The following is a 100,394-nucleotide window of genomic DNA, read 5'->3' as shown; positions in this document are numbered from 1 at the left end:
GTGGTGAATACGGCGTCGGTGGCGGCGTTTGCTCCGGGTGGGGTGCGGGTGTCTGCGGATACGAATACGGTGCGGGTGAACACGGTGTTGCCTGCTGCGGGGTTGTCGGTGTCGAAGTCGGGTGTGGCGTTGGGGTCGGGTGCTGTGGGTGATGTGGTGTCGTATGAGTTCGGGGTGACGAATACGGGCAATGTGACGGTGTCGGGTGTGGTGCTGACTGATGCGGTTCCTGGTGTGGTGTTGTCGGGTGTGGTGTGGCCGGATGCGGGTGCGCCGGGTGTGATCGCTCCGGGGGAGACGGCGACGGCGACGGGGTCGTATGTGATCGTGCAGGCGGATGTGGATGCGGGTCGTGTGGTGAACACGGCGTCGGCGTCGGGTGTGCCGGCGYGGAGTGAGCCGATCACGGTGGTGTCGCCGGAGAGCATCGTTGCGACGGTGGCTGCGGGTCCGGCGGTGAGTGTGAGCGACAGTGGTGCGTTGGCTCCGGGGGCGACGGGCAAGGCCGGCGATGTCGTGACGTGGACGTATGTGCTGACCAACGAGGGCAACGTGACGCTGACCGGCGCCGCCCTCGCCGACGCCCTGCCCGGTGCGTCCGCTCCCGTCTACGCGTGGCAGGGGGCGGAGGGTGTGCTCGTGCCCGGTGAGTCGGTGACCGCGACGGCGACGTACGTGCTGACCCAGGCCGATGTCGATGCGGGCAGCGTCACGAGCCTGGTCACCGGAGCCGGAACACCCNCCCGGTGAGTCGGTGACCGCGACGGCGACGTACGTGCTGACCCAGGCCGATGTCGATGCGGGCAGCGTCACGAGCCTGGTCACCGGAGCCGGAACACCCCCGACGGGTGCTCGGGCTGCGGCCACGACGCCCGCCACGGTGTCGCTCGTCGCGGCTCCCGGCCTCGAGTTCGAGAAGACGGGCAGCCTGGATGCGGCCGGTGCGAACGACGCCGGTGACGGCGTGACCTTCGAGTTCCGCATCGAGAACACCGGGACCGTGACGCTCTCGGGCGTGGCGATCACGGATGGGCTGGTCGGCATCGGACCGATCACCGTCGACTGGCCCGCTGCCGCAGGCGTGCTCGCACCGGGGCAGATCGCACGCGGAACGGCGTCGTATGACATCAGCCAGGAGGACGTCGATCGGGGATCCGTGCAGAACACGGCATCCGTCCGCGCCACGACACCGGCCGGCGAGGTCCTCTCGACCCGCTCGACCATCGAGCCCATCCTGACTGCCGAGCACGCACCGTCGATCCAGACGGTCAAGGGCGGCGCGTACGTCAGCGGCACCGGCGGTGTGGGCAGCATCATCGAGTACACGTTCGACATCACGAACACCGGAAACGTGACCCTGCGACTGATCCGACTCCAGGACGACCTTGAGGGTCTGGGCACCCCGCAGATCGAATTCCCGTCGGCCACCGGCATCCTTCCGCCCGGCGGAACCGCGACCGGCGTCGCCCGGTACACGGTGACGCAGGACGACGTCGATGCCGGATCGATCACGAACGTCGCCACGTCGTTCGGAACCTCTCCGCGTGGAGTCGTCGTCTCCGACAGCTCCGCCCCGTTCACTATCGCGACGGACGCACCGACCAACCCCGAGCAGGCGATCCGCGCGACCCAGTCCGCCGAACTCGCCGCCGGAGACGTCGGCGTCCTCGGAGACGCGGTCGACTACATCTTCACGATTCAGAACACGGGCAACACGACCCTGAACGGGGTGACCCTCAGCAACACGGTCTCGGGACTCACCGGCTTCGTCTACACATGGCCGGACGCGGCGAACCCGGGGCGTCTGCTTCCCGGGCAGACCGTGACGATCACGGCGTCGCATCTGATCACTCAGGCGGATGTCGATGCGGGCACTGTCCGCAACACGACCACGGGATCCGGCACGCCGCCGACAGGCGCTGACGTCAGCAGCCGCACGCCGATGACGATCGTGCCGCTGGCGGGCGGGATGGGTTCGATCGACGTGTCCAAGACCGGTACGCGCCTGGGCGACGGCAGCGTCGGCACGCAGATCAGGTACGACTTCGTGATCACGAACACCGGCACCTTCTCGCTCTCCTCGGTCGCGCTCACCGACTCGCTCGACGGGCTGTCCGACATCTCGTATGGGGCATGGCCCGACGCGGTCGGAACTCTCGCGCCGGGAGGATCCGTCACCGCGACGGCGACCTACACGCTGCAGCAGTCGGACATCGACGCGGGCGAGGTGCGCAACACCGCGTCGGCCAGTGCGCTGACCCCCGGCGGTGACCCGGTGACAGCCGATTCCCCGGAGTCGGTCGTCACGACCATGGCCGCTGCCCCGGCGATCGACCTCGAGAAGTCCCAGGTGCTCGCACAGGGTGCCACCGGACGCCCCGGCGACATCGTCGAGTACACCTTCACGTTCACCAACAACGGGAACACGACACTCCGCGGCGTCACGGTCGTCGACGGCCAGGCGGGGCTCACCGGGCTCGGCATCGCGTGGCCGGGTGAGATCGGCGTGCTGGCTCCCGGCCAGTCGGCGACGGCGACCGCGACCTACACCCTGACAGCGGCAGACGTCGACGCCGGCGGGATCACGTCGGTCGCAGGCGCCACCGGAGACGGCGGGGGCACGATCGTCCGCGACGAGGCCTCGGGCGAGACCGTCATCACCGCGGCACCCGCCCTCACTCTCGACAAGACGGCGGAGCTCACCGGCGCGGCGCAGCAGGGCGGCGGCATCCGGTACCTGGTGACGGTCACCAACACCGGCAACGTCACGCTGTCCGATGTCGCGGTCACGGATGACCTCGTCGGACTCGGTGCTCCGACCGTGACCTGGCCCGGTACACCCGGTGTGCTGGCAGCGGGTCAGAGCGCGACCGTGACCGCCGACTATGTCATCACTGCGGCGGACGTCGTGCGCCAGCACGTCGAGAACACCGCCTCCGTGGTGGGCACCGCGCCGGACGGCTCGACCGCGGTGGCGTCTGACTCGGTGCGGGTGGAGGTGCCCGGCGCTCCGAGCATCAGTCTCGGCATGAGCATCTCGGTCAAGGACGGCCAGCAGGGCTTCGCGGGCGACACCCTGATCTTCCGTTACACCGCGACCAACACCGGGACCACGACTCTCACCGGCGTGCGCATCACCGACCCGTACCCGGGACTCTCGGCGATCACGTACGTGTGGCCCGGTGAACCCGGCGTGCTGCTCCCCGGCCAGAGCGTCACAGCGACCGCCACCGTGATCATCACCCCGGTGATGGAAGGTACTGTGGTGGACTCCCGCGCCGTGGTGACGAGCGTCGAAGCGGAGTCCGGGGTGCAGGTGCTCGACGTCGCCTCCGACGCGGTGAACCTCCCGCAGCCGACCCCGACGGGCCTGCTGCCCTTCACGGGCGGCGGCGACCCGCTGCCGCTGGTCGGCGGCTCCGCACTGCTGCTGCTCGCCGGCCTCGTGCTGATGCTCGCCGCCCGCCGTCGTCGCTCGATGCGACCCCAGAACCTCTCCTCCTAGCAATCCGCACTGAAAGGCCACACGATGCTGAACCCGAGCGCAACCTCACCGTCCACCGCAGGACGCCGCACGGCGACCAAGGGGGTGGTCGTGGCCGGCATCGCCGTGGCTCTCGGCCTCGTCCTCGCCGGTTGCACGGACTCCGCCCCCGAGCCCACGCCCACGCCGACTGCGACGGAGCAGGCCGAAGCGGGCGTGACGGACATCACAGACACGCCCGGTTCTGGAGAAGGGCTCGTGGGTGCGCTCTCGGATGCCGAGGTCAAGACGTGCGAACTCGCAGGAGACCACTGGGAGATCGCGGGCTCCGTGACGAACTCGAGCGAGGCTGCGGCGTCGTACCGGATCTACGTCTCGCTGCTCACCGAAGGCGGTGACACGCGGTCGCTCACGCAGGTCGACGTCGAACCGGTCGACGCCGGCGCGAGCGCCGACTGGGAGACGTCGGTCGCCGTTGAGGATGAAGCTCTCGACTGCGTGCTCCGCGTCGAGCGCTACGCCTCCTGAGCGGCCGGAACCGCGATCACGACGCCGGCTGAGACGATCGCTTGACGACCTCGTAGGCGGCGAGAGCCGCCTTGCGCGTGGCGGCCAGATCGACGATCGGCTCGGTGGGCGCATCCGAAGCCCACTCCGAGACGTACAGGCTGTGCGGGTCGAACTTCTTGGCCTGGAGCTCGGGGTTGAACACACGGAAGTACGGAGCCGCATCGGCTCCCGATCCGGCGACCCATTGCCAGTTGAACGGGTTGCTCGCGCCGTCGGCGTCGACGAGGGTGTCCCAGAACCATTCCTCGCCGCGCCGCCAGTCGATCAGGAGGTTCTTGACGAGGAATGACGCGGTGACCATACGCACGCGGTTGTGCATGAAGCCGGTGTGCCACAGCTCGCGCATCCCGGCATCCACCAGCGGCACTCCGGTGTCTCCGCGCTGCCATGCCTCGAGCTGGCCCGGGTCGAGGCGCGGCCAGGGGAACGCGTCGAACTGACGGCGCAGGTTCACGGTCGCCAGATCAGGGGAGTGGAACACGGTGTGCCACGCGAACTCGCGCCACCCCAGCTCCGAGAGGAAGCCTGCGGCACCGTGCGCGTCGACCGCTTCGTGCCAGACGGTGAACGGGCTCAGTTCGCCCCAGCGCAGCCGGGGCGAGAGCAGTGAGGTGGCGCTGGCGGACGGCTCGTCCCTTGCGCGGTCGTACACGTCGATGTCGTCGTGCAGGAACGTTTTCAGCCGGGCACGAGCGGCGGGCTCGCCGGGTTCCCACGTCTCGCGCAGGCCGCCGGCCCAGTCCGGTCGCGTCGGCAGGAGGTTCCAGTCGTCGAGGTCGTCGGAGGTCGGGCGATGTGAGGTCCCGTCGAGGCTTCGCGGTGCGGGGAGTGGCGCGCGGGGCGCGGGCAGGGCGAGGCAGGCACGCCAGAACGGGGTGAACACCGAGAAGTGGGTGCCGCTCCCGGTCTTCACCGTCCATGGTTCGTGCAGCAGGGAGCCGGCGAAGGATGCGACCTCGATCCTGTCATCGCGGAGCGACGCCTTCAGCGCCGCGTCGATGTCGCGCTCCGCTCCTCCGTACCGCCGATTCCAGAACACGGCGCTCGCTCCGGTATCCGCCACAGTCTCACGGACGACGCGCTCGGCGGGTCCACGGCGCAGCGTCAACCTCGCTCCGAGCTCTCGCAGTCGTCCGCTCAGCGAGGCGAGCGAATGGTGCAGCCACCAGCGTGCGGCGCCACCGAGCGGGCGGATGCCGGGGGACTCCTCGTCGAGCACGTAGAGCACGATGATCGGCTCGTCACGATCGATGGCCGCCCGCAGTGCCGGGTTGTCGGCGAGGCGGAGGTCGTCACGGAGCCACACGATCGAGGGGGAGGACATGATTCCATTCTCGCCCGCGCGACGGAATCGGCGGGCAGGGGTTGCGGGCCGCCCGCCTCAGCGGCTACGACGCCGAGCGCGACCGGCCGGAGCACGATCGGGAGCAGTCGACCACAGTGCCCAGAGCACGAGCAGCGGCTGGAGGAACAGCCGACCGAATCGCCGCGCTTCGGTGTCGAGACCGGGGGTCGAACGGTGTGTGCGCCACTGGTGCACGTTTCCCGGCAGGACGGCCACGAAGAAGGCGGCGGTCGCGATGCCGATGCGTCGCCTCTCCTTGGGCAGTGCGAGGAGCCCGAGCGCGAGCGCGACCTCTGCGGCCCCGGAGGCGATCACGATCGCGTCCTTGTCGAGCCGGGTGGCCTTCGTCGCCCAGTCCGGAACGACGACTCGGAAACCGCGGGTGCCCACGAAATGGACGATGCCGATCGCCCCGAGGGCGACTGCGAGGATCCAACGCGCCAGTGCTTTGACCATCCGCTCACGCTACCCGGTCGCGCCGAGAAGCCGGGTGGTGGCATCGCGCGTTCTGCGGCATCCTTCCGGGTCTTTGCCACACTGGGTGCATGACCGTCCTGCGCATCAGCATCCTCTTCGTGCTCGCCGCCGTCGCCGAGATCGGCGGGGCCTGGTTGATCTGGCAGGCGGTCAAGGAGAACCGGGGGTGGCTGTTCGCGGTGCTCGGGGTCATGGCGCTCGGCGCGTACGGCTTCATCGCGGCGCTCCAGCCCGACGCGAACTTCGGGCGCGTGCTCGCCTCGTACGGCGGCGTGTTCATCGCGGGATCCCTGGCATGGGGGATCATCGTCGACGGCTTCAAACCCACGATCTGGGACTGGGTCGGCTCGGCGATCGCGCTGGTCGGCGCGGCGATCATCATCCTGGCGCCGACAGCCGCGAACACGGCGACCGAGGCGGTGTCTTAGCGGTCAGCAGCCCCCGGGCATGCGAGTAGCCTAGATCCAGACCCAGATGGAGTGTGCAGTGCCTGAAAATGCTCAGCCGAAAGACGGCTTCGCCCTGTTCTCTGACCGTTCAGTCGTCGCGATGCGCGTCAACGGAACCCTCAAGGACCTCGCCGCGACAGTGACGGATGCCGACGAGGTGGAGCCGGTCACGATCGACAGCCCCGACGGGCTCAACATCCTCCGTCACTCGGCGGCGCACGTGCTGGCACAGGCGGTGCAGCGGATCAACCCGCAGGCGAACCTCGGCATCGGCCCACCCATCACCGACGGCTTCTACTACGACTTCGGCGTCGACACTCCGTTCACGCCCGAGGACATCAAGGCCATCACGAAGGAGATGCAGCGCATCGTCCGTGAGGGCCAGCGCTTCGTGCGCCGCGTCGTCACCGACGACGAGGCACGGGCGGAGCTCGCGGACGAGCCGTTCAAGCTCGAGCTCATCGGTCTCAAGGGCGGCAAGGAGGCGGCAGAGGGCGCATCCGTCGAGGTCGGCGAGGGCGAGCTGACGATCTACGACAACACGACCCGTGACGGTGAGGTGGTCTGGAAGGACCTCTGCCGTGGGCCGCACCTCCCCAACACCCGCATGATCGGCAACGGCTGGGATCTCACCCGCATCGCCGCCGCCTATTGGCGCGGCAGCGAGAAGAACCCGCAGCTGCAGCGCATCTACGGCACGGCGTGGCCGTCGAAGGACGAGCTGCGTGAGTACCAGCACCGTCTCGAGGAGGCCGCCAAGCGCGACCACCGGCGCCTCGGCAAGGAGCTCGACCTGTTCTCGTTCCCTGAGGAGATCGGCTCGGGTCTCTCGGTCTGGCACCCTCGCGGAGGTGTCGTCCGCGGCGAGATGGAGCAGCATGCGCGCAAGCGCCACATCGAGGGCGGATACACCTACGTGTACACCCCGCACATCTCGAAGGAAGACCTCTTCCTCACCTCGAACCACCTCGTCACGTACAAGGAGGGCATGTACCCGCCGATCGTCATGGACGAGGAGCGCGACGACGAGGGCAACGTCACCAAGCAGGGCCAGGACTACTACCTGAAGCCCATGAACTGCCCGATGCACATCCTGATCTACAAGGAGCGTGCGCGCAGCTACCGTGACCTGCCGCTGCGGTTCGCCGAGAACGGCACCGTGTACCGCAACGAGCTGTCGGGCGCGCTGCACGGCCTCACCCGCGTGCGCGGCTTCACCCAGGACGACTCGCACCTCTTCGTCACGCCCGATCAGCTCGAGGCGGAGGTCTCGAAGGTCCTCGAGTTCATCCTGTCGATGCTGCGCGATTTCGGTCTCACCGACTTCGAGCTCGAGCTGTCGATGAAGGACGACGAGAAGTCCAAGTGGATCGGCTCCGACGAGTTCTGGGAGTCGTCGACCGACGCGCTGCGTCGCGTCGCCGTGGCATCCGGTCTGAAGCTCACCGAGGTTCCCGGCGAGGCGGCGTTCTACGGTCCGAAGATCGACCTGAAGACGCGAGACGCGATCGGCCGCACCTGGCAGCTGTCGACGGTGCAGGTCGACCCGAACCTTCCTGAGCGCTTCGAGCTCGAGTACATGGACAAGGACGGCCAGAAGAAGCGGCCGATCATGATCCACCGCGCCCTGTTCGGGTCGATCGAGCGGTTCTTCGCGATTCTGCTCGAGCACTACGCGGGCGACTTCCCCGTGTGGCTGTCTCCCGTGCAGGTCGTGGGCATCCCCGTGGCCGACGAGTTCGCCGACTACCTCAGCGAGGTCATCGACACACTCCGCACGCAGGGCGTGCGCGCCGAGCTCGACGCCTCCGACGACCGGATGCAGAAGAAGATCCGCACGCACACCACCGGCAAGGTCCCGCTGCTTCTGATCGCGGGCGAGAAGGACCGCGACGCGGGCACCGTCTCGTTCCGGTACCGCGACGGCACGCAGGAGAACGGCGTGCCGATCGCCGATGCCGTGTCGCGCATCCGTGCCGCGATCGATGCGCACACGCTCGTGCAGACAGCAGGGGACCTGGCGTGACCACGGCCCCTCCGCCGTGGGAGGACGCCGGCGAGTTCGCCGGCGTCCCCGACGAGTTCCAGCGGCTGTGGACCCCGCACCGGATGGCGTACATCCAGGCGGGCCCCGAGCCGTTGCGCGAGGAATGCCCGTTCTGCGAGGCTCCGAAGTTCCCGGATGCCGAGCGGCTGATCGTCGCCCGGGGTGAGACGGCCTACGTGCTGCTCAACCTGTTCCCGTACAACTCGGGGCACCTCCTGGTCTGCCCGTACCGCCACATCGGCACCTACGACCAGGCCACGCCCGAAGAGGTCGCCGAGATCGGTGCGCTGACCCAGATCGGCATGCGCGTTCTGCGGGAGGTGTCGCGCTGCGACGGGTTCAACCTCGGGATGAACCAGGGCTCCGTCGCCGGTGCCGGCGTCGACGGCCACCTGCACCAGCACATCGTGCCGCGGTGGACGTCGGACGCCAACTTCTTCCCGATCATCGCCAAGACCAAGGCGCTGCCGCAACTGCTCGGCGAAGTGCGAGAAGCCGTGGCGAACGCCTGGCCGACCTCCGGTCGTTGAGCGAGGGGCGCAGCGACGAGACGAAACGCGACGCGCTCGCTCGATCCGCTCAGCGCACCTGGCGTGCGGTGAACTGCATCCGCGGGTTCGCATAGAACTCCTGCGCCTCGACGAGCTGCAGCTCGCGCGCACCGGACTCGAGTGTCGCGGCGAGCAGGTCGAAGACGCTCGACGCCGTGCGCTCGAGCGCCGTCTTCGCGTCGCCGGTCTCGACGTAGTGCGCGGTGAAGAGCGCAGCGGTCACGTCGCCAGAGCCGTTCGCCTTCATGGGCAGCCGAGGAGTCTGCACGATCCAGGCGCCCGCCGAGTCGGCGACGAGCATCTCGATCGTGCCCTCTTCGCGGTCCGGGCGCTCGACGCTCGTGACGAGCACGGTGCGCGGTCCCATCGCCATCGCCAGGTCGACAGAGGCGAGCGTGGACTCCAGCGTGTCGGGTTCGGTTCCGGTGAGGAAGCCGAGTTCGAACTGGTTCGGAGTGATGATGTCGGCGACGGGCACGACCTTCTCACGCAGCAGGATCGGGATCGCCGGTGCGACGAAGCATCCGGACTTCGCGTTCCCCATCACCGGGTCGCACGCGTACACCGCGTCGGGGTTCGCCGCCTTGACGCGGGCGACGGCGTCGATGATCACGTCTCCGATGCCCTCGCCGCCCTGATAGCCGCTGAGCACCGCATCGATCTCGCCGAACACACCGCGCTCCTCGATGCCCGTGATGACCTCACGCACGTCGTTCGGATCGATCAGCGGGCCGCGCCAGGCGCCGTAGCCGGTGTGGTTCGAGAAGTTCACGGTGTAGACCGGGAGAACCTCGACGCCGATGCGCTGCAGAGGGAAGACCGCGGCGGAGTTTCCGACATGGCCGTACGCGACGGCGGACTGGATGGAGAGGACCTTCATTCCCCGATCCTTTCAGTGAGGGCGGGAGTGCTCCCGCGGCGGTGGGTCATCGGACGGCGGCGACGAGGTCGGCGACGAGCGTCGCGGTGTCGTCTTCGGACAGGTCGTGCACCGTGAGGCGCAGGTGGCGCGACGGGTCGGCGCGCTCATCGAGGGCGAAGTCATCGCCGGTGCGGGCGAGCCAGCCTCGGCGCATGAGCCGCTCGGCGACGAGGCGCGCGGGCTTGGGCAGCTCGATCCACAGACTCAGGCCGTCGGTGGTGGGGGAGTCGAGGCCGTGCTCGCGCAGGCGCGAGGCGAACGCCGCGTTGCGTGCCGCGTAGTGCTCGCGGGCGTCGGCGATGCGTGACAGCACCGAGTCGTCGGTCAGCTGCGTGAGCGTGAGACGCTGCAGCAGGTGGCTGACCCAGGTGGTCCCGGGGCTCAGACGCATGGCGAGGCGCTCAGCAGTGGTGGCATCCGTCGCCGCGATGGCGAGGCACATGTCGGGACCCAGGAACTTCGACACCGAGCGCACGAGTGCGAACCGGCGGTGATCAGGGCCGATCAGCGATTCGTAGGTGCGCTGCGACAGCATCGAGAAGTGATCGTCCTCGATGATCAGCACGTACGGATGCTCGGCGAGCACGGCACGCAGCTCCGCGGCACGAGCGGTCGTGAGACTCGCCCCGGTCGGATTCTGAGCACGCGGGGTGCAGATCACGGCGCGCACGCCGGCGTCCAGGGCGGAGCGCAGCCCCTCGACCGTCATCCCCTGCTCGTCGACCGGTACGGGTACGGCCCGATACCCGCCGAGCCGGACCGTGTGGATGCTCGCGAGGAAGCAGGGATCCTCGAGGGCGACGGCGTCGTCGCGCATCAGCGCCTGGGCGAGCAGGCGTTCGACGGCGTCGACGGCGCCGCTCGTGATCGTGATGCCGAAGTCGAGGTGACCGAGATCCTGCGCGATCCATTCGCGCGCCCAGTCATCGAGTCCGCGGTCGATCACGGGCTCGCCGTAGAGCACCGGACGACCGGCCACCGTCGCCAGCGCCGGCGACGGATCGGGGATCAGACGGGGGTCCGGGTTGCCCGTGCCGACGTCGCGCAGCACGGTGTCGGAGGCGTAGCCCTCCTGGGCGACCGATTCGAGCCCGGCGATGACGGTGCCGGCACGGCCTCGCGAGATCACGAGCCCGGCCTGGGCGAGCTGTCGGTAGGCGGCGACCGCGGTGTTGCGGTTGACGCCGAGGAGGGTGGCGAGCTCGCGCACGGGAGGCAGGGGACTTCCGGCGCGCAGCACACCGCGATCACGCAGGCCGCGCACGCTGTCGGCGATGTCCGCTGCGGTCGTTCCTGTGATCTCGTCGCTCATGTGTCCTCACCACCGATTCTAGGTCGTTCCGGACAGTGCTACTGTTTGGCCTAGATCAAACGAGACATCGTTCGACACACTCATGCACATCGTGCTTCCCCGACAGGAGCTCTCATGACCGAACAGACCACCACCGGATCCTCGCGCGTCAAGCGCGGTCTCGCCGAGATGCTCAAGGGCGGCGTGATCATGGACGTGGTCACCGCCGACCAGGCGAAGATCGCCGAAGACGCGGGCGCCGTCGCAGTCATGGCACTCGAACGGGTTCCCGCCGACATCCGTGCGCAGGGCGGTGTGTCGCGCATGAGCGACCCCGACATGATCGACAGCATCATCGCGTCTGTGTCGATCCCCGTCATGGCGAAGGCGCGCATCGGCCACTTCGTCGAAGCGCAGGTGCTCCAGGAGCTCGGCGTCGACTACATCGACGAGTCCGAGGTGCTCTCGCCCGCCGACTACGTGAACCACATCGACAAGTACGGATTCACGGTGCCCTTCGTCTGCGGCGCCACCAACCTCGGCGAGGCTCTCCGCCGCATCAACGAGGGCGCCGCGATGATCCGCTCCAAGGGTGAGGCCGGCACGGGGGATGTCTCCGAGGCGATGAAGCACATCCGCAAGATCCGTGGCGAGATCGCCGCTCTCACGGCCCTCCCGAAGGACGAGCTGTTCGTCGCGGCGAAGGAGCTGCAGGCGCCCTACGAGCTCGTCGCCGAGATCGCCGAGACCGGAAAGCTCCCGGTCGTGCTCTTCGTCGCGGGTGGCGTGGCGACTCCGGCGGACGCCGCGATGATGATGCAGCTCGGCGCCGACGGCGTGTTCGTGGGATCCGGCATCTTCAAGTCGGGAAACCCCGCGGAGCGCGCCAAGGCGATCGTCAAGGCGACGACGTTCTTCGACGACGCGAAGGTGATCGCCGAGGTGTCGCGCGGACTCGGAGAGGCGATGGTCGGCATCAACGTGTCCGATCTCCCCGCCCCGCACCGCCTGGCCGAGCGTGGCTGGTAATCCACCGGTCGGCATCCTCGCTCTGCAGGGCGACGTGCGCGAGCACGCCGCCCTGCTCGCAGGCCTCGGCGCTGAGGTCACGCTGGTGCGTCGCCCGGCGGAGCTGGCGGTCGTCGACGGCCTCGTCATCCCCGGCGGCGAGTCGAGCGTGATCGACAAGCTGTCGCGCATCTTCGGGATGCAGGAGCCGATCCGCGCCGCGATCGCGACGGGTCTCCCGGTGTACGGCACGTGCGCCGGGCTGATCCTGCTCGCAGACGAGGTGCTCGACGGTATCGAGGGGCAGCAGTCATTCGGCGGCATGGACGTGAGCGTTCGCCGCAATGCCTTCGGGCGTCAGACCGAGTCGTTCGAGATCGGCCTGGACGTGCCGCTGCTGGGCGATGTGCCGGTGCACGCGACATTCATCCGTGCGCCGATCGTCGAGCGCGCAGGCGACGGGGTCGAGGTGCTCGCCTCGCTGCCGGACGGCGGGATCGTCGCGGTGCGCCAGGGGGCGCTTCTCGGCACCAGCTTCCACCCCGAGGTCGACGGAGAGACCCGATTCCACGAGATGTTCGTCGAGAGCGTCAGGGATCGCGCCGCTCGTCGATGACGGGGTCGAGGGCGACCCGCCACGCACCGGGGGTGACAGGCCGGAGCCCGAGGTCGGACTATTCTCTTTCGAGTGACTGGATCCAGGGCTGAGGCCGCGTTCGCGCGTGCCGTCACCGCATTCAGCACACCGACCCTCGATCTCCTGCACGGACGGTTCGCCCCGTTCGTGGTGGCATCGCTCACCCTTCTGTTCAACGCAGACCGCGCCTCGGTCGCGGTCGCTGATGCCCACGCCGAACTGGCCGAGGTGCTCGACGAGCTCCGCGCAGCGGGGTACGACGAGGACGACAGGAAGCTGCCCTCGGGGAGCGGACGTGACGTGTGCCGCAACTGGGTGCGTCTCGGCTGGCTGATCCAGCAGATCGACGACGACGTCGAGGTCTATCGCCTGTCGGCCCACGCCGTCGCCGCGCTCGAGATCTCGGGCCGCACCGGCGGTGGGCGCACTCGAGTGTCGAACTCCCGCGTCCGCACCCTGCTGGATGCCGTGGATCATCTCTCGGTCAGCGCCGAGGTCGACCCGGTTCGTCGCCTGTCACGACTGCGCGCGGAGCGCGATCTGCTCGACGCCGAGATCGCTCGCATCCAGGAAACCGGACACGCGGACCCCACGGACGACGAGGAGCTCCTCGAGGAAGCGGAGAACGTGCTGCACCTGGCGCGCGAGCTCCCCGCCGACTTCACTCGGGTGGCCGAGTCGCTCAGAGCGATGCAGCGCGACGTCGTCGCCCACCTCCGGAGGGACGAGAGGCCGACGAGCGAGGTGCTGCGCGAGTACCTCCAGCGTGCGCAGGACGTGATGCAGTCGACCCCGGAGGGACGCGCCTTCGCGGGAGCCCTGCGCCTGATCGGCGACCCCGACCGCATCGACGCCCTCACCGAGCAGCTCCGCGGCCTGCTCGACCAGCCCTTCGCGCGCATGCTCGACGGCGCGCAGCGTGCCGAGCTCGATGCGATCGCGCGACGCGTGGAGCTGGGGGTCGAGGAGGTGCTGGCCGCGCAGCGTCGCGCCTCGCACGTGATCACGGGTCAGGTGAAGACCCACGATCCGCTGCGCGATCGTCAGATCGACGACCTCCTCCGTGACGTCATCGCAGGGCTCCACGGGTGGTCCGGTCCGACCACAGTCGTCGACCCGGTACGCAGCATGCCGCTGATCGATCTGGGGCATCTCCGTCAGACCACCAGCGACATCCGTCCTCCGCGTGCTCCGGCGCCCCTCGCCGACGCGGACGACGTCGACTTCCTCGATCACGACACGCGGGCGTGGGGCGGGCCGCGCTATGCGGAGCTCGAGGCGTACGTCGCCGGGCTCGAGGCAGACTTCGATCTCGCAGAGGCGTTCGGGGCGGTGCCTGACGCGGCCAGACGCCCTGTCGACCTCCTCGGTCTTCTCGAGATCGCGCACCGGAACGGTCTCACCGATGGCGATGGGATCTCGACGGTCGAAGCCCTGAGACCCGACGGGACGACTCGCCGGTTCGCCTTCGGCACCGTGACCGCCCGCAGCACGAAAGAAGATGCAGATGAGTGACGACGACCTCACCACAGCCGTCGTGGACGAGGGCTTCATCGCCCCCACGGCGATGGAGGACGACCTCGAGGCGCACTTCCCCGGTGACCGCGGCACGCTCGATCCGGAGATCAGGCGGGTGCTCGTGCACCTGCTCCAGCGCCGCTTCCTCTCGATGGAGCGCAACCGTCGCGAGTGGACGCTGCTGCTCGAGCACCAGCAGGTGATCGAGTCGCGACTCAATGACATCTACCTGCGGCTGATCATCGATCACGCACGAGGATTCGCGTACAAGCAGCAGTTGCGCTCCGATGAAGTCGAGATGCCCGTGCTGCTGAAGGATTCTCCGTATTCGCGAGCGGAGACGCTCGTGCTCGTGCATCTGCGAACCGTCTACCAGCGCGAGTCCGCATCCGGCGAGGGCTCCGTGCGGATCGACATCGAAGATGTCGAGCAGACGGTCCTCAGCTACTTCGCCGATGTCGACGGCGGAACCGCGAAGCAGCAGCGGGCGATCCGCAGCGCGCTGGACCGGTTGGACCGAGAGGGAATCGTGCAGGAGGAGACCAGCGGGCGGTATCGGATCACCGCTCTCGTCGAGGTGGTGCTCAGCGCCGAGACGCTCAAAGAGCTGCGGGAGTGGCTGCGAGCCCAGGCGGTGGTGGCACGATGACCATGATGGACACGCTCTTCGGGATGATCCCCGCGAGCTCCCGCGGCCAGCAGTGGGTCGCCGAAGAGCTGCAGCTCATCAACTGGGGCGGCTACGACGGTGGGCCGCACCGGGTGCGGTTCTCGCCCGATGCGACCCTGCTGTGCGGCGGTTCGGGGTCTGGCAAGTCCACGCTCATGGACGGCTACATCGCCCTCATGATGCCGCACACGACGCCCTTCAACGGTGCCTCGAACGGCGGGGTCACGGGGCGCCCGCGCGGCGAGGAGCAGCGGAACATCCTGTCGTACGGCCGGGGCAAGATCGACGAGTCCCGCACCGACGAGGGCACCAAGCTCCGCGTGCTGCGCGGTGACGGCGAGGACACATGGAGCGCCGTCTCGATGACCTGGCTGGATCACGACGGGTCGCGCTTCACGGCGGTGCGCGGCTGGTACATCCCCGCGGATGCCCGGACGCTCGAGGACACCACGAGGCTTCGCGCCACGATCGACGGAGCCTTCGATCTCACGCTCCTCGAGCGGGCCGTGGCTCAGCGTCTCAATGACGCGTCGGTGCGCGCCGTCGGCCTCGATCCGGTCGCGACCGATCGCGAGTTCTCCGCGCGCCTGCACGCGGTGCTCGGAATCGGTGCCGCAGGATCCGGCGCCAAGGCGATCAGCCTCCTCGCCCGGATCCAGGCCGGCCAGCAGATCACCACGGTCGACGACCTGTACAAGAAGCTCGTGCTCGAGGAACCCGAGACGATGGCGACCGCGGACGCGGTGGTCGCTCACTTCGACGAGCTCGAGAGCACGCGTACGAGGATGCTGGTCGCGAAGCAGCAGGTGGCGGCCCTCGAGCCGATCCGGGGGATCTCCGAGCGCATCGAGGCGGCTTCGCAGCGGATGCGGGTCGTGGACGAGGTCGGGGTCTTCTCGGAGCCGACCTCGCTCGCGGCGCTGTGGAGCGCTGAACGTCGTCTCGACCTCCTGCGCGAGGTGGAGACCGACCTGCGCGACCGGACTCAGGCCCTCCAGCTGGCGGTGCGAGAGAAGAGTGCCCTCATCGCCGCTGCCGAGGTCGAGCGTGAAGGGCTTCTGGACGTGCTGCGACAGTCGGGAGGCGATCGCCTGGAGACTGCTCAGCGTGAGCTGCGCGGCGTTGAGCGCCGGCTCGAGGACATCCAGCGCGAGCGGTCCCGTTTCGACGCCGTCGCAGCCGAGCTCGGCGCGGAGGTGCATGACGCGGCCGGATTCGAGGACCTGCTCGCCCGTCTCGGTCGAGACCTCCCGCAGGCCGGTCTCCGTGCTGCGCGCGCCGCATTCGCCGATGCCGAGTCTGCGCGCAGAGCTGCTGCGAGCGAGCTCGCCCGGGTGCAGGCCGAACGGGAGCGCGCGCGAGAACTCCGCGGGAGCATTCCTGCGCATCTGGACGAGTCGAGAGCCCTCCTCGCTCGGGCCGCCGGGCTCGCTCCGACGGATCTGCCGTTCGTCGGCGAGCTGATCGAGGTGCGCACCGAGTTCGAGCCCTGGCGGGAAGCGTTCAACCTCGCGCTCGGCGGATTCGCACGGACGCTGCTGATCGACGTCGCGAACCTCGGACGCTTCCGCGCCGCCATCGACTCCGTCCGCACCGCAGAGCGGATCAGCTACGAAGGTGTGCACACCGGTCTCGTCGAATCGCGGACGGCTGACCCGCGAACGCTTCCCGGTCGTCTCGACCATCGGTCCACCCCGTTCACAGGGTGGCTCCAGCAGCGCCTCCGTGAGCGGTTCGAGTACGTGTGCGTCGACTCCTCGGCCGAGCTCGCCGAGCATCCTCGTGCGCTCACGCTCGCGGGGCAGGTGTCTCAGGGCGACCGAGGGTCGCATGGCGGTCACGGACGCGCGAACCTACTCGGATTCTCGAATGCGCGCCGTCTGCGCGAGCTCGACGAACAGATCAGCGAGCTGGAGAGCAGACGGGATGCTGCGGCTTCCGCGGCTGCCGAGGCGGAGGCCGGTCTCGACCGGATCGAGGCCACAGCCAAGGCGCACGCGAAGATCGAGGACCTCACCTGGGATCAGCTCGATGTCGAGGCCGTGTCTGCGGAACGCGCGCGCTGGCTCGCGGTCGAGGCGGAGGTCACCGACGAGAACCCGAAGATCGCCGAGCTGCGTTCTCAGGCCGAGGAGCTCCGGAAGCGGGCAGGCCGTCTGCGGGATGAGAACTCCCGTCTCGGCGGCGACCTCACGGTCGCCCAGGATCGCTGGGTCGAGGTGACGGACCAGGTCGACGCGTGCCAGCGCATCGTGGATGCGGCGGAAGCGTCGGAGATCGCTCTCGAGGAGCGGCACCGTTCCTTCCTCGACGCGCGCTTCCTCGGTGCGGACTCGGCCGTCAGCGTCACCGCGTCGGAGCGACTCGCCCACCTCGACTCCGCGTTGCGCACCGCGGCGACCAGGCTGCTCGAGGATCGCACGTCGGCTGCTGCGGCGCATGCCGACCAGCGCGAGCAGATGCGACGCCTGATGACGGGGTTCCTCGAGCGTTGGGACACCCTGACGATCCTGGCCGACCCCGACGAGTCGGTCGCCGAGTTCGAGGGCATTCTCGACGCGCTCGAGACCAACGGCCTGCACGAGCTGGAGTCCGAGTGGCGAGACAGCCTGCTCAAGCTCTCCGGCAACGATCTGACGAGTCTCGATTCGACGCTCGGTCGCTCGCTGCGCGAGATCAAGAACCGCATCGACCCGATCAACAGGATCATGGAAGAACTGCCGTTCTACGACGACGAGCATCGCCTGCAGATCACGCCGCGCGAGAATCAGTCCGAGGCGCGCAGGCGATTCCGTCGGGAGCTGCGCGAGGTGCGCGGCCTCATCGACGCAGCCGCGACGGATGCGGATCGCGAGAGCGTCTATCGGAGGATGAGTCGCCTGATCGGCCGGATGCGGCGGACCGCGCCGGACTTCGCCGAGCTCATCGATGTGCGCAACCACGTCAGGGTGAGTGCCGAACGGATCCACGCCACCACACGGGAGCACGTGGCCCTCTACGACCACATCGGCGAGAAGTCCGGGGGAGAGTCGCAGGAGCTCGTCGCGTTCATCGTCGGGGCCGCTCTGCGATATCAGCTCGGCGACGCGGGGGCTGAGCGTCCGCGATACGCGCCGGTGTTCATGGACGAGGCACTCATCAAGGCGGACGCGCACTTCACGAAGCGTGCGATCGGTGCGTGGCGGGGTCTCGGCTTCCAGCTCGTGATCGGCGCGCCGAACGACAAGTACAGTGCGATCGAACCCCATGTCGACGTGGAGTACGACATCCTGAAGGACACTCGCGGGCGCTCGTGGGCCCGGCCCAAGGTCGGTCTGCCCGCCGGGACCGAGTGATCGGACTCGACGCGGCTCACCCGGCCACGAGGTCCCGGATCGCGTCGACCGTGCGGTCGATGTCGTCTCGGGTCGTCGCCCAGGACGACATCGAGCAGCGCAACGCTGCGCGGCCTCGCCATTCGGCGCCGGTCAGAGCGGCCGTTCCCTCGACGAGAACGGCCTCACCGAGGGCGCGGGTCGCGTCGTCTTCATCGAGCCGGAACATGACCTGGGTGTAACCGACCTCGTTGAGGATGCGGATGCCGTCGATCGAGGCGAGCCCCGCGGCCATCGCGACCGCGTTCTCATGCAGCCTGTCGATCAGGTGCGCAATCCCATCCTTCCCCAGACTGCGCATCGCCGCCCAGGCGGGTACGCCGCGCGCGCGACGCGAGAGCTCCGGGGTGACGTCCCAGGGATCCAGACTCGTGTAGATCAGGTAGTCGCCGCCGGTGCGGAACGCGGCGATCGAGTCGGCGGGGTCCCGGACGATGGCCATCCCGCAGTCGTAGGGCACGTTGAGCGTCTTGTGCGCATCGGTGGCCCAGGAGTCGGCGCCGGACATGCCTGCCGTGAGCGGCCGTAGCGACTCGGATGCCGCTGCCCACAGTCCGAACGCCCCATCGACGTGCACCCAGGCGCCGTGCTCGTGGGCGATCGGCACGAGGGCTGCGAAGTCGTCGAACGCTCCGGTGTGCACTTCGCCGGCCTGAAGACAGACGATGGCCGGTCCTGAGCCGGTGTCGAGCACACGGCTCAGCGCGTCGGGGCGCATGCGTCCCTCGTCGTCGGATTCGACGACGGTGATCTCGGTGCGGCCGATCCCGAGGAAGCGGGCCGCTCGGTCGATCGATCCGTGACGATCGGCGCCCACGACGAAGCGGATCGGCGGAGACTCCCGCAGCCCCTGCTCGCTGAGGTTCCATCCGACTCGGGCGAGCACGGCGTTGCGGGCCGTCGAGAGGCAGGTGAAGTTCGCCATCTGGCCTCCCGTGACGAATCCGACGCTCGCGGATTCGGGCAGACCGAGGATGTCGAGCATCCATCGCCCAGCTACGCGCTCCAACGCCACGGTCGTCGGCGTGAGCAGCGCCGACCCCGAATTCTGGTCCCAGGCCGAGACGAGCCAGTCGGCGGCGAGTGCGGCAGGATGCGTACCGCCTATCACGAATCCGAAGAAGCGTCCGCCGGGGATGGCGACGAGGCCGGGGTCTGCCCGTGACACGATCTGCCCGATGACGTCCTCGGCATCCAGTCCCTCAGCGGGCAGCGGTCCGCCGAATGCGTCGAGCATCTCGGCGAGAGTCGCACGCGGCCACACCGGTCTGTCGTCGAGCGAACTGAGGAACTCGATTGCCGCGCGGTGGGCGGCGTCCAACCCGCGGATCCTGTCATCGTCGACGCTGTGGTCCATGAGTCAGGACTACACCCGTGATCCGCGTCACACCAGGGGGATGCTGCCCGTCAGCCCTTCGGTCACGCTCGCCAGCCATCGGAGGGCGGGTACGGCCTGCTGTCGCTGGAACGCCCGCAGCCCCGGCAGCTGGGGGATCTCCGGCTGAGCCTGGTTGAACCAGAGGAACGACGCGAAGCCCGAGATGACCGGGAGCAGCGCGTGCTGCGTCGGTGCGCCGTGGGCTTCGAAGATCCGCCACGCATCCTCACATCGGGGGCCTCCCGATGCTTCGACGCTGGGGAGGAAGCAGGGGAGATCTACCCACGCCGCGCCACGGCGCGCGTGCGGCCAGTCGAGAAGACGCGCCTCACCGTCGCTGATCAGGATGTTGTCGGCTCGCAGATCGTCGTGGACGATGGCATCGCCGTGCAGAGCGTCGCGGAACTCCTTCTCGACCTCCCTCAACTCCGGCATCCGTGCGCGCAGAGACATCGGCAGGCCCGCGAGCAGGAGCGGATCCTCTGCGATCTGCGCCCATCGTGTGAAGCCCGGGATCATCCTGTTCTCCGCCCTCTCCATCCCCTCAGGCGCAGCAGTGGCCGACAGCCGAGCCATGCTCGCAGCGATGGAGTCGAGATCGCGAGTGGTCCAGGTCGCACCAGGATGCCGGCCGTCGATCGCTTCCAGCACGAGCGCGACACCGGCATCCGTATCGATCGTCGCGCGCACCGACGGCCCGAGATGCGGTGGGAGCATCGAGACGGCGCGGATCTCCTCGCGGAGGAAATGAAGGGAGTCCGCGTGCCAGTCGGCACCGCATGCCTTGACGAAGGCGCGCCCGACCGTCGTCACGACGACGCCGGCGTACGAGGCGCTGAAGCCTCCGTGTGCGGGGGAGTCGGAGACGAACTGACCGCCGATCGCTCCGATGACCCCCGAGCGGATGCCAGGGGGAAGAGACGTCCACTCGGGGCGGAGGCGGTCGGCGCCTGAGATCATGATCGGGTGCGTCCTCTGCGGTCGGCTGATCCGATCGACGCTATCAGCGGTCGACAGCAGTCCCTCGACACGTGTGCAGCCGCATGGAGCGGGCATGGTTCGATAGAATGGACGATGCCCTGGGCCGAGCCCACGGGCGGATACGACGAGCGGAGACTTATGTCCGGGCATTCCAAGTGGGCCACCACGAAGCACAAGAAGGCCATCATCGACTCCAGGCGCGCCAAGTCCTGGGCCAAGCTCATCAAGAACATCGAGGTCGCCGCCAAGCTCGGCGGAGCCGACCTGCAGGGGAACCCGACGCTGTTCGACGCCGTGCAGAAGGCGAAGAAGACGTCTGTCCCGAAGGACAACATCGACCGCGCGGTGAAGCGCGGAGCGGGCATCGGCGGCGAAGCGGTCGAGTACACCTCGATCATGTACGAAGGCTACGGACCCAACGGCGTCGCGATGATGATCGAGTGTCTGACCGACAACAAGAACCGGGCAGCTGCAGAGGTGCGCACGGCGCTCAGCCGCAACGGCGGCACTCTCGCCGATCCCGGCAGCGTGGCGTACAACTTCAGTCGCAAGGGTGTCATCGTCGTCGGCTCCGAGGGGACGACCGAGGACGACGTCATGATGGCGGCTCTCGAAGCTGGCGCCGAAGAGATCGAGCCCCACGCCGAGGGCTTCGAGATCATCACCGAGGCGACCGATCTCGTGACCGTCCGCAGCGCTCTGCAGGAGGCCGGCATCGACTACGAGTCGGCCGACGTGGAGTTCGTGCCGAACCTCAAGGTCGAGATCGACGCCGACACCGCGCGCAAGATCTTCCGTCTCATCGACGCGCTCGAAGACAGTGAAGACGTGCAGAACGTCTTCACCAACTTCGATCTCACGGCCGACGTGCAGGCAGAGCTCGAGAACGACGACGCGTAGGCGCGGCGAGCGTCCGCAGGCGATGACGACGAATAGCCTGGAGGGGTGACCTCCTCGCTTCGCGTGCTCGGCATCGACCCCGGCCTCACCCGCTGCGGTGTCGGGGTCGTCGATGTCGACGGGTCGCGCCGCGGCACGCTCGTGCACGTCGGCGTCATCCGGTCGGCGCCCGACCTGCCGATCGGTGAGAGGCTCGCGCTCGTCGCCGCCGGCATCCGCGAGGTCATCGCGGAGCACAACCCGGATGCCGTGGCCGTCGAGCGCGTATTCGCTCAGCAGAACACCCATACCGTGATGGGCACGGCCCAGGCGAGCGGTGTTGCGCTGCTGCTCGCGGCCGAGGCGGGTCTTCCTGCTGCCACGCACACTCCGAGCGAGGTGAAGGCTGCTGTCACCGGTTACGGCTCGGCGGACAAGCGGCAGGTGCAGTCGATGATCGCGCGCATCCTGCGCCTGGATGCTCCTCCTCAGCCGGCCGACGCCGCGGATGCCCTCGCGATCGCGCTGTGCCACGCCTGGCGTCGCGGGAGCGCCGGCGCGCCGGGTCAGGGGGCCCTCACGCCCGCCCAGCGCGCCTGGGCCGACGCGGAGCGTGTCGCTCGAACATATATACGACCGGGTGCGTAGGCTGAGGGGATGATCTCCTCGCTGCACGGCGCCGTCCTCCACTCGACCGCCGATCAGGTCATCATCGACGTCGGAGGCGTCGGGTTCTCGGTCGCCGTTCCCGCCGACGTGGCCCACACGGCGACCGTCGGCGAGAAACTGCTGCTGCACACGAGTCTGATCGTGCGCGAGGACTCGCTGTCGCTCTTCGGCTTCGCCGACCGCAGCGAACTCGAGATCTTCGGGCTGCTGATCAGCGTGACGGGGGTCGGGCCGAAGTCCGCGCTCGGTGTGCTGTCGCATCTCACCGTGGATCAGATCGCCGACGCAGTGACGGCCGAGGATGACGCGCCGTTCCGGCGCGTCTCCGGCATCGGCCCCAAGACGGCCAAGCTCATCGTCCTCCAGCTCGCGGGCAAGGTGCACCCGGTGGGCTCGCCGGCGAAGCAGACGGCGAGCGGACCCGTCGACGTGGTGGATCAGGTGACTGCCGCTCTGGTCGGCCTCGGATGGTCAGAGAAGGTCGCCGCCGAGGCCGCGGCCCAGACCGCTGCGGAAGCCACCGACGCCGAGCGCGCGACCGTCGCGCCGCTGCTGCGTCGGACCCTGGCACTTCTGGGGCCTGCACGTGTCTGACGCCCTCGACGCCACGGAGCCCTCCGACGACACGGAGCTCGCGATCGAAGGCGCACTGCGCCCGACGAGTCTCGGCGAGTTCGTCGGGCAGCAGAAGGTGCGCGGCCAGCTCCAGCTGCTCCTCGACGCGGCGCGCATCCAGAACCGGCCCCCCGATCACATCCTGCTCGCGGGTCCTCCCGGGCTCGGCAAGACCACGCTCGCGATGATCGTCGCTCACGAGAGCGAGCGCCCTCTCCGACTCTCGAGTGGTCCCGCGATCCAGCACGCCGGCGATCTCGCGGCGCTGCTGTCGAGCCTGGTGCCGGGCGAGGTGCTGTTCATCGACGAGATCCACCGCATGGCGCGCTCTGCGGAAGAGATGCTGTACCTCGCGATGGAGGACTTCCGCATCGACATCATGGTGGGCAAGGGGGCGGGGGCGACGAGCATCCCGCTGGAGCTCGCGCCGTTCACCCTGGTCGGAGCGACGACACGCTCGGGCCTGCTGCCCAACCCCCTGCGCGACCGCTTCGGCTTCACGGGCCACCTCGAGTTCTACGACGAGTCCGATCTCGAGCGGGTCATCGATCGCTCGGCGCAGGTGCTCGGGGTAGACCTCCCCCGTGACTCGCTCTCCGAGATCGCCCGTCGGTCGCGGGGGACGCCCCGCATCGCGAACCGGCTGCTGCGACGCGTGCGGGACTACGCCCTCGTGCACGGGGGAGGAGCGGCGACGCTCGAGGGCGTGCAGGCGGCCTTGGAACTCTACGATGTCGATCCCATCGGTCTCGATCGCCTCGACAGAGCGGTTCTCGAGGCCCTCGTGCGACGATTCCGCGGAGGCCCCGTGGGCCTGAGCACCCTCGCGGTCGCGGTCGGCGAGGAGGCCGAGACGGTCGAGAGCGTCGTCGAGCCGTACCTCGTGCGAATCGGTTTCCTCGGGCGGACGCCCCGAGGGCGCGTCGCGATGCCCGAGGCCTATGCGCACCTCGGTGTGGCGCACCCGGACGGGGCGCTTCGCCTCGATGACCTATAATCACTGAAGACTTCCCCCGATAGAACTGCGCGCCCTCTTCTGGTGCGCGCACCTGAGAAAGGCCCCCTGCCACCATGCCCATGGAAATCCTCCTCTTCGGCCTTCTCGCCGTGCTCGTCGTCTTCATGTTCGTCAACGGACGCAAGCGCCAGAAGCAGATGAAGGCGGAGCAGGAAGAGAAGGCGACCAAGACGGTCCCCGGTGTGAAGGTGCTGCTCCAGGGCGGCATCTACGGCACGATCGTGGCCTACGACCATGATGACCTCGACTCGCCCGCGCTCGTGGAGATCGCTCCCGGCACGGTCATCGAGGTGCACAGCCAGGCCATCCTCCGCATCGTCGAGCCCAAGGACGCCGTCGTCGACGAGGTCGACGACTCGGTCGTCGTGGTCGACGACGCACCTCTCGACGACGCTCCGGCGATCGAGACCACCGAGGAGACCCGTCGTCGTCTCGAGCGCGACGCCGACGACAAGTAGTCTTCACCGCTGCACCACCTCGGCACTCCGGCATCTAAGAAAGCTGATCACACGTGGCCACTTCTTCCCCGGTCCGTCACGCCTGGCGAGTCCTTCTCGGTCTCGTCCTGGTGACGGGCCTCCTCTTCGGCATCAACGCACTGGGCGTCTACGTCTTCAAGCAGAGCTCGTGGGCACCCGAGCTCGCGCTCGACCTGCAGGGCGGAACGCAGATCGTGCTCAGCGCCGAGACCGAGGACGGAGCAGCGCCCTCGTCGGAGCAGCTCGACCAGGCGGCGGCGATCATCCGGCAGCGCGTCGACGCCTCTGGTGTGGCCGAGGCCGACATCACCACCGAGGGTGGCCGAAACATCGTCGTCCAGATCCCGGGTGTCGCAGACCAGCAGACCCGTGAGCGGATCCAGTCCAGCGCCCAGCTGCAGTTCCGCCCGGTGCTTGCGACGACCGCCGGCACCAACACGTTCGTGGGCGAGGACGGCAACGAGACCGCGTTCCCGGCGCCGGACGATTCGGTCAACGACACTCCGACCGCTGAGCCGACCGATGCGAGCGATCTGTCGTGGGTCACCGACAAGCTCGCTGCCGAGTTCCAGGCCTACGACTGCGCGAACCCCGAGAACGACCCGTCCCGCGCCCCGCAGGATGAGCCGCTCGTCGCCTGCGACCCGACGGGGCAGGCGAAGTACCTCCTCGGTCCGACCGAGCTCACCGGCACCGCGATCACCGACGCCACGGCAGGCCGCGACCCGCAGTCCGGCGCGTGGCTCGTGCAGCTGACGATGAACGCCGACGGCACGGAGGCTTTCGGCGAGGTGAGCACGCGTCTCAATCAGAACCGCCTCGAGAACCTGACGCCCCGCGACCAGTTCGCATTCGTCCTCGATGGCTCCGTGATCAGCGCACCGCGGATGAACGGGCAGATCCTCGACGGTCGCCCCAGTATCTCCGGCGACTTCGATCAGGACTCTGCGACCGCCCTGGCAGACCAGCTCAAGTTCGGTGCGCTTCCGCTGAGCTTCACCGTGCAGAGCTCAGACACCATCTCGGCGACCCTCGGAACGCAGCAGCTGCAGATCGGACTGATCGCCGGACTCATCGGTCTCGCACTCGTCGCGATCTACTCGCTGATCGTCTATCGAGCACTCGGGTCTGTGATCATCGCGTCGATCGCGGTGATGGCCGTGCTCACGTACGTCATCATCTGCATCCTCGCGTGGCGACTCGGCTTCCGCCTCTCGCTCGCGGGTGTCGCGGGTCTGATCGTGTCGATCGGATTCACGGCCGACTCTTTCATCGTGTACTTCGAGCGAATTCGAGACGAGCTCCGTGACGGCAAGTCGATCACCTCGGCGGTCGAAGACGGCTGGGGTCGAGCGAAACGAACGATCTACATCTCGAAGTCGATCAACATCCTGGCGGCCGTGGTGCTGTACATCCTCGCGGACGCCACCGTGAAGGGCTTCGCATTCACCCTCGGGCTCACGACGCTCATCGACGTGTTCATCTTCGTGATCTTCACGCACCCGGTCATGCAGCTGCTCGCGAGGACGAAGTTCTTCGGCGGTGGCCACAAGCTCTCGGGCCTCGATCCTGAGTCGCTCGGGGCCGTGTACCGCAGCCGCTCGCAGTTCCGCCAGGTCTCGACGGCCACGGCCGGTCGGGGAGCGAAGAACGCCCGTTCACGCGGCGAGGCAGATCGCCGCCAGACCATCGCAGAGCGCAAGCGCGCCGAAGCACTCGCCGGTGACAGATCCACCAGCACCGGAAGTGAGGGGGACGCGTGATGGCTTCCATGAACGAATTCGGAAACAACCTCTACACGGGCAAGACGTCCTTCCCGTTCGTCGCGAAGCGCCGACTGTGGTTCATCATCGCGATCATCCTCGTGGTGGGCTCTGCTCTCGTGCCGCTGATCCGGCCGATCCAGTTCTCGATCGAATTCACCGGAGGATCGCAGTTCACGGTCCAGGCGCCGGACTCCACCGAGCAGCAGACCGCGACGGATGCCGTGCAGTCCGTCGTACCGGGTGCTGCGACCAAGGTGGTCGTCATCAGCGGCAGCGACATCCGCGTGCAGACCGACCAGATGAGCGCGGAGGAGACCCAGCAGGTCTCCGAGGCGTTGGCGGAGGCCTATGGCGTCGAGCCCGAGAGCGTCACATCGTCGTTCATCGGCCCGGCCTGGGGTGAGAACGTCACGAAGCAGTCGCTGTGGGGTCTCGCGATCTTCCTCGCGTTGACCTTCCTGATCCTCGCGATCTACTTCCGCACCTGGAAGATGTCGGCTGCCGCGATCATCGGCCTGCTCGACGTGCTCGTGATCACGGTGGGCGTGTACGCGCTGGCCGGCTTCGAGATCTCGCCCGCTGCCGTCATCGGCTTCCTGACGATCCTCGCGTACTCGCTGTACGACACCACCGTCGTGTTCGACAAGATCCGCGAGAACACCACGGAAGACGGCGAGAACTCCTCTCGGACATTCGGCGAATCGGTGAACCTCGCGGTCAACCAGACCCTCGTGCGATCGATCAACACATCGGTGGTGGCCGCGCTGCCGGTCGGCGCTGTGCTCTTCATCGGCGCCTTCTGGCTCGGTGCCGAGTCGCTGACCGACATCTCGCTGTCGATCTTCGTCGGGATCCTGGTGGCCACGTATTCGACCCTCTTCGTCGCCGCCCCGCTCTACTCGCTCTTCCGTGAGAACGAGCCGCAGATCAAGGCCCGTGACGAGAAGGTGCGCGAGTCCCGCGAGAAGGCCGCAGTAGAGGCCTGATCGTTCCCGTTCTGCGGGGCCGCACCCCGCAGAGCACGCGTAAGCTGTTGTGATTCGGAGGTGAGCGGATGGCGGAACCGCAGACGGCGTCGCAGGGATCCAGCCTGAGACGACTGGTTCCCCGCATCTTCTCCCGCGCGCCCAGGGTCAACGACCTCGACAACCTGATCCGCACCGTGCGTGCGAACCATCCACGGGGTGATCTCGCGGTCATCGAGCGCGCCTACACCGTGGCGAAGGACAAGCACACGGGTCAGCAGCGTCAGAGCGGTGAACCGTACATCACTCATCCGCTCGCCGTCGCCCAGATCCTCGCAGAGATGGGCCTCGGTCCTCGAGCGATCGCGGCGGCACTCCTGCACGACACCGTGGAAGACACGGGCTACGCGCTCACCGACCTCACCGCCGAGTTCGGCGACGAGGTCGCCATGCTCGTCGACGGCGTGACCAAGCTCGACAAGGTCAAGTACGGCGAGAGCGCGCAGGCCGAGACCGTTCGCAAGATGATCGTCGCGATGTCGAAGGACATCCGCGTACTGCTCATCAAGCTCGCCGACCGACTGCACAACGCGCGGACCTGGGGCTTCGTGCCGCCTGAGAAGGCCGCCAAGAAGGCCAAGGAGACGCTCGAGATCTACGCGCCGCTGGCCAATCGCCTCGGCATCCAGGCGATCAAGTCGGAGCTCGAAGATCTGTCCTTCGCCGTGCTGCATCCGAAGATCTACAACGAGATCCACAATCTGATCGCTCAGCGAACTCCGCAGCGCGAGAAGTACCTCGCTCAGGTCGTCGAGGAGATCGACGAGGATCTGAGGGATCTGCGCATCCGCGGCAAGGTCGTCGGGCGCCCGAAGCAGCTATACTCGGTCTATCAGAAGATGGTGGTCCGAGGCCGCGAGTTCGACGACATCTACGACCTGATCGGCATCCGCGTGCTCGTCGCGTCCGTGCGTGACTGCTACGCCGTTCTCGGTGCGATCCACGCCCGCTGGACGCCGCTCCCCGGTCGCTTCAAGGATTACATCGCGACCCCGAAGTTCAACCTCTACCAGTCCCTGCACACGACCGTGATCGGTCCGTCGGGGCGCACGGTCGAGATCCAGATCCGCACGCACGAGATGCATCAGCAGGCCGAGTACGGCGTCGCGGCCCACTGGATGTACAAAGAGCGCATGAACGGCGGCAAGGCCGAGGTTCGCGCGTCGGACAGCGACATGGCCTGGCTCGCGCACATCTCGGACTGGCAGGCCGAGACCGCCGATCCCGGTGAGTTCCTCGACTCCCTCCGCTTCGAGATCGGGGCGAAGGAGGTCTACGTCTTCACACCCAAGGGGCGCGTGGTCGGGCTCCCCGCCGGAGCGACACCGGTCGACTTCGCCTACGCCGTGCACACCGAGATCGGCCACCGCACGATGGGTTCCAAGGTCAACGGCCGCCTCGTGCCGCTGGAGTCCGAGCTCAAGAGCGGTGATGTGGTCGAGGTCTTCACGTCGAAGAACCCTGACGCCGGTCCGAGTCAGGACTGGCTCGGCTTCGTCAAGAGCACCCGCGCCAGGAACAAGATCCGCGGGTGGTTCACGAAGGAGCGCCGCGAAGAGGCGATCGAGCAGGGCAAGGAAGCCATCGCGCGCGCGATGCGCCGACAGAACATGCCCTTGCAACGTCTGATGAGCCAGGACTCGTTCGCCGAGGTCGCTCACCAGCTCCGCTATGAAGACGTCTCCGCGCTGTACGCCGCGGTCGGAGAAGGCCATGTCTCGACGCAGTCGGTGCTCGAGAAGGTCACAGCACTCGTCGCCGCGACCGACCCGGCCACCGGTCCGATCGATCTCCCGGGCAGCATGCCGTCGCGAGAGCCGCGTGCCGGTGACTCGGGCGTGCTGGTGCGAGGCGCTTCCGACATCCTCGTCAAGGTCGCCAAGTGCTGCACGCCCGTTCCCGGTGACGAGATCGTGGGGTTCGTGACGCGCGGAAGCGGCGTCTCGGTGCACCGCACGGACTGCCCGAACGTGAAGGCCCTCGCCGGCGAGGAAGATCGCTTCGTCGAGGTGTCCTGGGCGCCGACGACGAAGAGCGTCTTCCGCGTGCAGATCCAGGTCGAAGCGCTGGACAGGTCGGGTCTGCTCTCAGACGTCACCCGCGTGCTCAGCGAGCACCACGTCAACATCCTCTCGGCGACGGTCAGCACGACCGACGAGCGCCTCGCGATCAGCCGTTTCGTGTTCGAGATGGGTGACGCCGTGCACCTCGATCGGGTACTGAACGCCGTGCGACGCATCGACGCGGTCTACGACGTCTACCGCGTCACGTCGTCCTGACGAGCAGCCTCTCGAGCGCTCCGCGGCCGGCGCGCTTTCCCGGTACCCGCGACAGCGCGTCCAGATGTGTGATGGCTTCGGACACCAGCTGCGGGTCGACGAGGGACAGCAGCACCATCCAACGTCGCAGCGACTCGTCGCGGTAGAGGCCGAGTGCGAGGTCGGTCATCGTGCGCGCGGGCGTCATGACCGGCACTCCGCCGATCCAGACGAGATCGGATGCGGGCAGCGCGGTGTCGTGCAGGGTGACACGCGCGGGAACGGCGGGGCGGATCCGCCTCTGCACCGCCCGTCTGACGTGGTGACGCGCCGGGGGAGTGTCACCGGCACCGTGGATCCACGCGGCCGTCGGTCCCGATGCCGCGGTATCCGCGGGGATGAGAGTCGCGACGGCAGCTGCTCGCGCGCTCGCGCTCTCGACCAGATCGGCCGGGATGTACCCCTCGCCGAGTTCGATGAGATGACCGTCGAGCCGTGCAGCGCTGAGTTCGGGGGCGGTCAGCCGGCCACCCGGCAGATACAGGAACGCGGGATGCATCCCGCCAGTCTGGCGCGTTGCATCCCGCGTTCCGGGTCGATCCGTGGATCTGTGGAGAGGGTCAGCCTCCGAGGGCGCTGAGCCAGGTGCGGCGTGCCTCGAGAGCATCCGCTGCGACCTTGGCCGCCTTCTTGTCGCCCGACTTCTCTGCCGCGGCGAGCTCGGCCTCGAGCTTCTCGATGGCCTCGAGCAGCTGCGAGCTCATGTCGTTGGCGCGCGCCTTGGTCTCGGGGTTGTTCTTCTTCCAGTCGACCTCTTCGCGAGCCTTGAGCGCCTGTTCGATCGTCCGCAGGCGATCGTCGAGTGCACGCTCCTTCTCACGGGGGAAGATGCGGCCGAGCTCGTCCCACTGGCGCTGGATACCGGTGAGCAGCGCGCGGGCGCGCTTGATGTTCGGCTCGTCGGCAACCGCTTTGGCCTCTTCGAGCAGTGCCTGGCGTGCCTCGATCTTCGGACCGGATTCGGCTTCCTCCGCGGCGGACTGCTCGGCGCGTGCCGCGTACAGCGCGTCACCGGCAGCCTTGAACCGCGCCCAGAGAGCGTCGTCCGCCTTGCGGCCAGCGCGGCCTGCGGCCTTCCACTCGTCGAGGAGGTTCCGGTACGACGGGATGCCGTCGACGCCGCGCGGGGCGAGGGCCTCGGCGCGTTCGACCAGACGGGTCTTCGCATCGCGGGCGCTCTTGTGCGTGTCGTCCAGCTCGGAGTAGAAGGCGCGGCGCGCCTTGTCGACGGTGCCACGGGCGTCTCGGAATCGCTTCCAGAGCTGCTGCGACACGCTCTTGGAGAGGCGAGGTCCGTTCTGCTGATGCGCCTGCCACGCATCGAAGAGCTCGCCGAGCTCGGCAGTGACCTGCTTCCACTGCACCTTCGAGAGATCGCGTGCGGCGATCGCCTCAGCGCGCTCCACGAGGGCGGTGCGCTCGGTGACGGCCTGATCGACGAGGGCCTTCGCGGCCTGCGCCTCCTGTGCCGTCGCCTCCGACAGCGACGCGGTCAGCGTGTTCAGCCGCTCGCGGAGTCCGGCGAGATCACCGACAGCCGCGGCGTCCGTCGCCTCGTCGAGCAGATGACCGGCCTGCTTCACGAGATCGCCGGCGGACGCGCCACCGGACTGGTGGCGCTGCTCGAGGGCATGGACCTTGAAGGCGATGTCGTCGTACTTGCGCACGAAGTAGGCGAGTGCCTCGTCGGGAGTGCCGTCGGGGTACTGCCCGACGACGCGCCAGTCTTCGCCCTCGCGGACCTCGACCGTGCCGTCTTCTGACACGCGACCCCACTTGGCGGCATCTGCGGCAGACGACGCGCTGACAGGCGCGGCGGTGGCAGCCGGAGCGGCAACGGCGGGCTTGGGCAGCTTCCGCGGCAGCGGGGCGGCGGGTCGGGTGGGAACGGGGGGAGTCGGCTTCGACGGCTCTGTGGCAGACACGGTGATTCTCCTTGCGCGGTAGGGCCCGCGGGAGGCGGAAAGGACGACCTTCAGCCTAGTACGCCAGGGAGCCTGCGATGTGGTGGTCGCTTCTCCCAATGGTCGTTATCGATCTGTGAGCAGAACGTTCGACGCAGGAAACACTGCGCGTCACATGCGGGAAACACCGTGCTCCTATCGTCGCCTCCACGACGTCCCCCGCCGAATGGAGCAGCATGAACGAGGCCATCCTCACCACGGAGGAGATCGTGGTCGTCGGAGCAGGCATGGTGGCGCACCGATTCGTCGAGAGCCTCATCAGTCGGGCTGAGAAGCCGATGCACGTCACGGTCATCGGCGACGAGGGACTCCACCCGTACGACCGTGTGGGGCTGACCGGCTTCCTCCGCGGTGGGACGCCGCAGGGGCTGGAGCTCGACCGTTCGGTCTTCGATGACTTCCGTGTGCGGTTTCTCGCCGACGACCGCGTCCTCCGCATCGACACCGCGGGACGCACGGTGACGACGCGATCCCGTCGCGTGATTCGCTACGACACCCTGGTGCTCGCGACGGGTTCCTACGCGGCCACGCCGGAGGACATCGACGGCACGGATCTCGTCGGGTGCTTCGTGTATCGGACACTCGACGACCTGGAGCGACTCGATCGCTATGCCGCCGCGCGTGGGCGGGTGGCCGGCCGGCCTCTTCGCGGCGCGATCATCGGAGGCGGTCTGCTCGGGCTCGACGCTGCTGATGCGCTGGTCGCGATGGGCATCCAGCCGAGCGTCTTCCCGCACTCCGAACACCACACCTCCCGGCAGCTAAGTCCGTCCGACGAGAGGGAGGTCACTGCGCTGATGGAGGCGAGGGGCATCGAGGTGCGTTCCGGCGTACGCCCCACCCGCATCATCACGGAGTCGTCCGCCGGCGTGAGTGCGCTAGAACTCGATGACGGGTCGATCGAACCGGTCGACGTCGTCCTGTTCGCAGTGGGAGTGCGGCCGCGGGACGAGCTCGCGCGCAACGCATCGATCGAGGTCGCGCCGGCAGGCGGCATCGTGATCGATGAGCGCTGCCGCACCTCCGAGCCGCACATCCTGGCGATCGGCGAGGTCGCGTGGTTCGAGGGGCGCTGTGTCGGTCTCCTTGCTCCGGGCCTCGTGATGGCCGAGGTGGCGACGACCAGGGTCCTCGGAGGGGACGCCATCCTCCGCAGCAACGGGGACCCGTCGATGCTCGGTCTACGCAGTGTTCGCATAGCGGACGTCGGCGAGTCGGGGAGGGCCGATCGCGAGGCGCAGGAATGGAACATGTCGTCGTCCCGCGCCGGTGGCAGCGGCATCACCGCAGGTCGCACGCCGCGAGTGCGCGCGCTCCAGGCGATCTGATGTGGACGGCCGTCGTGTGCGCCGAGCGCGGGCCGCTTCGGTGACACCGCCGGACTCGCCCCTGATCGGCTGCACTGTCATCGTGGTGGGCGACGAGCATCGCGCCGACATCGCTGCGATGCTCGCGGGCGGGGGCGCCGTCGTCCGCGGTGTTCGGGTCTCAGATGGCGCCGCACGAACGAGCGAGAAGGAGCGGCTCATCGGCACGGTCGCAGGCGCCGAACGCGGTGAAGCCGATGCCGTGCTGTTCTTGTCGGACGCGGCAGCGACATCGTGGGCAGCGGTCGCCGAGCAGACAGGCTCACTCGGCCGCATCCGGCGCCGCATCGACGCGGGCCGCCTGCTCGTGGTCGTCGGAGGGGCGAGCGGCGCGGCGGCGATGAAACGGATGCAGATCCGGACCGCGATCGCGAACGCCGATCGGGCCGGGACCTTCGCACGCCACGTCATCGAGCATTTCGAGAGCGGTGGCGCTCCGTCGCTGCCGACCGACTCGGGGCGGATGCAGGTGAGAAGCAGGGGCGTCGTGGTCGATGACGGGTTCATCCCGCTCACACGATCCGCCACCGCGCTGATCGACGCACTGGCAGCGGCAGGGGGGAGCGTTCTCTCGCGTTCGGAACTCGGCGACGTCCTCCCCGGGGCGGAGCGCACCGCTCACGCGGTGGAGGTCGCGGTCGCACGCCTGCGTGAGGCGCTGGGAGACCGGGCACTCGTACACACGGTCGTGAAGCGCGGGTATCGGCTCGCCGTCATCGATGCCTGATCGGTCGGAGAACGGCCGACGTCAGACTGGAGGTCCGCACGGGTGCGGGATCGGCGCGTCTCTGCTACTCGACGGGTGCGTCAGTGGGGACGGGCTCGGGGACAGTCGTATCCGTCGGGAGCGGAGCCTCGGTCGGCTCGACGCTGGGAGTGGGGTCGGGTGCCGGCGGATTCGCCTGCGCGTACGCGACCTGGCTGCCGATGGCGGCCACGACGATCAGGGACCCGACGATGCTCGCGATCGTGTTGTCTCGGACACGGCGGCGGATCTGCCCGTCATGCCAAGCCCTGCGGGCGTTGTGGAGACGAACGCGCTCCGCTTCGGTGCGCGACTGCGCGCTCTTGGACCCGCGTCCGGCCATTGCGTGCTCCCTTACTGGACGTGAATGTGCACCGTCGCCTGAGAGCCTACCGTCGCGGCCGGCGCACGCTGATCCTGCCCGCGGTGTCGGTGCGCCGCGTTAGCCTGGACGGATGACCTCCGCCGCTGCACTGCTCTCCGGGCAGACGCCCCTCGCGGTGCGCATGCGCCCCGTCTCCCTCGACGAGGTGGCCGGACAGAAGCACCTGCTGCGGGCGGGTTCGCCGATCGTGGCCCTCGCGGATCCGGCGGCGACGTCGCCCGGGGCGGTGTCGATCATCCTCTGGGGTCCGCCGGGCACCGGCAAGACCACGCTCGCCCAGGCCATCGCACGGTCGTCCGGTCGGCGGTTCGTCGAACTCTCCGCGATCACCGCCGGCGTGAAGGACGTGCGCGAGGTGATGCAGGAGGCGATCACGCAGCGCGACCTGTACGGCCAGACGACGATCCTGTTTCTCGACGAGATCCACCGCTTCACCAAGGCCCAGCAGGACGCGCTGCTGCCGGGGGTCGAGAACGGCTGGGTGCTGCTGATCGCGGCGACCACCGAGAATCCCTCGTTCTCGGTGATCTCCCCGCTGCTCTCACGTTCGCTGCTGCTGACCCTGCAGCCGCTGACCGACGACGACATCGGTCTCCTCGTCGACCGGGCCGTCACCGACGCACGCGGGCTGAACGGTGCGGTCACCCTCGCAGACGACGCGCGCGCCGCGCTGATCAGGCTCGCCTCCGGTGATGCCCGGCGGGCGCTCACCGGGCTCGAGGCCGCGGCTGCGGTCGCTCTGTCCAACGGCGAAGACGGCGCGGTGCCGGCCGCGACCGCCGACGACGTGGCCCAGGCCGTCGACAAGGCGCTGCTGCGTTACGACCGCCAGGGCGACGAGCACTACGACGTGATCAGCGCGTTCATCAAGTCGATCAGGGGATCCGACCCCGATGCCGCGCTGCACTATCTCGCTCGCATGATCGAGGCGGGGGAGGATCCGCGCTTCATCGCGAGGCGTCTGGTGATCTCGGCCTCCGAGGATGTGGGGCTCGCCGACCCGCAGGCGCTCACGATCGCGGTCGCGGCCGCCGACGCGGTCGCCTTCATCGGCATGCCCGAGGGAAGGATCCCGCTCGCCGAGGCCACGGTCTATCTGGCTACCACCGCGAAGTCGAACGCCGCGTACACCGGTATCGACGCGGCCATCGCGGACATCCGCTCCGGCGGATTCGGTCGGGTCCCGCTGCATCTGCGCGACGCCCACTATCCGGGGGCCAAGCGACTCGGTCACGGTCGCGGCTACGTCTATCCGCACGACAGCGAGTTCGGCATCCTCCCGCAGCAGTATCTGCCGGACGAACTGCAGGGCAGGCGCTACTACGAACCCAAGAACCTCGGGGCGGAGCGGGACATCTCGGCTCGTCTCGAGCGCATCCGACGCATCCTCGACGGCCGCTGAGCCTGGATCTGTTAGACTGGATCGGCTCGAAACCGAGTTTTCGGGCATCTCCTCGTTCACACCACACCTTGCTGGCGCCCCGGCGTGCGCTCCAAGGCAGAACGCGGACGATACGTCCGTGAGTCGTGAAAGACGCGACCACGTCATCGGAAGGAAAACTTCGTGACCACGAAGTCCCAGGACCGCCGCAAGGTTCGTCTGAGCCGTGCCCTCGGCATCCCGCTCACCCCGAAGGCCGCCCGCTACCTCGAGAAGCGTCCCTACGCTCCGGGTGAGCACGGCCGCACCAAGCGCAAGGCTGACAGCGACTACGCCGTCCGTCTGCGTGAGAAGCAGCGTCTGCGCGAGCAGTACGGCATCCGCGAGAAGCAGATGCGCAACACGTTCAACGAGGCTCGTCGTCAGGACGGCCTGACCGGTGAGAACCTGGTCGAGCTGCTCGAGATGCGTCTCGACGCTCTCGTCGTGCGTTCGGGCTTCGCCCGCACCACCGCACAGGCTCGTCAGCTCGTCGTGCACCGTCACATCCTCGTCGACGGCCAGCTCGTCGACCGCCCGTCCTTCCGCGTGAAGCCGGGTCAGCTCATCCACGTCAAGGCCAAGAGCGAGGGCACCGAGCCCTTCCAGGTCGCAGCGGCCGGCGGTCACGCCGAGGTCCTGCCTCCCGTTCCCGGCTACCTCGAGGTCGAGCTCGACAAGCTCCAGGCTCGCCTGGTTCGTCGTCCGAAGCGTGCCGAGGTCCCCGTGACCTGTGAAGTGCAGCTCGTCGTCGAGTACTACGCAGCTCGCTGAGTTCAGCTTTTCCGCAGAAGGCGTCGGGGTTCACCCGACGCCTTCTGTCGTTTCCGCATACGATGGAGGCACCGCGCCTTCGCGGGTCAAGGGCAAGGATGGCGACATGAAGAACGTGCTGTGGTTCCTGATCGGAGTGATCGGCGGCTTCGTCGCGGCTCATTTCATGAACAAGGACCCGCGCGGTCACGACATCCTCGCCGAGGTCGACGCGCGATTCAACGCGTTCACGGCGATCATCGGCGACTCCTACCGCGACGAGAAGGCACGTCTCACCGACCCCGCTGACGACTGACCGGCGCGCCTCACCGCACGCGGTTCTCGTCATCTGTTTCCCACTCAGCACGCAAGGACACCTGGCACCCCTATGAAAACTGCGGAGATCGCGCAGCGCTACCTCGATTACTTCGAGAAGAACGACCACGTCATCGTCCCCTCGGCCTCCCTGGTCAGCGACGACCCGTCCCTGCTGTTCACGGTCGCCGGAATGGTGCCGATGATCCCGTATCTCACGGGCGTCGTTCCCGCACCGCATCCGCGCATCGCGGATCTGCAGAAGTGCATCCGCACCAACGACATCGAAGAGGTCGGCAAGACCGCGCGTCACGGCACCTTCTTCCAGATGATGGGCAACTGGTCGTTCGGCGACTACTTCAAAGAGGGCGCGATCCGCTACGCCTGGGAGCTGCTGACGAGCTCCGAGGCCGACGGCGGCATGGGGTTCGACGAGAAGGACCTCTGGGTCACCGTCTACGAGACGGACGACGAGGCCGAATCCATCTGGCGCGACATCATCGGCCTGAAGCCCGAGCGCATCCAGCGCCTCGGGCGTGCCGACAACTACTGGAACACCGGCCAGCCCGGCCCCGGCGGCCCTGACTCCGAGATCTTCTTCGACCGCGGCCCCGCATACGGCAAGGACGGCGGCCCTGCGGCAGACGATTCGAGGTTCCTGGAGATCTGGAACCTCGTGTTCATGCAGGACTTCATCGAGAACATCCGCGGCAAGACGGAATTCGACATCGTGGGGGAGCTGCCCCAGAAGAACATCGACACCGGCATGGGACTCGAGCGCGTCGCGTTCCTCAAGCAGGGCGTCGAGAACATGTACGAGACGGATCAGGTGCGCCCGGTGCTCGATCGGGCCGTCGAGCTCTCCGGTCGCCGCTACGGGGCGGTGCACGAAGACGACGTCCGCTTCCGCGTCGTCGCCGACCACGTCCGCTCCTCACTGATGCTGCTGTCCGACGGAGTCCGGCCCTCCAACGAGGGTCGCGGATACATCCTGCGCCGCCTGATGCGACGCACTGTGCGCTCGATGCGTCTGCTCGGCGTCGACGAGCCGGTGTTCCCCGAGCTCTTCGCCACCTCGCGTGACGCCATGAAGTCGGCGTACCCCGAGCTGGAGAAGGACTGGTCGACGCTGTCGGCCGCGGCCTTCGCCGAGGAGGAGACCTTCCGGCGCACGCTCGCTTCCGGGTCCACGATCCTCGACCTCGCGCTCGACGAGACGAAGAAGGGCGGAGCGACGACGCTCAGCGGCCCCGAGGCGTTCCTCCTGCATGACACCTACGGCTTTCCGATCGACCTCACCCTCGAGGTCGCGGAAGAGGCCGGCCTCGACGTCGACCGCGCGGCTTTCGACACCCTGATGCAGGAGCAGCGCTCCCGGGCCAAGGCCGATGCACGCAACCGCAAGCGTCAGCTCGCCGATGTCTCGGTCTACCGCGACCTGCGCGCGCTGGGCGAGACCGGCTTCGACGGGTACTCCGAGCTCGAGGTCGACTCGCGCATCCTCGGGATCCTCGTCGACGGTCAGCCGGCGCGCAGCGCTGCCGAGGGGCAGATCGCCGAGGTCGTGCTCGCCGAGACGACGCTCTACGCGGAGTCGGGTGGACAGGTCGCCGACAAGGGCGTGATCGTGGGCCCCGGGTTCGAACTCGAAGTGCTCGATGTTCAGCGCCCGGTTCCGGGGCTCATCAGCCACACAGTCGAGGTCACGCGTGGCGTCGTCGCGGTCGATGATGCCGCCACGACGGTGGTCGACGCGGCCAACCGCCGCGCCGCCCGGCAGGCGCACTCCGCGACGCATCTCGTTCATGCCGCGCTGCGCGACACGCTCGGCCCGACCGCCACGCAGGCGGGCTCGCTCAACCGCGCCGGTTACATGCGCTTCGACTTCTCGTGGTCGCAGGCGCTGTCGGCCGACACGCGCACCGAGATCGAGGAGATCACCAATCGCGCGGTCAACGACGCCCTCGAGGTCTCGACCCGCATCCTGACCCTCGACGAGGCGAAGGAGGCGGGCGCCATGGCGCTGTTCGGCGAGAAGTACGGCGACGTCGTGCGCATGGTCGACATCGGTGGTCCCTGGTCGCGTGAGCTCTGCGCGGGAACCCATGTGAGCTCGAGCGCCGAGATCGGTCTCGTCAGCGTCGTCGGCGAGTCTTCGGTCGGCGCGTCGAACCGTCGCATCGAGGCTCTGGTCGGACAGGACGCATTCCGCGAGCTGGCCGCCGAGCGCGCTCTCGTCTCGCAGCTGACCACCTCGCTCAAGACCCCGCGCGATCAGCTCGCCGAGCGCATCGCGGACCTCTCCGCGAGCCTGAAGGCGGCGGAGAAGCGCATCGCGCAGTTCGAGTCCAAGGAGCGCGCAGGTCAGGTCCCGGCCATCGCGGAGTCCGCGGGGCGTATCGGAGCCTTCCGGGTCGCCGCACGGTCTCTCGGTGAGGTCGCCTCGGCCGACGACGTGCGTGAGCTGGTGCTCGGGGTGCGCGACCGCCTCGGGTCGGACGCTGCGGTCGTCGCTCTCGGCGCCGTGGTGAACGGTCGCCCGGTGGTCGTCGTCGCGACGAACGATGCCGCCCGCGCGGCAGGCGCGAAGGCCGGTGCGCTGGCGAAGCGCGCCGCTTCCGTGCTCGGCGGCGGAGGCGGCGGTCGTGACGACGTCGCCCAGGGCGGCGGCACGGATGCCGCGGCTCTTCCGGCTGCTCTCGAGGCCGTGTCGCAGGAGCTGCAGTCAGCGTGAGCGGATTCCGTCGCGGTGTGCGGCTCGGTATCGACGTCGGACGTGCACGTGTCGGGGTCGCTCGCTGCGACCCCGACGGCATGCTCGCCGTCCCCGTGGAGACGGTCCAGCGCAACGACTCGGCGATCGACCGGATCGCGGAGATCGCACAGGACTTCGACCTGCTCGAGTTCGTGGTCGGCCTTCCGGTGAACCTGCAGGGTGCCGACACCGCATCCACGACCGATGCGCGCGAGTTCGCGGCGGCGCTGCAGTCGCGGACGGGCACGCCCGTCCGTCTCGTGGACGAGCGTCTGAGCACGGTCACCGCACACGCCGCATTGCGCTCTTCGGGCAGATCTCAGAAGAAGTCTCGTAGCATTGTGGATCAGATCGCCGCGGTGGTTCTGCTGCAGCAGGCGATCGACACGGAGAAGAGCACCGGAAACCCGCCCGGTGACACGATTCCGCTCGACGAGGAGTCCCCACGCTAATGCCCGAACGTGAGAGTTCTTCACCTCAGCACGATCCGGACGCCCGCCTCGGCGACCTGTTCGAGAATCTTCCCGATCCGTCGCAGCAGAGCCCGACGGTCGACAACACGCCACCGGCTCCCGGGTCGCGCAGAGCCGCCCGCGAGGCGGCTGCGGCGCAGGCGCCCGGCGCTCAGGCACCCGTGCCTGAACCGCAGGAGCCGGGTTCGGACGACGACGCGTCGACCCGCGCTCTTCCCGTGACCGGTCCCGCCCAGTCGTCCGACATGCGCGCCGACGACTCCGCGACACGCGGCGGTGACCACGTCTCCGCAGCTCGCGACGGCGTCCCCACGTCCGACGCAGACCGCGACGGAGCATCCGCGCCCGTCGTCGCAGGTGCAGCCCTGCCCGCGACCGCCGCCGCGGGCGCTGCGGGTTCCGGTGGACGCCTCGAAGATCTCTTCCACGCGCACACCGATGAGGACTCCGGGAGTCGCCCTCCGAAGAAGAAGAAGCGCCGCACCGGCTGCCTCGTCGCGCTGATCATCGTGCTCGCCGTGATCGGAGGCATCGTCGGCACCGGAATCTGGGCCTGGAACACGTACGGCGACAAGATCAGCGATGCCCTCGGGTGGGGCGAACCGGCCGACTGGGAGCCCGGCATAGCGTCCGGCGAAGTGCTCGTCACCGTTCAGGAGGGCGACACCGGCTCACCCGTGTCGACTGCACTGTACGAAGCGGGTGTCACCCGTACCGACGAGGTCTTCTACGACTACCTCGTCAAGGAGAACATCGCCGTCACGTTCTACCCTGGCATCTACCGGCTTCAGGAGAAGATGACGGCCGAGGCCGCGCTCGAGGCGCTTCAGGACCCCGCGAACAAGCTCGAGAACTCGGCGAGCGTCGGAGAGGGCGCGACGATCGAGTCGTCGCTTCCCGGGATGGCGGAGTCACTCGGGATGCCGATCGAAGACCTCCAGGCAGCTGTGGACGCGGATCCTGCGACCTACGGCGTGACCGCGCAGAGTCTCGAGGGCTGGCTCTTCCCCGCCGTCTACACGTTCGATCCCGGCGTCACCGCGACGCAGGTGATCCAGCGCATGGTCGATCGCACCAAGGAGTCGCTGGATGCCGCCGGCGTTCCCGCCGAAGACGCTCAGCGTGTGCTGACGATCGCGTCGATCATCCAGCGTGAGGGACTCACGGCGGACTTCCCGAAGGTGTCGCGCGTGATCCAGAACCGCCTGGACATCGACATGAAGCTCCAGATGGACTCGACCGCGCAGTACGGCTACGGCTCGCTGCACGAGGGCGTCGTCTCGAGCTCGGCCGAGGCGCTCGAGGATCCCAACGACTGGAACACCTACGTGCACACGGGGTTGCCGATCACGCCGATCGCCAGCCCGAGCGATGCGGCCATCGACGCGGCCATGCACCCGGCTGACGGTCCGTGGCTGTACTTCGTCACGATCAACCTCGCCACGGGAGAGACTCAGTTCTCGGTGACCTACGAGGAGCACCTCCAGGGCGTCGAGAAGTGGGAGAAGTGGTGCCAGGAGAACCCCGATGGGGGATGCTCGGCCGGATGACGCCTCGGCATCTCGCGGTGTGGGGCGACCCGATCGCACACTCGAAGTCGCCGCGGCTGCATGCGGCCGCGTACGGCGTGCTCGGCCTCGACTGGGAGTACTCGAGTCGGCAGGTCGACGAGAGCGTTTTCGACGATGCCCTTGCGTCGCTCGATGACTCCTGGCTCGGTCTGTCGCTCACGATGCCACTGAAAGAGCGGGCCCATCGGGCCGCGGCGACACGCGACACGCATGCCGAGCTCACGGGGGCCGTGAACACGCTGCTCCTGACGGATCCCGTCCAGGGATTCAACACCGATGTCGGCGGGATCATCGATGCCCTCGGCGAGCAGAGCCTCGGGGACGTGGATCGGGTGCGTGTGCTCGGGGCCGGTGCGACCGCGGCATCCGCAGTCGTCGCGTGCGTCGAACTCGGTGCCCGGTCTATCGAGGTGCGCGCGCGTCGCCCCGAGCGTGCCGCGTCGCTCATCGCGCTCGGAGAGCGACTCGGAGTGGAGGTCACCTCTGACGCGTTCGACGGAGGCGCTGACCGGGTCGATCTCACCGTGGCGACTCTTCCGAGCGGGTCAGCCCTCGACGACGCGACGGTCGCGCGTCTCGGCGAGCGCGGGGGAGCGCTGTTCGACGTCGCCTACGCGCCGTGGCCCTCCGCACTCGCCACCGCCTGGACGGGCGGCCAGGCGATCTCCGGCGAAGGGATGCTGCTCTGGCAGGCCGTACGGCAGATCCGGATCTTCCGACACGGGGATCAGACCATCGCATTGCCCGGCGAAGATGGCGTGGTCGCCGCGATGAGAGCAGTTCTGTAACCGCCGACGACACGCGGCACGAGTCAGGTCGAAACGCGTGGGAGACTAGAGCAATGCTCCGCGTGCTCACGGCCGGCGAATCGCACGGCCCAGAACTCATTGCCGTCATGGAGGGTCTGCCCTCGGGCGTCCCCGTGTCCTCAGAGGCGATCCAGGCCGATCTCGCACGTCGCAAGCTCGGCTATGGCCGCGGCTCGCGCATGAAGTTCGAGCAGGACGAGCTCACCATCTCCGGCGGTGTCCGTCACGGCAAGACGCTCGGCAGCCCGATCGCCCTGCGCATCGGCAACACCGAGTGGCCGAAGTGGATCGAGGTCATGAACCCCGAACCCGTCGAGCTCACCGACAAGTCGAGGGGTCGCAGCGCGCCGCTCACCCGACCGCGCCCCGGCCATGCCGACCTCGTGGGCATGCAGAAGTACGACTTCGATGAGGCGCGCCCGATCCTCGAGCGTGCCAGCGCGCGCGAGACCGCCGCCCGTGTCGCACTCGGTGCGATCGCCCGGTCGTTCCTGGGAGAGCTCGGCATCCGTCTCGTGAGCCACACGCTGTCGATCGGTCCCGTGCAGGTGCCGGCAGGCTCCGCGCTTCCGACGCCCGATGACGTCGAGACGCTCGACGCCGACCCGCTGCGCTGCTTCGATCCGGCCACGTCCGCCCTCATGGTGGCCGAAGTCGACGACGCCAAGAAGGATGGAGATACCCTCGGCGGCATCGTCGAGGTCCTCGCCTACGGCCTGCCTCCCGGGCTGGGGTCGCACGTGCACTGGGACCGCCGCCTCGACGCGCGTCTCGCAAAGGCGCTGATGAGCATCCAGGCGATCAAGGGCGTCGAGGTCGGCGACGGCTTCGAGACGACCCGTCGCCGGGGTTCCGCCGCTCACGACGAGCTGTTCGCCACTGCCGACGGCATCTCGCGCGGCTCGGACCGTGCGGGAGGCACCGAGGGCGGGATGTCGACCGGCACCGTGCTGCGCGTTCGCGCCGGCATGAAGCCCATCGCGACCGTCCCCCACGCCCTCCGGACGATCGACATCGCCTCCGGCGAGGATGCCACTGCCCACCACCAGCGCTCGGACGTGTGCGCTGTGCCCGCTGCCGGTGTCGTGGCCGAGGCCATGGTCGCCGTCGAGCTGGCAAACGCCGTGCTCGAGAAGTTCGGTGGCGACAGCATCCGCGAGACGCGTCGAAACCTCGATGGGTACCTGGCCGGCATTCCGGCCGAGCTGCGGACGACCCCGGCGTCCGAGGCGGCGCTCATCGCGCATGACGAGCGAGGCTGAGCGCCTGACGCTGGTGCTCGTCGGTCCGATGGCGGCCGGCAAGACCAGCGTCGGTCGCCGCGTCGCCAAGAAGCTCGGTGTGCCGTTCATCGACACCGACAAGCGCGTCGTCGCCGCCCACGGCCCGATCCCCGGGATCTTCGCCGACCACGGCGAGGCGCACTTCCGCTCGCTCGAACGGGCAGAGGTCGCCAACGCACTGAGCGCGGGCGGGGTGATCTCGCTCGGAGGCGGCGCGGTGACGGATCCCGGAACGCGGGCGCTGCTGCGCGAGCATCCCGTCGTCTTCCTGACAGTGTCGCCGGAGGCGGTCGTGCACCGCATCAATGCGGGTGGCCGACCGCTGCTCGCGGGTGACGATCCGGTCGGGCGCTGGACGCAGATCTTCGAAGAACGTCGAGGCTGGTACGACGAGGTGGCATCCGTGACGTTCGACACGTCTCGCCGCCCCATGCAGCGCATCGCCGACGACATCGTGGCATGGAGGAGAGAACGAGCATGAGCACCACCACCATCAATGTGACGGGGGAGACCCCCTACGACATCAGCATCGGACGCGGGATCCTCGATCAGGTCTCTGCCGCCCTGGATCCGGGCGTGCGGAAGATCCTCGTCGTGCACCCGCCCACGCTCGCGGCCCGTGCCGCGGAGCTGCGCGATCGACTGCTCGCGGACGTCGAGAACGGACCGCGCGAGGTGCTTCTGGCCGAGGTGCCGGATGCCGAGCAGGGCAAGCGCATCGAGGTGGCGGCGTTCTGCTGGCAGGTCATGGGCCAGGCCGACTTCACACGCACGGATGCGGTCGTCGGATACGGCGGCGGCGCGGTCACCGACCTCGCCGGGTTCGTCGCGGCGACCTGGTTGCGCGGCGTGCAGGTCGTGCAGGTGCCGACGACCGTGCTCGGACTGGTCGACGCGTCGGTCGGCGGGAAGACGGGGATCAACACCGCAGAGGGCAAGAACCTCGTCGGTGCGTTCTGGGCTCCGCGCGCGGTGATCGGAGACCTCGACGAACTCTCGAGCCTGAGCCCGAACGAGGCGACGGCCGGATTCGCCGAGGTCGCGAAGGCCGGTTTCATCTGGGCGCCCGAGATCCTCGACATCATCGAAGCCGACCCCGCTCGGGCCGTCGACACCACGACCCCGGAGTTCCGGCGCGCGGTCGAACTCGCGATCGACATGAAGGCGAAGGTCGTCTCCGACGACTTCCGCGAGGCGGGGCAGCGCGAGATCCTCAACTACGGTCACACCCTCGGTCATGCGATCGAGCACGCGGAGCGCTACCGCTGGCGACACGGCGCGGCTGTCTCTATCGGGATGCTGTACGCGGCGGAGCTGTCGCGACTGGCCGGACGCCTCTCGGACGAGGCCGCAGAGCGCCACCGCACGATCCTCGAGTCGCTGGGTCTTCCGACCGGATACCGCGCCGGTGCGTGGCCGCAGCTGCTGGCCACGATGCAGCGCGACAAGAAGAGCCGCGGCGGCATGCTGCGATTCATCCTGCTCGACGACATCGCGAAGCCCACGGTCCTGCAGGCCCCCGACGAATCTCTGCTCTTCGCTGCATACCAGGAGATCGGCGAATGACGCGCCGCATACTCCTCGTCAACGGTCCGAACCTCAACCTGCTCGGCAGCCGTGAACCCGAGGTCTACGGCACGGCGACGCTCGCTGATGTGGAGCACCTGACCGCCGAGGCCGCCGCTGCCGCGGGCTTCGAGGTGCGCGTCGTCCAGAGCAACCATGAGGGTGTGCTGATCGACGCGATCCACGCCGCCCGGGAGGACTGCGCGGCGATCATCATCAATCCCGGGGGCCTCACCCACACCTCCGTGTCGCTGCGCGACGCACTCACCGGCGTTGCGCTGCCATTCGCCGAGGTTCACATCTCCGACGTGTACGCCCGCGAGGAGTTCCGGCACCATTCCTACCTCCACGACGTCGCCGCCGTCCGTGTGATCGGCGAGGGCGTCGACGGGTATGCGAGCGCCGTGCGGCAGCTCGCAGCGCTCATCCCGTAGAATCGACTGTCGGCCCACCCAGTCCACCGGGACGAGAACGGCCCCCAGACTCTAGAAACGGAAAGTCCAGCGCATGGCATCTACCGCAGACATCAAGAACGGCGTCGTCCTCAGCATCGAGCGGCAGCTCTGGAGCGTCGTCGAATTCCAGCACGTCAAGCCCGGCAAGGGCGGCGCATTCGTCCGTACCAAGCTCAAGAACGTGATGAGCGGCAAGGTCGTCGACAAGACGTTCAACGCCGGTGCGAAGATCGAGATCGAGAACGTCGATCGTCGTGATTACACCTACCTGTACACCGATGGTGACGGCTACGTGTTCATGGACCAGACCGACTTCGACCAGATCACCGTGAGTGCGGCGACCGTCGGTGACGCGAAGAACTTCCTGCTCGAGAACCAGCAGGTCACGATCGCGCTCAACAACGGCAACCCGCTCTACATCGACCTTCCGGCGTCCGTGATCCTCGAGATCACATACACCGAGCCGGGTCTGCAGGGCGATCGCTCGTCGGCGGGAACGAAGCCGGCGACCCTCGAGACCGGGTACGAGATCCAGGTTCCGCTGTTCGTCGAGACCAACACCAAGGTCAAGGTCGACACGCGCACGGGCGACTACCTCGGTCGCGAGAAGTAAGGCGTGAGCGCCCGAACGAAGGCGCGCAAGCGCGCACTCGACATTCTGTTCTCAGCCGACGTCCGTGGCGACGAGGTCGCGGTGACGCTGGCCGCCGAAGCCCAGCGCGCCGCGAGCGAGCCTGCGCGTGAGGCCTCCTGGCTGTACGCCCGCGAGGTCGTCGACGGCATCATCGATCACCGCGACGAGATCGATGAGCAGATCACCACGCACAGCCGCGACTGGAAGATCGAGCGCATGCCTGCCGTCGATCGCGCTCTGCTGCGCATCGGCGTCTGGGAGATCCTCTTCAACGACGTGGTGCCCACCGCGGTCGCCATCGATGAGGCGGTCGAACTCGCCAAGGAGTTCTCGACCGACGATTCGGGTGCGTTCGTGCACGGCGTGCTCGCACGCGTCTCTCGCGCAGCCTGAGCGAGGCATCAGGCGGCGGCGACCTCGATGTCCGGGGCCGCGGGAAGGATGGGGCCATGCCCGCGCCGCACGTCGACCTCCGCGACCTCATGCAGATCACGGATGTGGGCGGATATCAGCGCGGTCTGGCCTACTTCCGCGAGGGCAATGTGCTCGACGTGGTCTGGCATGAGGATCTCCTCGAGCTCGAGGGCCACGTCAGCGGCAGCGGCGACGCCCAGTACCAGACCGAGATCGTCTTCTTGTCGTCGAACGGCACGCGGCGGGTCCGCACGACGCGCTGCTCGTGCCCGGTGCGCAGCGGATGCAAGCACGTCGTCGCGACGCTGCTCGCATCGAACGTCCACGAGTACACCGAGCAGGCCGCAGCGCTGAAGAGGCCCGCCGAGCCGGTCGACACGCCCGCGCCGGCTCCGGCCACGGCGACGCCTTCGTGGCGCAGCCTGCTCGACCCGGCCGTCTCCCGGCATCCGCAGCCGCTGGCGCTCGGAGTCGAGCTGCGTCATCGGGAGTCCAGATCCGAGAACCACTGGGGTCCGCGCCCGGTGCGCGCGGCGACCGCGCGGGATCTCGCCCGGCCGACCGGGGAGCTGCTGCTCGCCATCCGGCCGCTGATGCGCAGCGCGCAGACGGGATCCTGGATCCAGGGCGGAGCGGGGTGGGATGCCGTGCGTCGGGATGCCGCTCAGTTCGGACGCGTGCAGAATCGCTGGTTCGGCGACCTGCTGAGCATCTCCCGCGATTCGCTGCTCTCCGGCAACGCCGGCGACTGGCTCGTGCTCGATCAGGTCGAGTCGCCGCTGCTGTGGGGCCAGCTCCGCTCGGGTGCGGAGCTCGGCATACCGCTGGTCGCGAGCCAGAAGAACGCATCCGTGCGCCTCGCCACGTCGGCCGAGGTGTCGGCGCGCATCACGCGGGTCGACGACGGTTCGCTGTCCGTAGCCGCCGAGGCGCAGATCGACGGCGCCCCTGTCGCCGCATCCGCGGTTCATCCGATCGGCCGCACCGGCGTGTACTCGGCGGGGCTGATCGGCGCGCGCATCGAGATCGTGCTCGCGGAGGCGCCGCTGAGCGAGCAGATCCGCGCGCTGCTCGCCGCCCCAGAGGAGATCGTCGTCCCGGCGTCGGACGAGCAGGCGTTCATCTCCGACGCCTACCCGCTGCTCGCGAGGCGCGGTGTGGTGCGCACGGTCGGCGCCGTCTCGCTGCCGGAGGTGCCCGATCCGAAGCCCGTCGTGACGATCACCTATGAACGCGGTGACGTCGTCAGCTACTCGTTCGAATGGTCCTACGGCCGGTTCGGACGGGTGCCGTTCGCCTGGACCGACGCCGCCGTGCGCGACGCCGTAGCCGAGACCACGGTGCGGGCCCGGATCGAGGAGGCGTGGCAGGAGTTCAGGGCGACGAACTTCCGGCCGGCGGGCTCGTTCCACGACATCGACGCCGCGGCGTTCGTCGCCGAAGGCGTCCCCGTCCTCGAGGCGGCGGGTGTGACCGTCGAATCGGTCGGCGCCCCCAAGGAGTACCGCGAGCTGACCGGTGCCCCCGAGGTGAAGGTCACGACAGTCGAGACGACCGACTCGGACTGGTTCGATCTCGGCATCCTCGTGACGATCGACGGCAGACGGATCCCGTTCGGTCCGCTGTTCACTGCGCTGAGCAAGGGCCGCAAGAAGCTGCTGCTCGCCGACGGCGGGTACTTCTCGCTCAACCACCCGGCACTGGATCGCCTCCGCGACCTGATCGAAGAGGCCGGTGAGCTGCAGGAATGGGAGACCGGGCCCCGGATCAGCCGGTATCAGACCGACCTCTGGGAGGAATTCGAAGACCTCGCAGACGAGGCGGAGCCAGCGGTCAACTGGCGCGCCACGGCCGAAGGACTCCGTCAGGCGACCGGCGTGCCCGAGACCCCGGTGCCCGCGGGCGTGCAGGCCGAGCTGCGGCCCTATCAGAAGACCGGGTTCGACTGGCTCGCCTTCCTCTGGCGGCACCGGATGGGGGGCATCCTCGCCGACGACATGGGCCTCGGCAAGACGCTGCAGCTGCTGACCTTCATCCAGCACGCGAAAGACCAAGGCGAGACGCGTCCGTTCCTGGTGCTCGCTCCCACTTCGGTGCTGAGCACGTGGCGGTCGGAGGCAGCACGGTTCACCCCGGGACTGCGGGTGTCGATCGTCGACAGCACCAGCGGCAGGCGCGCAGACGCTCTCCGCCGCGCCGCGGAGTCGGCCGACCTCGTCGTGAGCTCCTACACCGTCGCCAGGCTCGACGAGGAGGAGTTCCGCACCGTCGAGTGGGCAGCGCTGATCCTCGACGAGGCCCAGTTCGTCAAGAACCCGAAGACGCGTCTGCACCGCGCCATCGCGACGTTCCGATCCGACGTGACGTACGCGGTGACCGGCACCCCCATGGAGAACAGCCTGTCGGAGCTCTGGTCGCTGCTGTCTCTCGCGGCTCCCGGACTGTTCCCGTCCGCACGGAAGTTCCGCGACAGGTATATCCAGCCGATCGAGAAGGGCAAGGTCCCCGAGAACGAGGAGGGCGGTGAGTACCGCGCCCGGCGCCTCGCACAGCTCCGTCGTCGTGTCCGGCCTCTCATGCTGCGGCGCACCAAGGAGCTCGTCGCCTCGGATCTGCCGGCGAAGCAGGAACAGCTGCTCGAAGTGGAGCTGAGCCCCGAGCATCGCGCGCTCTACGACGTGGTGCTGCAACGGGAGCGTCAGAAGGTGCTGGGCCTGCTCGACGACCTCGACCGCAACAGGTTCATCGTCTTCCGTTCGCTGACTCTGCTGCGGATGCTGAGCCTCGCTCCCGGTCTGGTAGACGAGGCGGACGCGGAGATCGGCTCGAGCAAGCTCGACACGCTGCTCGAGAGGGTGATCGAGCTGCAGGCGGAGGGTCACCGGGCACTCGTCTTCAGCCAGTTCACCTCATTCCTCGATCTCGCGGCCGCGCGCCTCGAGGCTGCGGGCATTCCGTACGCGCACCTCGACGGGTCGACGCGGCATAGGGAGCAGGTCATCGACGCGTTCAAGGCCGGGGAGCAGCCGGTCTTCCTGATCAGCCTGAAGGCCGGAGGCTTCGGTCTGACGCTCACGGAGGCCGACTACGTCTTCCTGCTGGATCCGTGGTGGAACCCGGCCGCTGAAGAGCAGGCGATCGACCGCACGCACCGGATCGGTCAGACCAGTCAGGTGTTCGTCTACCGGATGATCTCGACCGGCACGATCGAGGAGAAGGTCCTGCAGCTGCAGCAGCGCAAGGCACGCCTCTTCACCGCCGTCATGGACGATGACGAGCTGTTCGCGCAGTCGATCACGGCGGACGACATCAAGGGCCTCTTCGAGGATCGGTGATTTGTTCCGGCCCGGTCACCGCGTCCGCTCAGGGGCCCATCGGTAGAATCGAACGGTTCACTTCAGGAGGAATGCATGCGGATCACGGGACTCGGCCACGCCGGGATGTTCATCGAGACGGTCGGCGGGAACATCATCTGCGACCCCGTTCTCGGGCCCTCCTTCTTCGGCTCGTGGTTCCCGTTCCCCGACAACCGGGGCCTCGATTGGGAGCGATTCGGCCGTGAGGCGGACTTCCTCTACATCTCTCACCGCCACCGCGACCACTTCGACCCGAGACTGCTCGAGCGGTACATCCGCAAGGACATCGAGGTGCTCCTGCCCGAGTACCCGATCGATGACCTCGAACAGGACATCAGGGCGCTCGGCTACACGAACATCACCTACGCGCCCGCCGGGGAGATCATCGAACGCGGCGACCTGAAGATCATGATCACGCCGCTGCGTGCCCCGAGCGACGGTCCGATCGGCGACTCGTCGCTGAGCGTCGACGACGGCACCGCGTCGATCCTCAACCAGAACGACTCGCATCCGCTCGATCTCGACACACTCCTGCACTTCGGCAAGCCCGACGCGTACTTCACGCAGGTGTCGGGAGCCATCTGGTGGCCCATGGTCTACGACCTGCCGATGGACGCGAAGCAGAACTTCGCGAAGCTCAAGCGCGATGCCCAGAACAAGCGAGCGATGTACTACATCGACAAGGTGGACGCCCCGCACGTGTTCCCGATGGCAGGGCCGCCCATGTTCCTGCGCGACGAACTCTTCGACTTCAACGGGATCGGCCGCAACGGCGAGTCGATCTTCACGGATCAGAAGCAGTTCCTCGCGCACATGAAAGAGCTGTCGCCGCAGTACGACGGTCACCTGTTCGTCCCCGGCACGGTCGTCACGGTCGACGGGGGAGACGTGGCCACGGAGCAGTCGCTGTACACCGAGGCTGAGCTGGCCCACATCTTCGACGAGAAGTGGGACTACCTCGAGGAGCAGCGGGCGTCGCGGCAGCAGGAGATCACGGACGAGGAGGCATCGCGCGCCGAGATCCTTCCCGCCGCCGAGATCCTCGAAGCCCTCAAGGGCTGGTGGGAGCCGCTGCTGAAGAAGTCGCGCACCATCCGTCTCGGCGTCGGCGGATGCGTCCGGTTCAAGATCGGCGACCTCGACATGGTGGTCGACTTCCCCCGCGCCAAGGTGCGCGAGTATGCCGGCGAGGAGTGCATCTACTGGTACACGATCCCCGCCGATCTCGTCTCGACGAACATCCGCGACCGTGAGATCGACTGGTCGAACTCGATCTTCCTGTCGATGCAGTTCCAGGTCGGACGCAGCGGCAAGTTCAACGAGTTCCTCACGACGTTCCTCAAGTGCCTCTCGGTCGACCGCATCGAGTACGTCGAGAACTGGTATCAGGAGCAGACCGACCAGACCGAGGACGCCGAAGTCGGAGACTGGGTCGTGCAGCGTCGCTGCCCGCATCTGCGTGCCGACCTCACGAAGACCGGAAAGGTCGACGAGGACGGCATCCTGACGTGCAGCATGCACGACTGGAAGTGGGACCTGAAGACCGGTCGCTGTCTCTCGACCAGCGGTCACCCGATCCGCTCGACCAAGATCGACGAGGTCACCGACGCCGTGCTCAGCGAGGCCGGCTGACGTGCCGCGTTCCCCGCACCCGCAGGGTTCCGGTCGTGACGCACGAACATCGCGCCTCGAGTACAAGGGACCATGGCGGGGTGCTCGGTGGATCGTGCGCTCGGATTCTGAGCGCCTCGTGCGCATCGCCGCCGAGTTTCTCACCGAGGAGGGATTCGAGGCGCGATCCGACGGATTCGCCGACAGTCTGCGCGAGCGCGGCTCGGAGTGGACGGCGACAGCCCTCGAGATCGGCGATGAGAAGCGTTCCCATCGCAGCTGGTGGCGCGGCCTTCTGACCGACGAGCTGCCGTTCCCGATGCCGCATGCACTCCAGCATGTGCTTCCGCCGACCCTGGTCGTCGCCGCCGCGCGTCCCGTGGCGGCGGGAGTCGCAGAGCTCGTCGTCTTCCCCCACACGTCCGCACGCGGCGACGCCACCCATGCGCGAGCTGCGGCGCCGCGGGTCGCCGCCGCGCTCGAGCAGATCACCGCGGCGGCGGGAGCTGAGGGCGCCATGCTCTCGCACGAGTCGCTGCGCGGCATCGCGGACGACGGCTCGCCCGCCTCCCAGGCGGTCGTCCGCGACGTTCTCGGCTGGCGCTGACCGCGCGCTAGACTGGACGCATCAAGCAACCTTTAACACCGTCCTGTGAGGCGGAGAAGGGAGCGGCTGATGAGTGCACGCACCGTTCTGCACGAAGCCGATATCTCGCGGGCACTGACCCGCATCGCACACGAGATCCTCGAATCCAACCGAGGGGCTGAGAACCTCGTCCTGCTGGGAATTCCGACCCGCGGCGTCACTCTCGCCCGTCGCCTCGCCGCTGTCATCGGCGAGATCGCACAGACCTCTGTGCCGGTGGGAGCGCTCGATGTCACGATGTTCCGTGACGATCTCGCCAAGCACCCGACGAGGTCGCCGCGTCCGACGGACATCCCCGTCGGCGGGATCGATGGACGCACCGTGGTCCTCGTCGACGACGTGCTCTTCTCGGGTCGCAGCATCCGCGCAGCCCTCGACGCGCTGCAGTCGATCGGCCGCCCGGCAGTCGTGCGACTGGCGATCCTCGTCGACCGCGGCCACCGCGAACTGCCGATCCGCCCTGACTTCGTCGGCAAGAACATCCCCTCGTCCCGGCAGGAGCGCGTGAACGTGCGCCTCACCGAAGACGACGGCGCCGAAGAGGTGACGATCGAAGCATGAGACATCTCCTCGACACCCGCACCCTCGACCGCGAGACCGCTCTGCGCATCCTCGACGTCGCCGAGGACATGTCCGACACGCAGTCGCGCGAGGTCAAGAAGCTCCCGACTCTCCGCGGCAAGACCGTCGTGAACCTCTTCTTCGAGGACTCGACGCGCACCCGCATCTCGTTCGAGGCGGCGGCGAAGCGCCTCTCGGCCGATGTGATCAACTTCGCAGCCAAGGGCTCCAGCGTCTCCAAGGGCGAGAGCCTCAAAGACACCGCGCAGACGCTGCAGGCGATGGGCGCGGATGCCGTCGTCATCCGTCATCCCGCCTCCGGCGCCCCGCAGACGCTCGCCACGAGCGGCTGGATCTCCGCCGGCGTCGTCAACGCCGGCGACGGCACGCACGAGCATCCGACGCAGGCGCTGCTCGACGCGTTCACGATCCGCAAACGACGCTTCGGCGCGGACAGCCGCGGTCGCGACCTCTCCGGCGTGACCGTCGTCATCGTCGGCGACGTGCTGCACTCGCGGGTCGCGCGCTCCAACGTCTGGCTGCTCGCGACGCTCGGTGCCGAGGTCACGCTGGTGTCCCCGCCGACTCTCGTGCCGCAGAACGTCTCGCTCTGGCCCGCGAAGGTCGTGTACGACCTCGACCAGGCACTGGCGGAGGGCCCGGATGCCGTGATGATGCTGCGCATCCAGCTCGAGCGGATGAACGCCGCGTATTTCCCCACTGAGCGGGAGTATTCCAGAAGATGGGGTCTTGACGCACTGCGAGTCGCCAGCCTTCCGGACGGTAGCATTGTGATGCACCCCGGACCCATGAACCGTGGGTTGGAGATCTCTTCCGAAGCCGCCGATTCCCCGCGCTCCACCGTGCTGGAACAGGTGACGAACGGGGTGTCCATCCGGATGGCAGTGCTGTACCTGCTTCTTGCAGGAGAACGAGACGACGAACGAGGGGGAGACCAGTGAGCGAGACCCTCGTCATCACCGGCGCACAGCTTCTCGGTGCGAAGAGCGCCGACATCATCGTCGAGAACGGGGTGATCTCCGAGATCGGCGCAGGACTCACCCGCTCGGGTGCGCGCGTCATCGACGCGGCGGGTCTGGTCGCCCTCCCGGGGCTGGTCGATCTGCACACGCATCTGCGCGAGCCGGGATATGAGGCGTCCGAGACGATCCTCACCGGTACCCGCGCGGCGGCGGCCGGTGGCTTCACCGCCGTCTTCGCGATGCCGAACACGTCGCCGGTCGCAGACACGGCCGGTGTCGTCGAGCAGGAGCTCGCGCTCGGGGAGGCCGCAGGCTACGCCACGGTCCAGCCGATCGGCGCGGTCACTGTCGGGCAGAAGGGCGAGCGGCTCGCCGAGCTGGGCGCGATGGCGACGTCGCGCGCTCAGGTGCGCGTCTTCAGCGATGACGGCTTCTGCGTCTTCGATCCGCTGATAATGCGCCGCGCGCTCGAGTACGTGAAGTCCTTCGACGGCGTCATCGCTCAGCACGCGCAGGATCCTCGCCTGACCGAGGGCGCCCAGATGAACGAGGGCACCGTCTCGGCGGAGCTCGGACTGGCCGGATGGCCCGCCGTCGCCGAGGAGTCGATCATCGCCCGCGATGTGCTCCTCGCCGAGCACGTGGGCTCGCGCCTGCACGTCTGCCACCTCTCGACCGCGGGTTCGGTGGACATCATCCGCTGGGCCAAGAAGCGCGGCATCAACGTGACCGCAGAGGTCACCCCTCACCACCTGCTGCTGACCGATGAGCTCGTGCGCGGCTACGACGCCCGGTTCAAGGTCAACCCGCCCCTGCGCCGCGAAGAGGACGTCCTCGCGGTGCGCGAGGGCCTCGCGGACGGCACGATCGACATCGTCGCGACCGACCACGCACCGCACCCGAGCGAGCACAAGGCATGCGAGTGGCAGGCCGCCGCGAACGGCATGGTGGGCCTCGAGAGCGCCCTGCGCGTCGTCCACCAGTCGATGGTCCAGACCGGCCTCATCGGCTGGGAGGATGTGGCACGGGTGATGAGTGCGGCACCCGCGCGGATCGGTCGCCTCCCGGGGCACGGCACGCCTCTCGAGGTCGGCGCACCCGCGCAGATCGCGCTCTACGACGCGTCGGTCGCCGGGGTGTTCACGGAGTCCGACCTCCATGGCCGCAGCGTGAACTCGCCCTACCTCGGGCGTGACCTGCCCGGACGGGTCGAGTACACCGTGCACCGCGGGATCCTGACGGTCGCCGGCGGCGCCGTGGTCGAGGAGCTGGACGCATGAGCACCAGGGACATCGCCATCGCGATCACGATCGCCGTGGCCGCGCTCGTCCTGCTCGCGATGTTCACCGCATGGCGACGACGACTCCGACGCGACTCCGGCCTCACCGCGCCGCTCGGGGTTCCCGAGCACGCCGAGGTCCTCGACCGCCACGAGGTGCTGTACGTGTCGACCACGAAGCACGAGCAGCCGCTCGAGCGACTGACGCTCTCTCCTCTCGCGTACCGTGCCCGAGGAGAGGTCGCGGTCACCGATCGCGGTCTCGCGCTGTGTCTCGACGGCGCGCCGACGGTCTTCCTGGCTTCGTCCCGTCTCGAGAGCGTCGACCGTGCGACGGTCACGATCGATCGGGTGGTCGAGCCCGGCGGCCTCGTCCGCGTGGCCTGGAGCACCGACGACGACACGATCGTCGACTCCTATCTCCGTCTGACCGACGGAGACCCCCAGAACTTCATCTCAGAACTGCAGCGACTCGTCCCCGCCTCCGGCGCCTCGGACGACATCGCCGCCCCCGACACAGGAGCAACGTCATGACAGCCCTCCCCGAACCCGCCGTCCTCGTCCTCGAAGACGGGACCCGCCACACCGGCCGTGCATACGGCGCGCTGGGCACCACGATCGGCGAGGTCGTCTTCGCAACCGGCATGTCCGGCTATCAGGAGACGCTCACCGACCCGTCCTACGCCGGACAGATCGTGCTGCAGACCGCACCGCACATCGGCAACACCGGCATGAACGACGAGGACCCCGAGTCCCGACGCATCTGGGTGGCCGGCTACATCGTGCGCGACCCCTCGCGCGTCGTGTCGAACTGGCGCGCGAACGCCTCGCTCGACGAGGTGCTCGTGCAGGACGGCATCGTCGGCATCAGCGGCATCGACACCCGGTCGATCACTCGCCACATCCGGTCGGCCGGCTCCATGCGCGGTGGCATCTTCTCGGGTGAGGCCGCACGGCTCGACGCCGAGGAACAGCTGCGCATCGTGCGTGAAGCGCCGCAGATGGCGGGTCAGAACCTCTCGGCGCAGGTGTCCGTCGATGTCGCCACGGTGACGACGGCCATGGGGGAGAGGGTCGGCAATCTCGCGGTCCTCGATCTCGGCGTCAAGCAGGCCACGATCGACAACCTCGCAGCCCGTGGCTTCGAGGTGCACGTGCTGCCGCAGAACGTCACGATCGACGACATCCGCGCGATCGATCCGGTCGCGGTCTTCTACTCGAACGGCCCCGGCGACCCCGCAGCGTCCGGCGACCACGTCGAGCTGCTCCGCGCGGTCCTCGACGACGGCCTCCCGTTCTTCGGCATCTGCTTCGGCAACCAGCTGCTCGGTCGCGCGCTGGGCCTCGGCACCTACAAGCTGCCGTTCGGTCACCGCGGCATCAACCAGCCCGTGCTCGACAAGTCGACCGGTCGGGTCGAGATCACCGCGCACAACCACGGCTTCGCGGTGGACGCCCCCCTCGAGGGCTCCTTCGACAGCCCGAACGGCTACGGCAAGGTCGAGGTCAGCCACGTCGGGCTGAACGACAACGTGGTGGAGGGCCTCCGTGCCCTCGACATCCCCGCGTTCTCGGTGCAGTACCACCCGGAGGCGGCCGCAGGCCCCCACGACGCCAACTACCTCTTCGACCGGTTCCGCGACATGGTCATCGCCAGCAAGAAGGACGCCAAGTAATGCCCAAGCGCGACGACATCAACTCCGTTCTCGTCATCGGCTCCGGCCCGATCGTCATCGGTCAGGCCTGCGAGTTCGACTACTCCGGCACCCAGGCGTGCCGCGTCCTCCGCGAGGAGGGCGTGCGGGTCATCCTGGTCAACTCCAACCCGGCGACGATCATGACCGACCCCGACTTCGCCGATGCGACGTACATCGAGCCGATCACCTGGCAGGTCATCGAGACCATCATCGCCAAGGAGCGTCCGGACGCGATTCTCCCGACCCTCGGCGGTCAGACCGCGCTGAACGCCGCGATCGAGCTGCACAACCACGGCATCCTCGAGAAGTACGACGTCGAGCTGATCGGTGCGAGCTTCGAGGCGATCAACAAGGGCGAGGACCGTCAAATCTTCAAGCAGCTGGTGCTGGATGCCGGCGCAGACGTGGCGCGCAGCATCATCGCGCACACGATGGAGGACCTGCTCGAGGGCGCCGCTGAGCTCGGCTACCCGCTCGTCGTCCGTCCCTCGTTCACCATGGGCGGCCTCGGCTCCGGCTTCGCATACGACGAGGAGGACCTGCGCCGCATCGGTGGCGCAGGTCTCCGCGACTCGCCGACCACCGAGGTGCTCCTGGAGGAGTCCATCCTCGGCTGGAAGGAATACGAGCTCGAGCTCATGCGCGACACCGCCGACAACACGGTGGTCGTCTGCTCGATCGAGAACGTCGACCCGGTCGGCGTGCACACGGGAGACTCGATCACGGTCGCCCCGGCGCTGACCCTGACCGACCGCGAGTACCAGAAGCTCCGTGACATCGGCATCGACATCATCCGCGCCGTCGGCGTCGACACCGGTGGTTGCAACATCCAGTTCGCCGTCGACCCCAGCAACGGCCGCATCATCGTGATCGAGATGAACCCGCGCGTCTCGCGTTCGAGCGCTCTGGCCTCGAAGGCGACCGGTTTCCCGATCGCCAAGCTCGCCGCCAAGCTCGCGCTCGGCTACCGTCTCGACGAGATCCCGAACGACATCACGGGTGTCACCCCGGCGAGCTTCGAGCCCACGCTCGACTACGTCGTCGTCAAGGTGCCGCGGTTCGCTTTCGAGAAGTTCCCGGCCGCCGACGCCACGCTGACCACGACCATGAAGTCCGTCGGCGAGGCCATGGCGATCGGACGCAACTACGCGACCGCGCTGCAGAAGGCGCTCCGCTCGCTCGAGAAGCGCGGCTCCAGCTTCCATTGGGGCGCCGAGGAGCGCTCGGTCGAAGAGCTGCTCGAGACCTCGAAGGTGCCCACCGACGGACGCATCGTCACGCTGCAGCAGGCGCTGCGCAAGGGCGCGAGCGTCGAGCAGGCATTCGACGCAACGGCTATCGACCCGTGGTTCATCGACCAGATCGTGCTGATCAACGAGGTCGCCGAGATCGTGGCCGCAGCGCCGGAACTCGATGCCGCGACGCTCCGTTACGCGAAGGAGCACGGCTTCTCCGACGCGCAGATCGCCGAGCTGCGAGGCGAGAAGGAGGCCGAGATCCGCGGTGTGCGCCACGGGCTCGGCATCCGCCCGGTGTTCAAGACCGTCGACACCTGCGCCGGCGAGTTCCCGGCTCTCACGCCGTACCACTACTCGAGCTACGACTTCGAGACGGAGGTCACGCCGTCTGATCGCACCAAGGTCGTGATCATCGGATCGGGTCCGAACCGCATCGGCCAGGGCGTCGAGTTCGACTACTCGTGCGTCCACGCGTCGTTCGCCCTCTCGGATGCGGGCTTCGAGACCATCATGGTCAACTGCAACCCCGAGACGGTGTCCACCGACTACGACACGTCGGACCGTCTCTACTTCGAGCCGCTCACGCTGGAGGACGTGCTGGAGGTGCTCGACGCGGAAGCCGCTAGCGGCACCATCCTCGGAGTCGTCTGCCAGCTCGGCGGCCAGACGCCGCTGGGGCTCGCAAAGGGCATCGAGGCAGCCGGCTACCAGGTGCTCGGCACCAGCCCGGAGGCCATCGACATCGCCGAGGAGCGCGAGCTGTTCTCGCAGCTGCTCGACACGGCAGGCCTCATCGCCCCGCGCCACGGCACCGCTGTGGACGCGGATGGCGCGGTGGCCGTCGCCGAGGAGATCGGATACCCGGTGCTCGTGCGTCCGAGCTTCGTGCTCGGCGGACGCGGCATGGAGATCGTCTACAGCTCCGAGTCGCTGCGCGAGTACTTCGTGCGCACGGCGGGCGAGGTCATCATCGAGGAGGGCAAGCCCCTGCTCGTCGATCGCTTCCTCGATGACGCGATCGAGCTCGATGTCGACGCCCTCTACGACGGCACCGAACTGTTCATCGGCGGCGTGATGGAGCACCTCGAAGAGGCCGGCATCCACTCGGGCGACTCGAGCTGCACCCTTCCGCCCGTCTCGCTCGGCCGCACCGACATCGACCGGGTGCGCGAGGCGACACTCGCGATCGCGAAGGGCGTGGGCGTCCGTGGCCTGCTCAACGTGCAGTTCGCGATCAGCGCCGGCGTCCTCTACGTGATCGAGGCGAACCCGCGCGCGAGCCGCACCGTGCCCTTCGTCTCGAAGGCGCTGGGCATCCCGATGGCCAAGGCCGCGAGCCGTGTGATGGTGGGGTCGACGATCGCGGAGCTCCGCGCCGAGGGCATGCTGCCCGAGCAGGACGGCTCGCGAGTGCCCCTCGACGCCCCCGTCTCGGTCAAGGAGGCCGTGCTTCCGTTCAAGCGGTTCCGTACGGCCGACGGCAAGACCGTCGACTCGATCCTCGGCCCGGAGATGCGCTCGACCGGCGAGGTCATGGGCATCGACCGCGACTTCCCGACCGCGTTCGCCAAGAGCCAGGCGGCCGCGTACGGCGGAATGCCGACTTCCGGCACGGTGTTCATCTCGGTCGCCGACTCCGACAAGCGCGCAGTCATCCTGCCGGCGCACCGCCTGCAGCAGCTCGGTTTCACGATCGTGGCCACCGAGGGCACGGCCGAGATCCTGTCACGCAACGGCATCGCCGTGACCGTCGTCGAGAAGTACAGCGAGACCCAGGAGTCGGGCGCCACGAACATCGTCGACCTGATCAACGAGGGTGCGATCGACATCGTCGTGAACACCCCCTCGGGTGGAGCAGCGCGTGCGGACGGGTACGAGATCCGTGCAGCAGCCGTCGCTGCCGACAAGGCGCTGTTCACCACGATGGCCGTCCTGGGCGCAGCGGTGAGCGGCATGGATGCGGCCCACGAGGGCTTCCAGGTCAAGAGCCTGCAGGAGTACGCCCTCGACCGGAAGGCCGCTTTGTGAGCGCACGCTTCGGTGAGCGGGTCCGTGCCGCCGTATCGGCGCACGGCCCGCTCTGCGTCGGCATCGACCCGCATGCGTCGCTCCTGCAGTCCTGGGGACTCACGGATGACGCTCGCGGGGTCCGTGACTTCGGGCTGCGGACGGTCGAGGCCGCCGCAGGCCGGGTCGGCGTCGTGAAGCCGCAGGTGTCGTTCTTCGAGCGCTTCGGTTCCGCAGGAATCGCCGCCCTCGAAGACGTCCTGTCCGCGGCACGGGCAGCCGGTCTGATCGTGATCGCCGACGCGAAGCGCGGCGACATCGGATCCACGATGGATGCGTACGCCGAAGCCTGGCTCACGCCGGGGTCTCCGCTGGAGGCCGATGCGCTCACGGTCAACCCGTTCCTCGGCGTGGGGGCGCTGGACGGCGCCTTCGCCCTCGCGCAACAGCACGACAAGGGTCTGTTCGTCCTCGCGGCTACCAGCAACCCCGAAGCGGAGGGCCTGCAGCGCGCGGTCTCGGAGACGGGGCGAGCGGTGTCGGCCGACATCATCGCCGTGGTCTCGTCCCGCAACGCGGAGCAGTCGAACACGGGGGAGTGGGGGAGCTTCGGCTTCGTCATCGGCGCCACGGTCGACTGGGCCGATGCCGGCATCGCCGCTTTCGCGCCGACGGCGCCCATCCTCGCACCCGGGTTCGGGATGCAGGGTGCGACCCCCGCAGACCTCCACCGACGATTCGGCGCGATGAGCGATGCTGTCATCGCCAGCGAGAGCCGCAGCATCCTCTCGGCAGGACCCGCCGGCCTCGTCGCCGCCATCGACGCGCGCGTCGCAGAGTACAGGGAGGTCGGCCGTGGCTGAGTCTCGTCCGGTTCCCGAGGTCGACCGTGCCGCCGCCGCCCGCAAGGCGGTCGAGCGACGTCGTGCACGCGCCTCGCTCAAGCGCGATCTGACCACGCGCGTCGTGACACCGCAGGCCGTCCTCGAACGCGCGACGGCTGACCCGGACTCGGTCGAGGGTTCGATGCGGATCACCGACTTCCTGCTCGCCCTCCCGGCGATCGGCGCGGGAAAGCGCGACCGCATCCTCGACGAGCTGCACATCTCGCCGGTCAAGAGACTGGGTGGGCTGGGCGTCCGTCAGCGTGTCGCCCTCGCGCAGTGGCTCGACTCGCGTTTCCCCGTGCTCGAGCCGCGCGGAGCCCGAAGCCGCCTGCTCGTCCTGGCGGGCCCCACAGCGGTGGGCAAGGGCACGGTCGCCGCCCACATCCGCGAGAACAACCCCGAGATCCACCTGTCGGTCTCGGCGACCACACGACCAGCGCGCCCGGGCGAGGTCGACGGGGTGCACTACTACTTCGTCGATGACGCCGAGTTCGACCGGCTGATCGCCGAGGACGAGCTGCTCGAGTACGCCGTCGTGCACAACCGCTCGCGATACGGCACTCCCCGGGCGCCGATCGATGCCGCGCTGGCCGAGGGCAAGACTGTTCTGCTCGAGATCGATCTGCAGGGCGCGCGTCAGGTGCGCAAGGCCGAGCCCGCCGCGACCCTGATCTTCCTGCTGCCGCCGACGTGGGACGAACTCGTCCAGCGACTGGTCGGACGAGGCACCGAAGGCGCCGAGGAACGGGCTCGTCGCCTGCGCACCGCGAAGGTCGAACTGGCCGCGCAGAACGAGTTCGACCACCTGATCGTGAACGAGGACGTCGCCACTGCTGCCGCAGAGGTCGTAGAATTGTCTTCGAGCTCTGCGCGCTGAGCGTTTCGCGCGCCCGCTGCACCGTCTTCGCGACGATCCCGTCGCCTGATCAGGAGGTCCCACCATGGCCGGACACCACACCAACGGAATCATCGATCCCCCCATCGACAACCTGCTCGACCGTGTCGACTCGAAGTACGAGCTCGTGATCTACGCCGCCAAGCGCGCACGCCAGATCAACGACTACTACTCCGACCTGCACGAGGGCAACCTCTTCGACAACGTCGGTCCGCTCGTCGACTCCTCGGTCGAGGACAAGCCGCTGACCATCGCTCTGCACGAGATCAACGAGGACAAGCTCCGCCTCCGTCACGCCGAGTGACGTCCGATGACCGCACCGCCGGCTGATGTCGGCGGTGCGGTCCATCATGGGAGCCACTCCCTTCTTTCCGTCCGATCCCGTTCTGGAGCCCTGATGAGCGCCCTGCGTCTGTTCACGTCCGAGTCCGTCACCGAAGGGCACCCGGACAAGATCTGCGACCAGATCTCGGACAGCATCCTCGACGGGCTCATCGCGAAGGACCGGGATTCCCGGGTCGCGGTCGAGACCCTCGTGACCACGGGTCTCGTGCACGTCGCCGGTGAGATCCGCACCGAGGCGTACGTCGACATCCCGACCATCGTCCGCCAGGTCGTGAACCGCATCGGCTACACGTCGAGCGAGACCGGCTTCGACGGCGACTCGTGCGGTGTCAGCATCTCGGTCGGCGAGCAGTCGACGGATATCGCTCACGGTGTCGACAGCGCGCAGGAGCACCGGGACGGCGGATCGGTCGATCCTCTCGACGGTCTCGGAGCGGGCGACCAGGGAATCATGTTCGGTTTCGCCACCAACGAGACGCCGCAGCTGATGCCGATGGCGGCGTGGACGGCGCACCGCATCGCGGAGCGGCTGACCGAGGTCCGTCGGTCCGGGGTTCTGCCGTTCCTGCGTCCTGATGGCAAGACGCAGGTCACGCTCGGGTACGACGGCTTCACGCCGAAGACCGTCGACGCAGTGGTGCTCTCGACGCAGCACCACCCCGACATCTCGCAGGACGAGCTGAAGGCGCAGGTGCGCGAGCACGTGATCGACCCGATCCTCGAGTCCACGGGGCTCGATCTCGACGACATCACGTACTACATCAACCCCGCGGGCCCGTTCGTCACCGGCGGCCCCAAGGGCGACGCCGGTCTCACCGGACGCAAGATCATCATCGACACCTACGGCGGCGCCGCTCGTCACGGTGGCGGTGCATTCAGCGGCAAGGACCCGTCCAAGGTCGACCGCTCGGGCGCCTACGCCACCCGGTGGGTCGCGAAGAACGCGGTTGCCGCGGGACTCGCCGACCGCCTCGAGGTGCAGGTCGCGTACGCGATCGGCGTGGCACGCCCCGTCGGCCTGTACGTCGAGACCTTCGGCACCGGCAAGGTCTCAGACGAGGTCATCACGCGTGCGATCAGCGAGGTCTTCGATCTGCGCCCGCAGGCGATCATCGAGCAGCTCGACCTGCTCCGCCCGATCTACGCGCAGACCGCCGCCTACGGACACTTCGGGCGCGAGCTGCCGGAGTTCACGTGGGAGCGCACCGACCGCGCTGAAGAGCTGCGACGCGCCGCCGGCCTCTGACAGGTGGCCTGATGCCATCTGACGGGCCGATGCCATCTGACGAACCGATGCCATCTGACGGACCTCTGCCTTCCGACGGGCGTGAGCTCTCTGACCAGCCGGAGCCGCCGCCTTCGGACGGGCAAGAACCGACACCTGCCGATCGGCCGGATCCGCTGCTTTCCGACGGCCAGGTGCCTGATGACAGCGCTCCGCCCATGACGACACAGAGCCGACGCATAGCGCGGGTGCTCCTGGATTCGCCGCTCCCACAGCTCGACAGACTCTTCGACTACGCGCTGCCGGACGAGCTCGGCGGCGTTGCGCCGGGAGTCCGGGTGCGCGTGCCTCTCCGCACCGCGGGTCGGGTGATCGACGGCTACGTCATCGAGGTCGACACCGAAGACGACGCCGATCGACCGCTGTCCGAAGTCGACGGCATCGTGTCGCAGGTGCCGGTGCTGCCCGACCGGTTGTACCGTCTCGCGCGCCGTGCCGCAGACCGAGCGGCGGGTTCGGCATCCGACGTGCTCCGACTCGTCATCCCGAAGAGACAGGTGCGCGTCGAGAAGGCCTGGAAGGCGGACTCGCCGGCGGTCGTTCCGACCGACGAGGCACTCACGGGTGCGGTCGCACTGATCGCGTCATACGACGGTCTCGAGGAGGTGCTTGAATCGGGCGGGCGCGCCGCCGTCGAGGCGATCCCGGTGCACCACGACGGCGCGCCTGGCTGGGCGGCGCTGCTCGCGTCATCTGCAGCACGCATGCTCGCTGCCGGCAGGTCGAGCATCCTGGTCGTTCCGGATCACCGCGATCTCGATCAGCTCCTCGCCGTTCTCGCCACGACCGTCCCCGCCGAAGCCATCGCTCGCTACGACTCGCGGCAGACCAATCCCGATCGCTATCGCTCTTTCCTCCGCTCGCTCGAAGACGCGCCGAGCATCGTCGTCGGCAACCGCTCCGCCGTGTACGCTCCCGTGCGCGCCGGGCTCGTCGCCGTGTGGGACGACGGGGATCCGCTGCTCGGAGAGCCGCTCGCGCCTTACATCAACGCCAGGGACACGGCGCTTCTCCGTCAGGAGCAGGAGGACTCAGCGCTCCTGTTCGTCGGGCACACGCGCACCACAGACGTCGAACGTCTGGTCGTGCACGGCTGGCTGCAGGATGTCAGGGCAGCGCGCCGGGTCCTACCGAGAGTGGTGCTGAGCACACCTCAGGAGATGGATGCGCCCACGGCGCAGCGGATGCCGTCGTCTGCGTTCCTCTCCGCTCGCAACGCCGCCGCAGAGGGGCCAGTGCTGGTGCAGGTCTCCCGACCCGGGTTCGCGCCCTCGCTTGTCTGCGCCGAGTGCCGGGCTCCTGCCCGCTGCGCTCACTGCGGCGGTCCTCTGGGTGCGAAGCATCGCGGTGCCGTCCCGGTCTGCGCGTGGTGCGGGCGCGGCGCACGCGCGTGGGCCTGCCCTGCGTGCTCGTCGACGAAGCTGCGCCTCGCCTCGTCGGGCAGTGAGCGCACGGCCGACGAGCTGGGCAAGGCGTTCCCCGGCATCCGCGTGATCGTGGCCGACAGCGCGCACCCCGTGGAGCATGTCGCGGACAAGCCGTCGCTCGTGGTCGCGACGCGGGGAGCGGAACCGCTGGCTGACGGCGGCTACCGGGCGGTCGTCCTGCTGGACGGCCCGCGGATGCTGCAGGCACCCGATCTCCGCATCGGAGAGGCGTGCCTGCGCTGGTGGTCCAATGCCGCAGCCCTCGCGGCTCCCGGTGCCCCGATCCACCTCGTCGGAGTCGACGGCTCGATCGCTCGGGCACTCGCCACCTGGAACCAGTCCGGTTACGCGCGGTCCGAGCTCGCCGAACGCGCACCCCTGCATATGCCGCCCGCGACTCGCGTGGCGCTCGTCGAAGGCACCACGGCAGCCGTCGCCCGCGCACTGGCCTCGCTGCAGGAACTCAAGCTCCCGGGAGATGCGGTTCTCGGCCCCGTGCCGATCGAGTCCGACGACCATCCGCCCCGTGTCCGTGCGCTCGTGCGCTTCGAATACGGCTCGGGCGCGAAGGTCGCGACGACGCTTCGCGCCTCGGTCGTCGCCGAAGCCGTGAGCGCTCGTCGGGGCAAGGGCAAGTCGACTCGGAGCGCGCTCTCGGTTCGGCTCGATATCCTCGACCCAGAGCTCTGATCGCGAACAACCCGCCAGTCCTCACCCGATCCACCCCCGCATCCCTCCGGAGCACCTTCATGCGTCTCGTCTTCGCCGGCACACCGTCGGCAGCCGTCCCCACCCTCCGTCGCCTCGCGACAGAGCACGACATCGCCGCGGTCGTCACGCGGCCCGACGCGCCGCTGGGTCGCAAGCGGGTGCTGACGCCGTCGCCGGTCGCCCAGGTCGCCGCCGAGCTCGGTCTGCCGATCATCAAGGCTGCGCGCCTGGATGCCGAAGCCACGGATGCCATCGCTGTCCTCGCCGTCGACCTCGGCGTCATCGTCGCCTATGGCGGACTCGTCCGCGAGCCGCTGCTCTCGAAGCCGGCGAAGGGCTGGATCAATCTGCACTTCTCTCTCCTGCCGCAGTGGCGAGGAGCAGCCCCGGTGCAGCGAGCCCTGATCGCCGGGGACGAACAGCTCGGCGCCAGCGTCTTCCAGCTGGTCCCCGCGCTCGATGCGGGTGACGTCTTCGCCACACGCGTCGTCGACGTCGCATCGGAGGCGACGGCGGATGCGGCGCTCGAGACCCTCGCGATCGACGGCGCTGATCTGACGTCCGAGGTCGTCGCCGCGATCGCAGACGGCACGGCTCATGCGGTGCCGCAGGAAGGCGAACCGTCACTCGCTCCGAAGCTCACCCTCGACGACGGGCAGCTCGACTGGAACGAGCCTCTCGCGAAGGTCTTCGCGCGTTTCCGCGGAGTGACTCCCGAGCCTGGTGCCCACACGACCGTCGACGGTCTGCGGCTGAAGATCCTCGAGGCGGTGCCTGCCGGCGATGGTCCGGCGCTGGAGCCGGGCGAGATCGTCGCGACCAAGGCGGCTCTGCTCATCGGAACCGCGACAGCGCCCCTGTCGGTGACGCGGGTGCAGCCCGCAGGAAAGGGCGCCATGAATGCGGTCGACTGGTGGCGTGGTCAGCGCGACACCGATAACGTGCGGGCCGGAGCATGAGCGGCGAGCAGAGCGACCGTCCGCGTCGCCCCGGACGCACCGGAGACCCCCGAGGTCGTTCGCAGGGACGCCGTGGTTCGTCGCAGCGCCAGCGCGGTCAGTCCTCCGCTGGCGCCCCGCAGCCGCGCGATGCCCAGCAGCGAGGCCCGCAGCGCACGGTTCAGCCGGCCCGCCGGGTCGCCTACGACGTGCTCCGCGCGGTGTCGGAGTCGGATGCGTACGCGAATCTGATCCTGCCCCCGGCGATCGCCGAGGCGGGTCTGAACCCGCAGGATGCGGCGCTGGCCACCGAACTCGCCTATGGCACGCTCCGCCGTCGCGGCACCTACGACGCGATCATCTCGTCCGCCGCCGACCGTCCTGCCGAGGAGATCGATCCGGCCGTGCTGGATGCTCTCCGGTTGGCGACGCATCAGCTGCTCGCGACGCGGGTCGCCTCGCACGCCGCCGTGAACGAGTCCGTGAACCTGGTCGCAGCGGCGCAAGGCCGAGGAGCCTCGAGCTTCGCGAACGCGGTCCTCCGTCGGATCTCGCGCGAGACACCGGGGGAGTGGGAGCAACGCATCGAGGGCTCCGCCCGCTCGGACGATGAGCGGCTCGCTCTGCGATCGGCCCATCCGGTGTGGGTCATCCGCGCTCTGCGCCGGGCGCTGGCGGCCGAGGGCAGGGCCGATGAGCTCGATGACCTCCTCGACGCTGACAACGCCTCGCCCGAGGTGACACTCGTGGCGCTCCCCGGCCTCGCCGAGCCGGGAGAGCCGCGTCGGCCCTATGCGCCGACGGCGTACGGTTCGCCGGGCGGAGACCCGCATCGGGTGATCTCCGAGTCAGGGGGCACCGTGCGCGTGCAGGACGAGGGATCCCAGCTGGTCGCTCTCGCACTGGCCGAGGCCGCGCCGATCGCGGCGGGCGAGCGATGGCTCGACCTCTGCGCGGGCCCGGGAGGCAAGACTGCGCTGCTCGCGTCGATCGCCCGAGAGAACGATGTGACGCTCGAAGCCAACGAGATCGTTCCGACGCGCGCCCGGCTCGTGCGCAATGCGCTGAGGGCGGTGCCCGGCGACGTCGTGGTGCACGAAGAGGACGGCCGGTCCTTCGGCGCCTCGCACAGCGGCGTGTTCGATCGCATCCTCGTCGATGCCCCCTGCACCGGCCTCGGGGCCTTGAGAAGGCGCCCTGAGGCACGGTGGCGCAAGAGCCCGGCCGACGTCGCCGAGCTGGTGCCGCTGCAGGTCGAGCTCCTGAGTTCTGCGCTCGACGCGCTCGCCCCCGGTGGCATCGTCGCCTACGCGACCTGCTCTCCGCATCTCGCCGAGACCACCGGCGTGGTGCAGGAGGTCCTGCGAGGGCGCAGCGACATCACGGAACTCGACGCGCGGGCCGTGGTCGCGGGCGTCTCCGAATCGCCGATCGACCTCGCGAGCGACGGGTCGGGTCGCGTGCAGCTGTGGCCGCACCGTCACGGCACCGACGCCATGTTCCTCGCGCTCCTTCAGCGCACAGCTACACCGTCGAGCGGCGCGAACGCCGAAGAAGGAGACTAGAGACGTGGATCTTCCTCGCGCACCGCGCATCAACCCCAGCATCCTCGCCGCCGACTTCGTGAACATGCAGCGTGATCTCGCGAAGATCGCCACGGCCGACTTCGCGCACGTCGACGTCATGGACAACCACTTCGTTCCGAACCTCACCTTCGGGCCGCAGATGGTCGAGAGGATCCAGGCGACCAGCCCGATCCCTCTCGACGTGCACCTGATGATTACCGACCCCGAGCGATGGGCCCCCGGCTATGCCGAGCTGGGAGCGGCGAGTGTCACGTTCCACCTCGAAGCGGCCGCCGACCCGATCTCGCTCGCCCGCACGCTTCGCAGCATGGGCGCCCGCGCGGGAGTCGCGATCAAGCCCGACACTCCCGCCGAGGGTCTCTACAGCGTTCTCGAGGAGTTCGATCAGATCCTCGTCATGACCGTCGAGCCCGGCTTCGGTGGGCAGGGGTTCATGCCCGAGACGATGCCGAAGCTCCGGGCTCTCGCAGACGAGGCGAAGCGGCGAGGCTCGAACGTCTGGCTGCAGGTCGACGGCGGCATCTCGGATGCGACGATCGAGGCCGCTGCGGCCGCCGGAGCAGACACTTTCGTCGCCGGGTCCGCCGTGTACGGCGCTGAGGACGTCGAAGCTGCCGTCACTCGGCTCAGGGACCGCGCCAGAGCCGCTAGCCTGGAATCGTGAAGACTTTCGACGAGCTGTTCGCCGAGCTCAGCCTCAAGGCCGAGACCCGACCCGAGGGATCGGGGACGGTCGCAGAGCTCGACGGCGGTGTGCACACGATCGGCAAGAAGATCGTTGAAGAGGCCGCTGAGGTCTGGATGGCCTCCGAGTACGAATCCGATGAGGCCGCGGCCGAGGAGATCTCCCAGCTGCTCTACCACGTGCAGGTGATGATGATCGCGAAGGGCCTGAGCCTTCAGGACGTCTACCGACATCTGTGAAGCGCTCCGCCCCACTCGCTTCGATCTGAAGGCATCCCATGCTGCGCATTGCTGTTCCCAACAAGGGCTCTCTCTCCGAGACGGCCGCCGACATGCTCGCGGAGGCCGGCTACGCCGGTCGTCGTGACCCCAAGACCCTCCACGTCGTCGACACCGACAACGACGTCGAGTTCTTCTACCTCCGCCCCAAGGACATCGCCACGTACGTCGGCTCGGGAGCCATCGACGTCGGCATCACGGGTCGCGATCTCCTGCTCGATGCCCGGATGCCGGGTGCGCGTGAGATCGAGGCGCTCGGCTTCGCCGGCTCCACGTTCCGCTTCGCGGCTCCCTCCGGCCGTTACACCGACGTCTCGGAGCTCGACGGGCTGCGCATCGCGACCTCGTACCCCGGGCTGGTCGACGCCTTCCTCGATGAGCGCGGCATCGCGGTCGACCTCGTGCCGCTCGACGGTGCGGTGGAGTCAGCCGTGCGCCTCGGCGTCGCCGACGCCGTCGCGGACGTCGTCGAGACCGGCACGACCCTGCGTCAGGCGGGGCTCGACGTCTTCGGTCCTGTCATCCTCCAGTCCGAAGCCGTCCTGATCGCCGGCCCGCAGGACGCTGAGGGCTCCGAGACGCTGCTGCGTCGCCTGCGCGGAGTGATGGTCGCCCGCCGATTCGTGATGATCGACTACGACCTGCCGCTGGCGCTGCTCGACGACGCGGTGAAGATCGCCGGGGGCATCGAGTCGCCGACCGTCTCTCCGCTGCGCGACCCGGAGTGGGTCGCGGTTCGCGTGATGGTGGCGCGGGCACGCGTGAACCCCGTCATGGACGCGCTGTACGCGCTCGGCGCACGCGCGATCCTCGTCACGGCGATCCACAACGCGAGGCTCTGATGACGCTCGCGAGTCGCGTCATCCCGTGTCTGGACGTGGCCGACGGGCGCGTCGTCAAGGGCGTCAACTTCGAGAACCTCCGCGACATGGGAGACCCTGTCGAGCTTGCGCGGCACTACGCGGCGCAGGGCGCCGACGAGATCACGTTCCTCGACGTCACCGCGACCGTCGATGCCCGCGCGACGACGTATGACGTGGTGCAGCGCACGGCGGAGCAGGTCTTCGTGCCGTTGACGGTCGGCGGGGGAGTGCGCAGCGTCGACGACGTCGCGCGTCTTCTCTCGGTCGGCGCCGACAAGGTCGGCGTCAATTCCGCTGCGATCGCGCGCCCGGAGCTCATCGGCGAGATCGCCGATCGCTTCGGCGCTCAGGTACTCGTGCTCTCCCTCGACGTCAAGCGCGCGGACACGACCCACTCGGGGTTCGTGGTCACCACTCACGGCGGACGCACGCAGACGACTCTGGACGCCCTCGACTGGGCGCGAGAGGCCGCAGAGCGCGGCGCCGGAGAGCTCCTGGTCAACTCGATCGACGCCGACGGCACCCGCGACGGCTTCGACCTCGAATTGGTGAAGCTCATGCGCGAGGCGGCCTCCGTGCCGGTCATCGCCTCCGGCGGAGCCGGCAAGGCGTCGGATTTCGCACCTGCCATCAAGGCCGGAGCGGATGCCGTGCTGGCCGCGAGCGTGTTCCACACCGGCGCTCTCACCGTCGGAGATGTGAAGGACGCACTGCGCGCCGAGGGAGTGATCGTCCGATGACCGATGTCGAGGAGCGGATCGCTCAGGTCGCGTTCAACGCGGACGGGCTCGCCCCGGTCATCGTCCAGCAGTGGGACACCTCAGAGGTCCTGATGCTCGCGTGGGTCGATGCCGAGGCGCTGCGCAGGACCCTCACCTCCGGCCGCGCGGTCTACTGGTCGAGGTCGCGGCAGGAGTACTGGCGCAAGGGCGACACCTCCGGCCACATCCAGGTCGTACACGAGGCCAGACTCGACTGCGACGGCGACGCGATCCTGCTCCGCGTCGACCAGACCGGGCCCGCCTGCCACACGGGAACGCGTACGTGCTTCGACTCGAACGACCTCGAAGCCGTCGAAGGGGGCGCATCCGCATGACCTTCGCCCGTCGAGGCCGCTCGATCGCCGTCTCCGGCTTCCTGCTGTCCGGTGCGATCGGGATCATCTCGTCGACCCAGACCTGGCTGACCGTCGAGCGCACGGACGCCGGTGAGGCGATCCTGGTTCCTGGGGCCTCTGCGCTGCCGCTTCTCGCGCCGCTGAGCCTGGCCGTGCTCGCGCTCGGCATCGCCCTGTCGATCGTCGGCCCCGTGGTCCGTCTCGTCTTCGGTGTGCTCGGCGCCGCCAGCGCCCTGTTCCTCGGGTGGACGACCTTCCAGCTGCTGCTCTCCGAGCCGTTGAGTGCGGTCGGACCGACCGTGACCGAGACCACAGGACTCGCGGGAGAATCGGCGATCGCCGACGTCGTCGCGGGCATCGAGCTCTCGGCCTGGCCGGTCATGACGCTGATCGGGTGGGTCGTGCTGCTGGCAGCCTCGCTCGTGGTCCTGCTCACCTGGCGTCGCTGGAAGACAGGCGGACGCCGCTACCGCACGGATGCCGCACACGTGGAAGCCGCCGCAGGCCCCGTGGACGCGATCGACTCGTGGGACGACCTGTCTCGCGGAACCGACCCCACACGATGACCCCGATAGACTTGAACCGACCCACCACGTCGTCCCCCGGAGGAGACCATGACCAACCCGATCGCTGACCCCGGCCACGGACACTCGCCGGCAGCATGGACCGCCGTGATCATCATGCTCGCGGGCTTCACGATCGGCACGCTGGCGTTCTGCCTCGCCGAGTTCAGCCCCGTGTGGGTCGCCCTGATCTGGGTCGGCGCCGCCATCGTCCCGATCGGCGCGCTCGTGGGCTGGCTGCTCGCGAAGGCCGGTTACGGCGTGAAGGGCCCCAAGTACTCGCCGAAGGCGCACTAATGGTGCTCGCCGACCTCACGGCCGGCGCAGTCGCTGACGCAGAACGTCGCGCACTCACCCGGCCGCTGGCCGAGGTCGAGCGCGATGCTCTGGCGCGCCCCGCCGCCAAAGATGCCCTCGCCTTCCTCGCTCCTGCCGAGCGGGTCAAGATCATCGCCGAGGTCAAGCGCGCGAGCCCGTCTCGAGGCGCCCTCGCCGAGATCCCCGACCCGGCGCTGCAGGCTTCGCTGTACGAAACCGGGGGAGCCTCGGCCATCAGCGTCCTCACCGAGGAGCGCCGCTTCGGCGGCAGCCTGGCCGACCTCGAGGCGGTCACCGCCCGCGTCTCGCTGCCGGTGCTCCGCAAGGACTTCATCGCGAACCGCTACCAGGTGCTCGAGGCGCGTGCCGCAGGTGCCGACCTCGTGCTGCTGATCGTCGCCGGACTCGAGCGCGCGGTGCTCGACGACCTCTTCGGGTTCATCACAGAGCTCGGCATGACGCCTCTGGTCGAGACGCATTCGGCTGACGAGCTCGAGGTCGCGATCGACCTCGGTGCGCCTCTGATCGGCGTCAACGCCCGCGATCTGAAGACCCTCGAGCTCGACCGCGACCTGTTCGGGCGCCTGGTCGAGCGCATCCCGGACTCCGCGGTCAAGATCGCCGAGTCCGCCGTCCTCACCCCTGCAGACGTCGCGCACTACCGCTCGGCGGGGGCAGACGTCGTCCTGATCGGTGAGGCGCTCGTCACGGGCGACCCGGTCGCAACTCTCAAGAGCTTCCTGGAGGCGTGATGCGTCGTACTGAGCGAGCGGAGCAAGCCGAAGTGAGCCTGCGTGATCAGCATGGTCCACTGTTCGGCGATTACGGCGGGCGGTACATGCCCGAATCGCTGATCGCCGCGATCGACGAGCTCTCCGCGGCCTACGCCGAGGCGATCGCCGACCCGGCCTTCCGCTCCGAGCTGGCGTCTCTGCTCAGCTCGTACGCGGGGCGCCCGTCGCCGCTGACCGAGGTCGCGCGGTTCGCCGAGCACGCCGGCGGCGCGAGGGTCTTCCTCAAGCGCGAAGACCTGAACCACACCGGCTCTCACAAGATCAACAACGTGCTGGGTCAGGCGCTGCTGACCAAGCGTCTCGGCAAGACGCGCGTGATCGCCGAGACGGGCGCAGGCCAGCACGGCGTCGCCACGGCCACCGCGGCCGCGCTCTTCGGCCTCGAGTGCACGATCTACATGGGTGAGGTCGACACCGAGCGCCAGGCGCTGAACGTCGCGCGGATGCGCCTCCTGGGCGCCGAGGTCATCGCCGTCACGTCTGGTTCCCGCACGCTGAAGGACGCCATCAACGACGCGTACCGCGACTGGGTCGCGACCGTCGAGAACACCAACTACATCTTCGGCACCGCCGCGGGTCCGCACCCGTTCCCCGCGATGGTTCGCGACTTCCAGAAGATCATCGGCGAGGAGGCCCGTCAGCAGCTGCTCGACGAGGTCGGACGCCTGCCCGATGCGGTCGTCGCGTGCGTCGGCGGAGGGTCGAACGCCATCGGCATGTTCGATGCCTTCCTCGACGACGAGGGCGTCAGGCTCTACGGCGTCGAGGCCGCAGGTGACGGCGTCGACACGCCCCGTCATGCGGCGTCCATCGAGCGCGGACGACCGGGCATCCTGCACGGCGCGAAGACGTATGTGCTGCAGGACGAGGACGGACAGACCGTCGAGTCGCACTCGATCTCCGCCGGACTCGACTACCCGGGCGTGGGTCCGGAGCACTCCTGGCTCGCCGACATCGGACGAGCCGAGTACATCCCCGCCACCGACGACGAGGCCATGCAGTCGCTGCGACTGCTGAGCCGCACCGAGGGCATCATCCCCGCGATCGAGTCGGCGCACGCGTTGGCCGGAGCACTGCGCATCGGGCGTGAGCTCGGGCCGGATGCCGTGATCGCGATCTGCCTCTCGGGTCGCGGCGACAAGGACATGGACACCGCTGCTCGCTATTTCGACCTCTACGACGCCGCGGCGCTCGCGCACGACGTCGACGAGGAGAGCGCTGCAGAGCAGTCGGCGTCGAAGGGGGAGCCGGAGCTGTGAGCCGCGTAGAGCAGGCGATCGCCGCCGCACACGAAGCGGGGCGCAGCGCGTTCGTCGGGTATCTCCCGGTGGGATTCCCCGATCTCGAGACGAGCATCCAGGCCGCGATCGCCCTCGCCGAGAACGGCGTGGACATCATCGAGCTCGGCCCGCCCTACAGCGACCCTGTGATGGACGGCGCCGTGATCCAGGAGGCCACCACCGCAGCGCTCGCGAACGGGTTCAAGATGAAGGACCTCTTCACGGCGGTCCGGGCGATCACCGCCGCCACCGATGTCCCTGTGCTGGTCATGACGTACTGGAATCCGGTGTTCCAATACGGCGTCGACCGCTACGCCGACGATCTTCTGGAGGCCGGCGGGGCAGGGCTCATCACCCCCGACATCACTCCCGACGTCGCAGGCGAGTGGATCGCCGCGAGCGAGAGGACGGGCCTCGACCGCGTCTTCCTCGCCGCCCCCACATCGACCGACGAGCGTCTCGAACTCGTCGTGAAGTCGTCGACGGGCTTCGTCTACACCGTGTCGACCATGGGCATCACGGGGGAGCGCACCGAGCTCGATCGAGCGGCGCGCACCCTGGTCGGTCGCCTGCGCGAACACGGCAGCATCCGCGCCTGCGTCGGCATCGGCATCTCGACCGCCGAGCAGATCGCCGGTGTCTCCGAGTATGCGGACGGCGCCATCGTCGGCACCGCACTCGTCCGCGCCCTTCGTGACGGCGGCATCCCTGCCCTCGCCGAGGTCACCCGAAACCTGGCCGTCGGCACGTCGTCGTCGCGCCCCGCACACGAGAACTAGAATCGCACTCATGTCCCTCGCGCTCCACAGCACCTTCAGCGGCGTGCTCGCCAGCATCCCGAGTCCCTCGGTCTCCTACATCGACCTCGGCCCGCTCCGGATCCATTTCTACGCGCTCTGCATCATCGCCGGCATCATCGCCGCCGTGCTGCTGACCAACCACCGCCTCACCAAGCGCGGAGCAGAGCCGTGGGTCGTGATCGACATCTCGATCCTCGCCGTTCCGATCGCCATCATCGGCGCCCGCATCTTCCATGTGCTCACGCACCCGAACTTCTACTTCGGCGAGGGCAAGAACACCTGGAACCCGTTCGAGCCGGGCTCCGTCTGGGCGATCTGGGAGGGTGGCATCGCCATCTTCGGCGCCCTCATCGGCGGCGCCATCGGCGCCTACCTGGGCTGCCGCTGGACAGGCATCCGCTTCTGGACCTTCGCCGACGCACTCGCACCCGGCCTCCTGCTCGCGCAGGCCATGGGTCGGTTCGGCAACTGGTTCAACAACGAGCTCTACGGGCTCCCGACCGACCTGCCGTGGGGTCTCGAGATCCCCTCCGACAATTCGGCGTTCCCCCCTGGACTTCCCGAGGGCACGCTCTTCCACCCGACCTTCCTCTACGAAGTGATCTGGAACGTCCTCGGTGTCGTCGTGCTCCTGTGGCTCAGCCGCAAGGCAACCGCATTCCAGTGGGGAAAGCTCTTCGCGATCTACCTCATCTGGTACAGCGCCGGACGCGTCGTCTGGGAGTCGATCCGCATCGATCCGAGCGAGATCATCCTGGGGCTCCGCAGCAACGTCTGGGCTGCGATCATCGGCATCGTGGTGGGTCTCGCGATCCTCGTGGTGCAGTCCCGTCGTCACCCCGGACTCGAGCCTTCGCCGTACCAGCCCGGTCGCGGCCGGAAGGACCTGGACGCTGATGTAGAATCGCAGGACAATACCTCCGATTTCGTGGACGTGAGTGAGCCTCCGTCCGAAGAAGTCGCCGCAGGAGCCAGCGCCACAAGCACCGCTCCCACGGACACGGAAGGCGCTCGATAGCCGACCGGTCCGTGCGGACCCCATCGCATCCACCCGGCCAATGACGTCCCCGGGTCATCTGAAGATCTGAGGACGGTACTGGTGTATTTTCAGCCTCCCTACGGCGCCTCCGGCGCTTACCCGCCGAAGCAGGGCATGTACAACCCGGCGTTCGAGAAGGACGCCTGCGGCCTGGCCATGGTCGCGACCCTGCGTGGCGAAGCCGGCCACGACATCATCGCGCTGGCGCTCGAAGCGCTGCGCAACCTCGAGCACCGGGGTGCGATCGGATCCGACGCCGGCACCGGAGACGGTGCGGGCATCCTGACGCAGATGCCCGACGCGTTCCTGCGAGCGGTCACCGATTTCGAACTGCCCCCGGTCGGCGAGTATGCCGCGGGTCTGGCATTTCTCCCGCGTGACTCCAGCGAACGCCGCCAGCAGAAGGCCGGCATCGAGAAGATCGCCCGCGCCGAGGGGCTGCGCGTCCTCGGATGGCGCGAAGTGCCCACGGTCAACGACAACCTCGGAAAGCTCGCCGACGAGGCGCGCCCCGCCTTCGAGCAGCTCTTCGTGAGCGCTGGGGGAGCGACGCACTCCGAGGCCCCCCTCACGGGGATCGCGCTCGACCGCGTCGCCTACCGTCTGCGCAAGCGCGCCGGACACGAGCTCGGTGCCTACTTCGTGTCGCTGTCCGCTCGCACCCTCGGGTACAAGGGCATGGTCACGACGCTGCAGCTCGAGCCGTTCTACCCCGATCTGCAGGACGAGCGCTTCATGTCCGAGCTCGCCGTCGTGCACTCGCGCTATTCGACCAACACGTTCCCCTCGTGGCCGCTCGCGCAGCCGCTGCGCATGCTCGCCCACAACGGCGAGATCAACACGGTCGGCGGAAACCGCAACTGGATGCGTGCCCGTCAGTCTCAGCTCGAATCCGAGCTGCTCGGCGACGTCGCGCCTCTGCTGCCGATCTGCACGGACGGAGCCAGCGACTCGGCGTCCTTCGACGAGGTGCTCGAACTGCTGACCCTCACAGGACGCAGCCTGCCGCACGCCATCATGATGATGGTCCCAGAGGCTTACGAGAAGCAGTCCGACATCTCGCCGGAGCTGCGCTCGTTCTACGAGTACCACTCGAACCAGATGGAGCCGTGGGACGGCCCCGCAGCCCTCATCTTCACCGACGGCACGGTCGTCGGCGCGACTCTCGACCGCAACGGTCTGCGTCCGGGGCGCTGGACTGAGACCACCGACGGACTGATCGTGATCGGATCCGAGACCGGCGTGCTCACGTTCGAGCCCGAGCGCATCAAGCGCCGCGGGCGTCTGCAGCCCGGCAAGATGTTCCTCGTCGACACGTCGCAGAAGCGCATCATCGAGGACGAGGAGATCAAGCACGATCTCGCGACCATGCACCCCTGGCAGGAGTGGCTGGATGCCGGATCCGTGCGTCTCGCCGACCTCCCCGAGCGCGAGCACATCGTGCACCCGCCCGCATCGATCACCCGTCGTCAGCGCACCTTCGGCTACACCGAGGAAGAGGTGCGGATCCTCCTGACTCCGATGGGGCAGACCGGAGTAGAGCCGCTGGGCGCCATGGGATCGGACACCCCTATCGCGGTCCTGAGCAAGCGCCCGCGCCTGCTCTTCGACTACTTCACCCAGCAGTTCGCGCAGGTCACCAACCCGCCGCTGGATTCGATCCGCGAAGAGGTCGTCACCAGTCTGAAGCTCGGCCTCGGCCCCGAGAGCAACCTGCTCAGCTGGGGACCGGACCACACCCGCACAGTGTCGCTCGATTTCCCGGTGATCGACAACGACGAGCTGGCGAAGATCCGTCATATCGACAAGGCGATGCCGGATCGCTCGAGCGTGACGATCAGGGGCCTCTATCACTTCGACGCCGGGTCCAACACGCTCGAGAAGCGTCTGACTGAGATGTGCGACGAGGTCGACGAGGCCATCGAGCAGGGCGCCGAGTTCATCATCCTCTCCGACCGCGACTCGAACAAGGATCTGACCCCGATCCCCTCGCTGCTCATGGTTTCGGCAGTGCATCACCACCTGATTCGTCGTGAGAACCGCATGAAGGTCGGTCTGATCGTCGAGGCCGGTGACGTCCGCGAGGTCCACCACGTCGCGACCCTGATCGGCTACGGCGCCTCGGCGGTGAACCCGTACCTCGCGATGGAGACGGTGGAGCACCTCGTGCGCACCGGCTACATCACGGGCATCAGCCCCGAGAAGGCCGTCCGCAACCTGATCTACGCACTCGGCAAGGGCGTGCTGAAGATCATGTCGAAGATGGGCATCTCCACGGTGTCCTCTTACGCCGGTGCTCAGGTGTTCGAGGCCGTCGGTCTGAGCGAGGAGTTCATCGACCGCTACTTCACGCGCACAGAGTCGAAGCTCGGTGGTATCGGCATCCAAGAGATCTTCATCGAGAACCAGGCGCGTCATGACTACGCCTATCCCGAAGACGAGGCGGCTCGTGCTCACGAGCGTCTCTGGACCGGCGGCGAGTACCAGTGGCGTCGTGACGGCTCGCCGCACCTCTTCAACCCCGAGACGGTGTTCAAGCTGCAGCACGCCACACGCGAGCGCCGCTTCGACATCTTCCGCGAGTACACGAAGCTCGTCGACGACCAGGCTGCCGAGCTCAAGACGCTGCGAGGACTGTTCACGCTGCGTACCGGGACCCGTAAGCCGGTGCCGCTCGACGAGGTCGAGCCCGTGTCCGCGATCGTCAAGCGCTTCTCCACCGGAGCCATGAGCTACGGCTCGATCTCCAAGGAGGCGCACGAGACCCTCGCGATCGCCATGAACCGCCTCGGCGGCAAGTCGAACACCGGCGAGGGCGGCGAAGACACAGACCGTCTGCTCGACCCCGAACGTCGCAGCGCGATCAAGCAGGTCGCCTCAGGACGCTTCGGTGTCACGAGCCTGTACCTCACCGAAGCCGACGACATCCAGATCAAGCTCGCCCAGGGCGCCAAGCCCGGCGAGGGCGGTCAGCTGCCTCCGCAGAAGGTCTATCCCTGGGTCGCCCGCACTCGCGGCGGAACGCCGGGCGTCGGCCTCATCTCGCCGCCGCCGCATCACGACATCTACTCGATCGAAGACCTCAAGCAGCTCATCTTCGATCTGAAGCGGGCGAACCCCGAGGCGCGGATCCACACGAAGCTCGTCAGCCAGTCGGGCATCGGAGCCGTCTCCGCCGGTGTCGCCAAGGCGCTCAGCGACGTGATCCTCGTGTCGGGTCACGACGGTGGCACGGGGGCGAGTCCGATGAACTCCCTCAAGCACGCCGGAACACCGTGGGAGCTCGGCCTCGCTGAGACGCAGCAGACGCTCATGCTCAACGGCATGCGCGACCGCGTGGTCGTTCAGGTCGACGGCCAGCTGAAGACCGGCCGTGACGTGATCATCGGCGCACTGCTCGGCGCGGAGGAGTTCGGTTTCGCGACCGCACCCCTCGTCGTCAGCGGCTGCATCATGATGCGCGTCTGCCACCTCGACACCTGCCCCGTGGGCGTCGCCACTCAGAACCCGGTTCTGCGAGAGCGTTTCACGGGAAAGCCGGAGTTCGTGGTGAACTTCATGGAGTTCATCGCCGAAGAGGTGCGCGAGCTGCTCGCAGAGCTCGGTTTCCGCTCGATCGACGAGATCGTCGGACGCGCAGAGCTCATCGAGGCGAACGCCGCACTGGCGCACTGGAAGGCCGAGGGTCTCGACCTGAGCCCGGTGCTCGAGGGACCGGCGTTCCCCGCGAGCGAGCCGCGTCGTAACCGCCGCGCTCAGGACCACGAGCTCGAGAAGCACTTCGACGTGCAGCTGATCGACATCGCGAAGTCCGCTCTTCTCAACGGCGAACCCGTGGTCGTCGAACTGCCGATCGCCAACACCGAGCGTGCGGTCGGAACGATGCTGGGCCACCAGGTCACCTCGCGTCACGGCGCGGCAGGGCTCCCCAGCGGCACGATCGACGTCACCCTGCACGGCACCGCCGGTCAGTCGCTCGGCGCGTTCCTGCCCTCGGGCATCGTGCTGCGCCTCGAGGGCGATGCCAACGACTACGTCGGCAAGGGGCTCTCCGGCGGTGACATCACGATCCGTCCCGCGCGGGGCTCCGCCATCGAGCCGCACGAGAACGTGATCGCCGGCAACGTGATCGGATACGGCGCGACAGCGGGAACGATGTTCCTGTCCGGTGTCGTCGGTGAGCGGTTCCTCGTGAGGAACTCGGGGGCGACCGCGGTCGTCGAGGGCGTGGGAGATCACGCGCTCGAGTACATGACGGGCGGCGTCGCGGTGATCCTCGGCTCGACGGGTCGCAACCTCGGAGCCGGCATGTCCGGGGGAGTGGCCTACATTCACTCGCTCGACACCGGCAAGGTGAACGCGCAGTCGCTCGGCAGCGGCGAGCTCCGGCTCGAGCCGCTCGACCGTGCCGATCTCGAGGTGCTGCGCAGCCTGATCGTCGCACACGTGGAGAAGACGGCATCGCCGCTCGGATCCGACATCCTGGCGCGGTTCGATGAGACCGCCGGCCAGTTCACGAAGGTGCTTCCGCGGGACTACGCCGCAGTGCGCAGCATGCGCGAGGAAGCAGTCGCCGAGGGCATCGACCCCGACGGCGACATCGTCTGGAACCGCATCCTGGAGGTGACCGGTGGCTGACCCCAAAGGCTTTCTGAAGACCACGGAGCGTGAGCTCCCCAAGCGTCGCCCCGTGCCGGTGCGCATCATGGACTGGAAAGAGGTCTACGAGGCGGGCGATCAGGCGGTGCTCAAGCGCCAGGCCGGTCGCTGCATGGACTGCGGTGTGCCGTTCTGCCACCAGGGCTGCCCGCTCGGCAATCTGATCCCCGAGTGGAACGACCTGACCTGGCGCGGCGAGGGACGCGCGGCGATCGATCGTCTGCACGCCACGAACAACTTCCCGGAGTTCACCGGCCGTCTGTGCCCCGCGCCGTGCGAGAGCTCGTGCGTGCTCGGCATCAACCAGCCCGCGGTCACGATCAAGCAGATCGAGGTCTCGATCATCGACGAGGCCTTCGCCAAGGGATGGGTCGAGCCGCAGCCGCCCGCTCGGCTGACCGGCAAGACGGTCGCCGTCGTCGGCTCCGGGCCCGCAGGTCTCGCAGCCGCTCAGCAACTGACCCGTGCGGGCCACACGGTCGCGGTCTTCGAGCGCGACGACCGCATCGGCGGGCTGCTGCGCTACGGGATCCCGGACTTCAAGATGGAGAAGGGGCAGCTCGAATCGCGCCTTCGCCAGATGCAGGAGGAAGGCACACGCTTCCGGGCGGGTGTCGAGATCGGCAAGGACATCTCCTGGGCCGACGTGCGGGCGCGCTACGACGCGATCGTGATCGCCACCGGATCGACCGTCCCGCGGGATCTGTCCATCCCCGGACGCGACCTCGACGGCGTGCACTTCGCGATGGAGTACCTCGTCGAGTCCAACCACGCAGTGGCCGGCGACAAGGTTCCCGAGCAGATCACGGCCGAGGGCAAGCACGTCATCGTCATCGGCGGCGGTGACACCGGAGCCGACTGCATCGGCACCGCACACCGGCAGGGTGCACTGAGCGTCACCAACCTCGCGATCGGCAAGCAGCCGGGAACCGAGCGTCCGGGACACCAGCCCTGGCCGATGATGCCGACGCTCTTCGAAGTCGCGTCGGCCCATGAAGAGGGCGGTGAGCGCGTCTTCCTCGCATCCACCGTCGAGTTCCTCTCGAACGACGTCGGCGAGGTCCGTGCTCTGCGCGTCGCCGAGACCGAGTACATCGACGGCCGCCGCGTGCCCAAGAGCGGCACCGAGCGCGAGATCGCCGCTGACCTCGTGCTCATCGCGATGGGCTTCACCGGCCCCGAGCAGGACGGCTACACCGAGGACACGCTTCCGCAGCTGACCGATCGCGGCGCCTTCCGTCGCGACGACAGCTACGAGTCCACTGTTCCCGGCGTCTTCGTGGCCGGTGACGCGGGCCGCGGGCAGTCGCTCATCGTCTGGGCGATCGCCGAAGGCCGTGCGGCCGCCGCGAACGTCGACCGATTCCTCATGGGAACCACCGTGCTGCCCGAGCCGGTGCGTCCGCATGAAGTCGCTATCGGCCTTCAGCCCGCGTAGGCTGAGCCGCGGCACCGTCGCCTGATTTCCATCCCCCACTACCCTGGAGCAATCTTTGAGACGCGCGAAAATCGTCGCCACCCTGGGCCCCGCCACATCCACGTATGAGACCGTACGTGCACTCATCGACGCCGGCGTGGACGTCGCCCGTCTGAACCTCAGCCACGGTGACTACTCCGTGCATGAGAACAACTACGCCAACGTGCGCCGGGCAGCCGACGACGCAGGCCGCGCTGTCGCCATCCTCGTCGACCTGCAGGGACCGAAGATCCGCCTCGGCAAGTTCGAGGCAGGCCCCTACGAGCTCGCCAAGGGCGACATCTTCAAGATCACGACCGAAGACATCATCGGCAACAAGGACATCTGCGGCACGACCTTCAAGGGCCTGCCCCAGGACGTCAAGCCGGGCGACTTCCTGCTGATCGACGACGGCAAGGTCCGCGTCGAGGTCGTCGAGACCGACGGCGTCACCGTCACCACGCGCGTCATCGTCGCCGGAGCCGTGTCCAACAACAAGGGCATCAACCTTCCCGGTGTCGCCGTCAACGTCCCCGCACTGAGCGAGAAGGACGAGGACGACCTCCGCTGGGGCCTGCGCATCGGCGCCGACCTCATCGCCCTGTCGTTCGTGCGCAACGCGGAAGACGTCAGCCGCGTGCACGAGATCATGGCCGAAGAGGGCGTCAAGGTCCCCGTCATCGCCAAGGTCGAGAAGCCGCAGGCGGTCGACGCACTCGAGGAGATCGTCGACGCGTTCGACGCGATCATGGTCGCCCGAGGCGACCTCGGTGTCGAGCTCCCGCTCGAGGCCGTGCCGATCGTGCAGAAGCGCGCCGTCGAGCTGGCACGTCGCATGGCGAAGCCGGTCATCGTGGCGACGCAGATGCTCGAGTCGATGATCAACAGCCCCGTCCCCACGCGCGCCGAGACCTCGGACGTCGCGAACGCGGTGCTCGACGGCGCCGATGCCGTGATGCTCTCGGGCGAGACCAGCGTGGGCGACTATCCTGTCGTCGTCGTCGAGACCATGGCCCGCATCATCGAGTCGACCGAGGAGCACGGCCTGGAGCGCATCGCGCCTCTGACCACCAAGCCCCGCACGCAGGGTGGTGCGATCACTCTCGCAGCCCTCGAGGTCGCCGAGTTCGTGGAGGCGAAGTACCTCTGCGTCTTCACCCAGTCGGGCGATTCGGCTCGTCGTCTGTCGCGGCTGCGCTCGCGCATCCCGATGATCGCGTTCACTCCCGAGCCGAACATCCGTCGCCGCATGGCGCTGACGTGGGGCATCCAGTCGAACCTCGTCGACATGGTCCAGCACACCGACCTGATGTACCTGCAGGTCGACGACTACCTGCTCTCGAGCGGTCTCGCCGTCGAGGGAGACAAGGTCGTCGTCATCTCCGGTTCCCCTCCCGGAATCGTGGGTTCGACCAATGACATCCGCGTGCACAAGGTCGGAGACGCCGTGAACGGCGCGGCTCCGATCTACAAGGAAGCCACGGTCTGACCGGATATCGCAGCGAAGGGGCGGAACGATTGTTCCGCCCCTTCGTCGTACCTCGGGGCGGCGCCGCGCCGACCATCGCCTCCGGCGTATCGTCGAGCGGGACGCACCTGCGTCGGCGAGAGTGACAGGGGGTGGATCATCTTTCTCGTGAAGAGGGCGGGCTGGTGGATCGCCGACTACGCGTATGCCGTCTACTGGCAGTTCAGAGCGGCGTTCGATCGACAGGATGCGCATGCCTTCGCGAGCGGTGATGCTGCACCGCTTCTCATCCTTCCCGGGGTCTACGAGACCTGGAGGTTCATGCAGCCGCTGATCACCGCGCTGCATGATCGCGGTCATCCGATTCACGTCCTCGACGCGCTCGAACGCAACCAGCGGCCGGTGCACGACGCCGCGCAGGTCGTGGAGGAGTTCCTCGAGGCGAACCGGATGACCGATGTGATCCTGGTCGCGCACAGCAAGGGCGGCCTCGCAGGGAAGCTGGCGATGGCGGGTTCCTCAGGGGACCGTATCCGGGCGATGCTCGCGGTCGCGACGCCGTTCGGCGGATCCCGCTACGCCCGACTCCTCCCGGTGCGCTCGCTGTGGGCATTCTCTCCCTCTGGCCCGTCGATCGTCGAGCTCGCGAAGCTCCTCGAGGTGAACGAGAGGATCGTCTCGGTGTACGCCGCATTCGACCCGCACATCCCCGAGGGGAGCGAGCTGGTCGGTGCGCGCAAGAACGTGCGCATCGAGACCGGAGGGCACTTCCGGATCCTCGCAGACCCGCGTGTCCTGGCCGAAGTCGCCGTCCTCTCCGAGGGCTGATCCGCACGAGGCGCCGTCGCTCGGTGGAGCCCGGCGGATGCAGGAATCTGTCCAGCGCATCATTTCGGCGTGCGGCAGGTGCAGGATCGTCGAGCAGACGGCTACTCTGGTCGAGGTGCTGCCGTGGCCGACACGTCTTCGCCCGACCTATGGATGACGTGACTTTCGAACCCGACACGCGCGAGCGCCCTGACAGCGCTCGGCTCGCCCTGGGCACGCCCGGAATCGATCTGTCGAGCACATCCGCCGGTTCGGAGGTGGAAACGCTGCCACCGATGAAGCCGGGGAGCATCGGCGTCCGCTACCGGCTCTCACGCCGCTTCCGATCGTGCGATGCGTTCGCGTGCGTGCCGACCTACGTCGCGCAGACGCGCGGGTGCGACACAGTCCTCGGCGCAGACGGTGAGCGGATCCACGGCGGGCGCGCATACAGACCGTTGCTGGTCGACGGCACCACGGTCGAGGCCACGAACGAGAACCTCGGCACGCTCATCCACAGCCTCGTGCCGCTCGAAGTCATTCAGGCAGACAGCCCCGCAGCCGCGGAGCGCGCATTGCTCCGCGCGATGCGTCCTTCTCTGGATCGGTACCTGCTGATCGACGGAGAGATCTGGATCCGGATCGAGTCCGCACCGGGGGAGTGACCGCTGCGGCATACCTCGCGGCGTGAGCGTTCGGCGCCGAGTACGGTTCGATCATGCTGTGAGTGCCGGCGGTGGGACTCGAACCCACACGCCCTTTCGGACAAAGCATTTTGAGTGCTCCGCGTCTGCCATTCCGCCACGCCGGCTCGTGTGTCGCGCCTTCGACTTTAGCGCAGGGAATCGACACAGACCCGCACGCGCCGCACCATCGAGGACCCTGAGAGGCCGTCTCCACTAGGATGGATCTGTGACCGAGCAAGAACAGGCAGTCGAGCAGCCCACGTCATCCGCACCCCGACGCGTCGTCGTCGCCGAGGACGAGTCGCTGATCCGTCTCGACATCGTCGAGATCCTCCGCGACAACGGCTTCGATGTCGTCGGTGAGGCAGGCGACGGCGAGACCGCCGTCGCACTCGCGACCGAGCTGCGCCCCGACCTCGTGATCATGGACGTCAAGATGCCGCAGCTCGACGGGATCAGCGCCGCCGAGAAGCTGCACAAGGGCAACATCGCCCCGGTCGTTCTCCTCACGGCATTCAGCCAGAAGGAACTCGTGGAGCGCGCGAGCGAGGCCGGAGCCCTGGCCTACGTCGTCAAGCCCTTCACCCCGAACGACCTGCTGCCGGCTATCGAGATCGCTCTGGCTCGTCACGAGCAGATCATCACGCTCGAGGCCGAGGTCGCCGACATGGTCGAGCGCTTCGAGACCCGCAAGCTCGTCGATCGGGCCAAGGGCCTGTTGAACGAGAAGATGGGCCTTTCGGAGCCCGAGGCGTTCCGCTGGATCCAGAAGGCGTCGATGGACCGCCGCCTCACGATGCAGGACGTCGCGAAGGCGATCATCGAGCAGCTCGCACCGAAGAAGTAGTCCGTGCTTCCGCTCGACGCGGAGCACATCCTGCGTCCGGTGGAGGTCGGCGACGGCGCCGCGCTCGCGAGGGCGTACTCCAGGAATCGTGAGCATCTCGCACCCTGGGAACCGGTCAGAGAACCGGAGTTCTTCACGCCGCACTGGCAGGAGTTCCATGCCGAGCAGTGCGTGATCGAAGCCTCCGCCGGTCGGAACATCCGCTTCGTGGTCGAGTCGTCCGACGGCGAGATCCGCGGGCGGATCAACCTCAACAACGTCGTGCGCGGTGCGTTCTGGAACGCCGATCTGGGCTACTGGATCGACCGGACGCGACTTCGTCGCGGTCTCGCCTCCCGCGGCGTGCACCACGTCGCGGCCTACGCACGCGACGAGGTGCGGCTGCACCGCCTACAGGCGGCGACCCTGCTGCACAACACCGGGTCGCAGCGTGTTCTCGCGGACGCCGGCTTCGAGCGCATCGGCATCGCGCCGCAGTATCTGCGAATCGCGGGGGAGTGGCAGGATCACCTCCTGTTCCAGCTGCTGCTGGATGAGCCGCTCAGCGCGCCTGTTTGAGAGTCTGGGTGGGGTCGATGGGCGGACCCGACCCACGCGGGTGGACGTCACCCACCATGGGCAGATGAATATCGGTGGCCATCACCAGTTCTCCACAGATTGAACATGACGGCCATTCCCCAGTCCCGCGCGCCTATAAGTTCAGGGTCATGACAAAATTCACCCCAGACTGTTCGTCGCGCCTCGTTGGGCCTTCGGGGTCCTGGCCAGTCCTCCCTCTCCGAAGGGTTAGCCAGAGATGAGCGAGCATGCTTCGGATGTATGCCTGTCAGCCGTGATCATGGCCCACCCGCGCCGCCTGCATCAGGCCGAGCGGTTACGCGGACGATTCCCTGACCTGGGCTTCCGGGTCGTTCTCGATCCAGATCCCGACGGCCCTCCGACGACGTGGCGCACCGCCCGTCGCGCGTGGCAGGCCGTCGCGTCCGGCGCGACGCACCACCTGGTCATACAGGATGACGTCGATCTCTCCGACGACTTTCACTTTCGAGTGGTCGAGGCGATCGCTGCTCATCCTGACCGACCACTCACGCTGTTCGCCGAGTGGGGATCTCGCACTGCCAGTGCGATCCGGGTCGCCGCGGCGCTCGGCCATTCCTGGGCTCCGGCCGTCGATGACTACCTCCCTTGCGCAGCGCTGATCCTTCCCGCGGAGCTTGCGCGTGGATTCGATGACTTCGCCGTGATGAACAGCACGGTCGAGGATCCCGATGACGTCGTGCTCTTCGACTATCTTCGTGCGCTTGGCAGCGACGCCATCGCACCGGTCGACGGCCCCGTCGAGCACGACGGTGGGGACAGCCTGGTCGGCAATTCGACCATGGGCGTTCGCAAGGCGGTCCGATATGTCGCCTCTCGCCACGCTGCGACTCACGAATCCGTCCTCACAGGACTGACCGCCGTGCCGCACTACGACTGGTGGGAACAGCAAGCCGTGATGTTCATCCAAGACGCGTCGAGTCCCGACGGATGGGCGCGAGTGCGTTCGGGCCCGGCCTTCGAACATCTCGGCATCGGTACATCGGAGGTTGACGACGCACTCGAAGGGGCGCTCCGTGATGTTCCCGACCGCGATGCGCTCGACGATCGGGTCAGTGCGATCATCGTGCGCGAGGTCTGGAAGACCGCGTATCTGCTCGGAGCGGTCATCGCCGACCACGGTGCAGGTCTCGAGGATGACGATCGTTTCCTCGGAGCGCTCTCGACGCTAGCGCCAGGCGCATTGCGTCGCATCGTTCCGGCGCATCTGCTGACCACGATCGCTGAGCTGCTCCGTCCGGTGGTCATCCTCGGGGCCGGCGCCGGCATCCGCTCTCGCTCGGTCAAGCGCGAGAACGGAGAGACTCGATGACCACGCTGAACCACTTAGGATCGTCGCGTTCCTCCGCGCACGAAATCGACTCGCAGTACCTCGACACTGCTCGCAACGCAGGACGATCGGAACGTCTTGCGCCGCTCCGATCCGCAGGGCTCCGACCGAGCAGTGCGCCTACCACGACCTGGGTCGGCGACCTGCAGCAAGGCGACGGAGGCAAGGGAGCCATGACTGACCGCCTTGCGACTCGCTGCGCTCTACATCGACGGCGAGACAAGCCGACGCGAGTTCCACGTCCATGTGTCTGCGGTTGCGACCGCCGACGCGAGCCGCGACCTCGCACGCATCTATCACTTGATGCCGGACATGTTCGGTGAGGGCACTCCGCAACGAGTCGCCGACGACGAACACGTGGTCCTGGTCCTGCATGGCCTCTGCGAGATCGCCGGCCACGGAACCGACGCCGAAGCAAGTCACATCATCGTCGACGAGCACGGTGCGACGGTAGGAACTTTCCGGCTCGATGATCTGGATCGCGAGGGATGGGACTCGATGGACGCCGCGGTTGATGTCGTGCTCGGGCACATTGCGGGCAACAATGCCGCCGAGTACTGGTCTCACGAATCGTCTTGTTGGACGAACGATGCGCCCAGCAAGAGGATGCCCTTCGCTTTTCATGAGACCGGGACGCTCTGGATGGGCGACTCCGAACTCGATTCCGTCACCGATGCCTACGGGCGTGTACACGCGACGCTGAACCTGTTCGTTCTCGGTGGCGCGACGTTTCCGACGCGGGGTTCGTGGAATCCGTTTCGCACTATGGTCGCCTTGGCGATTCGTCTCGCAGATCACCTCTCGCACCGCAGCGTCGAGGACCACGCATGAGCGTCCACGCATCCCCTCGCGGTTCTCAGCACGCTCTCGTCGTCAAAATGTGGGTGCTGACGGGGATAGTGGCCATCGCGGACTTCATTTTCGGGGCGACGTTCGTCAGCTTCATGCAGGCACAGGGCCTGAGCGCGAGCGTCGTAGGCGCGCTGCTCTCGATCACCGCCATCACATCCATCTTCTTCGAGGCACCCAGTGGAGCCTGGGGCGACAGGTTCGGCCACAAACGTCTCGTAGTCCTAGGCCTCGTGCTCTGGGGGACCGGGCTTATCGTGTTCGCCTGTTCGAATAGTGCATGGATCTTCGCGTTCGCGATCACGTTGTGGGGTGCCGGTCTAGCGTCCTACAGCGGTGCTGCGACCTCGCTGCTCATCAACACACTCAACTCGGACGGACTGGGGCATCACGGTTCGAGCGCCGTGCGCGGCGCCGAGGTGGTCCGCTGGTCTGCCGCCGCGGCCGGCGCAGTGATCGTCGGCCTCACGGCATGGGCCATGTCCACCGCTCTCTCGATCATCGTCGCCGGCGCACTCCTCATCTTGGCCGCGCTTTGGGTGGCGATCGGATGGCCCGAGTCGCCCCGACATGAGCAGATGTCCATGCGGCGCAATCTGGTCGCCGGAACGCGTTTCCTCGCCGGCCCCCGGGGCCGTCCGCTTGTGGTGTTCAGCATTCTCGCGAGTGTCGACCTTGCTATCGTCATCCTCACTTGGCAGCCCATCGTGTTGGAGATCGTGGAGATCCCGGATGAGATGCTGGGCTTCAGCCTTCTCTGCCTGACTGTGGCCACGGCTCTGGGTGCAGCGGCGACGCGATGGCTGAACCGCGTCCCGCGTGAGTGGACCCTCGCGGGCACGCTCACCCTGCTGAATCTGTCCCTCGTCCTGGTGGGCTCCGGCTCTGCCGGGGCGATCATCGGCCTGCTCGGCGCCGAGTTCTTCTTGGGTGTCGCGCTGACTACGCTCTCGATCTGGGGCCAGCAGATCTTCCCTGACACGATCAGGGCGACCGCGACATCACTCGTCGGCACCGTCTGCGGCCTGACGATCGCCGTCACGCACGCGGGGATGGGCGCACTCTGGGATGGCGTCGGGCTTCAGCCTGCGGTCGCCGTCGTCGCGTGGAGCCTCGCGGCGCTCGTCGTCTTCGTCGCTGTGATCACTTGGTCCATCCGGCGATTCAGGCCCGCGAAGTCGACGTTCACACCTGGGGAGAGAACCCGATGACCGCAGCATTCGACTTCAATACGGCGATGCTCCTCTTGGCGTCTGCAACGATCATGGTGACGTTCCTCCGGAACGGGGCCTATTGGTACCGGATGTGGCGGCAACCCGCACGTATTCACGATGAAAGAGCCGCGGTCCGCCGCGGAGAGGGCGATCGAGGATCCCTCATCATTCACTATGTGATTCCCGCGTTCCAGGAGGTCGAAGCGATTCCGCTCACCCTCGCTTCCTTGAAGCGGGCGATCGAAGAATCCGAGTATCGCACGACCGTGACAATCGTGACGTCTGTGCATGACGAGCCGCAGTTCGAGGGCGAGCGGACGACCAGAATCGTTGCCGAGGAGCTGTGCGCGGATCTGCCCAATGCTCGGGTGATCGTCGACCATACACCTGCGCCCAGCATGGCGGCAGCGTTCAACACCGGCATGCGAACGATCGCGGAGCAGTCGTCCGGCTCGGCCACGAGGAGTTTCGTCGCCGTCTACAACGCCGACTCCAGCGCCAACATCGACTCCACCCAGGCGCTAGGCGACACGATACTTGCCTGGGACTACCCTCCGGTCCTACAGGTGAACCACTCCTCACTGCGCAACCTTGATTCGATGACTGGTGTCGGTGGCTGGTATTCCCAGGGTGCGGCGTATTACCAGACACGCTGGGCTCTGGGATTCGAATTCGATTTGCATCGACGGAACAGCTCGCCGACACGAAAAGGACCGCTTGGTCACTCATATCATCTGAAGGGACATGGCCTCGTGATGAGGCTCGACACTGCGATGGCGATGGGAGGACTCAGCACCGACACACCGTGTGAGGATCTTGAGCTCGGCTTCCGACTCTCCCTGAAGGACGTTCCAGTGGTGAGCGTCCCCGTTCTGGAGGACACCGAGTCACCATTGACCCCGGCAGCGGTGATTGCGCAGAAGGGATACTGGTTTTCGGGCATGTTGGATGTCGTCAATTTCCACAGCCTCCAGCCCGAGCAGAAGCACGTTCAGCCCTGGCGATTCGAATTGCAACGCGCCGCGTCGATCTACAGGAGCGCGGCTTGTTTCCTGTTGGCTCCCGTCCCTTACTGGCTCCTTGTCGCGATTGCAGGCATACTCGGGCAACCGCTCCTCGCATTGCCGCCGGTGCTGAACGCCTTCATGAGCGTGTGGCTTATCCGCAGAGCGCTACGCAAGTTCGGGTCTGACCATCGCCGGCTTCGCTCGTGGGAGATCGTCAGCGTGCCGATGAGCGTGCTCCTTTGGTCTATGACGCGCAACGTGGGCCCAATTGCCTACCTATGCTCGATCGCGCGTCATCCAGGACGTGTCGAGCGCCTGCGTGCGGTGCATCTCCAGCACATCGAGGAGTCATCCGTCCGGACGGGAGGACCGAATATCAGCGCGCCCGGAGGGGCATAGCTCGCCGCCTTCACCCCCGCTCAGATCGCAGGCTCCCGATGAGCGGGGTCTATGCGGCTTGGGCGGAGCGGAGAGTCACGATCACAGGCGGAGTCGGGAGCTCGGCGAGATCCGACAGTGGGTCGAGTCGAGTCACTCGCCGAACGCTCCGTCATCACCTGCGCCGAGTGAACCCGGTAGCACTCACTCGCCTAGGGAGCGTCCTTGATCATGTTGGTGATCCGGATCGTCGAGCACCGGCGACCCTGATCGTCGGAGACGACGATCTCGTGCACCGTGATGCTGCGTCCCAGATGCACGGGCGTGCAGACCCCCGTCACGACGCCGGACGTGGCGGAGCGCGTGTGAGTGGCGTTGATGTCCACCCCGACCGCGAGCCGGCCTGGGCCCGCGTGCAGGTTCGCGGCCATCGAGCCGAGCGACTCGCCGAGAACCACGTAGGCACCGCCGTGCATGAGGCCCACGGGCTGCGTGTTGCCCTCGACAGGGAGTGTCGCGACACAGCGCTCGGTGGTGAACTCGAGGAACTCCATGCCCATCTTCTGGGCTAGCGCGCCCATCCCGCGGGCGGTCGCCCAGTCGAGTCCTGCACTCGTCGCGGTCTCGGTCATGGATCCTCCTCAGCGGGTGTCTGTCGTCCTCGTTAGGCTGACAGGGTGACGGACTCCGCAAAGCCTACCCTCATGGTCGTCGACGGCCATTCGCTCGCCTATCGTGCCTTCTTCGCTCTTCCGGTGGAGAACTTCACCACGAAGGACAACCAGCACACGAACGCCATCTACGGCTTCCTGTCGATGCTGGTGAACCTCATCAAGGCCGAGCAGCCGACCCACATGGCGATCGCATTCGACACCTCGCGCCATTCCTTCCGCACCGATCAGTACCCCGAGTACAAGGCGACCCGGTCGGAGTCGCCCCAGGAGTTCCGCGGCCAGATCCCCCTGCTGCAGGATTGTCTCGCCGCGATGTCGATCCCCGTGCTCACGAAAGAGGGCTTCGAGGCCGACGACATCCTCGCCACCCTGTCGACCCAGGGTGCTGAGCAGGGATACGACGTCCTCGTCGTCTCCGGAGACCGAGACACGATCCAGCTCGTCACCGACGATGTGACGCTGCTCTACCCCTCGGTGCAGGGAGTCTCGCAGCTCAAGCGCTACGACCCGGTGACCGTGCAGGAGCGCTACGGAGTGCGCCCCGAGCAGTACCCCGACATCGCCGCTCTTGTCGGCGAGACCAGCGACAATCTGCCCGGTGTGCCGAAGGTGGGCGAGAAGACCGCCGTCAAGTGGCTCACGCAGTTCGGCTCGCTCGACGATCTGCTCGAACGAGCCGAGGAGATCAAGGGCGTGGTGGGCGGAAACCTCCGCGACCACATCGAGGATGTGCGGCGCAACCGTCGACTCAACCGACTGCTGACGGATGTCGAGCTGCCCGTCGCTCCCGACGACCTGGCGGTGGCGCCTATCGACGCTCAGGCGGTCCGCGACATCTTCGCCCGTCTCGAGTTCCGCACGCTCCTGCCGCGCGTCTTCGAGGCCGTCGGAGCTGGCGAGGTCGCCGACGATCCGGCCGCCGCAGTCGTACTGCCGGTGCCCGCTCAGGTAACTCCTGTCGAGTTCGTCACGTGGGCGGACGCCCAGACAGGCGATGTCGCGGTGCGGATCCTTGTGCAGGGAGGAGTTCCCACGCGAGTGGGCGCCGCGACCGAGAAGGAACTCCGCGAACTCGACTGGACAGATGACGCCGTCGAGGTGCTGCGCCCGTGGTTCGAGTCGACGAGCCCGAAGGTGCTCCACGACGCCAAGCCCCAGGTCAAGGCGCTGCTGCGACAGGGGGTCCGCGTGCACGGGCTCGCGTACGACACCAGCCTCGCCGGCTGGCTGCTGCGTCCGAGCTTCCCCGACAAGACGCTCGGCGACCTCGTCGAGAGGTACCTCGGCGAGAAGCTCCCCGAGGCGGATCCGTCTCAGCTGGTCCCCGAGACCGAAGGCGCCACTCCCTCGCAGGAGGCCTGGTTCGCCCTGCGCGTCGCCACTGCGCTGCGCGAGGACATTCCCGAGTCGGTGGCCGCCGTCCTCACCGACATCGAGCTTCCCACCCTGCTGGCTCTCGCCGACATGGAGGTGGCCGGCGTCGCCGTGTCGCACGAAGTGCTCTCCACGTTCTCGGGCGAACTCGCCACGCGCGCCGAGGGGCTCGCGCAGGAGGCGTTCGGAATCGTCGGCCGCGAATTCAATCTCGGCTCGCCGAAGCAGCTGCAGGAGGTGCTCTTCGACGACCTGCAGCTTCCGAAGACCCGCAAGACGAAGACGGGGTACTCGACGGATGCCGCGGTGCTGGCCGATCTGCAGGAGTCGCATCCGCATCCGTTCCTCGGACTCCTGCTCCAGCACCGCGAGGCCACGAAGCTGCGGCAGATCATCGAGTCGCTCGACACGGCGATCGGGGCCGACGACCGAGTGCACACCACCTACGTGCAGACGGGCAGCCAGACCGGCCGGCTCTCGAGCACCGATCCGAACCTCCAGAACATCCCTGTGCGCACGGAGGAATCGCGCCGCATCCGCAGTGCGTTCCAGGTCGGGGAAGGCTACGAGTCGCTGCTCACCGCGGACTACTCGCAGATCGAGATGCGCATCATGGCGCACCTCTCCGGAGACGAGGGACTGATCGAGGCGTTCAACAGCGGCGAGGATCTGCACCGGTTCGTCGGCGCGCGCGTGTTCGGTGTCGAGCCCGGCGATGTGACCGCGGCCATGCGCACCAAGGTCAAGGCGATGTCGTACGGACTCGTCTACGGCCTCTCGGCATTCGGCCTGTCGAAGCAGCTCCGCATCGAGCAGTCCGAGGCGAAGCAGCTGATGGTCGAGTACTTCGCCCGGTTCGGTGCGGTGCGCGACTATCTTCGTGCGTCGGTGATGAAGGCCAAGGAGGTCGGTTACACCGAGACGATCTTCGGACGCCGCCGTCCGTTCCCCGACCTCGCGAGCCCGAACCGCGTGCTGCGGGAGAACGCCGAGCGAGCAGCGCTCAACGCACCGATTCAGGGAAGCGCCGCGGACATCATGAAGATCGCCCTCCTGCACATCCACGAGGATCTGCGCACCGAGGGCCTCAGCTCGCGAGCCCTTCTGCAGATCCACGACGAGCTCGTGGTCGAGGTGGCTCCGGGGGAGTGGGATGCGACCGAGCGGATCGTCCGCGCACGCATGGGCGATGCGGCCGATCTCACGGTGCCACTCGACGTGCAGGTAGGACGAGGACACGACTGGAACGAGGCCGCGCACTGACCCTCGGCGACGCGCACCAGACCGATATCCTGCGTCGAGGGTGCGGGGCTACGCTGGAGGGATGACCTCATCACCCCGCACCCCGTCTGCCATCGACAAAGTCGCCGATGAGTGGGTCGACACCATCGCGGTGCTCGCCCCGACGCTCGGCACCTACATCGGTCGGGACGAGGTCAACGACCGGTTCGGCGACCTGAGCCCCGCCGGTCACGAAGAGATCGCGTCAGCCACCCGTGCGACGCTCGCGAAACTCGCCGTGCTCGAACCGGTCGACGCGATCGACGAGGTGACCAAGACCGACCTCTCGGCTGAACTCAGCCTCGATCTCGAGCTGCATGACGCGAAGTGGCACCTGCGAGACCTCAATGTGATCGCCTCGGCGGCGCAGGACGTCCGCTCGGCGTTCGACCTGATGCCCACCGCGACCGCAGATGACTGGTCGGTCATCGCCACGCGTCTCGCTGCGGTGCCCGATGCGCTCCGCGGCTACACCGAGACGCTGCGAGCCGGTATCGCCTCCGGCGTCACGCCGGCGCGCCGTCAGGTCGTCGAGGTCGCCACTCAGATCGATCGCTACACGGCCGACGACGGATTCTTCGCGGCCTTCGTCGCGGACGCCGCCCCACAGGAGGGCAACCTCCCGGCATCCCTCGCCCGCACCCTGGCCGATAACTCGGCGGCGGCACGCGTGGCCTACGACGAACTGCGGAGCTTCCTCGCGGAAGAGCTGGCTCCTGCCGCTACCGAGGTCGACGCCGTGGGCCGCGAGCTCTACGCCCTGAACTCGCGCCGCTTCCTCGGCGCGACGATCGATCTCGACGAGACCTATGAGTGGGGCCGCGAGGAACTCGCGCGCATGGTCGCCGAACAGACCGCGATCGCGAACGAGATCCTTCCCGGGTCCACGGTCGAGGAGGCCGTCGCCCACCTCGAGGCGGATCCTGCCCGCAAGCTCGTGGGCACAGAGGCGCTGCAGCGCTGGATGCAGGAGACGAGCGACCGAGCGGTCGCCGAGCTCGGCGCCACGCACTTCGACATCCCCGAGGCCATCCGGACACTCGAGTGCATGATCGCCCCGACTCAGGAGGGTGGCATCTACTACACGGGGCCGACGGACGACTTCTCGCGCCCCGGCCGCATGTGGTGGTCCGTTCCGGAGGGCGTCACCGAGTTCGACACGTGGCGCGAGCTCACGACCGTCTACCACGAGGGTGTCCCGGGACACCATCTGCAGATCGCTCAGGCGGTCTACAACCGTGCCGAACTCAACTCCTGGCGCCGGCTCCTCGCCGGCACCTCGGGTCATGCCGAGGGCTGGGCCCTGTACGCCGAGCGTCTGATGCAGCAGCTGGGCTATCTCGACGATCCGGCGGATCGACTCGGCATGCTCGACGGGCAGCGGATGCGCGCGGCACGCGTCGTGCTCGACATCGGTGTGCACCTCGGCAAGCCGCGTCTCGATGGCGAAGGCACCTGGGACGCCGATTACGCGCTCGACTTCATGCGCAAGAACGTGAACATGTCCGACCAGTTCGTGCAGTTCGAGGTCAACCGCTACCTGGGCTGGCCAGGGCAGGCGCCGTCGTACAAAGTCGGACAGCGCATCTGGGAGCAGGTGCGCGACGCCTATCAGGCGGAGCGCGGCGCGGACTTCGACGTGAAGGAGTTCCACAAGCGGGCTCTCGACATGGGCGGTGTCGGCCTCGACACGCTTCGCACAGCTCTTCTCGCACGGTGAGGGAATGTGCCCAGCCCAACCGGTGTTCATTCAGTTGAATAGAAAGGGCTGACATGAGCATCGAGTTCGGGCTGGACACCTTCGGCGATATCACGAGGGGCGCGGACGGCGAGCTCCTCACAGGAGCACAGACGATCCGCAACATCGTCGAGCAGGCGGAGATGGCCGACAGCGTCGGCGTCGACTTCTTCGGAGTGGGGGAGCACCACCGCACCGAGTTCGCCGTCTCGGCTCCCGAGATGGTTCTGGCCACCATCGCCGGCCGCACGAAGGACATCCGTCTCGGCACCGCGGTGACCGTGCTGTCGTCGGACGATCCGGTGCGCGTTTTCGAGCGCTTCTCGACCCTCGATGCCCTCTCGAACGGACGGGCCGAGGTGGTTCTCGGGCGTGGATCGTTCATCGAGTCGTTCCCCCTGTTCGGCTACGACCTCCGTGACTACGATGCTCTGTTCGAGCAGAAGCTCGAGCTGTTCGTCGAGCTGCTCAAGGAGGAGCCGGTTACGTGGTCGGGAACGATGCGCGCCTCGCTCGAGAATGCGAACGTGTTCCCGAAGAGCGAGAACGGTCTGCGCACCTGGGTCGGCGTCGGCGGCAGCCCGGAGTCTGTCGTGCGCGTCGCCAGGCACGGGCTCGGTCTGATGCTCGCGATCATCGGGGGGCCCGCGGGTCGGTTCCGGCAGTTCGTCGACCTCTACCATCGGTCCGTCGCGTCGTTCGGCACGACCTCTCACCCGATCGCCGTGCACTCGCCGGGGCACATCGCCGACACGGACGACGAGGCATGGGAAGCCGCGTACTCCGGCTTCGAGGCGATGAACAACACCATCGGACGCGAGCGCGGGTGGCCTCCCTACAGCCGAGCACGGTTCCAGAACGACATCGGGCCGGCCGGCGCGCTGTACGTCGGCTCGCCTGATCGCGTTGCCGCGAAGATCGCCGACACGGTCACGACCCTGAGCCTCGGCCGTTTCGACATGAAGTACGCCACGGGAACCCTGTCGCACGAGTCGATGATGCGCAGCATCGAGCTCTACGGCTCCGAGGTCATCCCGCGCGTGCGCAGGTTGCTCGCCGACCGTGACTGACTGACCCACGGGCTCGGCGGCCCGGTGCGCGCCCCTACGATGTAGGCATGGCCAACACCGCGCTGCCGAGCCGGGCATCGATCGCCGGGCGCCTCGACGACCTTCCGTTCACGCGTCGCCATCTGCGACTACTCACCGGATCCGGTGTCGGCTGGGCGCTCGACGCGATGGATGTCGGCCTCATCTCGTTCATCCTCGCCGCTCTCACCCAGCAGTGGGGACTCACGAAGACGGATGCCGGATGGATCGCATCCGTGGGGTTCATCGGCATGGCGCTCGGTGCGACCCTCGGCGGCCTGCTCGCCGACCGGTTGGGGCGACGCCAGGTCTTCGCGCTCACGCTCCTGATCTACGGGATCGCCACGGGCGCGAGTGCGCTCGTCGGCGGACTGGCCGCTCTCCTCGTGCTGCGATTCCTCGTCGGTCTCGGACTCGGCGCGGAGCTCCCCGTGGCCTCGACATACGTGAGCGAGTTCGCTCCGGCGCGGATCCGCGGTCGACTCATCGTGATCCTCGAGGCGTTCTGGGCCCTGGGGTGGACAGCCGCGGCGCTCATCGGCTTCTTCGTGATCCCCGCATCCGACGACGGATGGCGCTGGGCCTTCGCGCTCGGCGCGATCCCCGCCGTCTATGCGCTGGTCGTTCGCTGGGGTCTGCCGGAGTCGCCGCGGTGGCTCGCATCCCGCGGGCGCATCGCCGAGGCCGACCGCATCGTCTCGACGTTCGAGGCGGATGCCGGCGTCGAACCGGGACCTGCCATCAGGCGAGAGCCGGTCTCGCGTGCGATCGCGATCACGACCAGGGCACGCCTCACGACGCTCTGGAATGCGGAGTTCCGGATCCGCACACTGTGCCTGTGGATCGTCTGGCTCTGCGTGAACTTCGCGTACTACGGCGCGTTCATCTGGATTCCCAGCATCCTCGTCGACGCGGGATTCGATCTCGTCCGTTCGTTCGGATTCACGCTCATCATCACGCTCGCGCAACTGCCCGGCTACGCCGTGGCCGCCTGGCTGATCGAGGTGTGGGGACGCCGCACGACCCTCTCGGTGTTCCTCGTCGGATCCGCCGTCTCGGCTGTCTTCTTCGGCACATCGACCACCGAAGCCGCGATCATCGGCTCGGGCATGGCGCTCTCGTTCTTCAATCTCGGCGCGTGGGGCGCACTGTATGCCGTGACCCCTGAGATCTACCCGACGTCGCTCCGCGGCACGGGGGCGGGCTGGGCGGCGGGTGTGGGTCGTATCGCATCGATCGTCGCTCCTCTCGCCGTCCCCGTCATCCTCGTCGCCGGAGGGGCGCCCGTGCTCTTCGTGGTGTTCGGTGCCTGTTTCGTGGCCGCGGCCGCCGCCGCGTGGGGCCTGGTCGACCGCGGGGGAGTCGCGCTCGACGACCGCTGATGAGGCCGGCTGTCGGAGGACGGGAATAGGCTGTCCAGGTGACAGACGTGCGCTACGTGGCCATCGGCGATTCCTTCACCGAGGGAGTGGGTGATGTGCTGCCGGACGGACGAGAGCGCGGCTGGGCCGACCTGGTCGCCCAGGGGTGGGCGGATGCGGCAGGACACTCGATCAGCTACGCGAACCTCGCGATCCGCGGGAAGCTCGCCTGGCCCATCGTCGAGCAGCAGCTCGAACCAGCGCTGGCGCTGCGGCCCACCCACCTCTCCTTCAACGGCGGCGGCAACGACATGCTGCGTCCGCGGACAGATCTCGAGCACATCGCCGACGCGTTCAGCCGAGTGCTCCGGCGGTGCGATGAAGAGGGCGTGACTCTGATCCTGCTGTCGGGTGCGAATCCGAGCGGCCAGCTGCCGATGGGGTCACTCGTGCAGCGCCGCGGCGACCAGCTCTCCGATGCCGTGCTGCGCAGGGTCGAGGGGCGCGACGATGTGGTGCGGGCGCTCAACTGGCCGGATCGGGAGCTCGCCGGCTCGAAGTACTGGTCGGAAGACCGCCTCCACATGAACGCGGCCGGCCATCATCGAGTCGCCGCTCGCGTTCTGCACGGCCTGGGGTTCGAGCCGCCGTCGACCTGGTGGTCGCCGACGTCGCTCACCGCTGGCGGACCCGCGGGTCTCGCCTACTACCGGGAGTTCGTCGGCCCCTGGGTCAGGCGGCGCGTCACGCGCACGTCGTCCGGTGACGGCCGAGCCGCGAAATACCCGGAATGGGTCGAGAGAGCACCCCAAGCGTGACCGACATCGAGATGCGCCGCATCAGCGGTGGGCCGGTGACGCTGCACGACGCGCGTCGCAAGGTCGAGCGCACTGTGGATGTCGAGGATTTCGAGATCGGCGTGTTCCCGATCACCGAGGAGCAGTTCGCCGAGGTGCTGCCGATCCCTTCGAGACATCCCCGTCGACCGGCCGCAGATCTGAGCTGGCTTCGCGCGGTGCATTTCTGCAACGCGGCATCCGAATGGGAAGGGCTCGATCCAGTATATCGCTTTGACGGCGAAGACGTCTCGTGGGATGTCACGGGTGATGGCTATCGGCTTCCCACCGAGTCGGAATGGGAGTACGCCTGCCGGGCCGGTTCGAGCGGGCCACACTATGCCCCACTGGCAGACGCGGCCTGGACGAGCGCAGACGGGGTCTCGACACCACAGGACGTGGGCGGCAAGCTGCCCAACCTCCACGGGCTGTTCGACACTCTCGGCAACGTGTGGGAGTGGTGCTGGGATCTGCTCGATCCCGCCCGTTACGACGACTACCGCGTGTTCCGCGGAGGAGGTTTCGCAGACGACTCATGGAGCGTCCGTGCGTCCGTGCGACGCGGGGGAGCCCCGCGAATGCATCACGAGGACGTCGGACTCCGCGTGGCCCGCGGCGCCTTCGACACGCCCGGTGAAGCACAGGGCTGGTCGGAGCGCGCGGATCGTGAACGGGCCGCATATGACGGCCCGGTGCCACTGGGCTGGACGCCGTTGCGACGCCCTGGGCGCTGAACTGCTCGTCGGGGCCGCGTATTCTCAGCCGCGTGGCATCTGCTTGATCATGTAGCGGTTCGGCCCCGGAGACTCGGCGAACCCGTACTGCGCATAGAGGCCGTCTGCGGTGCTCGTGGCCAGCACGATCCTCTTCACCGTCGACGAGTCCTGCAGGTCCTGGATCACGCCTTCGACGATCATCCGCCCGACCCCCTTGCCGCGAGCGGATTCGTCGACGAACACATCGCACAGCCACGCGAATGTGACTCCGTCGGTGACGACTCGGGCGTACGCGATCTGCCGGTCGTCGGAGTCGCGCACCGAGTAGTTCCTCGACGCATCGATCGCGGCATCCTGGGTCTCTCTGGTCCGCCCCTGAGCCCAGTAGGACTCGACGCTGAGCCAGTGGTGCACCAGGTCGCGGTCGATGAGAGAGGAGTCAGTGGAGAAGGTGAACGC

88 protein-coding genes, 1 tRNA gene and 2 pseudogenes (1 of these 91 cut by a window edge) are annotated in these 100,394 nt (G+C 67.9%); 78 read left to right on the top strand and 13 right to left on the bottom strand.

Annotated elements, in window-relative coordinates; genetic code table 11:
- On the bottom strand, positions 1 to 191 hold a 191-nt coding region (locus ASF63_RS19400; protein WP_235560691.1), incomplete at its 3' end, for a hypothetical protein.
- On the opposite strand from ASF63_RS19400, the pseudogene ASF63_RS19615 reads away from it, so the two are divergent.
- The 3 genes and pseudogenes from ASF63_RS19615 to ASF63_RS04790 form a co-directional block, all read left to right on the top strand.
- Positions 109 to 741, top strand: a pseudogene (locus ASF63_RS19615) (hypothetical protein); the annotation flags it as partial. The gene ASF63_RS19400 and the pseudogene ASF63_RS19615 overlap by 83 nt on opposite strands.
- Before the next feature lies 1 nt (position 742).
- Positions 743 to 3,505 (top strand): annotated as a pseudogene (locus ASF63_RS04795) (DUF11 domain-containing protein); the annotation flags it as partial.
- 24 nt (positions 3,506 to 3,529) lie between these two features.
- Positions 3,530 to 4,012 (top strand): hypothetical protein, encoded by a 483-nt coding sequence (locus ASF63_RS04790; RefSeq protein ID WP_235560689.1) that lies wholly within the window; start codon positions 3,530 to 3,532, stop codon positions 4,010 to 4,012.
- A 16-nt stretch (positions 4,013 to 4,028) separates the two neighbouring features.
- Here the strand turns inward: ASF63_RS04790 and ASF63_RS04785 are convergent, their stop codons facing one another.
- Both ASF63_RS04785 and ASF63_RS04780 read right to left on the bottom strand, forming a co-directional pair.
- Positions 4,029 to 5,378, bottom strand: coding sequence for a cryptochrome/photolyase family protein (locus ASF63_RS04785; RefSeq protein WP_056510047.1), 1,350 nt, complete (start codon positions 5,376 to 5,378; stop codon positions 4,029 to 4,031).
- A 57-nt stretch (positions 5,379 to 5,435) separates the two neighbouring features.
- Positions 5,436 to 5,855, bottom strand: a complete 420-nt coding sequence (locus ASF63_RS04780; protein WP_056510045.1) for a hypothetical protein — start codon at positions 5,853 to 5,855, stop codon at positions 5,436 to 5,438.
- 89 nt (positions 5,856 to 5,944) lie between these two features.
- On the opposite strand from ASF63_RS04780, the gene ASF63_RS04775 reads away from it, so the two are divergent.
- The 3 genes from ASF63_RS04775 to ASF63_RS04765 all read left to right on the top strand — a co-directional run bounded on the left by ASF63_RS04775 (position 5,945) and on the right by ASF63_RS04765 (position 8,902).
- A complete protein-coding gene (locus ASF63_RS04775) occupies positions 5,945 to 6,304 on the top strand; it encodes a YnfA family protein (RefSeq protein WP_056510042.1) in 360 nt (119 codons plus the stop codon).
- A 121-nt stretch (positions 6,305 to 6,425) separates the two neighbouring features.
- Entirely contained in the window at positions 6,426 to 8,351 is a 1,926-nt protein-coding gene (gene thrS, locus ASF63_RS04770) for a threonine--tRNA ligase (RefSeq protein ID WP_235560701.1), read from the top strand.
- Positions 8,348 to 8,902 carry an HIT family protein gene (locus tag ASF63_RS04765; protein WP_056510036.1) on the top strand — a complete coding sequence of 185 codons (555 nt, stop codon included), beginning with the start codon at positions 8,348 to 8,350 and terminating at the stop codon, positions 8,900 to 8,902. Before thrS ends, ASF63_RS04765 begins: the two co-directional genes overlap by 4 nt.
- 49 nt (positions 8,903 to 8,951) lie before the next feature.
- Here ASF63_RS04765 and pdxY read toward each other — a convergent pair whose 3' ends face one another.
- On the bottom strand, positions 8,952 to 9,803 hold the full coding sequence (gene pdxY / locus ASF63_RS04760) for a pyridoxal kinase PdxY (RefSeq protein WP_056510034.1): 852 nt from the start codon (positions 9,801 to 9,803) through the stop codon (positions 8,952 to 8,954).
- 46 nt (positions 9,804 to 9,849) lie between these two features.
- Positions 9,850 to 11,157, bottom strand: coding sequence for an aminotransferase class I/II-fold pyridoxal phosphate-dependent enzyme (locus ASF63_RS04755; protein WP_056510028.1), 1,308 nt, complete (start codon positions 11,155 to 11,157; stop codon positions 9,850 to 9,852).
- A 114-nt stretch (positions 11,158 to 11,271) separates the two neighbouring features.
- On the opposite strand from ASF63_RS04755, the gene pdxS reads away from it, so the two are divergent.
- From pdxS to ASF63_RS04730, 5 genes are all read left to right on the top strand, one after another.
- Positions 11,272 to 12,165 (top strand): pyridoxal 5'-phosphate synthase lyase subunit PdxS, encoded by an 894-nt coding sequence (pdxS, locus tag ASF63_RS04750; RefSeq protein ID WP_056307605.1) that lies wholly within the window; start codon positions 11,272 to 11,274, stop codon positions 12,163 to 12,165.
- Positions 12,155 to 12,760, top strand: a complete 606-nt coding sequence (gene pdxT, locus ASF63_RS04745) for a pyridoxal 5'-phosphate synthase glutaminase subunit PdxT (protein ID WP_082477822.1) — start codon at positions 12,155 to 12,157, stop codon at positions 12,758 to 12,760. The genes pdxS and pdxT overlap by 11 nt, the downstream gene beginning before the upstream one ends.
- Before the next feature lie 72 nt (positions 12,761 to 12,832).
- Positions 12,833 to 14,296 carry a DUF3375 domain-containing protein gene (locus tag ASF63_RS04740; RefSeq protein WP_056510023.1) on the top strand — a complete coding sequence of 488 codons (1,464 nt, stop codon included), beginning with the start codon at positions 12,833 to 12,835 and terminating at the stop codon, positions 14,294 to 14,296.
- On the top strand, positions 14,289 to 14,948 hold the full coding sequence (locus ASF63_RS04735) for a DUF4194 domain-containing protein (protein WP_056510267.1): 660 nt from the start codon (positions 14,289 to 14,291) through the stop codon (positions 14,946 to 14,948). Before ASF63_RS04740 ends, ASF63_RS04735 begins: the two co-directional genes overlap by 8 nt.
- Positions 14,945 to 18,304: an ATP-binding protein gene (locus tag ASF63_RS04730; protein ID WP_056510021.1), complete on the top strand. Its 3,360-nt coding sequence runs from the start codon at positions 14,945 to 14,947 to the stop codon at positions 18,302 to 18,304. The genes ASF63_RS04735 and ASF63_RS04730 overlap by 4 nt, the downstream gene beginning before the upstream one ends.
- A gap of 16 nt (positions 18,305 to 18,320) precedes the next feature.
- Here the strand turns inward: ASF63_RS04730 and ASF63_RS04725 are convergent, their stop codons facing one another.
- Both ASF63_RS04725 and ASF63_RS04720 read right to left on the bottom strand, forming a co-directional pair.
- Entirely contained in the window at positions 18,321 to 19,700 is a 1,380-nt protein-coding gene (locus ASF63_RS04725; protein WP_056510019.1) for a pyridoxal phosphate-dependent decarboxylase family protein, read from the bottom strand.
- Positions 19,701 to 19,727: 27 nt separating this feature from the next.
- A complete protein-coding gene (locus ASF63_RS04720; RefSeq protein ID WP_056510017.1) occupies positions 19,728 to 20,681 on the bottom strand; it encodes an aminoglycoside phosphotransferase family protein in 954 nt (317 codons plus the stop codon).
- 159 nt (positions 20,682 to 20,840) lie between these two features.
- Between ASF63_RS04720 and ASF63_RS04715 the strand changes: the two genes are divergently transcribed.
- The 8 genes from ASF63_RS04715 (at position 20,841) to ASF63_RS04680 (ending at position 29,432) form a co-directional block, all read left to right on the top strand.
- Positions 20,841 to 21,602, top strand: a complete 762-nt coding sequence (locus ASF63_RS04715) for a YebC/PmpR family DNA-binding transcriptional regulator (protein ID WP_056510015.1) — start codon at positions 20,841 to 20,843, stop codon at positions 21,600 to 21,602.
- A gap of 45 nt (positions 21,603 to 21,647) precedes the next feature.
- Positions 21,648 to 22,229 carry a crossover junction endodeoxyribonuclease RuvC gene (gene ruvC / locus ASF63_RS04710; protein WP_056510014.1) on the top strand — a complete coding sequence of 194 codons (582 nt, stop codon included), beginning with the start codon at positions 21,648 to 21,650 and terminating at the stop codon, positions 22,227 to 22,229.
- Positions 22,230 to 22,238: 9 nt separating this feature from the next.
- Positions 22,239 to 22,844, top strand: coding sequence for a Holliday junction branch migration protein RuvA (ruvA, locus tag ASF63_RS04705; protein WP_056510011.1), 606 nt, complete (start codon positions 22,239 to 22,241; stop codon positions 22,842 to 22,844).
- Entirely contained in the window at positions 22,837 to 23,862 is a 1,026-nt protein-coding gene (gene ruvB / locus ASF63_RS04700) for a Holliday junction branch migration DNA helicase RuvB (RefSeq protein WP_056510008.1), read from the top strand. The genes ruvA and ruvB overlap by 8 nt, the downstream gene beginning before the upstream one ends.
- A 74-nt stretch (positions 23,863 to 23,936) precedes the next feature.
- Entirely contained in the window at positions 23,937 to 24,341 is a 405-nt protein-coding gene (locus ASF63_RS04695) for a preprotein translocase subunit YajC (protein WP_321163149.1), read from the top strand.
- Between the two features lie 53 nt (positions 24,342 to 24,394).
- Positions 24,395 to 26,125, top strand: a complete 1,731-nt coding sequence (secD, locus tag ASF63_RS04690) for a protein translocase subunit SecD (RefSeq protein ID WP_056510004.1) — start codon at positions 24,395 to 24,397, stop codon at positions 26,123 to 26,125.
- Positions 26,125 to 27,114: a protein translocase subunit SecF gene (gene secF, locus ASF63_RS04685; RefSeq protein WP_056510001.1), complete on the top strand. Its 990-nt coding sequence runs from the start codon at positions 26,125 to 26,127 to the stop codon at positions 27,112 to 27,114. Before secD ends, secF begins: the two co-directional genes overlap by 1 nt.
- Positions 27,115 to 27,182: 68 nt before the next feature.
- Complete coding sequence (locus ASF63_RS04680) at positions 27,183 to 29,432, top strand: RelA/SpoT family protein (protein ID WP_056509999.1); 2,250 nt, start codon at positions 27,183 to 27,185, stop codon at positions 29,430 to 29,432.
- Here ASF63_RS04680 and ASF63_RS04675 read toward each other — a convergent pair.
- Together ASF63_RS04675 and ASF63_RS04670 are read right to left on the bottom strand one after the other, a co-directional pair.
- Positions 29,419 to 29,970 carry a type IV toxin-antitoxin system AbiEi family antitoxin gene (locus ASF63_RS04675; protein ID WP_056509997.1) on the bottom strand — a complete coding sequence of 184 codons (552 nt, stop codon included), beginning with the start codon at positions 29,968 to 29,970 and terminating at the stop codon, positions 29,419 to 29,421. The two genes, ASF63_RS04680 and ASF63_RS04675, sit on opposite strands and share 14 nt — an antisense overlap.
- A gap of 61 nt (positions 29,971 to 30,031) precedes the next feature.
- Positions 30,032 to 31,396 carry a DUF349 domain-containing protein gene (locus ASF63_RS04670; RefSeq protein ID WP_082477820.1) on the bottom strand — a complete coding sequence of 455 codons (1,365 nt, stop codon included), beginning with the start codon at positions 31,394 to 31,396 and terminating at the stop codon, positions 30,032 to 30,034.
- Between the two features lie 215 nt (positions 31,397 to 31,611).
- On the opposite strand from ASF63_RS04670, the gene ASF63_RS04665 reads away from it, so the two are divergent.
- Together ASF63_RS04665 and ASF63_RS04660 are read left to right on the top strand one after the other, a co-directional pair.
- Positions 31,612 to 32,763 carry an NAD(P)/FAD-dependent oxidoreductase gene (locus tag ASF63_RS04665; protein WP_056509995.1) on the top strand — a complete coding sequence of 384 codons (1,152 nt, stop codon included), beginning with the start codon at positions 31,612 to 31,614 and terminating at the stop codon, positions 32,761 to 32,763.
- 82 nt (positions 32,764 to 32,845) lie between these two features.
- Entirely contained in the window at positions 32,846 to 33,529 is a 684-nt protein-coding gene (locus ASF63_RS04660; protein ID WP_235560688.1) for a winged helix-turn-helix domain-containing protein, read from the top strand.
- A gap of 64 nt (positions 33,530 to 33,593) precedes the next feature.
- Here the strand turns inward: ASF63_RS04660 and ASF63_RS04655 are convergent, their stop codons facing one another.
- Positions 33,594 to 33,890: a hypothetical protein gene (locus ASF63_RS04655; protein WP_056509991.1), complete on the bottom strand. Its 297-nt coding sequence runs from the start codon at positions 33,888 to 33,890 to the stop codon at positions 33,594 to 33,596.
- Positions 33,891 to 34,002: 112 nt separating this feature from the next.
- Here ASF63_RS04655 and ASF63_RS04650 point away from each other — a divergent pair, with 112 nt between their 5' ends.
- From ASF63_RS04650 to ASF63_RS04430, 45 genes are all read left to right on the top strand, one after another.
- Complete coding sequence (locus tag ASF63_RS04650; protein WP_082477819.1) at positions 34,003 to 35,334, top strand: replication-associated recombination protein A; 1,332 nt, start codon at positions 34,003 to 34,005, stop codon at positions 35,332 to 35,334.
- 162 nt (positions 35,335 to 35,496) lie between these two features.
- Positions 35,497 to 36,126: a 30S ribosomal protein S4 gene (gene rpsD / locus ASF63_RS04645; RefSeq protein WP_052677824.1), complete on the top strand. Its 630-nt coding sequence runs from the start codon at positions 35,497 to 35,499 to the stop codon at positions 36,124 to 36,126.
- A 106-nt stretch (positions 36,127 to 36,232) separates the two neighbouring features.
- Positions 36,233 to 36,421: a hypothetical protein gene (locus tag ASF63_RS04640; RefSeq protein WP_056509989.1), complete on the top strand. Its 189-nt coding sequence runs from the start codon at positions 36,233 to 36,235 to the stop codon at positions 36,419 to 36,421.
- A 72-nt stretch (positions 36,422 to 36,493) separates the two neighbouring features.
- Positions 36,494 to 39,154 carry an alanine--tRNA ligase gene (alaS, locus tag ASF63_RS04635; RefSeq protein ID WP_056509987.1) on the top strand — a complete coding sequence of 887 codons (2,661 nt, stop codon included), beginning with the start codon at positions 36,494 to 36,496 and terminating at the stop codon, positions 39,152 to 39,154.
- Positions 39,151 to 39,627, top strand: a complete 477-nt coding sequence (gene ruvX / locus ASF63_RS04630) for a Holliday junction resolvase RuvX (RefSeq protein ID WP_056509984.1) — start codon at positions 39,151 to 39,153, stop codon at positions 39,625 to 39,627. The genes alaS and ruvX overlap by 4 nt, the downstream gene beginning before the upstream one ends.
- Complete coding sequence (gene mltG, locus ASF63_RS04625; protein ID WP_056509982.1) at positions 39,627 to 41,198, top strand: endolytic transglycosylase MltG; 1,572 nt, start codon at positions 39,627 to 39,629, stop codon at positions 41,196 to 41,198. Before ruvX ends, mltG begins: the two co-directional genes overlap by 1 nt.
- A complete protein-coding gene (locus ASF63_RS04620) occupies positions 41,195 to 42,007 on the top strand; it encodes a shikimate dehydrogenase family protein (protein ID WP_235560687.1) in 813 nt (270 codons plus the stop codon). The genes mltG and ASF63_RS04620 overlap by 4 nt, the downstream gene beginning before the upstream one ends.
- Before the next feature lie 53 nt (positions 42,008 to 42,060).
- Positions 42,061 to 43,290: a chorismate synthase gene (aroC, locus tag ASF63_RS04615; RefSeq protein ID WP_056509977.1), complete on the top strand. Its 1,230-nt coding sequence runs from the start codon at positions 42,061 to 42,063 to the stop codon at positions 43,288 to 43,290.
- On the top strand, positions 43,274 to 43,792 hold the full coding sequence (locus ASF63_RS04610; protein ID WP_056509976.1) for a shikimate kinase: 519 nt from the start codon (positions 43,274 to 43,276) through the stop codon (positions 43,790 to 43,792). The genes aroC and ASF63_RS04610 overlap by 17 nt, the downstream gene beginning before the upstream one ends.
- Complete coding sequence (gene aroB, locus ASF63_RS04605) at positions 43,789 to 44,877, top strand: 3-dehydroquinate synthase (protein ID WP_056509974.1); 1,089 nt, start codon at positions 43,789 to 43,791, stop codon at positions 44,875 to 44,877. Before ASF63_RS04610 ends, aroB begins: the two co-directional genes overlap by 4 nt.
- Positions 44,874 to 45,311, top strand: a complete 438-nt coding sequence (gene aroQ, locus ASF63_RS04600) for a type II 3-dehydroquinate dehydratase (protein WP_056509972.1) — start codon at positions 44,874 to 44,876, stop codon at positions 45,309 to 45,311. The genes aroB and aroQ overlap by 4 nt, the downstream gene beginning before the upstream one ends.
- 73 nt (positions 45,312 to 45,384) lie before the next feature.
- Positions 45,385 to 45,945, top strand: a complete 561-nt coding sequence (efp, locus tag ASF63_RS04595) for an elongation factor P (protein WP_056307658.1) — start codon at positions 45,385 to 45,387, stop codon at positions 45,943 to 45,945.
- 3 nt (positions 45,946 to 45,948) lie between these two features.
- Positions 45,949 to 46,359: a transcription antitermination factor NusB gene (gene nusB / locus ASF63_RS04590; protein ID WP_056509971.1), complete on the top strand. Its 411-nt coding sequence runs from the start codon at positions 45,949 to 45,951 to the stop codon at positions 46,357 to 46,359.
- A gap of 56 nt (positions 46,360 to 46,415) precedes the next feature.
- The gene (locus ASF63_RS04585; protein ID WP_235560686.1) at positions 46,416 to 49,715 is read left to right on the top strand and encodes an SNF2-related protein; all 3,300 of its coding nucleotides are present in this window, start codon (positions 46,416 to 46,418) and stop codon (positions 49,713 to 49,715) included.
- 75 nt (positions 49,716 to 49,790) lie between these two features.
- Positions 49,791 to 51,368: a Rieske 2Fe-2S domain-containing protein gene (locus ASF63_RS04580; RefSeq protein WP_056509968.1), complete on the top strand. Its 1,578-nt coding sequence runs from the start codon at positions 49,791 to 49,793 to the stop codon at positions 51,366 to 51,368.
- 94 nt (positions 51,369 to 51,462) lie between these two features.
- Positions 51,463 to 51,954 carry a hypothetical protein gene (locus ASF63_RS04575; RefSeq protein ID WP_157534222.1) on the top strand — a complete coding sequence of 164 codons (492 nt, stop codon included), beginning with the start codon at positions 51,463 to 51,465 and terminating at the stop codon, positions 51,952 to 51,954.
- A 69-nt stretch (positions 51,955 to 52,023) separates the two neighbouring features.
- Entirely contained in the window at positions 52,024 to 52,554 is a 531-nt protein-coding gene (gene pyrR / locus ASF63_RS04570) for a bifunctional pyr operon transcriptional regulator/uracil phosphoribosyltransferase PyrR (RefSeq protein WP_056307666.1), read from the top strand.
- Positions 52,551 to 53,516: an aspartate carbamoyltransferase catalytic subunit gene (locus ASF63_RS04565; RefSeq protein ID WP_056509965.1), complete on the top strand. Its 966-nt coding sequence runs from the start codon at positions 52,551 to 52,553 to the stop codon at positions 53,514 to 53,516. The genes pyrR and ASF63_RS04565 overlap by 4 nt, the downstream gene beginning before the upstream one ends.
- Complete coding sequence (locus ASF63_RS04560; protein WP_056509963.1) at positions 53,513 to 54,817, top strand: dihydroorotase; 1,305 nt, start codon at positions 53,513 to 53,515, stop codon at positions 54,815 to 54,817. The genes ASF63_RS04565 and ASF63_RS04560 overlap by 4 nt, the downstream gene beginning before the upstream one ends.
- Positions 54,814 to 55,350 (top strand): hypothetical protein, encoded by a 537-nt coding sequence (locus tag ASF63_RS04555; RefSeq protein WP_056509961.1) that lies wholly within the window; start codon positions 54,814 to 54,816, stop codon positions 55,348 to 55,350. The genes ASF63_RS04560 and ASF63_RS04555 overlap by 4 nt, the downstream gene beginning before the upstream one ends.
- The gene (carA, locus tag ASF63_RS04550) at positions 55,347 to 56,492 is read left to right on the top strand and encodes a glutamine-hydrolyzing carbamoyl-phosphate synthase small subunit (RefSeq protein WP_056509959.1); all 1,146 of its coding nucleotides are present in this window, start codon (positions 55,347 to 55,349) and stop codon (positions 56,490 to 56,492) included. Before ASF63_RS04555 ends, carA begins: the two co-directional genes overlap by 4 nt.
- Positions 56,492 to 59,779, top strand: a complete 3,288-nt coding sequence (gene carB / locus ASF63_RS04545) for a carbamoyl-phosphate synthase large subunit (RefSeq protein ID WP_056509957.1) — start codon at positions 56,492 to 56,494, stop codon at positions 59,777 to 59,779. Before carA ends, carB begins: the two co-directional genes overlap by 1 nt.
- Complete coding sequence (pyrF, locus tag ASF63_RS04540) at positions 59,776 to 60,621, top strand: orotidine-5'-phosphate decarboxylase (RefSeq protein WP_056509955.1); 846 nt, start codon at positions 59,776 to 59,778, stop codon at positions 60,619 to 60,621. The genes carB and pyrF overlap by 4 nt, the downstream gene beginning before the upstream one ends.
- Positions 60,614 to 61,522 (top strand): guanylate kinase, encoded by a 909-nt coding sequence (gmk, locus tag ASF63_RS04535; protein ID WP_056509954.1) that lies wholly within the window; start codon positions 60,614 to 60,616, stop codon positions 61,520 to 61,522. Before pyrF ends, gmk begins: the two co-directional genes overlap by 8 nt.
- A 64-nt stretch (positions 61,523 to 61,586) precedes the next feature.
- Positions 61,587 to 61,844, top strand: a complete 258-nt coding sequence (gene rpoZ / locus ASF63_RS04530) for a DNA-directed RNA polymerase subunit omega (protein ID WP_042536631.1) — start codon at positions 61,587 to 61,589, stop codon at positions 61,842 to 61,844.
- Positions 61,845 to 61,937: 93 nt separating this feature from the next.
- A complete protein-coding gene (metK, locus tag ASF63_RS04525) occupies positions 61,938 to 63,131 on the top strand; it encodes a methionine adenosyltransferase (RefSeq protein ID WP_056509952.1) in 1,194 nt (397 codons plus the stop codon).
- A gap of 197 nt (positions 63,132 to 63,328) precedes the next feature.
- Complete coding sequence (locus tag ASF63_RS04520) at positions 63,329 to 65,287, top strand: hypothetical protein (protein WP_056509951.1); 1,959 nt, start codon at positions 63,329 to 63,331, stop codon at positions 65,285 to 65,287.
- A gap of 59 nt (positions 65,288 to 65,346) precedes the next feature.
- Positions 65,347 to 66,267, top strand: a complete 921-nt coding sequence (gene fmt / locus ASF63_RS04515; RefSeq protein WP_056509949.1) for a methionyl-tRNA formyltransferase — start codon at positions 65,347 to 65,349, stop codon at positions 66,265 to 66,267.
- Positions 66,264 to 67,811, top strand: coding sequence for an RsmB/NOP family class I SAM-dependent RNA methyltransferase (locus tag ASF63_RS04510; RefSeq protein WP_082477818.1), 1,548 nt, complete (start codon positions 66,264 to 66,266; stop codon positions 67,809 to 67,811). Before fmt ends, ASF63_RS04510 begins: the two co-directional genes overlap by 4 nt.
- Positions 67,812 to 67,815: 4 nt before the next feature.
- The gene (gene rpe, locus ASF63_RS04505) at positions 67,816 to 68,496 is read left to right on the top strand and encodes a ribulose-phosphate 3-epimerase (RefSeq protein WP_056509946.1); all 681 of its coding nucleotides are present in this window, start codon (positions 67,816 to 67,818) and stop codon (positions 68,494 to 68,496) included.
- Entirely contained in the window at positions 68,493 to 68,756 is a 264-nt protein-coding gene (locus tag ASF63_RS04500; RefSeq protein WP_056307688.1) for a phosphoribosyl-ATP diphosphatase, read from the top strand. The genes rpe and ASF63_RS04500 overlap by 4 nt, the downstream gene beginning before the upstream one ends.
- Before the next feature lie 38 nt (positions 68,757 to 68,794).
- Entirely contained in the window at positions 68,795 to 69,637 is an 843-nt protein-coding gene (hisG, locus tag ASF63_RS04495; protein ID WP_056509944.1) for an ATP phosphoribosyltransferase, read from the top strand.
- On the top strand, positions 69,637 to 70,398 hold the full coding sequence (gene hisF, locus ASF63_RS04490; protein WP_056509941.1) for an imidazole glycerol phosphate synthase subunit HisF: 762 nt from the start codon (positions 69,637 to 69,639) through the stop codon (positions 70,396 to 70,398). Before hisG ends, hisF begins: the two co-directional genes overlap by 1 nt.
- Positions 70,395 to 70,754, top strand: coding sequence for a phosphoribosyl-AMP cyclohydrolase (gene hisI / locus ASF63_RS04485; protein ID WP_056509940.1), 360 nt, complete (start codon positions 70,395 to 70,397; stop codon positions 70,752 to 70,754). Before hisF ends, hisI begins: the two co-directional genes overlap by 4 nt.
- A complete protein-coding gene (locus tag ASF63_RS04480) occupies positions 70,751 to 71,341 on the top strand; it encodes a Trp biosynthesis-associated membrane protein (RefSeq protein ID WP_056509938.1) in 591 nt (196 codons plus the stop codon). Before hisI ends, ASF63_RS04480 begins: the two co-directional genes overlap by 4 nt.
- A 48-nt stretch (positions 71,342 to 71,389) precedes the next feature.
- Complete coding sequence (locus ASF63_RS04475) at positions 71,390 to 71,635, top strand: HGxxPAAW family protein (protein WP_056307697.1); 246 nt, start codon at positions 71,390 to 71,392, stop codon at positions 71,633 to 71,635.
- A 2-nt stretch (positions 71,636 to 71,637) separates the two neighbouring features.
- Complete coding sequence (gene trpC / locus ASF63_RS04470) at positions 71,638 to 72,408, top strand: indole-3-glycerol phosphate synthase TrpC (RefSeq protein WP_056510257.1); 771 nt, start codon at positions 71,638 to 71,640, stop codon at positions 72,406 to 72,408.
- Positions 72,409 to 72,440: 32 nt separating this feature from the next.
- A complete protein-coding gene (gene trpB / locus ASF63_RS04465; protein ID WP_056510255.1) occupies positions 72,441 to 73,709 on the top strand; it encodes a tryptophan synthase subunit beta in 1,269 nt (422 codons plus the stop codon).
- Positions 73,706 to 74,509, top strand: coding sequence for a tryptophan synthase subunit alpha (gene trpA / locus ASF63_RS04460; RefSeq protein ID WP_056509936.1), 804 nt, complete (start codon positions 73,706 to 73,708; stop codon positions 74,507 to 74,509). Before trpB ends, trpA begins: the two co-directional genes overlap by 4 nt.
- Positions 74,510 to 74,519: 10 nt before the next feature.
- Positions 74,520 to 75,548, top strand: coding sequence for a prolipoprotein diacylglyceryl transferase (gene lgt / locus ASF63_RS04455; protein WP_056509935.1), 1,029 nt, complete (start codon positions 74,520 to 74,522; stop codon positions 75,546 to 75,548).
- A gap of 135 nt (positions 75,549 to 75,683) precedes the next feature.
- Complete coding sequence (gene gltB / locus ASF63_RS04450) at positions 75,684 to 80,207, top strand: glutamate synthase large subunit (protein ID WP_157534235.1); 4,524 nt, start codon at positions 75,684 to 75,686, stop codon at positions 80,205 to 80,207.
- Complete coding sequence (locus tag ASF63_RS04445; protein ID WP_056509931.1) at positions 80,200 to 81,666, top strand: glutamate synthase subunit beta; 1,467 nt, start codon at positions 80,200 to 80,202, stop codon at positions 81,664 to 81,666. The genes gltB and ASF63_RS04445 overlap by 8 nt, the downstream gene beginning before the upstream one ends.
- 55 nt (positions 81,667 to 81,721) lie before the next feature.
- Complete coding sequence (gene pyk, locus ASF63_RS04440; protein ID WP_056509930.1) at positions 81,722 to 83,173, top strand: pyruvate kinase; 1,452 nt, start codon at positions 81,722 to 81,724, stop codon at positions 83,171 to 83,173.
- Positions 83,174 to 83,320: 147 nt separating this feature from the next.
- Positions 83,321 to 83,980, top strand: coding sequence for an esterase/lipase family protein (locus tag ASF63_RS04435; protein WP_235560685.1), 660 nt, complete (start codon positions 83,321 to 83,323; stop codon positions 83,978 to 83,980).
- Between the two features lie 158 nt (positions 83,981 to 84,138).
- The gene (locus ASF63_RS04430; protein WP_157534221.1) at positions 84,139 to 84,624 is read left to right on the top strand and encodes a hypothetical protein; all 486 of its coding nucleotides are present in this window, start codon (positions 84,139 to 84,141) and stop codon (positions 84,622 to 84,624) included.
- Positions 84,625 to 84,687: 63 nt separating this feature from the next.
- Here the strand turns inward: ASF63_RS04430 and ASF63_RS04425 are convergent.
- Positions 84,688 to 84,770, bottom strand: a tRNA-Leu gene (locus ASF63_RS04425).
- Positions 84,771 to 84,871: 101 nt separating this feature from the next.
- On the opposite strand from ASF63_RS04425, the gene ASF63_RS04420 reads away from it, so the two are divergent.
- From ASF63_RS04420 to ASF63_RS04395, 6 genes are all read left to right on the top strand, one after another.
- The gene (locus ASF63_RS04420) at positions 84,872 to 85,492 is read left to right on the top strand and encodes an ANTAR domain-containing response regulator (RefSeq protein ID WP_045280282.1); all 621 of its coding nucleotides are present in this window, start codon (positions 84,872 to 84,874) and stop codon (positions 85,490 to 85,492) included.
- Between the two features lie 3 nt (positions 85,493 to 85,495).
- A complete protein-coding gene (locus ASF63_RS04415) occupies positions 85,496 to 86,050 on the top strand; it encodes a GNAT family N-acetyltransferase (RefSeq protein ID WP_056509923.1) in 555 nt (184 codons plus the stop codon).
- 238 nt (positions 86,051 to 86,288) lie between these two features.
- Positions 86,289 to 87,401 (top strand): hypothetical protein, encoded by a 1,113-nt coding sequence (locus ASF63_RS04410; protein ID WP_157534220.1) that lies wholly within the window; start codon positions 86,289 to 86,291, stop codon positions 87,399 to 87,401.
- 375 nt (positions 87,402 to 87,776) lie between these two features.
- Positions 87,777 to 88,250, top strand: a complete 474-nt coding sequence (locus ASF63_RS04405) for a GMC oxidoreductase (RefSeq protein WP_162238870.1) — start codon at positions 87,777 to 87,779, stop codon at positions 88,248 to 88,250.
- Positions 88,247 to 89,479, top strand: coding sequence for an MFS transporter (locus ASF63_RS04400; RefSeq protein ID WP_082477816.1), 1,233 nt, complete (start codon positions 88,247 to 88,249; stop codon positions 89,477 to 89,479). Before ASF63_RS04405 ends, ASF63_RS04400 begins: the two co-directional genes overlap by 4 nt.
- The gene (locus ASF63_RS04395) at positions 89,476 to 90,888 is read left to right on the top strand and encodes a glycosyltransferase (protein ID WP_056509915.1); all 1,413 of its coding nucleotides are present in this window, start codon (positions 89,476 to 89,478) and stop codon (positions 90,886 to 90,888) included. Before ASF63_RS04400 ends, ASF63_RS04395 begins: the two co-directional genes overlap by 4 nt.
- A gap of 191 nt (positions 90,889 to 91,079) precedes the next feature.
- Here ASF63_RS04395 and ASF63_RS04390 read toward each other — a convergent pair whose 3' ends face one another.
- On the bottom strand, positions 91,080 to 91,499 hold the full coding sequence (locus ASF63_RS04390) for a hotdog fold thioesterase (RefSeq protein ID WP_056509913.1): 420 nt from the start codon (positions 91,497 to 91,499) through the stop codon (positions 91,080 to 91,082).
- Between the two features lie 45 nt (positions 91,500 to 91,544).
- On the opposite strand from ASF63_RS04390, the gene polA reads away from it, so the two are divergent.
- The 6 genes from polA (at position 91,545) to ASF63_RS04360 (ending at position 99,953) form a co-directional block, all read left to right on the top strand.
- Positions 91,545 to 94,178, top strand: coding sequence for a DNA polymerase I (polA, locus tag ASF63_RS04385; RefSeq protein ID WP_056509911.1), 2,634 nt, complete (start codon positions 91,545 to 91,547; stop codon positions 94,176 to 94,178).
- Positions 94,179 to 94,239: 61 nt separating this feature from the next.
- Entirely contained in the window at positions 94,240 to 95,916 is a 1,677-nt protein-coding gene (locus tag ASF63_RS04380) for a DUF885 domain-containing protein (protein WP_056509909.1), read from the top strand.
- Between the two features lie 53 nt (positions 95,917 to 95,969).
- The gene (locus ASF63_RS04375) at positions 95,970 to 97,004 is read left to right on the top strand and encodes an LLM class flavin-dependent oxidoreductase (RefSeq protein ID WP_056509907.1); all 1,035 of its coding nucleotides are present in this window, start codon (positions 95,970 to 95,972) and stop codon (positions 97,002 to 97,004) included.
- A 47-nt stretch (positions 97,005 to 97,051) separates the two neighbouring features.
- Positions 97,052 to 98,404, top strand: coding sequence for an MFS transporter (locus ASF63_RS04370; protein WP_056509905.1), 1,353 nt, complete (start codon positions 97,052 to 97,054; stop codon positions 98,402 to 98,404).
- A gap of 47 nt (positions 98,405 to 98,451) precedes the next feature.
- Positions 98,452 to 99,201, top strand: coding sequence for an SGNH/GDSL hydrolase family protein (locus tag ASF63_RS04365; RefSeq protein WP_056510254.1), 750 nt, complete (start codon positions 98,452 to 98,454; stop codon positions 99,199 to 99,201).
- A gap of 11 nt (positions 99,202 to 99,212) precedes the next feature.
- On the top strand, positions 99,213 to 99,953 hold the full coding sequence (locus tag ASF63_RS04360; protein WP_056510252.1) for a formylglycine-generating enzyme family protein: 741 nt from the start codon (positions 99,213 to 99,215) through the stop codon (positions 99,951 to 99,953).
- Between the two features lie 24 nt (positions 99,954 to 99,977).
- Here ASF63_RS04360 and ASF63_RS04355 read toward each other — a convergent pair whose 3' ends face one another.
- Positions 99,978 to 100,394: the 3' portion of a GNAT family N-acetyltransferase gene (locus tag ASF63_RS04355; protein WP_056509903.1), read on the bottom strand. Its footprint extends 9 nt past the window's final position; only the last 417 of its 426 coding nucleotides appear in the window; the start codon falls outside the window, past its right edge; its stop codon occupies positions 99,978 to 99,980.

Origin of the sequence: Microbacterium sp. Leaf320, from assembly GCF_001423485.1 — a bacterium.
Lineage (GTDB): Bacteria > Actinomycetota > Actinomycetes > Actinomycetales > Microbacteriaceae > Microbacterium.
Note: the sequence above shows the minus strand (reverse complement) of the source record. Positions and strands in the feature narration are given on the sequence as shown.

Bases quoted from the DNA above. Each gene is read 5' to 3' on its own strand.
- ASF63_RS04655 (WP_056509991.1), bottom strand. From the start codon at position 33,890: ATGGCCGGACGCGGGTCCAAGAGCGCGCAGTCGCGCACCGAAGCGGAG.
- ASF63_RS04520 (WP_056509951.1), top strand. From the start codon at position 63,329: ATGACGACACAGAGCCGACGCATAGCGCGGGTGCTCCTGGATTCGCCG.
- ASF63_RS04360 (WP_056510252.1), top strand. From the start codon at position 99,213: ATGCGCCGCATCAGCGGTGGGCCGGTGACGCTGCACGACGCGCGTCGC.
- ASF63_RS04720 (WP_056510017.1), bottom strand. From the start codon at position 20,681: ATGATCTCAGGCGCCGACCGCCTCCGCCCCGAGTGGACGTCTCTTCCC.
- ASF63_RS04695 (WP_321163149.1), top strand. From the start codon at position 23,937: ATGCCCATGGAAATCCTCCTCTTCGGCCTTCTCGCCGTGCTCGTCGTC.
- ASF63_RS04380 (WP_056509909.1), top strand. From the start codon at position 94,240: ATGACCTCATCACCCCGCACCCCGTCTGCCATCGACAAAGTCGCCGAT.
- ASF63_RS04715 (WP_056510015.1), top strand. From the start codon at position 20,841: ATGTCCGGGCATTCCAAGTGGGCCACCACGAAGCACAAGAAGGCCATC.
- hisG (WP_056509944.1), top strand. From the start codon at position 68,795: ATGCTGCGCATTGCTGTTCCCAACAAGGGCTCTCTCTCCGAGACGGCC.
- ASF63_RS04725 (WP_056510019.1), bottom strand. From the start codon at position 19,700: ATGGACCACAGCGTCGACGATGACAGGATCCGCGGGTTGGACGCCGCC.
- ASF63_RS04790 (WP_235560689.1), top strand. From the start codon at position 3,530: ATGCTGAACCCGAGCGCAACCTCACCGTCCACCGCAGGACGCCGCACG.
- ASF63_RS04390 (WP_056509913.1), bottom strand. From the start codon at position 91,499: ATGACCGAGACCGCGACGAGTGCAGGACTCGACTGGGCGACCGCCCGC.
- aroC (WP_056509977.1), top strand. From the start codon at position 42,061: ATGCTCCGCGTGCTCACGGCCGGCGAATCGCACGGCCCAGAACTCATT.
- hisF (WP_056509941.1), top strand. From the start codon at position 69,637: ATGACGCTCGCGAGTCGCGTCATCCCGTGTCTGGACGTGGCCGACGGG.
- ASF63_RS04775 (WP_056510042.1), top strand. From the start codon at position 5,945: ATGACCGTCCTGCGCATCAGCATCCTCTTCGTGCTCGCCGCCGTCGCC.
- ruvA (WP_056510011.1), top strand. From the start codon at position 22,239: ATGATCTCCTCGCTGCACGGCGCCGTCCTCCACTCGACCGCCGATCAG.
- efp (WP_056307658.1), top strand. From the start codon at position 45,385: ATGGCATCTACCGCAGACATCAAGAACGGCGTCGTCCTCAGCATCGAG.
- ASF63_RS04780 (WP_056510045.1), bottom strand. From the start codon at position 5,855: ATGGTCAAAGCACTGGCGCGTTGGATCCTCGCAGTCGCCCTCGGGGCG.
- ASF63_RS04480 (WP_056509938.1), top strand. From the start codon at position 70,751: ATGACCTTCGCCCGTCGAGGCCGCTCGATCGCCGTCTCCGGCTTCCTG.
- ASF63_RS04580 (WP_056509968.1), top strand. From the start codon at position 49,791: ATGCGGATCACGGGACTCGGCCACGCCGGGATGTTCATCGAGACGGTC.
- thrS (WP_235560701.1), top strand. From the start codon at position 6,426: ATGCGCGTCAACGGAACCCTCAAGGACCTCGCCGCGACAGTGACGGAT.
- ASF63_RS04410 (WP_157534220.1), top strand. From the start codon at position 86,289: ATGAGCGAGCATGCTTCGGATGTATGCCTGTCAGCCGTGATCATGGCC.
- carB (WP_056509957.1), top strand. From the start codon at position 56,492: ATGCCCAAGCGCGACGACATCAACTCCGTTCTCGTCATCGGCTCCGGC.
- ASF63_RS04665 (WP_056509995.1), top strand. From the start codon at position 31,612: ATGAACGAGGCCATCCTCACCACGGAGGAGATCGTGGTCGTCGGAGCA.
- alaS (WP_056509987.1), top strand. From the start codon at position 36,494: ATGAAAACTGCGGAGATCGCGCAGCGCTACCTCGATTACTTCGAGAAG.
- carA (WP_056509959.1), top strand. From the start codon at position 55,347: ATGACAGCCCTCCCCGAACCCGCCGTCCTCGTCCTCGAAGACGGGACC.
- ASF63_RS04395 (WP_056509915.1), top strand. From the start codon at position 89,476: ATGACCGCAGCATTCGACTTCAATACGGCGATGCTCCTCTTGGCGTCT.
- metK (WP_056509952.1), top strand. From the start codon at position 61,938: ATGAGCGCCCTGCGTCTGTTCACGTCCGAGTCCGTCACCGAAGGGCAC.
- lgt (WP_056509935.1), top strand. From the start codon at position 74,520: ATGTCCCTCGCGCTCCACAGCACCTTCAGCGGCGTGCTCGCCAGCATC.
- pyrR (WP_056307666.1), top strand. From the start codon at position 52,024: ATGAGTGCACGCACCGTTCTGCACGAAGCCGATATCTCGCGGGCACTG.
- ASF63_RS04585 (WP_235560686.1), top strand. From the start codon at position 46,416: ATGCCCGCGCCGCACGTCGACCTCCGCGACCTCATGCAGATCACGGAT.
- pdxY (WP_056510034.1), bottom strand. From the start codon at position 9,803: ATGAAGGTCCTCTCCATCCAGTCCGCCGTCGCGTACGGCCATGTCGGA.
- hisI (WP_056509940.1), top strand. From the start codon at position 70,395: ATGACCGATGTCGAGGAGCGGATCGCTCAGGTCGCGTTCAACGCGGAC.
- ASF63_RS04610 (WP_056509976.1), top strand. From the start codon at position 43,274: ATGACGAGCGAGGCTGAGCGCCTGACGCTGGTGCTCGTCGGTCCGATG.
- ASF63_RS04620 (WP_235560687.1), top strand. From the start codon at position 41,195: ATGACGCCTCGGCATCTCGCGGTGTGGGGCGACCCGATCGCACACTCG.
- secF (WP_056510001.1), top strand. From the start codon at position 26,125: ATGGCTTCCATGAACGAATTCGGAAACAACCTCTACACGGGCAAGACG.
- aroQ (WP_056509972.1), top strand. From the start codon at position 44,874: ATGACGCGCCGCATACTCCTCGTCAACGGTCCGAACCTCAACCTGCTC.
- ASF63_RS04375 (WP_056509907.1), top strand. From the start codon at position 95,970: ATGAGCATCGAGTTCGGGCTGGACACCTTCGGCGATATCACGAGGGGC.
- ASF63_RS04370 (WP_056509905.1), top strand. From the start codon at position 97,052: ATGGCCAACACCGCGCTGCCGAGCCGGGCATCGATCGCCGGGCGCCTC.
- ASF63_RS04475 (WP_056307697.1), top strand. From the start codon at position 71,390: ATGACCAACCCGATCGCTGACCCCGGCCACGGACACTCGCCGGCAGCA.
- pdxS (WP_056307605.1), top strand. From the start codon at position 11,272: ATGACCGAACAGACCACCACCGGATCCTCGCGCGTCAAGCGCGGTCTC.
- ASF63_RS04675 (WP_056509997.1), bottom strand. From the start codon at position 29,970: ATGCATCCCGCGTTCCTGTATCTGCCGGGTGGCCGGCTGACCGCCCCC.
- rpoZ (WP_042536631.1), top strand. From the start codon at position 61,587: ATGGCCGGACACCACACCAACGGAATCATCGATCCCCCCATCGACAAC.
- fmt (WP_056509949.1), top strand. From the start codon at position 65,347: ATGCGTCTCGTCTTCGCCGGCACACCGTCGGCAGCCGTCCCCACCCTC.
- ASF63_RS04650 (WP_082477819.1), top strand. From the start codon at position 34,003: ATGACCTCCGCCGCTGCACTGCTCTCCGGGCAGACGCCCCTCGCGGTG.
- ASF63_RS04755 (WP_056510028.1), bottom strand. From the start codon at position 11,157: ATGAGCGACGAGATCACAGGAACGACCGCAGCGGACATCGCCGACAGC.
- aroB (WP_056509974.1), top strand. From the start codon at position 43,789: ATGAGCACCACCACCATCAATGTGACGGGGGAGACCCCCTACGACATC.
- ASF63_RS04785 (WP_056510047.1), bottom strand. From the start codon at position 5,378: ATGTCCTCCCCCTCGATCGTGTGGCTCCGTGACGACCTCCGCCTCGCC.
- ASF63_RS04640 (WP_056509989.1), top strand. From the start codon at position 36,233: ATGAAGAACGTGCTGTGGTTCCTGATCGGAGTGATCGGCGGCTTCGTC.
- ASF63_RS04510 (WP_082477818.1), top strand. From the start codon at position 66,264: ATGAGCGGCGAGCAGAGCGACCGTCCGCGTCGCCCCGGACGCACCGGA.
- mltG (WP_056509982.1), top strand. From the start codon at position 39,627: ATGCCCGAACGTGAGAGTTCTTCACCTCAGCACGATCCGGACGCCCGC.
- ASF63_RS04400 (WP_082477816.1), top strand. From the start codon at position 88,247: ATGAGCGTCCACGCATCCCCTCGCGGTTCTCAGCACGCTCTCGTCGTC.
- ASF63_RS04735 (WP_056510267.1), top strand. From the start codon at position 14,289: ATGAGTGACGACGACCTCACCACAGCCGTCGTGGACGAGGGCTTCATC.
- ASF63_RS04565 (WP_056509965.1), top strand. From the start codon at position 52,551: ATGAGACATCTCCTCGACACCCGCACCCTCGACCGCGAGACCGCTCTG.
- gltB (WP_157534235.1), top strand. From the start codon at position 75,684: ATGTACAACCCGGCGTTCGAGAAGGACGCCTGCGGCCTGGCCATGGTC.
- ASF63_RS04680 (WP_056509999.1), top strand. From the start codon at position 27,183: ATGGCGGAACCGCAGACGGCGTCGCAGGGATCCAGCCTGAGACGACTG.
- ASF63_RS04555 (WP_056509961.1), top strand. From the start codon at position 54,814: ATGAGCACCAGGGACATCGCCATCGCGATCACGATCGCCGTGGCCGCG.
- ASF63_RS04730 (WP_056510021.1), top strand. From the start codon at position 14,945: ATGACCATGATGGACACGCTCTTCGGGATGATCCCCGCGAGCTCCCGC.